At 31.4% G+C, this 88,175-nt stretch carries 79 protein-coding genes, 2 pseudogenes, 1 riboswitch and 1 other annotated feature (1 of these 83 cut by a window edge); of the genes and pseudogenes, 15 read left to right on the top strand and 66 right to left on the bottom strand.

The window, feature by feature from the left end; all coding sequences use genetic code 11:
* From EG57_RS0208045 to EG57_RS0208145, 21 genes are all read right to left on the bottom strand, one after another.
* Positions 1-834, bottom strand: the start of a protein-coding gene (locus tag EG57_RS0208045) for a DNA gyrase/topoisomerase IV subunit B (protein WP_032076725.1). 1,128 nt of this gene lie to the left of the window's left edge; only the first 834 of its 1,962 coding nucleotides appear in the window; its start codon is at positions 832-834; its stop codon lies off the left edge, out of view.
* Positions 835-1,123: 289 nt separating this feature from the next.
* Positions 1,124-2,998, bottom strand: coding sequence for a sigma-54-dependent Fis family transcriptional regulator (locus EG57_RS0208050; protein WP_032076796.1), 1,875 nt, complete (start codon positions 2,996-2,998; stop codon positions 1,124-1,126).
* A gap of 19 nt (positions 2,999-3,017) precedes the next feature.
* Positions 3,018-3,611: an alpha-ribazole phosphatase gene (gene cobC / locus EG57_RS0208055; RefSeq protein WP_032076726.1), complete on the bottom strand. Its 594-nt coding sequence runs from the start codon at positions 3,609-3,611 to the stop codon at positions 3,018-3,020.
* Positions 3,608-4,711 carry a DVU_1551 family NTP transferase gene (locus EG57_RS0208060; RefSeq protein ID WP_032076727.1) on the bottom strand — a complete coding sequence of 368 codons (1,104 nt, stop codon included), beginning with the start codon at positions 4,709-4,711 and terminating at the stop codon, positions 3,608-3,610. Before EG57_RS0208060 ends, cobC begins: the two co-directional genes overlap by 4 nt.
* The gene (locus EG57_RS0208065) at positions 4,698-5,756 is read right to left on the bottom strand and encodes an XdhC family aldehyde oxidoreductase maturation factor (RefSeq protein ID WP_032076728.1); all 1,059 of its coding nucleotides are present in this window, start codon (positions 5,754-5,756) and stop codon (positions 4,698-4,700) included. The genes EG57_RS0208060 and EG57_RS0208065 overlap by 14 nt, the downstream gene beginning before the upstream one ends.
* Positions 5,757-5,758: 2 nt before the next feature.
* Entirely contained in the window at positions 5,759-7,060 is a 1,302-nt protein-coding gene (locus EG57_RS0208070) for a DVU_1553 family AMP-dependent CoA ligase (protein WP_032076729.1), read from the bottom strand.
* Positions 7,057-8,430, bottom strand: coding sequence for a radical SAM (seleno)protein TrsS (trsS, locus tag EG57_RS0208075; protein WP_032076730.1), 1,374 nt, complete (start codon positions 8,428-8,430; stop codon positions 7,057-7,059). The genes EG57_RS0208070 and trsS overlap by 4 nt, the downstream gene beginning before the upstream one ends.
* A complete protein-coding gene (locus EG57_RS0208080) occupies positions 8,427-8,885 on the bottom strand; it encodes a DVU_1555 family C-GCAxxG-C-C protein (protein ID WP_029162570.1) in 459 nt (152 codons plus the stop codon). Before EG57_RS0208080 ends, trsS begins: the two co-directional genes overlap by 4 nt.
* On the bottom strand, positions 8,878-9,615 hold the full coding sequence (gene trsM / locus EG57_RS0208085; RefSeq protein WP_032076731.1) for a DVU_1556 family methyltransferase: 738 nt from the start codon (positions 9,613-9,615) through the stop codon (positions 8,878-8,880). Before trsM ends, EG57_RS0208080 begins: the two co-directional genes overlap by 8 nt.
* Positions 9,612-9,818: a DVU_1557 family redox protein gene (locus EG57_RS0208090; protein ID WP_007062578.1), complete on the bottom strand. Its 207-nt coding sequence runs from the start codon at positions 9,816-9,818 to the stop codon at positions 9,612-9,614. Before EG57_RS0208090 ends, trsM begins: the two co-directional genes overlap by 4 nt.
* A gap of 2 nt (positions 9,819-9,820) precedes the next feature.
* Positions 9,821-12,094, bottom strand: coding sequence for a pyridine nucleotide-disulfide oxidoreductase/dicluster-binding protein (locus EG57_RS0208095; RefSeq protein ID WP_032076732.1), 2,274 nt, complete (start codon positions 12,092-12,094; stop codon positions 9,821-9,823).
* 122 nt (positions 12,095-12,216) lie between these two features.
* Positions 12,217-14,946, bottom strand: coding sequence for a molybdopterin-dependent aldehyde oxidoreductase (locus tag EG57_RS0208100; RefSeq protein ID WP_032076733.1), 2,730 nt, complete (start codon positions 14,944-14,946; stop codon positions 12,217-12,219).
* A 391-nt stretch (positions 14,947-15,337) separates the two neighbouring features.
* Positions 15,338-16,288 carry an ROK family protein gene (locus tag EG57_RS0208105; protein WP_032076734.1) on the bottom strand — a complete coding sequence of 317 codons (951 nt, stop codon included), beginning with the start codon at positions 16,286-16,288 and terminating at the stop codon, positions 15,338-15,340.
* Between the two features lie 123 nt (positions 16,289-16,411).
* Positions 16,412-16,795 carry a response regulator gene (locus EG57_RS0208110; RefSeq protein ID WP_032076735.1) on the bottom strand — a complete coding sequence of 128 codons (384 nt, stop codon included), beginning with the start codon at positions 16,793-16,795 and terminating at the stop codon, positions 16,412-16,414.
* 536 nt (positions 16,796-17,331) lie between these two features.
* Positions 17,332-17,595, bottom strand: a complete 264-nt coding sequence (locus EG57_RS0208115) for a YkuS family protein (RefSeq protein ID WP_029162577.1) — start codon at positions 17,593-17,595, stop codon at positions 17,332-17,334.
* A gap of 365 nt (positions 17,596-17,960) precedes the next feature.
* Positions 17,961-19,754, bottom strand: coding sequence for an ASKHA domain-containing protein (locus tag EG57_RS0208120; protein WP_032076736.1), 1,794 nt, complete (start codon positions 19,752-19,754; stop codon positions 17,961-17,963).
* The gene (locus EG57_RS0208125) at positions 19,747-20,778 is read right to left on the bottom strand and encodes a methylcobamide:CoM methyltransferase MtbA (protein WP_032076737.1); all 1,032 of its coding nucleotides are present in this window, start codon (positions 20,776-20,778) and stop codon (positions 19,747-19,749) included. Before EG57_RS0208125 ends, EG57_RS0208120 begins: the two co-directional genes overlap by 8 nt.
* A 15-nt stretch (positions 20,779-20,793) precedes the next feature.
* Complete coding sequence (locus EG57_RS0208130) at positions 20,794-21,450, bottom strand: corrinoid protein (protein ID WP_032076738.1); 657 nt, start codon at positions 21,448-21,450, stop codon at positions 20,794-20,796.
* A gap of 40 nt (positions 21,451-21,490) precedes the next feature.
* Positions 21,491-22,561 (bottom strand): uroporphyrinogen decarboxylase family protein, encoded by a 1,071-nt coding sequence (locus EG57_RS0208135; RefSeq protein WP_032076739.1) that lies wholly within the window; start codon positions 22,559-22,561, stop codon positions 21,491-21,493.
* Between the two features lie 40 nt (positions 22,562-22,601).
* The gene (locus tag EG57_RS0208140) at positions 22,602-23,471 is read right to left on the bottom strand and encodes a methylcobamide--CoM methyltransferase (protein WP_032076740.1); all 870 of its coding nucleotides are present in this window, start codon (positions 23,469-23,471) and stop codon (positions 22,602-22,604) included.
* Between the two features lie 62 nt (positions 23,472-23,533).
* Complete coding sequence (locus tag EG57_RS0208145; RefSeq protein ID WP_032076741.1) at positions 23,534-24,487, bottom strand: CobW family GTP-binding protein; 954 nt, start codon at positions 24,485-24,487, stop codon at positions 23,534-23,536.
* A 462-nt stretch (positions 24,488-24,949) separates the two neighbouring features.
* A riboswitch (glycine riboswitch) is annotated at positions 24,950-25,039 on the top strand.
* Between the two features lie 137 nt (positions 25,040-25,176).
* Between EG57_RS0208145 and EG57_RS26490 the strand changes: the two genes are divergently transcribed.
* A complete protein-coding gene (locus EG57_RS26490) occupies positions 25,177-25,332 on the top strand; it encodes a hypothetical protein (protein ID WP_161782702.1) in 156 nt (51 codons plus the stop codon).
* A 231-nt stretch (positions 25,333-25,563) separates the two neighbouring features.
* Entirely contained in the window at positions 25,564-26,958 is a 1,395-nt protein-coding gene (locus tag EG57_RS0208150; protein ID WP_032076742.1) for an amino acid permease, read from the top strand.
* 339 nt (positions 26,959-27,297) lie between these two features.
* Here EG57_RS0208150 and EG57_RS25745 read toward each other — a convergent pair.
* Positions 27,298-27,426: pseudogene (locus tag EG57_RS25745) on the bottom strand (DUF2087 domain-containing protein); the annotation flags it as partial.
* An 81-nt stretch (positions 27,427-27,507) separates the two neighbouring features.
* Here EG57_RS25745 and EG57_RS0208155 point away from each other — a divergent pair.
* Positions 27,508-28,008: a GNAT family N-acetyltransferase gene (locus EG57_RS0208155; RefSeq protein WP_032076743.1), complete on the top strand. Its 501-nt coding sequence runs from the start codon at positions 27,508-27,510 to the stop codon at positions 28,006-28,008.
* Between the two features lie 140 nt (positions 28,009-28,148).
* Here EG57_RS0208155 and EG57_RS0208160 read toward each other — a convergent pair whose 3' ends face one another.
* From EG57_RS0208160 to EG57_RS26495, 5 genes are all read right to left on the bottom strand, one after another.
* A complete protein-coding gene (locus EG57_RS0208160; protein WP_032076744.1) occupies positions 28,149-28,841 on the bottom strand; it encodes a response regulator transcription factor in 693 nt (230 codons plus the stop codon).
* Between the two features lie 67 nt (positions 28,842-28,908).
* Positions 28,909-30,168, bottom strand: a complete 1,260-nt coding sequence (locus EG57_RS0208165; RefSeq protein WP_161782703.1) for a HAMP domain-containing sensor histidine kinase — start codon at positions 30,166-30,168, stop codon at positions 28,909-28,911.
* A 131-nt stretch (positions 30,169-30,299) separates the two neighbouring features.
* Positions 30,300-31,658, bottom strand: a complete 1,359-nt coding sequence (locus EG57_RS0208170) for an alpha/beta hydrolase family protein (protein WP_032076745.1) — start codon at positions 31,656-31,658, stop codon at positions 30,300-30,302.
* 229 nt (positions 31,659-31,887) lie between these two features.
* Entirely contained in the window at positions 31,888-38,346 is a 6,459-nt protein-coding gene (locus EG57_RS25390) for a X2-like carbohydrate binding domain-containing protein (protein ID WP_052037782.1), read from the bottom strand.
* A gap of 18 nt (positions 38,347-38,364) precedes the next feature.
* Entirely contained in the window at positions 38,365-38,514 is a 150-nt protein-coding gene (locus EG57_RS26495) for a hypothetical protein (protein ID WP_161782704.1), read from the bottom strand.
* Positions 38,515-38,828: 314 nt separating this feature from the next.
* Here EG57_RS26495 and EG57_RS26500 point away from each other — a divergent pair, with 314 nt between their 5' ends.
* On the top strand, positions 38,829-41,384 hold the full coding sequence (locus EG57_RS26500) for a winged helix-turn-helix domain-containing protein (protein WP_032076747.1): 2,556 nt from the start codon (positions 38,829-38,831) through the stop codon (positions 41,382-41,384).
* A gap of 75 nt (positions 41,385-41,459) precedes the next feature.
* Here the strand turns inward: EG57_RS26500 and hcp are convergent, their stop codons facing one another.
* Positions 41,460-43,109: a hydroxylamine reductase gene (gene hcp, locus EG57_RS0208190; RefSeq protein ID WP_032076748.1), complete on the bottom strand. Its 1,650-nt coding sequence runs from the start codon at positions 43,107-43,109 to the stop codon at positions 41,460-41,462.
* 430 nt (positions 43,110-43,539) lie between these two features.
* Here hcp and EG57_RS0208195 point away from each other — a divergent pair, with 430 nt between their 5' ends.
* The 4 genes from EG57_RS0208195 to EG57_RS0208210 all read left to right on the top strand — a co-directional run bounded on the left by EG57_RS0208195 (position 43,540) and on the right by EG57_RS0208210 (position 48,541).
* Positions 43,540-44,226 carry a response regulator transcription factor gene (locus EG57_RS0208195; protein ID WP_032076749.1) on the top strand — a complete coding sequence of 229 codons (687 nt, stop codon included), beginning with the start codon at positions 43,540-43,542 and terminating at the stop codon, positions 44,224-44,226.
* On the top strand, positions 44,213-45,202 hold the full coding sequence (locus tag EG57_RS0208200; protein ID WP_032076750.1) for a sensor histidine kinase: 990 nt from the start codon (positions 44,213-44,215) through the stop codon (positions 45,200-45,202). Before EG57_RS0208195 ends, EG57_RS0208200 begins: the two co-directional genes overlap by 14 nt.
* Before the next feature lie 82 nt (positions 45,203-45,284).
* Positions 45,285-45,968: an ABC transporter ATP-binding protein gene (locus EG57_RS0208205; protein ID WP_032076751.1), complete on the top strand. Its 684-nt coding sequence runs from the start codon at positions 45,285-45,287 to the stop codon at positions 45,966-45,968.
* Positions 45,965-48,541, top strand: a complete 2,577-nt coding sequence (locus tag EG57_RS0208210; RefSeq protein ID WP_032076752.1) for an ABC transporter permease — start codon at positions 45,965-45,967, stop codon at positions 48,539-48,541. Before EG57_RS0208205 ends, EG57_RS0208210 begins: the two co-directional genes overlap by 4 nt.
* A gap of 192 nt (positions 48,542-48,733) precedes the next feature.
* Here the strand turns inward: EG57_RS0208210 and EG57_RS0208215 are convergent, their stop codons facing one another.
* The 3 genes from EG57_RS0208215 to EG57_RS0208225 form a co-directional block, all read right to left on the bottom strand.
* On the bottom strand, positions 48,734-49,075 hold the full coding sequence (locus EG57_RS0208215) for a nuclear transport factor 2 family protein (protein WP_032076753.1): 342 nt from the start codon (positions 49,073-49,075) through the stop codon (positions 48,734-48,736).
* 71 nt (positions 49,076-49,146) lie between these two features.
* The gene (locus EG57_RS0208220; RefSeq protein ID WP_032076754.1) at positions 49,147-49,935 is read right to left on the bottom strand and encodes an SDR family NAD(P)-dependent oxidoreductase; all 789 of its coding nucleotides are present in this window, start codon (positions 49,933-49,935) and stop codon (positions 49,147-49,149) included.
* Between the two features lie 144 nt (positions 49,936-50,079).
* Positions 50,080-52,047 (bottom strand): oxidoreductase, encoded by a 1,968-nt coding sequence (locus tag EG57_RS0208225; protein ID WP_032076755.1) that lies wholly within the window; start codon positions 52,045-52,047, stop codon positions 50,080-50,082.
* Positions 52,048-52,250: 203 nt separating this feature from the next.
* Between EG57_RS0208225 and EG57_RS0208230 the strand changes: the two genes are divergently transcribed.
* The gene (locus tag EG57_RS0208230; protein ID WP_032076756.1) at positions 52,251-52,784 is read left to right on the top strand and encodes a TetR/AcrR family transcriptional regulator C-terminal domain-containing protein; all 534 of its coding nucleotides are present in this window, start codon (positions 52,251-52,253) and stop codon (positions 52,782-52,784) included.
* Between the two features lie 180 nt (positions 52,785-52,964).
* Here the strand turns inward: EG57_RS0208230 and EG57_RS0208235 are convergent, their stop codons facing one another.
* Positions 52,965-54,962: an oxidoreductase gene (locus EG57_RS0208235; RefSeq protein ID WP_032076757.1), complete on the bottom strand. Its 1,998-nt coding sequence runs from the start codon at positions 54,960-54,962 to the stop codon at positions 52,965-52,967.
* A gap of 156 nt (positions 54,963-55,118) precedes the next feature.
* Between EG57_RS0208235 and EG57_RS25395 the strand changes: the two genes are divergently transcribed.
* Positions 55,119-55,700, top strand: coding sequence for a TetR/AcrR family transcriptional regulator (locus tag EG57_RS25395; protein ID WP_052037783.1), 582 nt, complete (start codon positions 55,119-55,121; stop codon positions 55,698-55,700).
* Positions 55,701-56,158: 458 nt separating this feature from the next.
* Here EG57_RS25395 and EG57_RS0208250 read toward each other — a convergent pair whose 3' ends face one another.
* Positions 56,159-57,064 (bottom strand): LysR family transcriptional regulator, encoded by a 906-nt coding sequence (locus EG57_RS0208250; RefSeq protein WP_032076759.1) that lies wholly within the window; start codon positions 57,062-57,064, stop codon positions 56,159-56,161.
* Positions 57,065-57,181: 117 nt separating this feature from the next.
* On the opposite strand from EG57_RS0208250, the gene EG57_RS0208255 reads away from it, so the two are divergent.
* A complete protein-coding gene (locus EG57_RS0208255) occupies positions 57,182-58,603 on the top strand; it encodes a CoA transferase (protein ID WP_032076760.1) in 1,422 nt (473 codons plus the stop codon).
* 139 nt (positions 58,604-58,742) lie between these two features.
* Here the strand turns inward: EG57_RS0208255 and nhaA are convergent, their stop codons facing one another.
* The 3 genes from nhaA to EG57_RS27250 form a co-directional block, all read right to left on the bottom strand.
* Complete coding sequence (gene nhaA / locus EG57_RS0208260; protein WP_032076761.1) at positions 58,743-59,939, bottom strand: Na+/H+ antiporter NhaA; 1,197 nt, start codon at positions 59,937-59,939, stop codon at positions 58,743-58,745.
* A 127-nt stretch (positions 59,940-60,066) separates the two neighbouring features.
* Positions 60,067-60,124, bottom strand: a sequence feature (sodium ion sensor (DUF1646 type); this cis-regulatory element may regulate processes involved in with the transportation of sodium ions).
* 117 nt (positions 60,125-60,241) lie between these two features.
* Entirely contained in the window at positions 60,242-60,715 is a 474-nt protein-coding gene (locus EG57_RS0208265; RefSeq protein ID WP_032076762.1) for an HAD family hydrolase, read from the bottom strand.
* Between the two features lie 84 nt (positions 60,716-60,799).
* Positions 60,800-60,934 (bottom strand): hypothetical protein, encoded by a 135-nt coding sequence (locus tag EG57_RS27250; protein WP_278246451.1) that lies wholly within the window; start codon positions 60,932-60,934, stop codon positions 60,800-60,802.
* Positions 60,935-61,449: 515 nt separating this feature from the next.
* Here EG57_RS27250 and EG57_RS0208270 point away from each other — a divergent pair.
* The gene (locus EG57_RS0208270; protein WP_032076763.1) at positions 61,450-61,644 is read left to right on the top strand and encodes a YgaP family membrane protein; all 195 of its coding nucleotides are present in this window, start codon (positions 61,450-61,452) and stop codon (positions 61,642-61,644) included.
* 371 nt (positions 61,645-62,015) lie between these two features.
* On the opposite strand, the gene EG57_RS0208275 is transcribed toward EG57_RS0208270, so the two are convergent.
* Complete coding sequence (locus EG57_RS0208275; protein WP_032076764.1) at positions 62,016-62,660, bottom strand: alanyl-tRNA editing protein; 645 nt, start codon at positions 62,658-62,660, stop codon at positions 62,016-62,018.
* Positions 62,661-63,126: 466 nt separating this feature from the next.
* On the opposite strand from EG57_RS0208275, the gene EG57_RS0208280 reads away from it, so the two are divergent.
* Entirely contained in the window at positions 63,127-64,485 is a 1,359-nt protein-coding gene (locus tag EG57_RS0208280) for an FAD-binding oxidoreductase (RefSeq protein WP_032076765.1), read from the top strand.
* A 73-nt stretch (positions 64,486-64,558) separates the two neighbouring features.
* Here the strand turns inward: EG57_RS0208280 and EG57_RS27255 are convergent, their stop codons facing one another.
* From EG57_RS27255 to EG57_RS0208335, 12 genes and pseudogenes are all read right to left on the bottom strand, one after another.
* Positions 64,559-64,684, bottom strand: a complete 126-nt coding sequence (locus EG57_RS27255) for a hypothetical protein (RefSeq protein WP_278246452.1) — start codon at positions 64,682-64,684, stop codon at positions 64,559-64,561.
* A gap of 495 nt (positions 64,685-65,179) precedes the next feature.
* Positions 65,180-65,725, bottom strand: coding sequence for a GNAT family N-acetyltransferase (locus tag EG57_RS0208290; protein ID WP_032076767.1), 546 nt, complete (start codon positions 65,723-65,725; stop codon positions 65,180-65,182).
* Positions 65,726-65,969: 244 nt separating this feature from the next.
* Positions 65,970-66,917 (bottom strand): carbon-nitrogen hydrolase family protein, encoded by a 948-nt coding sequence (locus EG57_RS0208295; RefSeq protein ID WP_032076768.1) that lies wholly within the window; start codon positions 66,915-66,917, stop codon positions 65,970-65,972.
* A gap of 26 nt (positions 66,918-66,943) precedes the next feature.
* Positions 66,944-67,513 (bottom strand): TetR/AcrR family transcriptional regulator, encoded by a 570-nt coding sequence (locus EG57_RS0208300; protein ID WP_032076769.1) that lies wholly within the window; start codon positions 67,511-67,513, stop codon positions 66,944-66,946.
* 272 nt (positions 67,514-67,785) lie between these two features.
* A complete protein-coding gene (gene rbr / locus EG57_RS0208305; protein WP_032076770.1) occupies positions 67,786-68,319 on the bottom strand; it encodes a rubrerythrin in 534 nt (177 codons plus the stop codon).
* 288 nt (positions 68,320-68,607) lie between these two features.
* Positions 68,608-68,943, bottom strand: coding sequence for a YnfA family protein (locus EG57_RS0208310; protein WP_032076771.1), 336 nt, complete (start codon positions 68,941-68,943; stop codon positions 68,608-68,610).
* 205 nt (positions 68,944-69,148) lie between these two features.
* Positions 69,149-69,910 carry an MBL fold metallo-hydrolase gene (locus EG57_RS0208315; protein ID WP_032076772.1) on the bottom strand — a complete coding sequence of 254 codons (762 nt, stop codon included), beginning with the start codon at positions 69,908-69,910 and terminating at the stop codon, positions 69,149-69,151.
* 48 nt (positions 69,911-69,958) lie between these two features.
* A complete protein-coding gene (locus EG57_RS0208320; protein WP_032076773.1) occupies positions 69,959-70,882 on the bottom strand; it encodes an aminoglycoside phosphotransferase family protein in 924 nt (307 codons plus the stop codon).
* Between the two features lie 76 nt (positions 70,883-70,958).
* Positions 70,959-71,684 carry a flavodoxin family protein gene (locus EG57_RS0208325; RefSeq protein ID WP_032076774.1) on the bottom strand — a complete coding sequence of 242 codons (726 nt, stop codon included), beginning with the start codon at positions 71,682-71,684 and terminating at the stop codon, positions 70,959-70,961.
* 133 nt (positions 71,685-71,817) lie between these two features.
* Positions 71,818-71,934: pseudogene (locus tag EG57_RS27455) on the bottom strand (IS1595 family transposase); the annotation flags it as partial.
* 28 nt (positions 71,935-71,962) lie between these two features.
* Positions 71,963-72,586, bottom strand: a complete 624-nt coding sequence (locus EG57_RS0208330) for a class I SAM-dependent methyltransferase (protein WP_032076775.1) — start codon at positions 72,584-72,586, stop codon at positions 71,963-71,965.
* A gap of 74 nt (positions 72,587-72,660) precedes the next feature.
* Positions 72,661-73,233: a TetR/AcrR family transcriptional regulator gene (locus EG57_RS0208335; protein ID WP_032076776.1), complete on the bottom strand. Its 573-nt coding sequence runs from the start codon at positions 73,231-73,233 to the stop codon at positions 72,661-72,663.
* A 142-nt stretch (positions 73,234-73,375) separates the two neighbouring features.
* On the opposite strand from EG57_RS0208335, the gene EG57_RS0208340 reads away from it, so the two are divergent.
* Positions 73,376-73,903 (top strand): HXXEE domain-containing protein, encoded by a 528-nt coding sequence (locus EG57_RS0208340; RefSeq protein ID WP_032076777.1) that lies wholly within the window; start codon positions 73,376-73,378, stop codon positions 73,901-73,903.
* 250 nt (positions 73,904-74,153) lie between these two features.
* On the opposite strand, the gene EG57_RS0208345 is transcribed toward EG57_RS0208340, so the two are convergent.
* Together EG57_RS0208345 and EG57_RS26505 are read right to left on the bottom strand one after the other, a co-directional pair.
* Complete coding sequence (locus tag EG57_RS0208345; RefSeq protein WP_032076778.1) at positions 74,154-74,411, bottom strand: hypothetical protein; 258 nt, start codon at positions 74,409-74,411, stop codon at positions 74,154-74,156.
* Positions 74,412-74,572: 161 nt separating this feature from the next.
* The gene (locus EG57_RS26505; protein ID WP_161782705.1) at positions 74,573-74,743 is read right to left on the bottom strand and encodes a hypothetical protein; all 171 of its coding nucleotides are present in this window, start codon (positions 74,741-74,743) and stop codon (positions 74,573-74,575) included.
* A 148-nt stretch (positions 74,744-74,891) separates the two neighbouring features.
* On the opposite strand from EG57_RS26505, the gene EG57_RS0208350 reads away from it, so the two are divergent.
* The gene (locus EG57_RS0208350; protein WP_032076779.1) at positions 74,892-75,155 is read left to right on the top strand and encodes a hypothetical protein; all 264 of its coding nucleotides are present in this window, start codon (positions 74,892-74,894) and stop codon (positions 75,153-75,155) included.
* A 254-nt stretch (positions 75,156-75,409) separates the two neighbouring features.
* Here the strand turns inward: EG57_RS0208350 and EG57_RS0208355 are convergent, their stop codons facing one another.
* From EG57_RS0208355 to EG57_RS0208425, 15 genes are all read right to left on the bottom strand, one after another.
* Positions 75,410-75,865, bottom strand: coding sequence for a GNAT family N-acetyltransferase (locus EG57_RS0208355; RefSeq protein ID WP_032076780.1), 456 nt, complete (start codon positions 75,863-75,865; stop codon positions 75,410-75,412).
* Positions 75,866-76,316: 451 nt separating this feature from the next.
* A complete protein-coding gene (locus EG57_RS0208360) occupies positions 76,317-76,775 on the bottom strand; it encodes a GNAT family N-acetyltransferase (RefSeq protein ID WP_052037785.1) in 459 nt (152 codons plus the stop codon).
* A 458-nt stretch (positions 76,776-77,233) separates the two neighbouring features.
* Positions 77,234-77,656 carry a hypothetical protein gene (locus tag EG57_RS0208365; RefSeq protein ID WP_032076781.1) on the bottom strand — a complete coding sequence of 141 codons (423 nt, stop codon included), beginning with the start codon at positions 77,654-77,656 and terminating at the stop codon, positions 77,234-77,236.
* Positions 77,657-77,800: 144 nt separating this feature from the next.
* Positions 77,801-78,349 carry a DUF5104 domain-containing protein gene (locus EG57_RS0208370; protein WP_032076782.1) on the bottom strand — a complete coding sequence of 183 codons (549 nt, stop codon included), beginning with the start codon at positions 78,347-78,349 and terminating at the stop codon, positions 77,801-77,803.
* Between the two features lie 109 nt (positions 78,350-78,458).
* Entirely contained in the window at positions 78,459-79,940 is a 1,482-nt protein-coding gene (locus EG57_RS25400) for a DUF4474 domain-containing protein (RefSeq protein ID WP_052037787.1), read from the bottom strand.
* A 156-nt stretch (positions 79,941-80,096) separates the two neighbouring features.
* On the bottom strand, positions 80,097-80,984 hold the full coding sequence (locus EG57_RS0208380; RefSeq protein WP_032076783.1) for a LysR family transcriptional regulator: 888 nt from the start codon (positions 80,982-80,984) through the stop codon (positions 80,097-80,099).
* Positions 80,985-81,001: 17 nt separating this feature from the next.
* A complete protein-coding gene (locus EG57_RS0208385) occupies positions 81,002-81,763 on the bottom strand; it encodes a 2-oxo acid dehydrogenase subunit E2 (protein ID WP_032076784.1) in 762 nt (253 codons plus the stop codon).
* 224 nt (positions 81,764-81,987) lie between these two features.
* Complete coding sequence (locus EG57_RS0208390) at positions 81,988-82,899, bottom strand: helix-turn-helix domain-containing protein (RefSeq protein ID WP_032076785.1); 912 nt, start codon at positions 82,897-82,899, stop codon at positions 81,988-81,990.
* A 225-nt stretch (positions 82,900-83,124) separates the two neighbouring features.
* A complete protein-coding gene (locus EG57_RS0208395) occupies positions 83,125-83,724 on the bottom strand; it encodes a GrpB family protein (protein ID WP_029163183.1) in 600 nt (199 codons plus the stop codon).
* 157 nt (positions 83,725-83,881) lie between these two features.
* Positions 83,882-84,247: an ACT domain-containing protein gene (locus EG57_RS0208400; RefSeq protein WP_032076802.1), complete on the bottom strand. Its 366-nt coding sequence runs from the start codon at positions 84,245-84,247 to the stop codon at positions 83,882-83,884.
* A 271-nt stretch (positions 84,248-84,518) separates the two neighbouring features.
* Complete coding sequence (locus tag EG57_RS0208405) at positions 84,519-84,812, bottom strand: GNAT family protein (protein ID WP_052037790.1); 294 nt, start codon at positions 84,810-84,812, stop codon at positions 84,519-84,521.
* Between the two features lie 168 nt (positions 84,813-84,980).
* A complete protein-coding gene (locus EG57_RS0208410) occupies positions 84,981-85,346 on the bottom strand; it encodes a hypothetical protein (protein ID WP_032076786.1) in 366 nt (121 codons plus the stop codon).
* Between the two features lie 120 nt (positions 85,347-85,466).
* The gene (locus tag EG57_RS0208415; protein ID WP_032076787.1) at positions 85,467-86,096 is read right to left on the bottom strand and encodes an HD domain-containing protein; all 630 of its coding nucleotides are present in this window, start codon (positions 86,094-86,096) and stop codon (positions 85,467-85,469) included.
* A gap of 285 nt (positions 86,097-86,381) precedes the next feature.
* Positions 86,382-86,972, bottom strand: a complete 591-nt coding sequence (locus EG57_RS0208420; protein ID WP_032076788.1) for a hypothetical protein — start codon at positions 86,970-86,972, stop codon at positions 86,382-86,384.
* 464 nt (positions 86,973-87,436) lie between these two features.
* Positions 87,437-87,796: a hypothetical protein gene (locus EG57_RS0208425; protein WP_242859825.1), complete on the bottom strand. Its 360-nt coding sequence runs from the start codon at positions 87,794-87,796 to the stop codon at positions 87,437-87,439.
* Positions 87,797-88,175: the final 379 nt, after the last annotated feature.

Genomic DNA, 88,175 nt, shown 5'->3' on the forward strand with positions numbered 1-88,175 from the left:
TTGAACACAAACTTCGCTGTACATGCTAATACCATTTACTTCTCTTTCTCCTTCAAAAAGTATTGGTGGCGTATGCAGCGCTGTTTTACTCTCATTTAAATATTCTATAAAATCTAAAAGACCTCTTTCTGAATGGTATTCCTTTTCTACCACTTCATCTTCTCTTTTATCGATAATTTTTAGTGTTATACCTTTATTTTGAAAAGCCAATTCTTGAAGCCTTTCATCTATTACATCAAACTTAAATTCTGTATTAGAAAATATATCTTTATCTGGTAAAAATGTCACCTTTGTTCCAGTTTCTTTTGTATCGCCTACTACCTTTAGTGCAGTCACTGGCGTACCTGGCATCTCTCTTTTTAAAGACTTATCATAGGCATATTCAAACCTTTGGGTATATATATGTCCATTTTGCTTTATTTCAACTACTATCCATTTTGAAAGTGCATTAACTACTGCAGCACCAACACCATGAAGTCCTCCAGAAGTTTTATAAACATCATTATTAAACTTACCACCTGTATGAAGTTCAGTAAATACCATTTCTACACCAGACTTTTTCTTCACCGGATGTATTCCCGTAGGTATTCCTCTACCATTATCTATAATAGTTACACTTTTATCTTTATTTAAAATTACTATAGCCTTATCTCCAAAGCCATTGGATATTTCATCTATAGAATTATCTAAAATTTCCCATATACAATGATGAAGTCCTTTACTTCCCGTAGAACCTATATACATACCAGGTCTTACCCTAACTGGTTCTAATTTTTCTAGAGAAGTCAATGCAGTGACATCATAAACCTGTACTTTTTCCTCTCTCTGTTCCATTCGTATCCTCCATAATTTTATTCTTAATAGTATACATTTTATCAAAAACTCAAAATAAAAACAAATGTTCTTATTTATTTTACAAAACTCATATATTGACTTATTATACAACAGCATTTTTGTTTTAACAACAGTGGCCATACACTAAATTCCATTTTTTACATAATACTTGTCAAGACACCTCGAAGCAACTTGATTCATTGTAAACATAGTATGACACAATATTAAAGAACAATGAAAGTTTAAAATACAAACTTTCATTGCTCTTTAATATTGTGTCGCAATACACTTAAATTTCTATATTATATTTTTTTATCTTACTATATAAGGTATTTCTTCTTATCCCTAATGCTTCTGCTGAATGAGTAATATTCCCTTTAAATTTCTTTAACACTTTAATCAGATGTTCCTTCTCTGCAAAATCCAATTTTAGTGAATCCTCACTAATATTTATCAATACCTCATTATAGCAGTTTCCCTTTTGGAAGTAACCTGCAGGGATAGATTCAGTATTTATAATTAATTCAACAACATTTTCCAATTCTCTTATATTACCTGGCCAGCTATAGCTAATAATTTCTTTCAACCATTCCTCTGATATAGAAGGTTCTTTCTTCTCTAATCTTTTTGATATATTTTTAATCAAATATCTAATAATAAGAGGTATATCACCCTTTCTTTCTCTTAAAGGAGGTAAAAATAGTGGTAATACATTAAGTCTATAATATAGATCCTTTCTAAACCTTCCAAGTTCCACCTCTTTTTTTAAATCTCTATTTGTAGCAGCTATTATTCTTACATCTACAGGTATAGACCTTGAACTTCCAATCCTTGTTATTACACCTTCTTGTACAACTCTTAAAAGTTTTGTTTGCATATCAAGAGGCATTTCTCCTATTTCATCTAGCATTATAGTTCCACCATCTGCTAGTTCAAATTTTCCACGATTACCACCTTTTTTAGCACCTGTAAAAGCACCTTCATCATATCCAAAAAGTTCAGATTCTATAAGCTGCTTTGGAATTGCTCCACAGTTTAAGGCTATAAAAGGTCCATCGACTCTGCTGCTGTAATTATGAATAGATTGTGCAAATACCTCTTTCCCAGTTCCACTTTCTCCCATTATAAGTATAGTTGATTTGCTATCAGAAATTTTCTTAGCATATTCTACAACCTTCATAAAATTCTCATCTTGTCCAATTACCTTGTCAAAAGTATAATAAGCCTGACCATCATTTTTCTTCTTTATTTTTTTAGTTTCTTCAAAAACATATACTACTTCAATATCATCCTCTTCACAATTATATATTGAACTAACCATTAAATTACATCTAAAGTTGTTTCTCAATGTCCTTATATTTACTTCTCGTGAAAAACTTTCACCTAAGTATATAGCATTTTTTATTTCACTCCAGTTTTCTATAAGTTGATTCATTTCGTATGCCTTTAATTTATTGATACTATTACTGCCAAACATATCTAATGCCTTATTGTTACAAATTTTTATTTTTCCATTCATATCAGATGTTATTATAGCAACAGGAATAGAATTAAATATATTTTTTACATGCTTATTATTTATATTCTGAATTCTATTATATTCTTTTACCTTCAACATCTCTTCTATAGCATTAGATGCTGCTATAACCATTCCTAATGTATGTGAATGTACACATTCAATATATCCAGTAAGATTTAAAACTCCTATAAGTTGTCCATGACTATCTTTTATAGGTGCTGCCGAACAAGTCCAATTATGATATGCTTTTATAAAATGATCTTTTCCTGAAACTTGAATTGGCTTTCTGCTATTTATAACCATACTCATAGCATTAGTTCCAATATTTTCTTCATTCATAAAAGCCCCAGGCAGCATTTTTAAAGAAAATGCTTTTGAAAGTATCTTTTCATCACCTATAGCATTTAATATACATCCTTCCCCATCTGTAAGAAGCATAAAAAAATTAAATCCTTTTACAAAATTAATTAGTTGTTCCATATATGGTGCTGCAGTTACTATTAAATTCCTGTTATCCGTAAATTTCTTCTGCAATTCTCCATGAGATATAATTTTTTTACTATAAACTTGATGTAAATCAATGCTAAATCTTTCACATCTCTCATGCGAAAGTTCTATATCTGACTTAGAAGTAAGTATATTCATTATAACCCCTCCATTATAACTATAATAACTGTCTCCACTTCCATTTTTCATTTTCTATATCCCAAGAAAATTCATTTATGCAGCCATAGTTTTGGTCTATATCAAACATACGTTTTAACGGCAATGATAAAATGGTGCTTATTATTACTCTGTTCACTCCTGCATGAGCAATTATAAGTATGTTTCCATGCGTATTTTTTATAATGGATTCCAAAACATGTTTAACCCTTTCTCTAACATCATTAAAACTTTCTCCACCTTCAGGTGTAAAACTATCTATATTTCTTCCTCTTTCTTTAAATTGCTCTGGGAAATAATTTTTTATATGATTAAAAGTCTTCCCTTCCCATTTTCCCATATTTATTTCTATCAATTCTTTAGCAAAAACTTTTTCAACATTTCTATCTTCTAAAATTATATTTGCAGTTTCAACACATCTTGTTAATGGACTTAAATATGCCTTTTCTAAATGTATGTTAGAAAAAAATTTTTTAATTTTTTTTGCTTGTAGAACTCCTTCTGCATTTAGTGGTATATCTGTAATTCCAATATATCTTTTCTCACTACCCATATTTATTTTTCCATGTCTTATTAAATAAATTTTTCTATTCATAAATAAAACTTTTCCCCTGTTAGCTTTTCTATCTTTCGTTGAATTTTTTCAGCTTCATTAAACCTTTTTTTAACTCTCTTTAAAGCTTGGGGATTACATTGGAACTTTATTGAATATTCAGAAAACCTTTCCTGAAGTTCTACATATTTATCCTCTTTTACGAGTTTATCTGCTAAATATAATATTTCATTTTCCGTAATTCCACTATTTTCATGTGTTTCAATATCCATATGAGTTGATATTATCTTTCCAACATGTTCATAGCCTAAATCTTTTAATATTTTTCCTCCTACTTCAGCATGATCTTTTTCATTTCTAGCTAGATCATGTAAAAGGGCTGAAGCTCTCATGACATTTTTATTGAAATTACATTCTATTTCGTTTAATTTTCCCAAAATTTTCAAAGAAATCTTCGATACTTCCTCACAATGTCTTATTACATTATAAGGTACACCATATAATCTTAAAATGCAATAACATTCTTCTATAGCTGGCGAATTAAATTTAAAATATTCTTGTAATTTTTCATAATCTTCTTTAGTATCCATATCCATCAATATACTTTTATCAAAAACTGGAACATCTGTAGAATCTTCCTTATATCTTTCTAATATACTCTTTAATCCACCTTCTCCATTACTATTTATTATTGGCTCATTATATTTACAACTTATAAGAGGTGGATGACCTAATTCACTATTAAAACTAGGGTATATAATTCCTTTGTCACATTCCAAATATTTATTTTTTAAGCTTTGCATTGTATGTGATTTAACAAGTGGTATATCCACAGGCAGCATGAAAAATCCATTAATTTCACTATCTAAAGCTTTTACACCTGTTACTATAGAAGAAAACATGCCTTCAGAGTAATTTTCATTTTTTACACATTTAACTTTTGAATTCTTTAAGGTTTCTATTATTTCATTCGCTCTATGCCCTACTACTACTATAATATTATTAATTCCTGAAGCTTTAAAAGTATTAACAACATTTTCTACTGCAGTATATTCTCCAAATTTCAAAAGGGGTTTAAACCCCTTCATTCTGGAAGAATATCCTGCAGATATAATTATAGCTCCAAAATTATCTTCTTTCATTAAGCGGCTCTCTTTTAACTTTAATTAATTCTGCAACAATACTTACTGCTATTTCTTCAGGAGTTTGAGCAAATATAGAAACACCTATAGGACTATACACTTTTTTTAAATCCTCTGAAGTATATCCTTCGCTTAAAAGACTATTATAAACAAATTCTCTCTTTTTCCTACTTCCTATCATCCCTATATATTTAGCATCAGTTCTTAATACCTGTGATAATACATCTTTATCATATGCGTGTCCTCTTGTGACTATTATAATATAACTATTATTATTCACTTTTATATGTTGTAGAATATTTTCAAATGAAGAAATTACTTTTACTTCTTCAACAGTTTTAAATCTTTCTCTATTTGCAAATTCATCTCTATCATCTATAACAACAGTTTTGAAATCCAACATGTTAGTTATCTGTGCAATTTTTTGTGATACATGTCCAGCTCCTATTATATACACAATTTCATTATTTAAAATAGGTTCTATTAAATACTGTTCTCCTTCTAAATTAACGTTTTTCATAGCAATATTCTTAAAATCTTCTCTTATTCTCCTACATATTAACTGAACTGTGTTATCTTCTTCTCCATAAAATGATGATTCACCACAAATCCATTTATCTATTTTCCTTACACTGATATCTTCTTTAGGTATTTTAGTTATAACTGCAAAATTATCACCCTTCACTTTAATTTGAAATGCACTTTTATATATATCCACCATTTTACTATCATTATAATCTACATATTCTAAAAGCAGTTTAACATTTCCTCCACAAGCTGCTCCTAATGCTGCAGCTCCTTCATTAGTTAACGAAAAACTTTTAACCATGGAAAATCCATCTTGAAAAACCTTTGAAGATAATTTTATAGCCATAGCCTCAAATATACCTCCACCTATAGTACCTACAATTGAAAAATCTCTTTTTATAATCATCTTTGCCCCTTCTTCTCTAGGTGCAGATCCATGCTTTTCTAAAATAGTGGCTAATACAAAATCTTCCTTACTTTCTAAAAGCTCAATCATAGATTCATATATGTCTTTCATAGTCACCCATCCCTCCTGCAATCACATATTTTACGCTTTATCATACTGTTCTTAACCTGAGCTGTTTCTTTCAAGTATCTTATAGAAACATCTAAATTCTTTTTATTTGCTGACACAAGTTCTTTTATACTGCCTTCAAGTATCTGTTTTATTTTATAAAAATCTTCTTCTTTTTTTACAGCAATATATACACATATTAAATTTCCCTCTTGGACATAGACTTTGTAATTTATTACCTCTTCATAAGATAAAATTAGTTCATCTAAGTCTCTCATATATATAAATTCACTATCTCCTACTTCAAATCTATTTTCTATTCTCCCAAGAGATCTGCTCATAGTTTTTAAAAAAGTGCCACAAGCACAACTATCTATATTAAAACGTGCCAGATCTCCAGTTCTATATCTTATCAAAGGCATTCCTTCTCTTGTAAGTGTAGTAAATACTATCTCTCCATATTCTCCATCTTTTACTACCTCACCTGTATAAGGATCTACTATTTCGAAATACAAGTCATTCTCTCTCATATGATACCCATTTAGAGCTTCACACTCTACTCCACCGCCATAACCCATTTCTGTCATGCCATAATGTGTAAAAACCTTGCATTGAAATTTACTTGTAATTTCTGTTATCAAAGTTTCTGGTACATAATCAGTACTTAAAAGAATTTTTCTTATATTATTTTTAAAGGTTTCACTTTCTATCCTTGAAAAATGAAGAACTTGTGTTGGGATTCCCACTATACAAGTTATTTTTCTATTTTTTATAAACTCTGCAGCATCTTTTAAATCTGAGAGTATTCCATATACATAACACCCTATATTTATTTCATCTAAAGCCTTTTTTAGCAAATCACCTATACTACCATAACTATTACCAGGCAAAAGAACAAGTACTCTATCATTTTCATTTACTAGAGATCTCATTCCATACTTAAAAAATTCAACTGTAAGCTTTAAATCATTTTCAGTAAAATATATTCTTTTTTCTTCTCCACTTGTTCCTGAACTTTTTAATGTAACTATTCTAGAAATTTCTCTTTGAGGTACACATAAAAACTTATTAGAAAATTCTCTTATATATTCAGGTAGTGTAAAAGAAATTTTCTGAAAATGTTTAAATGATTTTATATCAGCTTCATCAATATCTTTCAAATATTCACTATAAAATTCACTATATTTTTTTACATACTTTATAACTTTCTTTATTTTACTCAACTGATATTCTTCTAGATCCGCTCTAGTTTTTTCTTTTATCTCTGTTTCGCTTACTATCCACGTTTCAAGCGGTGTCAACTTCATTTTGCATCCTCCATATTAACCTTGCAATTTCTATAAATGTAACTTCCATTTGCATCTGTAATATTATACATACAAAATGGTATAAGTTTCCCTTCACTGTTCACTACATGAATACAACAATCTTTAACTCTTTCTAAATCTACATTCCACACATCTTGAAAAGCCATACCAGATATACTAAAGGAATAATTTCTTATACTATACAATATTTCATCCCAGCTGCTTACTTTATTAGATTTTATTTTTACATTTGAATCAGATGCTTTTCTAAAAGACCAGTTTCGTGAGACAAACTCCTTTGCCTTTTTTGCGCCTTCTTCTGCCTTTTCATTTGTACAACAGCAGCTACTTTTATTATTTGTAACATTTATTAATTCACTTTTATTTTTATATATATAATTACCATGAAAAGAACATAATGCATTTTCACAACCTGGTGGTTTCATACTATCAAGTTTAACCTTACCCTCTGTCTGCTTTTCTATATTTTCTATAATTTCAGGAAGTGTAATCCTTTCTTCATCCTTAGGAATAGCTGGTACCCTACCAAAATAACTTACAGGTTGAAAATGCACCCCTCTTACTGTAGGTATATTGTTCAAAGCAAAATTTATGATTTCTCCTATATTATCCACATTTACTTCAGGAACTACAGTAGGTACCAATACTACACCTATATCATACTTTTTACAGTTTTCTATTGCCTTTATTTTTATATCTAAAAGTTCTGATCCCCTTAATTTTTTATATATTAAATTATTTGTACCATCAAACTGCAAAAATATTGAACTAAGTCCCGATTCTTTTAACTTCTTAGTATACTCCTCATCTTGTGCCATACGTATGCCATTAGTATTTAATTGTATGAATTTAAAGCCTAAATTTATTCCTAGCTCTATTATTTCAGGCAAATCATCCCTTAATGTAGGTTCGCCTCCTGACAGCTGTATATTACATGCACCAGAAGCCTCTAATACTCTCTCATACATAAATTTTATTTTTTCTATAGAAATGTCTTTTTCCTTATCTTTATAAGAATCTGCAAAACAAAATTTGCATTTTAAATTACATCTTTCAGTTATCTCTATTAAAGCTGTACAAGTATGCTGCCTATGTTCGCTGCAAAGACCACAGTCAAAAGGGCATCCCTTTTCAACCTTAGTATAAGGCTTTTTTATATAAGCTCTTTCTTTATTCCTAATCCAGCTTTCCATTGGAATACTTCCCTTCCACAAAATAGTTTTAAAACTACCGTGGTCTGAACAGTGCTTTTCCATGTAAACTTTATTACCCTCTAAAACCTTTTCTGCTTCTATTTTTTTTAAACAAACGGGACATAGACTTTCTGTTCTAGAAATTACATTTTTCATATATCTTCACGATCTCCAAATTCATAACCATATTTAAATATTATCTGCTGAACTTTTTCATAGCTTTTTATTAGTATGTCCCCACATTTTACAGGATAACTTACATTTCCATTGTCATCAGTTATTTTTTGTATTCCTATTATGTCCCTACATTCTGTACTTTCAAATTCCTCTTCAAACCAATCTATATATTCACTTAACATAGCTTGAAAATTTTCTTTACGATACTCTGTAGCCTCTCCCTTTCCAGCATAAAGTCCTATGACAGCTATGCCTCCAGTTAAAACGCCACAGGTTTTGTTATCAGCTCCTATTCCTCCACAAAGTCCATTTAGAGCTCTTATTAAATCTGTATTTTCTTTTTCTTCATCCTCTAGTGCTAATTTAAGCATTATTTGAGTGCAGCAAAAGCCGCTGGAAGCCAATTTATATATACGAAAAGCAGTATCATTCACAACATTCATCCACCTTTCTTGCTATCATTATAAAATACCCCGGTTTACAATTTTTTAACAAATTTTGAAATTCATTACCATCTATAGAGCATTGTGCAGCCTTATTCCAGAATACACTCATGGAACCATAAGAAAATATAGTTTTAACCATGAGTGCCTTTAACATATCGCTGCAATCTTCTAAAAGCATTATTTCAAAGCCAGCTTTTTCTATGTTTTCTCTAAGCAATTTTAAATTATGCAAACTTCTCATACAGCTGTTAACTGAAATTCCCTGAAGTTCATCTATGAATTCAGGTTTTTTAGCATACACATCTGTGGAAACAAACCATCCTCCAATTTTTAATACCCTAAATACTTCACTTATGACACCATCTAAATTTTCCATAAGAGAAAGTGTACATTCCGCAAAAACTCCATTAAACTTTTCATTTTCAAAAGGAATTTCTTCTCCTCTTCCTCTTACAAAATTTAAATGTCCATAATTTTTTTTCCCTATATCTATTAATTTTTCAGAAGGATCTATACCTACAGCCTTTATATTATATTTTTCATAAAGGTGATTTAATGTAGCCCCCATACCACATCCTAAATCCATTACAGAATCATTTGAAGAAAATTTACAAAACTCTACTGCTTTATCTGTAAGCGTAAATCCACCAGGCCTTAAAGTTGCACCTGTAATATTCCTCATATGTTCACTTTCATATGCATTACAGCAATTTGTCATTTATCCTCCAGCCCCTTTTCAACTTCAAGCATTTTTCCTAAAGCTAAATCTTCATTTATAATTACCATTTTGCATTCAGGACACTGCATAAGCTCTACTTCAAAATTTCCTCCAAGATAGCGAACTTTTACTTGTTTAAGTTCTAATTCCTTATTGCACTTATCACAAATCCATGGAGTTTTTTCGTCTTTATTAATCTTCATAATTATTCCTCCACTACTTCCATTCTGTGACTATAAACACTTTTAACTAAAATTTCATCTTCATTCTTTTCATATTCTATCCAATAAGTCACATTAATAATTCTAAGTCTACATAAATAATGTGAATTTTGTGGATTAAAAAATCTTTCTTTATTTCTTTCAGCATTATCCACTGCTTTTTCTACATCCTCAATCAAAATCAATCTATTTTCCATTTGATTTTGCACATCTTCAGGTATAGTCAATTTTAAATTATAGTCTTTTGCTAAATCATTTACTTCTTCATTCCATATTTCTTTTAACAGCTTTCTTTTAACAAGCATTCTATTTTCATGTCTGCTCGAAAGAGTTGGCATTTTTCTTGAAGCAGCTTTTTCCAAATCATCACTATAAATTAAATCTAAAATATGAAAAGTTTTCTTACCTTCATCTATAAATAAATCCTTACACATAGAACAATAAACTAAGTAATCTAAATCTCCCTCTTCTATTCTATCTTTAGCAAACTCTTTAGCATGTTCTTTATTAGCAAAGTATACAAGTCCTCCATAGCCACAGCATTTAGTCTTTTCCTTTGAAAATTTTAATTCTTCTACCTTGTGTCCTAAGGAATTTGCTATATTTCTTATGCTATCTTGAATTTTTTTATTATATCTAGTAGTACATGCATCGTGAACATTTAATACCAAATTTTCTTTTTCTTTATTATCAGTTGGAATTCCTTTTTCCTGCATAACTTCCCATAGAGAAATAAAACTTATATCTGGCATATATTTTTCAAATATACTACAGCAGCTGGAGCAAGCCAAAATAAAAGTTGGTTTTTCCATACTGTTCCATTTTTCTCTTATGGCTTCTATATTTTTTTGCATTAAATCCTGTCTTCCTGCCCAATCAGCCGGTGCACCGCAGCAACCTAACATAATGCCAACACCTTCTTCTAAATTGCTCATAAGATATTTATATATTTTATCAATGTACTCTGGAGATGAAGCAGGAAGTTGACATCCTGGATAAAACATGTATTTTACCTTTTCATAACCAGGCTGGCTTTTTACCATAGAAAAATAATTGCTGTTACTAAACTCCATATCCTTTAATGCAAAATCATGAGCAGATACAGGCATTTTTTCCCTTTGCACCATACTTTCTCTAGTTTCTTGTATTATATCTTTTACATTTAAGCTTGAAGGACAGGCTTCCTTACAAAGTCCACAAAGAGTACAGGAATTTATCATTTTGTTGGCATAGTGATCACCTAATATTATAGATTCATTATGGTTTATCACCCTTATATAACTTTTAGGCTTAATATCATATTTTTGCAAATGAGTACAAACTTTTACACACTCTTTACATTGACATTTTATACATCTGCCTGCTTCTTTAATGGCTTCCTGTTCGTTATATTCTAAAGAAGTTTTTTTAATTGCTTCTACACTTTCTATATCATCTAATTTAATTCTTAAGGATGTTTCATAAGCACCTTCATTTTCCCTTGATACTGTAAGAGAAATTTTTTGTATATATCTATCCATGGATACTACAGCTCTTCTTGCAGAACTTATAGAAAATATAACTGAATCGTTTTTATTGGCAATTCTACCACCTGCAAATAGAGGAGTATCTTCTACTTGAAAAGTTTCCATATCTATGTTTAAAGCTTTTTCCCAAGAACCAGTTCCTATATAAACTGCATCATACATACTTAATATTTTCTCTATTTCTACTGGATCTACTGGATGATTTAAATTCATTTTTATATTTCCTTTATTTACTACCTTTAACTCTTCTTCTATAATCTCTTTTGAAAGTTGTTCTCCTTGAAAATCCCAAAGCCTTCCGCCTATTTTATCACTTTTTTCATATACAGTAACTTCATAACCTTTTCTATCTAAATCAAAAGCAGCTGTAATACCACTTATACCTGCACCCACTACTGCAACCTTTTTCCCATTCTTAGGAATTGGAATAACTCTCTTATTAGAAGAAAAGCCTAGTTTCACTACGGCTTTTTCAAGTTCATGTATATTTATAGATCCACCTAATTTGCTTCTTACACAAGCATTTTCACAAGGATGATCACATATATTACCTATTATTCTTATAAAAGGAACCTTTTTTGCCATAATCTTATAAGCTTTTTTAAAATCTGATTTTTCTATTTCCTCTATAAAGTTTTTTACATTCATGTGCAGGGGGCAAGCTGCTACACAAGCTGAAGGTCTATCTTCAATACATAAGTCCTGCTTGCTCAATAATTTATTTAAATCCATAAAATTCTTTCCCCTCCTTTAAATGAAAAGGAATCAGAAACTTTAAAGAGGTACGTGGCACTTAAAACATAGGATTTAATCGTTTCTGATTCCTTTAGGGAGTCAATTTTAATTATATTTTACTATTTTTTTAATTCTTCAAGTGCTGCTAAAACTTTTTCTGGACGTGCAGGTAATTTTGTTATTTGCGCTCCAGTAGCATCATAAATTGCATTTATTATAGAAGCATGAGGCGCTGACAATGGCATTTCACCACTACCTGAAGCACCATATGGTCCAAGTGGTCTTGGAGTTTCTTGGTAAATTATTTCTATATGATCAGGTACATCTTTTACTTGTGGTATTCCACAAGCTGTAAGTGTAACATGTTTCTTTAAGTCTTCAAAATCTTCGCTTAAAGCAAGACCTATACCTTGAGCTAATCCACCATACATTTGACCATCACATACTAACTTATTTACTATAGTTCCAATATCAGCCGCTAAAGTAAGTTTTTCTACTTTAACTTTTCCTGTAGTAGTATCAACTTCTACCTCTGACAATAGAACACCATACATATAAGTTGGGAATGGATTTCCTTGACCAGTTGCTGGATCTGGAGCTGTACAAGGTGCTGTCCATTTTCCATCATATTTTAACTCTTTACCTGCAGCTACCATTTCATCATAAGTCATGTAAGTACCATCAGATTTTTTCATAGCTGCTAATAAATTTTCACAGGCAACTCTAGTAGCATTTCCTGTTAAAACGTTAGAACGGCTTCCACCTGAAGGACCGCTGTCTGGAGTAAATTCCATATCATTCATAAGTAATTTAATTTGTTCTGGAGCTATTCCTATTGGTCTTAAAGTTTCATGAGCTAAAGTTAAAGTTCCCATATCAGCTCCTTGGCCATGATCCTGCCAAGAGTTTCCTATAGTAACTCCTTCTTTAGTTAATTCTGCCCATGCATTTGAAGTATCTGGACCATCAAGACCGCAACCATAAATCAATAAAGAAGTTCCTACTCCATATTTCATATTTCCGCCCTTAGCATTTTTTTCTGCAGCTTTTTCTTTAGCAGTTTTATAATGAGGTCTTATTTTTTCAATCAAACCTGGAAGTGCAATTACATCTGGATCACAACCAGTAGGAGTCTTATCTCCTTCTCTATAAACATTCTTATATCTTAATTCAAGAGGATCTACTCCCATTTTTTTAGCTAATTTATCTACCAAAACTTCTGAAGCAAATAAACTTTGTGGTGAACCGTATCCTCTAAATGCTGAACCCCAAGCATGGTTTGTAGCAACAGTTCTTCCTTCTCCTCTTATATTTTCAATATTATATCCTGCACCCATAAATTGTGAACCTCTTGTAGTTACAAGATCACCAAATTCACAATATGGACCATGATCACAAGACCAATCAGTTTCTAATGCTTTAAATTTACCATCCTTATCAGCACCTAATTTAAGATGCATAAAGAAAGGTGATCTCTTTCCAGTATAAGTAATTTGTTGATACATGTTAAATTCTAAGTATACAACTCTCTTTGTTAATAATGCAGCTACTCCTAGAAGTCCTTCCATAGTTGGACTAAATTTATATCCAAAAGTACCTCCAGTAGGATTTTGAACTATCTTTAAGTCATCTAGTGGAACACCTATACCATCTGCTACCATTGCAGCGTGGATGTGTAATCCTATACTCTTTGAATGTACAATTAACTTTCCATTTTCATTAATATACGCAAATCCAACATCTGGTTCTAATGGAAGATGTGGTTGTCTTCCTACATATGAATCATCTTCAACTACATATTCTAGTGAATCCATTAAAGGCTCTGTATCTTCGCCTTTTATAGTCCCACATTCAAAATAAATATTTGGTGTTCCAGGGTGAATTTCCATTGCATCTTCAGCCATAGCTGCTGGTGCACTCATATATGCTGGAAGTTCTTCTATTTCAACTTTTACTTTTGCTGCAGCTGCTTCTGCTTGACATGGTGTATCTGCAAGTACCATAGCTATTGCATCACCAAATTGGAAAACCTTTTTATCACATAATATAGGTCTTTCCAATCCATCACCTTTATTTGTAGGGAAAGCCAATCCGTTTATTCTATTTGTACCAGGTACATCTTTATATGTTAAAACTCTGAAAACTCCAGGCATTTTTTCCGCTTCTGAAGTATCTATAGACAATATATTTGCATGAGATACTGTAGCTTGCACTAGTTTAATGTGTAATGTATCTTCTGGAAGCTTTAATCCTAAATCTGCTCCAAAATCCCAAGTACCTGTTACTTTTGCAAGAGCAGAAGGACGTATAGCATCTGAACCTAATAAGCTTTCTCCCTTTGGAAGCTTATACCATAGTTCTTCTTTTGTTACTTCACCGCGCATTAATCTTGCTGCTTCCATAACAGCATCAACTAATGGTACATATCCTGTACATCTACATACATTTCTATTTTTTTGGAACCAAGCTCTAACATCTTCTCTTGTTGGATTGCTATTGTGTTCAAGTAATACTTTAGCTGAAACTATAAATCCTGGAGTACAGTAACCACATTGTGCTGCGCCATGTATCATCCAAGCTAATTGCAGTGGATGAAGATGATTGTGATCTCCAACTCCTTCTATTGTTGTAATTTCTGCCTCATCACGAACTCTTTTAATTTTAGTTATACAAGACCTTACAACTTTACCATCTAAAATTACAGAACAGGCACCACATTCTCCTTTTCTACATCCAACTTTAGTTCCAGTAAGAAATGTTTGTTTTCTTAAAACATCTGCCAAAGATGTCTCTGGATCTGCTATAATAGTTCTTTTAACACCATTAACAATCAAATACTTTTTTAACATACTGTACCTCCCTAATTTTTGTTTAACAATAAAAAAATTTTACTTACTTGTTAACTATTATTAGCAATATCCATGCCACAAATTCAATTTATTTAATTTACTGAGTTTTCAATTAACTTATTTTTTTTTGCTCATTTTTTGCACAAAATCCTTTAAAAAATATTGTTCATTTTTCGAACACAGTTCATTTTTTGAGCATTTCTTAACCATTATTAACCATATTCATTATTATTAAAAGTATTTTTAAAAATTTATTTTTTTATTTTTAAAATTATATAATAAAATTTTAAAAAATTAACAGTAAAAGTTGATTTTTGCTAATCAAAAATCTTCCTTCACTGTCCTCTAAAAATGCTTTAAATAAATTTTTTAATTCAAAAGACCCTTTTAACTATTTATTTTCCATTATGGCAAGAGCAACGGCTCCTATAACTCCCGCATCAGTCCCCAAAGCTGCTGGTACTATTTTAGTACTCTCACTCATAGCTTTAAAGCACCTTTTATCAACTACTTCTTTTACCTTCTGAAATACTATATTTCCTCCTTTTGAAACCCCTCCTCCAATTATCACCATTTCGGGGTCAAAAGAAGCAATTATATTAGCTACACATATTCCCAAATAATTTAATGCTTTATCAAGTACCTTTTGTGCTACAGCATCTCCTTTTTCAGCTTCTTTGAATACCTCATAAGCTGTAATCTTTTCATAAGAGGAAAGTGACGTCTTTTCCCCTCTTTCTACTGCTTCTTTTGCGGATCTCCCTATAGCAGTACCTGATGCCAAAGCCTCTGCACAACCATAATTACCACAATTACATTTTGGTCCATCCTTTTCTATAGTTGTATGCCCTATTTCTAATGCATTACAAGTATTTCCCCTATAAATTTTTCCATTTAATATAGCACCTCCACCTATTCCAGTAGAAACTGTTATAAATACCATATTATTTGTTCCTTGCCCAGCACCAAAAACATACTCCCCTATAGCTGCCGCATTGGCATCATTATCTAAATAGACTGGTATATTAAACTTATTTTTTAAAGGTTCAACTATATTAAAATTTTTAAAAGGAAGATTAGGAGTTGTTAAAATTATACCTTTTTTAGCATCTAAAGGTCCTGGAGATCCTACTCCTATAGCCAATATTTGATTTTTATCTATCTTGGATTCTTCTATTACTTTTTCTATAACTATAGTTATTCTATCTAGTACAACTTTTTCTCCTTGATTTGAATTTGTAGGAATAATATACTTTGAAACTATATCTCCATTAAAATCAGCAATAGCTCCAGATATTTTTGTCCCCCCTAAGTCAATTCCTATTACATACTTATTTGTCAATAATGTTACCCCCTGTAATTATATGTGCTATATTAACACTCATTAAATTTTCTATACAAAAAGGTCGGAACATCATTCCAACCTTTTTGTATAGTATAATCTCCGTATTAATTTATGTACTATCTATTCTGAAAACACCTTATTTACTAGTTTGACCAACTCTTCCTTTATTAAATCTTTTTTAATAAAATAGGTAGCGCCAAGTGTTTCACAAATGCCCATCTCATTAGCAAAATTCTTTTCACCGCCATCTGAAAGGACAATTATTTTTGCATTCTGATATTCATTTTTTAATTCTATCACAAGTTCAAGGCCACTTTTTTTCGGCATATATATATCAGTAATTATTAAATCAATATTACCTGATTTCTTATACACCTCAATTCCTTCTTCACCATCAGCAGCTTCAGATACTTTATAATTTGCTTCTTCTAAAATAAGTCTTATAAAGTTTCTAATAGTTGCAGAATCATCAACTACTAATATATTTTTTTTCCCCTTATCCATTAATTTAACCTCCCCTTTTTACCTTATAACATAAACATAAATTATTAATTCTAAATAAAATATTTAGTCTAAAAACATGATATATTATGTAATTTAAGGTCATTATATATATTTAACATCTCTAATTATATCAAAAATAATTCACAATAATTTTTAATTTTTATTTAAATTTAACATGCTTATAAAAACAAATATATATTAAATTTAAATATGGATTAAAAACTACATTTAATTCTACTTAAATCCAAATAAATCCATAATATTTTTTACCATATAATAAATTTATCCGCACTTTTTTCATTAGCACGGATTCTTTTTTATACTATCATAATAACACTCCTAATTGTAAATTTCAATATTTTTATACATATTCACCCAAGGAGTTGTTAACGCTTATACCTTAATATTAATAAATAAGAAATTTATAAAAAATAACCGGCAAAATATGTTTTGCTAATTGTATAAATGACTGCATAATCATCTATATTTTTACAGGCAAACTTCTCAATAAATAATTATGCAATCGTTTATATTAACTATGATCTTGTGATTTTCTGTTCAATCATATTCTCCACTTCTTCTTGTGTCAAACCACTAGCATTAATAACTGGAACTTTTGTGGAAGTATCACTAATACCCATCATATCTGTATTATAATCAGCTGTGACAATTGCATCCAAGTTTTCATATTTTGAAGTATTATTTTCAAAATTTCCACTTAAAGTTTCTACTGAATATCCTTTTGAACTCAAATAATCTGCAATCATAGACAATCCTTGTTCTATACCAATCCTTTTCATATGTTATCACCTCAGCTCTATTTTCTCCATTCATAGTTACTGATATACATACTTATTTTTGTAATTCATCAATTGTGTTACTCAAGCTTATAACATAGAAAATTTCAACTTAGTATAAGTACATTGCCACACGACTTTTTTGGTTGAGTCCGCATTGAATATATGACAATTTAATTATATGTGCACGCTTGAAGTTATTAGTTTGAATTTTAACTTTTATGCAGTGATATATGATAAGTATGTTATCATATTATCTAAATTGTTTTAGTATTATTCTTAAACTGTAAAAATTGAGTTTAAAACATCACAAAAATAAGGCTATTGAATTCAATACAACAGCCTTATTTATACTTTAAGTAAATGTTCTAACCAGGAAATATAAGGCATGCAGCAAAAAGTTTTTCGTAACCTTCAGATGCTCCTAATTCCATATAATCTATTTGATGACCTAATTGTTCAATTTCTTCCTTTACCTTACCAGACATAAGAGCCATATATGCACCTGTTTTAGATGAATTTCCAACATATACTAACTTATCCTGAACTTTTTCTGGTAAAATTCCTATTCCTACCAAACTGTCAGCTGATAAGTGAGCTCCAAATTGTCCTGCTACAATGACTTTATCAAGATTGTCCATATCAATATTAGCCTTTTTTAATAGAGCATAGAAGCCAGAAAGAATAGCACCCTTTGCTAATTGCACTTGGCGAATATCTCCTTGTGTAATTAGTATTTGGTCTGGATTACTTTCTAAAATAAACTGTCGTTTTCTGCCGTCCAATTGGATCATATCATAGCGATAATCTGATTCCTCTAATTTTTCTTTCTTTATAAATGCTCCATCTTTTTTTACAAGTTCTGTGCGGAGCAGCTCTTTTACAACAGCTAATATACCACTTCCACATATTCCTATTGGTTTTTTATCTCCAATAACCTGAACTTCAATTCCGCTTTCAGTAATTTTAACATCCTCAATTGCGCCTTCTGCTGCTCTCATTCCAGAACTAATATTCATTCCCTCTAAAGCTGGGCCAGCTGCACAAGAGCATGATAACAACTTTCCATGATTGGATAGAACAATTTCTCCATTAGTTCCAATATCTATAAACAGAACATTTTCCTTAGCTTTATGCAACTGACAAACATATGCTCCTGCTACAATATCTGCACCTATATAAGCCGAAACTGATGGAAGACAGTATAATCTAGCACCTGATGCTGCCTCTAAACCTATATCCTTTGCCAATACATTCTTTGACTTTGTGAATATTGGTGAATATGGAGACATTCCAATGGATGTAGCATCAATTCCCAAAAGAAGATGCATCATTGTACAATTTGCTGCAATAGAAATCTCATAAATATTTTTTCTATCTACTTTTGCCTTATTGCATATATCTCCAATCATCTCATTAATGGAATTTACAATTGCATATTGCAATTTTTCCTTTCCATCTTCAGGATTCTCCACTTCATAAGTTATTCTAGTTAAAACATCTAATCCAAAATTCTTTTGAGCATTGATCATAGAAGCTGTAGCTAATTCCTCACCTGTTTTCATATCAATTAGCGCTGTTACAACAGTTGTAGTTCCAATATCAACTGCAACTCCATAGAGAATACCTGTGGTATCTCCACTCTCAATTGCAATCAATTCTCTTCCATTAAAAACTCCTGTAACTTTTCCAGTTATGAATTCATGCTGCTGAAGCAATCTCCAATCAAATTTTTCAACATCAAATGTTTTACATATAAGCTCTTCAAAAGAACCTTGATTTTCTAATGTAGGTTTTTCTATTTCAAAAACCTCTTTATGAATTAAAGGATCAAATTCAAAATCAGGTGTATAGCCTGTAGTAAGTATGTCATGTTTTCCTTCTTTTTGTAAAATTTCAATTATAATATCCCCTTGTGGTACTACAAGGCAGGAAAGTCTTATACCTGAATCAATTTCTTCCTTTTTTAAAAGTTTTTCTTCTGTTTCTGAAATATCAGATAAACTTCCTTCTAAAAGTTTGATTTTACATTTTCCACAAGACCCTTTTCCATTACATGGATTGTCTATAAAAACATCATTTTCAAGTAAAATTTGTAACAAATTTTTATCAGGTATATATTCAAAGCTTTTATTTTGTGACTTAATATAAATCTTAGACATTACTATCTCCATCCCCTTTTGATAAACATTCTAGCATTGCTTTTACATTTTTCAAAGGAGATTTCATTCCAAGTCCACAAGCTGGGGATATAATATTTGATCCATCTTTTACACACTTTTTAGTTAGATCTTTAATTTTTTCTGGTTCGCCAAACTCAATTGCATAAGTGCTCACATTCCCCATTAATACTCTATCTTCTAAATTTTTTCTAGCATCACTCATATTGACTATAGAATCAAAACTTAAAGCATTACTTTTCACTTTATTTACTTCTGAATACACCCTCTTCATTTGTCCACATATATGCACAATTGTACCTTTATTCTCTTTTTGTACACTTTCAACAATCCTGTTAATATATTTAACAGTAAATTCTTCAAATAGCTTTGGTCCTAAAATTTCACCTGTGCCACTAGGATCAGAAATAGCAATTATATCTGCACCTGCTTCTATTTGTTTTTTTGCAAATGTAACTAATTCATCTGTAACAAAACTAAGAAATTCATGTGCTTCTTTATTACTCTTTTTTAATTCTTTATAAAAAGTAGATGGTTCCATTACAGAACTTGCTGTACTAATAGGTCCTGTTAAATTGCCTATAATAGGAACATTAGTATTCTTTGCTTTTAACAACTTAATTGCCTCAACAACTACCTTTGCTCTTCCTTCTTCATAGCTAATTGGAGAAATCTTTTTCCATTCTTTAACAGAATCAATTGCATATTCTATAACATGAGGCTCATAAATCTTTGTTCCCATGTCAACTTTTGCTCCAAAATTTTCTGCTTCAATGGTCATGCAAAATGGAACTCCATAATTCTCAAAACAACCTTCTTTATACACTGCTTCTGCTAAACCTGCCATCATTTCTGCATTAGTATGTGCTGCAGGAAACTGTATTCCAGCCTCCTCTATTAACTCTGTTGTGACCATATTCATCATGCCTCCAGGACAAATACATGGTGGTCTATCAACCTTTTCTCCATTAAAAGCCTTATTTAAACGTTCTTTTGGCGACAACATAGCCTTCACCTCTTTCTATGCTATATTAAGTAATCCTTTTACTAGTTTAACTGCTTCAATTGCATTAGAAGAATATCCATCTGCACCAATCAAATCAGAAAACTTCTTTGAAATCGGGCCTCCTCCTATAACAACTTTAAGATTTCCTCTTATTCCAGCTTCTTTCAATAACTCTACAACAGTTTTCATTCCACCCATTGTTGTTGTCATCAAGGTTGACATACAAACAAATGAAGCATTAACTTCTTTAGCTTTATCTACAAAACTCTGAAGAGGAACATCTCTACCCAAATCAATCATATCAAATCCAGCTGTTTCTAACATAATTTTTACTAAATTTTTTCCTATATCGTGAGTATCTCCCTCTACAACTCCAATTACTCCCTTTGGCTTTTCTCTATTTGCTTCATCTGCTGGAAGATGAGGTCTTAAAATCGCTAAACCTTCATACATTGCATCTGAACATAATAACAAATCCGTAACAAAATATTCTTCTTCTTCATACAATTTGCTTGCACGATTCATACCATCTACAAGACCTTCCATAATACCATCAAGTATATCATATCCCGCTTCTACATACTCTTTAGATGCCTCAATTGTATCTTCCTCTTCCATTTCAAATACACCATCAGATAATCTTTTTAATAATTCTTCTTTCGATAACGCCATTGTTTTCCCTCCATTTTTTCCTAAATTATTAATCTATATTCTAAGAGAAATTTTTTGGATCTAGTGGCCATTTTCCATATTTTCTAGCTGAAGCCATAAATTGATCGATATTTTCTAGTGGCACAGCACCAGAAAGATCACAGCCTGAGGCTAATATATATCCACATGGGCTGTCATAAGCCTTTTGTAAACACTCTTTTACTGCTAAATCTACATCATCAGTACTTCCTAGAATGAGCTTTTCTACAGGATCTACATTTCCAAGTATAGGAACCTTATTTCCTGCCATTTGTTTTGTATATGCTAAATCTACTCTGTTATCAATACTCAACATATCACAGCCGGACTTTACCATTTCTTCTACAATTGCTGTTGTATCTCCACAAATGTGATAACAAACCATTCCCTTTGCATCATGTATTTCTTTTACTAACTCTTGTGTGTATGGTAAAACAAATTCTAAATACTGCTTTTTATTAAGAATTGTTCCTGATGCAATAGGATCACATAATAGAATAAGAAGGCCTTCTTTTATAAATTCTTTGTAGATCATTTTTAGTGCATCGGTACAGAATCTGATTAATTGATGTAGCTTTTCAGGATTTTTTCTAGTTGCTCTTAATAAATTTTCTGTTTTGTAGATACTTGAAGCAGCTGTAAAAGGTCCAGTTATTAAAACTCCAATTGGAACTTCATTTCCAATCTCTTTTTTTAAGATACGTGCAGCTTCTAAATGTAATTGGAATGCTTTATCATTTTTTAGCTCTAATTTTGACATATCTAGCTTACCAACATCATTCAAATCATCTAAAACGTATTTCATAATTGCTGGTACTGAATCTTCTGGGTCACTCATTTCACTTCCTAAAGCTGCACCTACGCCATGTAATCCATATTCAACAACAGCTAAATCGTTGCCAAACCTCTCATAACAAGCTATCTGTGCTTTAGCTTCATTTAAAGCACTACTTCTTTTTTCCTTATGAGTCATTCCAAGTGCTAGTCCAGACATAGAGCAGGCAACTGGCATAGCTAGAATTCTGTCCATAGGTTTTCCTGTCATAAATGCAGCTAATCTTTGATTTGGTGTCATTTGATCATTCTTGTGCATATATTACCCTCCAAATTTTTAAATTTATTTATATTAATAATTAAAGTAAATCAAGTGTTTTTATTATTCCATCTTTTAGTTCAAAATCTTTATTTTTAATGCACATTTGTCCAACAAATTTTGCTTTTCCCATAACCTTTTCACAAGCTTCAGAATATTTTATAGATCCTCCTAGATTAATGTCCTTCCATACAGCTTTATCTGTTCCTAATAATGAAAATGTAGTTTTAGGACAAAGTAATACTATCATTTCATCATCAATGATTTCTTCAATGTTTTTCAATAATGGATAAGTAAACATTTCTACAGTCTGTTCTGCATATTTAGGTCCTAAAATATTTAGTCCGCCAGAAGAGTCAGCATAACTAATCATGTTAACTCCTACTTTTTTAGCCTCTTCAACAAAGCGTAATGTTTCCTTTTGAAATTTATCAAAAATAGCCTTCATTGTATCTGGTTCTTTTCTAAATATTTTAAAAACATGACGTGGATCAATTAAGACATTCATAATTGTAAATGGACCTGAAATGTATAAAAGTACATTCTCACCTTTATCTCTTAAATATTTACAGGCTTTTAAAACCTCTGATATACGACCTTTGGAATAATCAATTTCAGGTAAATCTAATATTTCCTGTGCTTTTGTACAAATATACTCCTTTGCTCTTGGACCAGCTTTTTCATTTCCAAGGTTGATTATTCCACCCATTGCTTCTCCCTCAACGGTATGACAGAATGGTAGCCCACAAAAATTTGCGTTATCATATTTCTTTAATTCTTCTGCCAATGTAGCCATGCTGTCCCAATGTTTATATGCCTCTGGAAACTGTAAGCCTGTTTTTTTTGTAACTTGTTCATTAATCCCTTCAGAATTATCATACGTACAATTAAAATCAATAATTTTACTCATGTTAATTTCTCCCTTTATAAAATAAGTAATCAGACATTTTAAATTATATATATCTCTCTAATTTAAAATTTTGGATATCTACTTAAAGCTTTTGATGTATGTTTATTTTTAAAGCATTGTAATATTTTTTGCCTTTTCAACTCACTACCTATAATAGCCAACTTAGTTTCTTTAAATCCCTCTACATAATCCCAATGAAAATGATGGGGAGTAAAATCAAAATAAATAAACTTTTTTGTGTCAAGCTCTAAAATTCCTTTAGCTCTCAAAACATAGCCATAATCCTTACCTTTTAGAGAATTCAATATTCTATCTATTTCTTCCTCTGTAAAACTTTTAGGATTAGCAATAGATACTGTGCTGAATACTTTACTTGCTGGTATTGATAGAGATTTTTCTTTTAAATCAACTTCAATGTTTTTAATTGTATCTAATATTTCAATTATTTCTTTACCTTCATAAGAATACCAATCATCCTTAATTATACATGCTTTCTCATTATTTAATTTTATCTTAGAAATTACTTCTTCAACTTTTAAGTCATCTACACTATCTATATGACTTAAAAATATAACATTAGCATTTTGAATTTGATCTAAATAAAATCCACCAAAGTTTTCTAAGTAATCATCAAACGCACTTACATCTATAATAGTTATAAGATGATTTACCCTTATTGGTAAATCCGAATTTTCAGAAATTTTCTTGCAAACCTTTACAATATCTGATAAATTTCCTACTCCAGATGGCTCTATAAATATATGTTCAGGTTTATATTTTAGTGCTAATTCCTCTATACTATCTTTAAAATTTTTTACTAAGCTGCAACAAATACAGCCAGCATAAATTTCTTTAATAGGTAGTTTGTCATTAATCAAGTCTCCATCAATGCCAATATCACCAAATTCATTCTCAATTAAAGCAATTTTACCCTTAATATTAGGAATGATTTTTTTTAAAAATGTAGTTTTTCCAGCTCCTAAGAATCCAGAAATAATATTTACATTAATAATCAATACAAACCTCCTTTATTCACTGTTAATTATATGTTAAGTAATTAACATATAATTTTAAAAATAAATTCATAATATTTTTTATTATGTGTCATTTTATAGATAATCTTAAATTATTTTGTTGATATCTACTAATTAATTTTAACATTTAAAATACTATCGGTCTAATCATTATTAATTATTCTTTCCAACACATTTATAAGTTATATTTATACCTTTACATTTATAAATATATATGCATTAATCTACCTATTTTACTATAGATATTTTTAGCAACCATGACAAGATATCCTTTTCATTTTAATTCAAAACGAAGAAATTGTTGCAATTTTATAAAATATGTATTAGTATATAATCATAAATTTAATAACTCAGATGAAAATAGTGGGAGAGTTATGGCTGTTGCCATTCACCGAAGAAGTAAATCTTTCAGGTACCTAATTTAAATTAGAGATGACCGCTATTGGATGAAACCTTGGAGAGACTCTTTAATAGAGCACCGAAGGAGAAAGCCGCAAAGGCGAAACTCTCAGGTAAAAGGACAGGGGACAGGTAACATATCTTACAAAAGTAATATATTATCAATTACTTCATTTAGATCTTATCTATTCCCATTTGTATCTCCAATTACAAAATATTTATAGTAAAAGGTATTTTTAGTACATGCCTTTTGACTAGAATGGAGGGATAAAATGGATCAATTAACAAAACTACTTACTCAAATTAATTCTATCATATGGGAGGATTCCTCTTCTAATACCATTAATGAGAACTGGAATCTAAATCACCATACTTCTAGGGTTACTTCAATTGTTCAAATTGTTTCTTACTCTAAAACTTATTTTTGAGAAAAATCAATAAAATTATAATTAAAAGGTGATATTACTAGTTTTAGATAATTATGCACTAAAATAGCAGGTACTATTGAAGTTATACTTTGTATTAGCATTAACATCAATGATGCTTTTTGTACACTATTTTAATGTAAAATTATTCATTTATTTCAAAATAATAACTTAAAAACATACTTACACTGAAACAAATTTAAAAACAGTGATATTTAGAAAGGCGGAATATATATGTCAGAAAATCAAAACTTATCAAGAGGATTAAAAAATCGTCATGTCCAGTTACTAGCAATTGGGGGTGCAATTGGTACTGGATTATTCCTTGGTTCAGGTAGATCAATTCACCTAGCTGGTCCATCTATTTTATTTGCATATATGATAACAGGTATAATGCTCTTCTTTGTTATGCGTGCTCTTGGAGAATTATTACTTTCTAATTTGAATTACCATTCTTTTGTAGAGTTTGTATATGATTACCTAGGAGAAGGAGCAGCCTTCATTACTGGATGGACATACTGGTTTTGCTGGGTTTCGCTTGCTATGGCCGATGTAGCTGCCACTGGGCTTTATATACAATACTGGTTTCCAAATGTAGGCAGGTGGGTTCCAAGCCTTATAGTTCTTGTAGTTTTGCTAATTATGAACCTTACTGCAGTAAAATTATTTGGTGAAATGGAATTTTGGTTTGCTCTAATTAAAGTTATCGCAATTTTAGCACTTATTATAGTTGGTACATTTATGATTATAAAAGGATTTTCTACAAATGCTGGTGCATCTAGCTTTACAAACCTCTGGAATCACGGTGGCTGGTTGCCAAATGGGGTAAGTGGTTTTATACTTTCTTTTCAAATGGTTGTATTTGCTTTTACTGGAATCGAATTAGTAGGACTTACAGCTGGTGAAACTGAAAACCCAGAATCTGTTATTCCAAAAGCTATTAACAATATTCCAATTAGAATTATTATTTTCTATGTAGGAGCACTTACTATTATTATGGGTATATACCCTTGGAATTCAATTGATCCAACTAAAAGCCCATTTGTACAGGTATTTTCTGCAGTGGGAGTAGCAGCAGCAGCAAGTATTGTAAACTTTGTTGTACTAACATCAGCTGCATCTGCTTGCAATAGTGGTATCTTCAGTACAAGCCGTATGGTTTATTCTCTTGCTAAAGAAAATAATGCACCTAAATCAATGAAAAAATTAACTTCTAATCACATACCTTCTAATGCTACAATATTCTCTGCAACTGTCATATTGATTTCGGTTATATTAAATTACATTATGCCTGAAGGAGTATTCGTACTCATTACAAGTATATCAACGTTTTGTTATATATTCATATGGGCAATTATAATTATCTGTCATATAAAATATCGTAAAAACAAACCAGAACTTGCAGCTAAAAGCAAATTCAAAATGCCACTTTATCCAATTATAAACTATTTGATTCTAGCATTCTTTGCTTTTGTTTTAGTTACCTTGGCACTAAATAATGAAACTCGTGTAGCCTTATTTGTAACACCTATATGGTTTATAATGCTTGGTATAATTTATAAGATAGTTAAATCAAAAAAGAAAAATCAACAAAAAGATCTTCATGATGTAGATGGAAATTTAGCATAAACTCAAATTTCGCAGTTTATGCATATGTAAGCGAAGTAACTTTCAACTGTATTCCGGCTGATATATGCTGTGAAGGAAAACTCACTTCACAGCATATATCAGTCTCCATACAGTTGAAAGTTACTTCTTAGTGCATTACGTATATACATAATACTTTCTCATATGGCTCTAAATAAAAAGCGTAGCTTTCATAATACTTGTTATCTAGTTTATGTATATTCCAGCTAATTTAATAATATCCTATGGCGCAGCCTGAAAAAATAGTAAGTTAATCTATTGTGCTATTTGAAATTTAAAGTATAAAAATTTTAGAACTTTAAACACTTTGTAAAATCCTTCTTATTCTTTTACCCAATAGCTACTACAATCATCATAACGTTCCATAAATCCATACTCTATTAAGGCTCTTCTAGTAGTAGCATAGTCCTCATTTATTCTTTGTAAAATTCTATTTATCTCTTTTTCAGAGTTTTTTTACTTGTTTTATTGACAAATTAATATTTTATATCTACTATTTATTATATAATTTTATTTTAAGAGGTGAATAATATGAATTTAATAAAAACAAAAAATTCAAAATTTACAATTAGATTTGCAACACCTGAGGATGCGAGCTTAGTTGTGGAATATATGATAAAGTTGGGTACATATCAAAAAATGGCGGATAAAATTACAGCAACTAGAGAAAATGTTTATAAACTTTTATCAGAAAATAAAGGAGAAGCAATTTTCGGTGATTATGATGGACAAACTGTTGCTTTTATTTATTTTTGTTATAATTCATCAGCTTTTATAGGACAATCAGGTATTTATATAGATGCCTTTTATGTTGATAAAAGTGTGCGATCAAAGGGACTTGGAAAAATTATGATGGCCTTTATATCAAAGCTTGCACTTAAAAGAGGTTGTAAAAGAGTGGAGTGGGGTTGTTTGGATTGGAATGAGCCAAGCATTAATTTTTATAGGAAACTTGGTGCAACTAGTGTAGATACCATGACTATATATAGATTTTCTCAAGACAAATTAAAAGAAAATGCTGATAGATTTTAGTATGCATGAATTTAACAAAATACATTATATATTCTATAATAAAAATTCTCAAAATCAAGTGATTCTAAGATTCAGATGGAGTTTGCTTATTAGGAATACCTCTCTTCATTTGAGTCTTAGAAGAACTTATCCAGGGAATGTTACTGATCTATCTTATATCCCACTCCCCAAACTGTTTTGATGTAATTTGGATTCTTAAAGTTATCCTTTAATTTAATTCTCAAATTTTTCATATGAGTCATTATTGTAGAATCACATTCATAAAATTCTTCATTCCAAATGTTTTCATATATATTTCTACTACTAAAGACTTTTCCTCTGTTTTGAGCTAACAATCTTAATATTTCAAACTCTTTTACCGTTAAGTGAATTTCTTCATCACCTAAATACACTTGATGTTTCAAGAAATTAATTCTTAAATTTTCTATAACTATTTCATCTTCGTTTACATTATTCGGCTTAACTTTAAGGTATCTTCTTAATTGAGCTTTAATTCTAACCATAAGTTCTAATGGATTAAACGGCTTACCTATATAATCATCAGCTCCATTTAATATTCCAGATATTTTATCATTATCTTCTCTTTTAGCAGATAACATTATTATAGGAGTATCCTTGTAGGTTCTAATTTTCTTACATATGCTTATTCCATCTATATCTGGAAGCATTATATCTAATACCACAAGCTTAATATCCTCTTCTTTTAATATTTGCAATGCTCTTATCCCATTCTCTGCTAAAAAAACTCCATATCCTTCATTTATTAAATATATTTCTATTAAATCTCTAATTTCTTTTTCATCATCTACTACTAATATATTTATTTTATTCATAAATTATATTTAGTGAGAGAGTGTATAATAAGTACCAAACTCCTACTAAAGCTCACCTCTTTTCTTCTTATTTATGGGGTAAAACTAATTTCAAACAAATTTTTTTCCCATTATACTCTGCAAAAATTTTCCCATTATGAAGCTCAACTATACTTTTAGCAATTGACAATCCAAGCCCTGCACCGCCTTTTGTTGAAATTCTTGCTTTATCTCCTCTGTAAAATTTATCGAATATATTATTTATTTCCTCTTCATTAAAATCATCACATTCATTAGTTATATAAATTATGATATTTTCTTCTCTGCTTATGCTCAACTGAATTTCACTACCTATATTACAATACCTTATTGCATTGATTAGTAAATTTTCCATGACCCTAAACATTTTATCTGGATCTATGTTAATATCTATATCATATTCTGGAAATAAAAGTTTTATTTTTAAGTTTTTTTCACTACACAAAGGGATAATACCTGTAACAACTTGCCTCATAAATTCATTTAAAGATATGCTTATTTTATTTAATTTAATATCACAATTATTGAACTTATTGTACTCAAAAAAATCATTAATCAACTTATTTAATCTAGCTGCTTTTAAATCTATTATATCTATATATTTTTTTATATCATCATTACAACTATATTTACTTTTTAATAAATTCACATAACCTATTATTGATGTTAATGGAGTTCTCAAATCATGGGATATATTCATTATAAACAATTCTTTATCTTTTTCTATTTTCTTTTCTTTTTGCTTATACTCATATAATTTTTGAGACATGTCATTTATACTACTTCCTATTTCTGAAATTTCATCTTTTCCCATAATTCTAACTCTATATTTTAGATCACCTTTAGAAATTTCCTTTAAGCCTAAACATAATTCTTTTATATAAACAATTTCCTTATTAGTTAATATAAAAAATAAAACTATAAATATAATTATAGGAACGATTAATATAAGTATAGAATGTTCTGTTCTAATTAAAGTTCCACTAAATAATATATATCTATTATTATCAAGTTTATCAATAAGGTTATATTTAATTGCATACTCTTCAGTATCAATATCATTATTATTCTTTGCAAGTGAATCTAAATCAAAACTGCTTTCCTTACAATTCTTGCTTTTTATTAGAACTTCTCCATTCTTATTTAAAACAAAGATATCCGCATATCTTATATTATTATTTATAATAGAATATATTTCTTTATCATCTTTGGCATTTGTAATTTTTTTCTCTATGTTTTTACATTGTTTAGTAAAGTGCGTAGTTTGTACATAATAATCATTGCCATCCTTCTTAAACAATTCATCCATAAAAAATCCTGAAAATATTGAAACAATCAAACTGATTAAAAACATAATTATTAATTTGAATCTTAGTTTTTTTACCTTAATTAAAAGCAATTTTATATCCACTCTCCAAACTTTCAATATAATTCAGATTTCTATTTTATCTTTATGTCATTTATTATATTCTGTAATTTATTACTAAACAACCCATGAATAAAGAATTCATTTCTTAAGCTTTGGTACTTTTCCCCTTCCATCACCATTCCGTGATTATCGTGAACCACCACAATTTTAGATTTTGAATAATCTTGTGCTATTTTGGAGGCTACATCTGTAGAAAAATCTATATCCATATCACCAATAAAAAATAGCACTTCACCACTATATTTTTTTCTATCTTCTAAAAGGTTAATTGGCTTAACATTAAAAGTACCAGCTTCAGCTTCCTTTAAATAATCCCTTAACAATTCCTTAGACCATTCAAAGCACACATTAATATCAGTGTTAGGTGTTTTAGAATATTTAATTATCTGTTCTCCAACAACTTCAAACATTCTAACTTTTGTAGATTCTACTATAGGTGATTTCATTATGATTTTACATAAAGAAAAATTATATTCTGGGTTAAACAAATTTTTGTAGTAAGTTTTTTTATTTCCTTGATTAATCTCATCAATAAGAATTGAACAAGTATTTACCCAATCAATATCAGTGACACTTATCTTAAAAAGCATATAACATAATTGATCTCTATCTACTTTTTTGTTTCTTACTATATTATCTAATTTTTCTAATGCTGCAGGATTTTTTTCTTTCATAATAATATTAAAATTGTATCCTGTGATATTTGACTTATTATCCATCATAATATCTGGTGCACTGGTGGCCTCTAGCATAGCTCTAGAAACATGTTCACCATACTTTGCAAGATATTGTTGTACCAATATACCTCCTCCAGAACCTCCAAATAACATTATTTTTCCATCGCCTGATAAGTATCCCCTTTTTTTAAGATCCTGACGTACCATTTCTATATCTTCAATTTGTTGATCTGTTCCATAAAGATTCATAGCTTTTTTATAGTCAACAGCTTTTGTATTAGTATAAACCTCTGGAAATAGTGATGGTGAAGACCCTCTTCTACCCATAACTACATAAGATAAACCTGGAAGCTTTTTTTCAAATATATCAAAGGTAGACTTTGTATGAACTTTATTTTGCTGACCATCTGTAAGATAAAATATTACATCTTTTCCAGGAGTAAAATTAGGACTTAACCTGTAAAAGCCTTTGTATTCTCCAAGACTTCTATTATTATGATCTATAGGTAATTTTATATATATGTTTTTAGAATCAGGAGGCATTTCAGTATAATAGTCTGATAAACCAAGACGTTCTTTAGGAACTGACATATACGCATTATACTTGATATATCCTACAGCTATTCCTATAAATAATAAAGAAATCATAATCCAAAAACTTTTTTTCATTATATTTTTACTATAATCTTTCATATTCATTAACATCCCTTTCTCTTAGCCTAAGGTATATCAAAAATTACCCTTCTACCTTTAAACTAACTTGATTTTAAAATCAAAAGTAATTGACCTTATACATTGATTTTAACAATAACTTATGGGATTTTAATAAAGAAAATCTAAAGAAATTCTGAATTTAAAAGGTTTCTTAAGTTATAATAAAGGATAAGAGGAAGACATTAAAATCTTCCTCTTATCCTTTAGACTATTTTTTTATTAACTCATTAATTACATTTTCAACTTCATTAGTTACAGCTCCTGTACCGCCGAAAATAGTAATTTCTTTTATTTTGTCATCTTTTAAATATGTCTTTTGCTCTTCTGTAAGACTGTTATCCACAAGAATTATAGGTGAATTGCTATTTGCTGCATAATTACTTCCTGCTAATGCATCTGGAAAATCTTTTCCTGATGCCACACATGCTTTGGTTCCTGATAAATTAAAGTATTTTGCTACATTAAGGGAAGTTTCAAATCTATCACTTCCACCTATTCTTACTATGTTCGTCTTATCTATTGATTGAGACAACCTATCTTCAACAGCTTTGCTTACGGCACCTTGTAATCCTATAATATATACCTTACCTGGTTTTATAGCTGAAATTTCTTTCTTTACTACTTCAGGAATTTCATCTTTATTTACCATAAATATAGGATATTGTTTTACTGCTGCAATACTGCTTACTGATATTGCATCTGGATAATTGTCCCCTGATACAATAATTACTGGAGTTCCTTCTTTAATACCTACTGTATCAGCAATTTTTGATGCTGTTTCATATCTGTCTGCTCCACCTATTCTACTGATATTACCAAAACCAGCTGTAGTTACTTTGTTTTCCATATCCTTGCTTACTGAACCTATGCCTCCAAGAATATATACACTTCCTGTAGAATTCATATTTTCCTTCATATAAGCTATTACTTTTTCTTGTTCTTCAGCATTTTTTCCTACTAATAGTATAGGTGCTTTTTCCTTATAAGCTAGTACACTTCCTGCTAATGCATCTGGATAGTTGTCTGAAGCTGCAAGAATGACCTTTGAAACCTTATCCTTATATGTTGATTTTGCAATAGCTATAGCTGTACTTATTCTATCTTGTCCATATATTCTTTCTATTGTGGTTTTTTCTGGAACTGGCACTGGTGATGGTGCTGGTGTTCCACCGCCACTTCCACCTGATCCTCCACTGGAAGATGGTGTTGTGTCTTTTACTGTAATAACTAAAGCTTGTGCATTACCAGCACTAAAGGTAAAGGTTAATGTTGTTGTTCCTATACTTTGTGCTGCTAAATACTCTTTCTTTATATTTACTGTACCATTGGTTATTACATAATCTGTTCCATTAACTAAAGCCTTAGTTCCATTTGCTATACTTACTAAAGTATTTCCCTTTAGTTCTAGTGAAGTACTTACATCTGCCTGTTTTGCTGTATTCTTATCAAAACCTGCAGTAGTTGGATTTATAACGGAATTTTGTGAAGTTGTATCCTTTACTGCTATTGTTAAACTTTGACTAATTCCTGCACTAAAATTAAAAGTTAAATTTACTGTGCCTGTGCTTTGCTGTGCTAAATACTCCTTCTTTATAGTTACTCCTTCACTAGTTGCTGCATAATCTGTTCCACTTACTAAAGTTTTATCTCCATTTTTAATGCTTACTAAATTGTTTCCATTAAGTGTTAACGTAGTACTTAAATCTGCTTGTTTAGAAGCATTTTTATCAAACTCTGCTTGAACTGGACTTATTGTGGAATTTTGTATGTCCATTTTTATAATTGTAAAGGTACTATACTTTGTAATAGGAAACCTTAATCCTAAAACTCCTGTTTTATAGTCTACCACTTCACCTTTTAGCAGTTCTTTAGTTGCATCACTATGCTCTATAAATACTGCAAGGCTGTTTAAAAATGCTTCTCTTTGCACAGGATCTGATGGCATAGCTACATCTTTTAATGGTAAAGTTATAAAAGTTTTAGTCTGCTTCATATTTGTTTCTATTGTCATTGGTCTTCCTACTATTGATATTTCACTATTTCCCGCTGCATTCCTTACTATATCTTCCTGCTGTGCTCTTTGTTTAACCTCTTGCTGCTGCTGAGGTTGTTTTATTGGTACTAGCCTAAAATATAAATCTTCATCTACTACCTGCTTTACAGCTTCCTGTGGAAGTGTAATTCTAGCATTTTCAGTATCTATTTCTAAGTTTATATTTCCTCCTGCTAGTACACTAGTAGTAGCCTTTGGTACATCCACCTTAGTTTCTGACACTTCATCTTTCGTATCTGGTATTACTACTCTTGCTGTATCCTTACCTTGCTGTTTAAGGACATCTACTGTTTGCTTTGCTTTATCTTCTGTATACTGAACACCATCATGTTTTGAACCATCTGCATTGGTAGTTCTTTCAATTGTGGTTTGAGAAACTGTATCTCCACTGCTGCCATCCGTAACAGGTATTGTTACCACCTCTGGTGTTGGTGTTGGTGTCACATAATGTAAAACTGTCAATGTCACTGCACTGCTTGTTACACTTCCAGCATTATTTGATACTGCTACTGAATAGCTTCCTGCATTTGATAACTGTACATTATTTAAGCTTAAAGTTGATGAATTTGCTCCACTTATGTCTGCTCCATCCTTTTTCCATTGATAATTTAAAGGGTCAGTTCCTGCAGCTGTTACACTGAAGCTTACATTTTGTCCTTCTGTTACTGCCTGTGCTGCTGGCCCAGTTGTTATAGTTGGTGCCACTGCTGTTGAATCCCCTATAGTCACCAATAATATTTGTGAATCTCCTGAACTGAAGTCAAAGGTTAAGATTACAGTTCCAGTATCTAGTCCCTTTAGATATTCTTTCCTTATTGCCACTGTACTTCCAGACACTACGTAGTCTGTTCCCGCTGTAAGGGAATTATCTCCATTTTTTATATCAGATAGAGTATTTCCATTTAAGGTCATATCTACATTTATATCTGCATAATGTGAAGAGCCAGAATATTTATCAAAGCTTGAAATGATTGGAGTTATACTTGAGTTACCAGGATTAGTATCACTTACAGTTATATTTAAGGACTGATTAGCTCCAGCATTGAAACAGAAAGTTAAGTTTACAGTTCCAGTAGCTAGTCCTTCTAAATATTCTTTCTTTATTGTCACGGTACTTCCAGCCACTACATAGTCTGTTCCTGATGAAAGAGAAGTAGTTCCATTTTTTAAGCCTAATAAAGTATTTCCATTTAGGGTCATATCTACATTTATATCTGCATAATCTGAAGAGTTTAAATATTTATCAAAGCCTGAGCTGGTTGGAGTTATACTTGAGTTATCAGGATTAGTATCACTTACAGTTATATTTAAGGACTGATTAGCTCCAGCATTGAAACAGAAGGTTAAGTTTACAGTTCCAGTAGCTAGTCCTTCTAGATATTCTTTCTTTATAGTCACTGTACTTCCTGATACTACGTAGTCTGTATCAGCTGTAAGGGAAGTACCTTCGTTTTCTATATCGGATAAAGTATTTCCATTTAGCGTCATATCTACATTTATATCTCCATAATTTGAAGAGCCTGAATACTTATCAAAGCTTGAGCTGGTTGTAGTTATACTTGAGTTACCAGGAGTAGTATCACTTATATTTATATTTAAGGGCTGATTAGTTCCAGCATTGAAGCAGAAGGTTAAGTTTACAGTTCCAGTAGCTAGTCTTTCTAAATATTCCTTCTTTATTGTAACTGCACTTCCTGTTGCTACGTAGTCTGTTCCTGCTGTAAGGGAAGTAGTTCCATTTTTTATATCGGATAAAGTATTTCCATTTAGCGTCATATCTACATTTATATCTGTATAATATGAAGAGCCAAGATATTTATCAAAGCTTGAGCTGGTTGGAGTTATACTTGAGTTATCAGGAGTAGTATCACTTACAGTTATATTTAAGGACTGATTAGCTCCAGCATTGAAACAGAAGGTTAAGTTTACAGTTCCAGTAGCTAGTTTTTCTAAATATTCTTTCTTTATAGTAACTGTATTTCCTGACACTGCATAGTCTGTTACCGCTGAAAGGGAAGTAGTCCCATTTTTTATGTCGGATAAAGTGTTTCCATTTAGCGTCATATCTACATTTACATCTGCATAATATGAAGAGCTAGAATATTTATCAAAGCTTGAGCTGGTTGGAGTTATACTTGAGTTACCAGGAGCAGTATCACTTACATCTATATTTAAGGACTGATTAGCTCCAGCATTGAAATAAAAGGTTAAGTTTACAATTCCAGTAGCTAGTCCCTCTAAATATTCCTTCTTTATTGTAACGAAACTTCCTGTTGTTACGTAGTCTGCTCCTTCTGAAAGGGGAGCAGTTCCATTTTTTATGCTTGCTAAAGTATTTCCATTTAGGGTCATATCTACATTTATATCTGTATAATTTAAAGAGCCTGAATACTTATCAAAGCTTGAGCTGGTTGGAGTTATACTTGAGCTTGCAGGAGTTGAATCACTTACAGCTATATTTAAGGACTGAGTATTTCCAGCATTGAAACAGAAGGTTAAGTTTACAGTTCCATTAGCTAGTCCTTTTAGATAGTCCTTCTTTATTGTAACGGAACTTCCTGATACTGCGTAGTCTCTTCCAGATGAAAGGAAAGTAGTTCCATTTTTTATGTTCGATAAAGTATTTCCGTTTAAGGTCATATTTACATTTATATCTGCATAATATAAAGAACCTGAGTATTTATCAAAGCTTGAGCTAGTTGCAGTTATACTTGAGTTAGCAGGGGTAGTATCTTTTACAGTTAAATTTAAGGACTGAGTATTTCCAGCATTGAAACTGAAAGTTAAGTTTACAGTTCCATTAGCTAGTCCTTTTAGATAGTCCTTTTTTATTGTAACGTTGCTTCCTGATACTACGTAGTCTGTTTCTGCTGTAAGGGGAGTAGTTCCATTTTTTATGCTAGATAAAGTATTTCCATTTAGGGTCATAGTTACATTTATATCCGCATAATATGAAGAACCTGAGTATTTATCAAAGCTTGAGCTAGTTGGAGTTATACTTGAGTTAGCAGGGGTAGTATCTTTTATAGTTAAATTTAAGGACTGAGTATTTCCAACATTGAAACTGAAGGTTAAGTTTACAGTTCCATTAGCTAGTCCTTTTAGATATTCCTTTTTTATTGTAACATTACTTCCTGATAATACGTAATCTCTTCCAGCTGTAAGGACAGTAGCTCCATTTTTTATGCTAGATAAAGTATTTCCATTTAGGGTCATAGCTGCATTTATATCTGCATAATATGAAGAACCTGAATATTTATCAAAGCTTGCGCTGGTGGGTGTTATACTTGAGTTTACTTTGTAGGCTGCACTCATGACGGTGCTAGTAATTCCATTCCTCACTGATATAGCTCGTATTGTCACAGGAGTGTTTATTGCTATTCCTGAGGTATAACGGGTACTTGTAGCAGAGGGGTTAGTACCATCCAGAGTGTAGTATATGTCGGCTCCTGAAATAGAGCTGCTTAAGGTTACTAAGGTTCCGCTGGAAACTGTTCCACTAGCAGGGCTTGCAGTTGGTGGGGGGTCTACGGTGGTATACTTCATTACTGTTAAATTAGACTTAGTAGTACAAAATGCAACATAAGGCGTTCCATTATATACAGATAATGCGGTAGTGAATATATTATTTACTGAAAGTCCAGCTGATCCTACTGTTTCCCAAGCAGTTCCATTATATTTGATTACTGTTGATCCGCCATTGCTATTATCATTAAATGCAACATAAGGTGTTCCGTTATATACTGATATTGAGCTGTATTCTGTATTACTTCCTAAGGAGCCAGCATTTCCTATTGTCACCCAGCTGCTGCCATTAAATTTCTTTACGGTTAAGACATGGGTACTTTCATTAGTAAATGAAACATAAGGTGTTCCATCAGAATCTATTGCTAAGGACAAAAAACTTGGGTAAGCTGGTGCTGGTAAAATAGATGAGTTTCCAACTGTTTGCCAGCTACCTTTATCAAATTTCATTAACTTTCCGGTAGCATCATACCCACTTCTAAAGGCAACATAAGGTATTCCATTATATATAGCTAATGTGGAATTGGAGCTTGCTTTTGCAAATTGGGCACCTCCTACTGTTTGCCATTTGCCGCCATCATATTTCTCTAAGGTTATATTTTGACGATTATCAATAAAGGTAACATAAGGTACGCCACCATATACACATATGGAGGTCTCGGATACATATTGTGATGAAAAATTAGGAGTTCCAATTGATTCCCAGTTGCCATTATTATATTTCATTACTGATACTTTAATTTGACTCCCACCTCCACAATCACAAAAGGAAACATAAGGTATTCCGTTATACACATATAATGACATGCCCATATCGTTACCAATCGTAGGTATATTTCCAAGTTGTTCCCAGTCGCTGCCGTTATACTTCATTACTGCAATTTTATTATTAATAAGAACAACAACATAAGGTGTTCCATCAGCGATAAATAATTTGGGATATATACCTGATAAAAGTCCAGGTGTTCCCACATTTATCCAGGCTTTTGAGTCTGCTGCCTTCACTGTGGTCATAAAGTTATTTGGCAAAATACCAAATAAAATTACCAAAAAAGCAGCAAGTATTATAGCTTTGTACTTTTTAAACATTTTTATAATCTCCTTTCTTTACTTATAATTTCTGTTTCTAAAATCGCTATATGTAAGTGGATTTTTTTGAAATCCTGGAGGTCTTTTGAATGTATAATTTAATTTCACTCCTTCATACTTTATTTTATTTGCGTCTACTGTTATTGTTGGATTAATTGTATCCTCCATAAAATCCCTCATATTGTTTCCTATATTCCAGATATTGCAACCTATAATAGAAAACCTCATGGAAATATTTTCCTGGTACAAATGATAAAAATATCCCTTATTGATATTATGACAATTTACTTAAATATTGTATATTGTACTTTGGTACAATATTACAAGATGAACACTACTCATAAGCACTAAAAAAATAGCAATCTTTACATATTTGTGTTGTTGTAACATTTGAAAAATAGTATAATATGAATTATTATATAATGATATTTTAAATTATATTTTTAATTATATTAAAGCAGTTATGCTAGGAGATGATTTTGATGATAAGAGAAAGCCCTGCTAATGTTGGATTATTAAAAACAAAATACAGCATACCTGTAATAAATAAGCATCTGCTGACACGTAATACCATAAGTCACAAGCTAGAAGAGTCTTTGAGCCATAAACTTACTATCATAACAGCTCCTGCAGGCTATGGTAAAACTACCGCTGTGCTTAAATGGCTTGAAGGTATTTCACTTCCCTCTGCTTGGTTTTCCATCGATGAAGGCGACAATGACCCATTTGTATTCTGGCACTATTTTTGTGCTGCTCTGAGCAGCGTTTCAAATGACATTGGTGAAGCTACAGAATATATTTTTGAATCAAAGGAGCTTTTTAAAGCAAATACCCATCTGAGCATTATGATCGATAGCTTATCGGATATACCCTCAGATTTTTTGCTTGTACTAGATGATTTCCATCTAATTACAAACCCTGACATTATTGATGTTCTATCTTACTTTATAACTTATTTGCCTTCAAACATGCACATTGCAATGATAAGCAGGACTGACCCTCCTTTGAAACTAGCAAAACTTGGATTAAAGGAGGAGCTAGTAAGAATCCAGGCAAAGGAACTCCGTTTTGAAACTGAAGAAATTTGTAAATATTATGAAACAAGAGGATATTTTCTGCAAAAAGAAGATATACATAAAATTGAGTGCTATACAGAAGGATGGGCTGCTGCACTGGTTGCTGTAGCTCTGTCCCTTAAAGATAAAGGTAATATACATAATATCATAAGCCATTTTGGAAGCAGTAATTTATACATAGAAAACTATATTGTTGAAGATGTTTATGATACATGGTCAAGAGAAGAACAGGATTTTATGGAAAAAATATCGATATTGGACAAGTTGTGTGGTCCTCTTTGTGAAGAAATCACAGGCTATGATGGCAATTGCTTAGTAAAAGAATTGTATCTTCAAAATAGCTTTCTTATATCTCTGGATTATGAAGGTATATGGTTTAGATACCATCCCCTTTTCTTAGATTTTCTAAGAAAAAAACTATTGAAAAGGGATGCTGCCTCAATTCAAGCCTTACACCTTAAAGCAGGAGAATGGTTCAAAGCACAAGGCTTTTTTAATGAAGCAATTGATCACTTTTTGAAAGGATTTCATTACAAAATCGCTCTGCCTCTTATAGAAAAGAATAGCCAAAAATCAGTAAGAAAAGGAGAATATTCAAAAGTTATTTCATGGATTGAACGATTGCCAGAAAAATATATTGAAAACTCTTTGATGATTCTACTTGTAAAATCAACATATCTTGTAGAAAAAGATGATTTCAATAAAGCTTGGAAATGTATAGAACGAATTGGATTGTTGTTAAATAAGGAAAACTCAACTTCTAAAGACTTCAATACAATCTATTTTCTAGTTAAATCTAATTTTTTTATACGACAAGGTAATGTTGAAAAAATCTTACAGCCTATTATTGAAGCTGCCGCCTGTGGTATAAGTGATATTATGAGTACAGAATATATGGATCTTAACCTATTTGATGTTTCTATTTTCCGTGCACCATATCATCCATTAATAAAAATACTAAAAAGAAATTTTGCTGAGTATGATTCGCTTGTCAGTAATTATAGAACTCTTATCAACACAAATCCCGGATATGCACCACTGATTAAAGGCGAATTTCATTATGAAAGCGGAAAGCTTAATGAAGCTCTTCCAGAGCTTTTTGCTTCAATTGACGAAGCTATTAATGCGTGTTGTGCAGGAGCTTTAGTGCCTGCAATGGTTACTATAGCAAAAATAAAGCGAGCACAGGGAGATATACAAGGTGCTTTAAAGATTATTGAGGAATGTCAAGGAAAGGTGCTAGAATTTCGTAAACCTCACTGGAATTACATGTTAAAGGCCTTTAAAGTACAACTTTATATTGATTTGGATGATACCACATCAATAGATAAATGGATGAATGAAAACAGACTGAATGTTTACCAGGATATTATTAAGATACATGAATATGAACTGATTGTGCTTAGTCGAGTTTTAATCTATAAACATCGTTATAATGATGCCACTTTTCTGTTGAACCGACTTTTACAATTTGCTATAGGACAGCGAAAAAATCACAGTATAGTTGAAATAAGAAACCTTCTTGCTATTGCAGCACTAAAAAACCTTAATGAAGAAATTGCTGAAAAACACTTTGAAGATGCTCTTTCCATAGGACTTAAAGAAGGTTATGTGAGAAGCTTTGTAGATGAGTTTACTCCCATGATTGCTTTACTAGAAATGTATATAAGTAAGAATAAAAAAATAAGCAACCTGAAAGTTTATGCAAAAGATCTACTTGCCCAGACAAAAGAAGCTGTAAAGCATTTTATAATTCCTACATCTTCAAATATACTTCAAAGTCTTCTAACACCTATGGAAAAAAAAGTTTTACAGCTTATAATCAATGCTTACACCAACAAAGAAATTGCAGAAAAACTGAGAATAACGCTAAGGACAGTAAAAGCTCATATTGGTAATATATATGCAAAGTTGGAAGTAAAAAACCGTATACAGTGCATAAAGAAAATTAAAGGCCTATAAATTAACAGATATGATCTCAAGGCTGTACTCTTGAGATCATATATTTACATTTTCACAGCGCTGTCATTAATTATATTACTCTAAAAACATTTTTATATCTTCGTCAACAGTTCCTATTCCTGCTATTCCAAAATTCTCTACTAATACTTTAGCTACATTTGGTGATAAGAAACCTGGAAGAGTTGGTCCTAAGTGAATATTTTTTACTCCTAAATGAAGTAATGCTAGAAGTACTATTACAGCTTTTTGCTCATACCATGCTATGTTATAAGCAATTGGAAGTTCATTTACATCATTTAATTCAAATACTTCCTTTAATTTTAAAGCTATAACTGCTAATGAATAAGAATCATTACATTGTCCTGCATCTAAAACTCTTGGAATTCCTCCAATATCACCTAAGTTTAATTTGTTATATTTATATTTAGCACATCCTGCTGTTAAAATTACTGTATCTTTTGGTAGTTTTTCAGCAAATTCAGTATAATAATTTCTTGATTTCATTCTTCCATCACAACCAGCCATAACAAAGAATTTTTTTATAGCTCCTGATTTAACTGCTTCTACTACCTTATCTGCTAAAGCAAATACTTGCGCATGAGCAAAGCCTCCAACAATTTTTCCTGTTTCAATTTCTTTTGGTGCTGGAAGTTTCTTAGCATGAGCTATGATTTCACTAAAGTCTTTTGCTTTACCATCTTCTCTTTCTTTTACATGTATAAAGCCTGGATAACCTGTAGCTCCTGTAGTATAAACTCTATCCTTATAGCTATCTTTTGGTGGTATAATACAGTTAGTTGTAAATAGTATTGGTCCATTAAAAGTTTCAAATTCTTCATTTTGTTTCCACCATGCATTACCATAATTACCTACAAAGTTTGAATACTTTTTAAAGAAAGGATAATAATGAGCTGGTAACATTTCCCCATGTGTATAAACATCTACTCCTGTATCCTTTGTTTGTTCTAAAAGTTCTTCTAAATCCTTTAAATCATGTCCTGATATTAATATTGCAGGATTATTTCTTACTCCAATATTAACTTCTGTTATTTCAGGATTTCCATAAGCTCCTGTATTAGCAGCATCAAGCATAGCCATAACATCTACACCAAATTTTCCTGTTTCTAATGTAAGTGCTACCAAATCATCTGCAGTCAATGTGTCATCTAATGTAGCTATTAATGCCTTTACAATAAAATCATATATTTCTTCATTTTCTTTTCCTAAGTTTAGTGCATGTTCAGCATAAGCAGCCATACCCTTAACTCCATAAATGATTAATTCTCTTAGTGAACGTACATCTTCATTTTCTGTAGCTAATACTCCTACTCCAATGGACTCTGATTTTGCTAAAAGCTCTGAATCATTATTTATAACAAAAGTAGCTGCATCGTGTAATTCGCTTAAATCAACTTTTTTCTCTATTAATTCTTTTTTTATTTCTTCTCTAAGCTCTATACCTTCTTTTATCTTTTTAACAAAAGCTGTATCATCAAAATTAGCATTAGTAATAGTCATAAATAAACCATTTAACATAAAATGATTAGCTTTAGTAAATTTAATACCTACATCTAAACCCTTCTTTTGAAGTATTGCAATACCTTTTAATGTGTAAATCATTAAATCTTGCAAATTTGCAACCTTGTCTACTTTTCCACAGACACCTTTTATTGTACAACCTGTCCCTTTAGCAGTTTCTTGACATTGATAACAAAACATACTCATTATAAATTCCTCCCTATTCAATGTAGTTATTTTAAATTTCCAATATGTATATATTATATATACTTTTTCATATAAATTCGGCATCATATGTTACCATTATTAAATATTTAATAATTTTTTCCTGATACTTTAATATTTTCTAAATCAAAGGTATGGCAAGGTGTAACTCATTAGATTATTAGTATATTTATCCGATTGTTACCATTGCTAATACCTCAACTTGTATATTTTCGTCAAAAAAATATAATAAAGCTATAAAAATGTTATGCGTGGATTATATAACGACAAAAGAAGCATTGAAAAATTTAGGAATCACATATAGAATTGTAATGTACCATTACTCTATAAGACAAATTAATAACCTTGTAGATGTTGAAAAAACAGCTGATAGACAATACAGGGACAGTAAAATAAAGGATAGTGAAAATAAATGAAACGTATATTTTTAGTTGAGGACGATAAAGCAATTGCTAAAAACCTTATACTCTTACTTCGATCAGAGGGATTTGCAGTAACCCATGCCCCTACGCGGAATGAAGCTCTTACTTTACTTGCTGAGAATAAATTTGACTTAGCATTAATTGATATTTCTTTACCAGATGGAAATGGCTTTACAGTTTGCACGGAAATCAAAGAAACACAGGATGTTCCAGTTATCTTCCTTACAGCTTCTGGGGATGAATCCAGTGTTGTCACTGGACTAAATATGGGGGCAGATGACTATATTACCAAACCCTTTCGTCCTCGTGAACTGATTGCACGAATCAGAACCGCATTACGAAAAAGCGGACGCTCCCCATCAAATTTTGAAATCTGTGGACTTAATGTAGACACAGCAAGCGGAGTTGTGAAAAAAAATGGCGAGGAAGTTTTTCTTTCAGCATTAGAATACCGATTATTGCTGGTGTTTATTAGTAACCCTAAAAACATTATTACGAGAGGTAAGCTGCTTGATGAATTGTGGGATGCAGCAGGAGAGTTTGTCAATGACAATACATTAACCGTATATATCAAACGCTTGCGGGAAAAGATAGAAAATGACCCAGCTAATCCGCAAATAATTTTAACTATTCGAGGTACGGGATATAGATTAGGTGGCAAGTATGCTTCGAAATAAAGAAATTAAGCAATTTGCCATTTTGTTCTCCTTAATTGCTGCTACTGTTGTAATACTGGGATTTACAATCAATACGGCAGCTGGAATCCTTGCCATTGCTTCTTCTATAGCCTTTGGAATAGTATTTTTTTCATTTACCAAAGCTCGATACAAAAGAATTGCAAAGATTTCAGATCAAATAGATCTTGTACTTCATAACATCGACCATCTGTATATTGCTGAATCGGACGAGGGTGAACTTTCAATTCTTCAAAGCGAAATAACAAAAATGACGCTGCGTATTCGAGAGCAAAACAGCGAACTAAAAAAAGAAAAACAACATCTTGCTGATTCGCTGGCCGACATAGCTCACCAACTACGCACCCCTCTCACATCTGTAAACCTTATTCTATCATTATTAGAAAATAACCCTGACGAAAATGAACGGAAATCATTGATACGGGAAACAAAGGAATTATTTGTACAGATGGATTGGCTTCTTACTTCCCTGTTGAAGTTATCTCGCCTGGACGCAGGTATTGTGGTGTTTCAAAGCAAGCAGATAGATGTAAATAATTTGATATGCACAGCTCTTCGTCCTTTTCTGATTCAAATGGATCTGCATAATATTACTTTACAGACAGATGTTCCAAAAGAGCTGATGATTCAAGGTGATTTAGGTTGGCTTTCAGAAGCGATTCAAAACATTGTTAAAAATTGCATTGAAAGCGCAGGTAATAATGGTAAAATTGACATTACATGCAAAGACAACCCACTGTTTACTGAAATTGCAATTCACGACAGCGGTGTAGGCTTTAAAAAAGAAGATTTGCCATGCTTATTTGAACGGTTTTATCGTGGAAAAAATTCAGGCGCCACAGGATACGGTATTGGATTAGCTCTCTGCAAGATGATTATAACACGTCAGGGAGGAATGATTACTGCCAAAAACCATCCACAGGGCGGTGCGATATTTTCTATTCGTTTCCCAAAGTGACGAATCTCTCACCTAAAAGTCACACAAATGTAATTTGAAGGTTCTATTATATAGGTAAACCATAAGAAAGGAGACTCACATAATGGAATTTTTAAAAGTTGACAATCTATGTAAAGTATATGGCAAGGGCGAAAACCAAGTTACAGCTCTTGACCATGTTTCACTTACAATTGAAAAAGGAGAATTTACCGCAATTATAGGTTCCTCAGGCTCCGGAAAATCCACATTACTTCACAGCATTGGTGGAGTGGATGTGCCAACAAGCGGAAAGGTGTATTTGGATGGTCAGGATGTATATGCCCAAAGCAATGAAAAGCTAGCCATTTTCCGCAGGAGGCAGGTAGGACTAATTTACCAGTTTCACAACCTCATTCCCACGTTGAATGTGGTAGAAAACATTACCTTGCCTATACTTATGGATAAACGTAAAGTCAATAAGGAAAGGCTGAATGAATTGCTGGAACTACTTGGCTTACAACACCGAAAAAACCATTTACCCAATCAGCTTTCAGGTGGTCAGCAGCAGCGTGTTTCCATAGGACGTGCTTTGATGAATGCCCCAGCAGTAATGCTTGCCGATGAACCTACTGGTAGCTTGGATAGCCGAAATGGACATGAAATTATCAATTTGCTGAAATTAAGTAATCAAAAATATAGACAGACACTTATTGTTGTCACCCATGACGAAAATATCGCCCTACAAGCAGACCGTATTATTGGTATATCAGACGGTAAAGTAGTGCGAGATGAAAGGGTGAGACCATGAACATTTTCAACAAAGTTACACTACAAAGCATGAAAAAAAGCCGTACACGAACACTTGTGACGATTATCGGAGTTATTCTGTCTGCTGCCATGATTACGGCAGTAGCTACCTTTGGTACTTCCCTGTTAAATTTTCTGGTAAAGGGTTCTATTGTGAAACATGGCGATTGGCACGTTGAATTTTTGGATGTTAATTCCTCTTTCGCACAGAAACTAACTCAGGACAAGGATGTAAAAAACACAGCAACATTTGAAAATATTGGCTACGCAAAACTTGAAGGTGGAAAAAGCCCTGAAAAACCCTATCTTTTTATAGCCGGATTTAACAAAGAAGCCTTTGATACCTTACCTTTAATCATGATTTCAGGTAGATTGCCCCAAAACAGCAATGAGGTTCTTGTACCAAGCCATGTGGCAGCAAAAGGCGGCGTTAGATTCAAGGTTGGCGATACGCTTTCACTTAATGTTGGAAGCCGAATGAATGAAAACAAGAATTTAAGTCAACATACCCCTTATATTTCTGGAAAAGAAACTCTTGTGCCAAAAGCAGAGAAAACCTACAAGATTGTAGGTTTTTGCGAAAGACCAGCTTTTGAAGAACATTCTGCACCAGGATACACTTTGATAACAAAAGCAGATGCTCAGGACAAAGTGGATAGCTTAAGCATATTTGTCAAACTTAAAAACCCAAGCAAAGTTAAGGCTTATGCAATCAGCACAGCTATGGGCCATACTTATGTCTTTAACGATAATGTGCTTCGCTTCATGGGGCTTTCGGAGGATAATATATTCAACACGCTTTTATACACGGTTGGGGGCATTTTACTTACTATAATAATGGTAGGCTCGATTTTTCTGATTTATAATTCCTTCAATATCTCGCTTAATGAACGTACACGCCAATTCGGAATTCTTGCGTCAGTGGGTGCCACAGCAAAACAACTTCGAAATTCAGTGCTGTTCGAGGGACTTTGCATTGGTGCAATCGGCATACCTATTGGTATTATTGTAGGTATAGGCAGTGTTGGACTTATAATTCCTATTGTTGCCATGAAGTTCGAGAATATTATACCAACCGCAGTGCCTTTAACCTTGTCGTTGTCTGTTCCTGCTATTGTTGCAGCAGCGTTGATTAGTTTTGTTACCATTTTAATTTCAGCCTATATCCCAGCCAGAAAAGCCGCAAACACTCCCGTTATGGAGAGTATTCGCCAAACTAACGAGATCAAAGTTGAATCGAAAAACGTAAAAATATCAAAACTAGCGCAGCGTATTTATGGTTTGGAGGGAACTCTTGCACTAAAGAATTTTAAGAGAAACAAAAAACGTTATCGCAGCATTGTGCTATCTCTTGTTTTAAGCGTCGTACTGTTTATATCGGGAAACGCTTTTGGAACAACTTTGAAACGAATTGCAGAACGATCCATAATGGACTTTGACTATGATATCGTTTTTACTACTCAGGGCATGAATGACAGCGAAATGTTCCCACTTTACAACAAACTAAAAACTGCAGATGGAATTTACAAAAGCTCATACCAATCAATTTTAGCGTATTCATGCCAGGTTAAGGCAAGCGATTTTTCAGACCGTTACCGAAAATCTGCGGGTTATACTGCACCGGATCAAACAGTTCATCTTCCAATGGACATTCAGTTTATTGAGGACAGCGAATATCTAAGTTTTATCAAAAAATTAGGTTTGTCTAAAGAAGAATATACTGGAAGGAATGCAAAAATGATTGCTGTTGCCAAAAAGCTAGTTATCAAACAAAACGGTCCTAGTGAACTATTTAATATGTTTGCCAGTAGTTCAATGACTTTCAATATTACTCCCGAAACAAATGACAAATCCAAGATAGAACAGAGTAAAAGTATAAACATTACATTTGTAGATACGTATCCAGTAGACCCTCTTAAGACAATAAATCAGTCTTCCGAGAAAAATCAATATGTTTTTATGGTGGTTGCTCCATATTCGCTGAAAGAGAAGTTTGAAGCACCAAATATCCATACGGATATAGGCCTGAGCTTTCTGTCAAAAAAGCCTTCGCAATCAGTAGCTAAGATGGAAACTATGATTCAGAACTCAGGAATTACGTCTGCATATACCCTACAAAATGTGTATACAATGGTTGAACAATACCGTAGTTTAACATTTGTTATTGATGTTTTCACATATGTTTTTGTAATCATGATTTCGCTGATTGCGGTTGCTAATGTGTTTAACACAATTTCCACAAATATCATGCTGCGCAAACGGGAACTCGCCATGCTCCGCTCAATTGGGATGTCTGAACGCGATTTCCAAAAGATGATGAATTTTGAATGTATCTTTTATGGCATGAGGACGTTACTATTTGGGCTTCCAATAGCAACACTCTCTTCTTGGCTGATTTATAAAGGGTTAGTGTCCACAGAAAAGTTGGATAACTTCCATTTTGTATTTCCTTGGAGCAGTATGGCAATTAGTGTGTTCAGTGTGCTCTTTATCGTGTTCATTACAATGCTGTATGCCACTCGCAAAATAAAAAAAGAAAATATCATTGATGCGCTTAGAGATGATATGACTTAATCTAAAATCTGTATTAACTTGATAGGAAATCAAAAATTTCCACTTCACAAGTACTTAACATCTTCTATCTCTCCCAAGTTGTCCCACGTGCGTCCTTCCATTCTAGGAACATAAAAAAGCTTCCTATGATAATCTTATTTTATCATAGGAAGCCATTTTTATGAACTTTTTCTCACAGTATCTTTTATTTGATTATTTTTTTTCACATTTTCGAACATAATACTCATCAATCAGTCCGTTTTTGAGCAGGGCAGTTCCAGTGCAACATGAAATGATTTCTTTCGGCGTTCCTTTGTAGGATATACAAACATAATCCATCGTGTTGCCTTCAAGTGAATAAATTGTGGCAATCATTTCACCTGGCTTACGGTTAAGAGCTTTCTTGAATATTTCTCTTATGTTTTCACGTCCTTCATAGCGCCAAACGGTTGGCGCGGCTTTGTCTTCAAAAATGGCGCCTTCCGAAAAACATTGAGCCAAACTATCTGCATCTAGATTGTTAAGCGCTGCAATATACTTTTCTAAGATATGCATAATATAAATACTCCTTCAATTTTTAAATAATTGTGATTGTACGGTCTACCCCAATTGTATGTTGTTTTTCTTTATAGGACTGAATGCCCTCCATCCACGAAGAGTGTAGTCCCTGTAACGTACGTTGACATATCGGATATCAGAAATAAATTTCCCATTGCGATTTCTTCCGGTTCTCCAATTCGGCCCAATCGGGACATACCTCCAAGCTCGGTGACTTTCTTTCCGACCTTTACGACAGCATCCCGCAGCATTGGGGTATTTATTCCGCCCGGTGCAAGACAGGATACCCGAATATTATACTGTCCAGCCTCCATTGAGGCTACCTTGGTCATGCCCATAACAGCATGCTTCGAAGATGTGTAAGCAACGCTAAAGTCTTTTGGACGTACAGAGTTGATGGAAGATACGTTAACGATGGAACCACCATTTCCCTGCTTGATCATCTGCTGTATTTCATACTTCATACACATAGCCGTGCCCTTTATATTGACAGCTTCCAACTCATCCCAGTAGTCCTCGTCGAAATCCCACGCTCTTTTGTCATCCTGTATATGTGCGGCGTTGTTGACAGCTCCATCAAGATGTCCGTATATATCGACTGCTGCCTTTACCATCGCCTGCACATCACTGGAATTAGCTATTTCAGTAAACTGGAATGTAGCCGTACCTCCTGCTTTTACTATTTCATCTACTGTTCGTCTGCCTTCTTCTTCATTGTGGTCGGCGCAAAGCACCTTGGCGCCTGCCGCTGCAAATAGTTTCGCTGTAGCTTCTCCCATACCCATCGCCGCACCTGTAACAATGACTACCTTATCATTCAATATTGGGAAAAATTTTGGATAGATTAAACCTGACATAATGAACTACCTCCTTCAAAAATAAATTAATAACGTTTCGCGGTCTCTCCATAAAAAATGATTCGGCTAAATCGAACACTGCATCATTAGCAAAAATAGCATTGACACTCTTATATAAATTATTGTGCTTATCTTTGTCTTTTTCTAAATACGTAACGCAACCTTTGCGCCTTCAAAGATTGCTTCCACTGCGGTACGCGTTCTGACAGCGTCACCAATAACCTCAACTATAGGTGCCAGATTGCTGACATCATCACCAAGGCATTTGTTTGAACGCGCACCGAGTGCAACGACGATATGATCGAATCCTTTGAGCTCGATTTGTTCACCGTCTTTTTCGACAATCGCGCTGTTTTCAAACAACTCAAGCACTTTGGTGCTTGTGAGAATCTCCATCTCTTCTTTCTTAATTTCCTTGAGCAAGCTTACTCTCGTAGCATTAGGGAGAGTTGGGATAAGTTTTGGCATCATTTCAACTACGGTAATCTTTTCACAATAATCCGCACAGTACATCGCCGATTCAAGACCTACAAGTCCACCTCCCAATACTAATATTTTGCCATCAACGTTTTGCTTGCCAAGAAGTACGTCTGTGGCAATCTTAACATTTTTGCCATCAATACCTACTATATCCGGTTTCAAAGGTATACCTCCTGTTGCTACTATGAGCACGTCAGGTTTAATTTGCTTGATAAAATCTGTATTTACTTCAGTATCGAAGTGTATATCAACATTGTGTTTTTCGCACATATACAGATAATGCTTTATGACGCGTGTAATATCTTGTTTATTTGGTGGATAAGAAGCAATCAAATATTGACCACCTGCCCGGTTGCGTGGATTTTTTTCATATAATGATACCTTGTGCCCTCTAGCTGCCGCAATCCATGCAGCTTCTAAGCCAGCGGGGCCTGCGCCAACGATCATTACATTTTTGGGGTCTTTCGTCTCAACAATCTGATTTTTAGGCAATTCATTTGCTAACGGGTTTTGGAGACAACTCATTCCATAGTCGCCACCTGCCCAATCGGCAACTCCTGTCGCAGGTCCTGCATGATTGGAAAGACAACGCTGACCGCAGCTAATACATGGATGGATTTCCATAAGTTCGTTTGAAAACATTTTATTCGGGAATTCCGGATCAGCAACAGACTGGCGTCCTAAAGCAATAAAGTCCGCATCACCCCTTTGCAATGCGTATTCAATAACATGTGGCTCGTTGTAACGTCCAACTGTGATAACCGGTATTTTCAGTGCTTTCTTAAATAATTTCGCAGCCTCAATATTCCATGCGGGCGGCTGGGACGCTGTTGGTAAAATATATTCATAAGCACCATATGTACCTGCAGAAAGATGAAGCGCATCAATACCGTAGGATTCAAGCAAAGTTGCTATAACAACTGCTTCATTTTCTTTATATCCTCCTCTTAAGTATTCATTTGAACTCATACGTACAGATACTGGAAAATCCGTACCGCACTCTCTTTTTATCCCCTCTACAATCAGTTTGACAAATAAAGTTCTGCTATAGATATCGCCACCAAACTCATCAATGCGCTTATTATAACGACCGCTTAAAAACTCTGCTGCCAAATAACCGTGAGCACAATGTACTTCGACCATATCGAATCCAGCTTTTTGGGCACGTACAGCCGCTGCAATATATTTGTCGATCATAACGTATACTTCTTCTGTTGTCATTTCTTTGGGAGTGGTCCTGAAAATAGGACACGGTATCGGAGAAGACGATATAACTTGCAAGCCATGCGACAACTCAGAGTTGGTCTGACGGCCGGCGTGATGAAGCTGAATGCATGCTCTGGAACCGTAGTGTTTGATTGCTGATGCAAGTTTTCTTAAACCCGGAATGGCTTCATCTACAGAAATATCGATTTCTTCGGGAATAGCCAACCCATCGCGTTCCACTGCGGCAACTTCAACAAAGATTAAACCGAACCCTCCACGTGCACGTGCAGCATAATAATTAATTGTTGCATCGGATATCTTTCCTAATTCTTCGTACAGGCAAGAACCCATCGGAGGCATTACCAAACGGTTTTTTACCATCATTTTGCCTATATACATAGGACTGAAAGTTTTTTCAAAGTTCATACAATTACTCCCTTCTTTTGTTAATAATTTGTTTTTACTATATAATTTAATGTTACATATTTCACGAAATTTTTTCAATTTACATATTTTTTAAAATGTTATGAACAAATGATACATTTTTAACAGTATGTAAACCTTGTACTTATTTATTTAAATATTTATAATTAGATTATAAATATTTACTAGTGGTGGTGATTATCAAAATGAGGAGTCAAGAAAAAACTAAACTTTTGATCGTTCAGGCGTTAGAAGAAGAATTAAAAAACAAATCCTTAGAACGTGTTAGTATTCGTGATATTATGAATAGGTGCAATCTGTCACGTCAAACCTTTTATAGGCATTTTATTGATATATATGACTTAGTATTATGGTTTCATAATTACAATGCGAAAAGATCGTTAAATGCTTTCTCGAAAAATAAAGATATTAAAGAATGTTTCATTCTAACACTAAATAAGATGAATGAACACAATAATTTTTATATAAATGCTTTAAGTCTTACAGGTCCTAACTCATTCATAAACGATTACTTTAATCTTCAAATGAATTATGCTAAAGAACATATAGGTAACAAACGACTTGACTTTAATCTTTTGATACAATTGAGGCTTTTTTGGTACGGGGTTACAAATCTTCTGGTTTATTGGATAAAACTTGATGTGAAAATAAGTCCAGAGGTTATGGCTGAGAACATATTTAAAAGTTTACCAGCAGACTTAAAAAAATATTATGAATAACTTATTAACAGAATTGATTAACATTATAGAACATTACATATAAAATATTAGTTAATTTAACCCCTCGACAGCAATGCCGAGGGGTTTTATTGGTGGAATCGAGCCTGCAACAAGCTAATCCATGAAAAATGAAGCATTTTTGCATCTTATATTCTAAAAAACTATTCTACATATATTTTTTTAAATTGCCATAGCAATTTCATATGCATCCCAAATAGCTCCCATTAGATTAGATACCTTTGATGAATCTCCAATCAAATTCACCTCAGCACCACAATCTTTTATTGCTTCATATAAAGATTTATCGCTGATGTATCCAATACTTGTGATAATTGTGTCGGCATCTAATTCAACAGTATTACCGTTTTCTTCAAACTGTACACCTTTCGATGTGATTGCGGTAACCTTTGTATTAGTATGAACACCAATGTTATAAGAAGATACAAGATTTTGAAGCATCATTTTATTGGCTGCATTTAAGCCCTGTACTTGTAAAATGTCAGGAAGCATCTCAAGTATTTCAACTTGTTTTCCTTTATCTTTTGTTAGGCTATACGCAATTTCAACGCCAGTAAGTCCGCCGCCTATAATAACCACTTTATCACCGATTGGTTTTGTCTCCAATAGTGCTTCCACTGCGGTTATAACTTTTTCTGAATTTGCTCCATCTACATTTAGCTTTCTTGCAGTGGAACCAGTTGCTACAAAAATAGAATCTGGCTTAGAAGCTTTAATAACATTTTCATTTACCTCTGTGTTCATATGAACAGCCACACCAGTATCTTTAAGTTGTTTCTCATACCATTTTATTAACTTTTTATCTTCTTCTTTAAAACTCATAGAAGATGCAGGAATGAAAACACCACCAAGACTATTTGTGCGTTCATATAAATCTACTTTATGCCCTCTAAGTGCGCTGACTCTTGCAGCTTCCATACCGCTTATACCACCACCAATGACCATAATATTCTTTTTAATATCAGCAGGCTTAATTTCATATTCTCTTTCCATGTTAACTTGTGGATTAACTGCACATGAAGTATACTTTCCAGAGAAAAATCTTTCCAAACATCCTGCATGACATCCTATGCAAGGTCTGATATCATCTAAATTTTCACTTTGTACTTTATTTACCCATTCAGGGTCAGCAAGCAGTGCTCGTCCAACAGAAATAGCATCTATACTTCCACTTGCAACAGCTTCAGCTGATATTTCAGGATCATCCATTTTGCCTGCACATATAACAGGAATATCAACAAACTGTTTTATATATTGAGCATCTGCCAAGTTACATGCTTTCGGCATATATACTGGTGGGTGTGCAAAATACCATGATTCATATGTGCCATTGTCTGCATCTAAAGCATCATAGCCAGCATCCTGAAGAATTTTTGCTATTTTACCACTCTCTTCTAAATCACGGCCAAATTCTTCGAATTTTTCTCCAAGAAGGGCACCTTTATCAGTACCAAATCCTTTCATATAACTTTTAACACTATATCTTATCAAAACAGGAAAATCTCTTCCACATTTCTCTTTTATTGCTTTTACTGTTTCTGTAGCATAACGAAGTCTGTTCTCTAAGCTTCCTCCATATTGGTCTGTACGACGATTAGTGCATTCCATAGAAAATTGGTCCATTAAGTACCCTTCATGAAGCGCATGAACTTCTACCCCATCAAAGCCCGCCTGTTTTACAGCATAAGCACCATCAGCATAAGATTGTATAAGAAATTGAACTTCTTCTGTTGTTAATGCACGATGCATCATTTCAGGATGCCAGACATTTGGATTTTCTGATGAAGAAATAGGGTCATTATCTATAAAGAAACCCTCTTTACGGTTTCTGCCAGCACCGTTTGCTATTTGAATTATAATTTTAGCACCATACTTATGGACTTCGTCGGTAAGCTTTTTGGAAGCTTCTACATAAGCATCACCTGCTGTTGCCAATGTAGCGTGCATTGAGTCGAGTTTATTCTGGCATGCTATACCTGTTGTCACAATTAATCCTACACCGCCTTTAGCACGTGCAACATAAAAATCCACACCTTGTTGATTAAAACTCCCATCAGGATTTTTTGCATGTGAACCCATTGGAGCCATTGCTATTCGGTTTTTTACTTCCATTGTACCTATTTTCATAGGTTGAAACAATGCATCAATTTTACCTTTCATAAAAAGCACCTCTCTCTTATAATTTAAAAATTTTTGTTACCTCGGTATACATCAATTGTACACCGCGGTATACTTTGTGTCAATACTTTCACAAATAACAATTTATATATTTTAATAATTATGATATAATGGCATATACGCATCGGAGGGATAAAAGTGATAGAAAATATAAAACATACAATTTTGGTTAAAGCAATTGAACTTTTCAAGAAAAATGGGTTTAAAAATGTGACTATTAATGAAATTTGTGAAAGCTGCAATATTACAAAAAGGACATTTTATTACCACTATGATTCAAAGAAAACTCTACTTTTAGATCATTTTTCTTTAGTTGATGAAGATATAGAAAACACTTTAAAGGATATAGATAAAGAAACAACATGGATTGATAAGTGTTGGAAAATCAAGCAAATTTATATAAGTGGTATTGCAAATTTAAATGCAGATATATTAAAAAATTTAATTATAATTGATATGGAACAGCAAAATCATATGTTTAGTTTTGTGTTAAATGATTTTGACCTTAATTTGAAAAGATTGCGACAAATGGTTATTGAATATACGCATAAAGGACAAGAAGCAGGGGAAATTGACGCTGATATTTCCGCTGAAGATTTATCATATTGTTTTGCATCTGCATTTTTAGGATTAGCTGTAAACTGGAGTTCAACAGGAGGAAACTATGACCTGGTAGAAGCATCAAAAAAATATTTTTATTTAATATACAAAAAACAGTAATGGAACTTTCCAATGAGGGCAAGAATGTTATCATTTTAGAAATGCATGATACCACTGCACCAGATGATAGATTTTGTGCTATCTAAAAAAAGCTTAAAGGAATTAATCTGGCATTATGGAAAATATCATAGAGACAAGCTGTTTAAAGCACAACATCTAAATTCAACAGTATTGAATAGTATAGGTAAAAGGAGAACCAACCTTTATCATAAAAATGCTAAAGGTCTTTCAAATTTCAATGCTATAACCAAAACATCACACTTCTTGGTGTGGTGTTTTTTTACTTGGGCTTACAACCTTAAGCATAACATAATGTGAAAATATTCACTGCCAGGCCTGATGTAATTTGAAAAAACTACTCCTTTAATTTAAAAATCGACACTTAACATCTAAAACCATGTTTGTAATAGGGAAAAGTGTGGAATCATCGAAAATCATTTGCGTGGCGCGATATAAATTTAACTGCCAGATATTCCATTTTTCCACGGCTTCATATTTTTATAATAATGAATGGTTAATTCTTGAAAGTTTCGCGCAGCTTTCGATAAATATCTGCCTTGTAACCATGATAACCCAATTTTACGTCTACATATTGGTTCTTCAATTTGCAAAAATACTAATGCCGGATTTTGAAATATTTCTTGCGCTGACTTTGGAATAAGGGCAATACCTCTATTAATTTGAAGTAATTCCGACATAAGCACGGTATCACATTCACAAATAACATTTGGGCTAAAACCAACGATATTGCACAAGTTGTCCGTTACTTCCCTGAAACTGTAGCCATCAATTAGGCTTATGAATTTTTCATCAGCGACTTCCCGAAGATGAATGCTTTTTTTATGGGCCAATGGATGATTTGCAGGTAAGCACAAAACAATTTCATCATTGAGCAATTCGATGCATTCAATACCGGACCCCTCAATCGGCGGAGAAGATATACAGTAATCAATTTTTTCATTAATTAAAAAATCCCGCACTATTTCAATCGAAGCAGTAAATTGCCGAATACCGACTTCCTGATTGGTCAATAAAAAATCTTTAAGTAAACCGGATAAAAACCGGCTGCTGGTTGTTGCTAATGAAACTTTATTATCCTGAGGCCCTGATAATTTTTTGAGTTCATATTTAGCAATGTCCAGTTCGCTGAATACTTGATTAACATGATTCAAAAATGTCTTTCCAGCCTCATTTAATTCGATATTTCGTCCAGTATGTTTAAAAAGTTGTGTGCCAAGTTCTTTTTCAAGTCGCTTGATGATGATGGTCAGAGAAGGCTGTGAAATATTAAGTTTATTAGCTGCTTTTGTTATGTGTTGATATCTTGCCACGGTTTGAAAGTATTTTAGCTGAAGAATATCCATTTGGGACCTCCTTATTCATATACAAATATAAATGTATTTATATAAAATTATATATTTGACGCTATGTAATTTCAAGACTAATATTATAATATAATCAAAATTTATAGGAGGTCAAATATGAGTTTTAATATTCAAGAGCAATTAAACCGTATACTCCAGGAAGTAGGACTTTCTAGCGCAGATGTAGGGGGTAAAATTACTTTCAAAGGTGCAGATCCAATTTATGATGATGTGCTGCATCTGGGAGCCATCAGCGCTTTACCGACCATGGCTTGCGCTGTTGGAGCTGCGACTATCTGGAAAATGCGTACCGGGGAAAGTCAAGATTTGAGTGTAGACTTGCGTAAATCTATTCACAATATAAATCCTAACTATAAATTTAGTCCAACTATTAACGGGTTTCGCTATCCCACAGCAACGTTAATGGGAAATCCTTTTTTAGAAACAATGTACAGAACCCGGGATGGGCGTTATGTAATACCTACAGCTGTATATCCTTCCTTAATGCTAAAATGGTTGAACTTTTTAAAGTGTCAGCCAAATAAAGAATCGGTTACTGAAGCCATACTTCATTGGAATGCACAAGAATTGGAAGATGCAGCGTCTGCCGAAAAACTATCGATTTCTATATGCAGAACACCTGAAGAATGGTTACAACATCCTGCGGGGAAATATCTCAAAGATAAACCGTTAATCACTATTGAAAAAATAGGAGAGAGTGAGCCGCAACCATTTCTGCCTGCAAAACGTCCGCTTTCTGGAATTCGTGTTTTGGCTCCGGTCCACGCTATAGCGGGACCAACCGTTGTAAGAAGTTTAACGGAGTATGGGGCCGATGCTTTACAAATAACCACTCCAAACGACTTTGAACATGAAATGATTTATGATGAAGCCAATATTGGTATACGTTCAACCTGGTTGGATTTTAACCAGCCCGAGCAAAATAAACGTGCCCATGAATTGGCCACCGAATGCGACGTATTTGTAGAAAATTACCGCACTAGCGTGATGAGGCATTTTGGATTTACCCCTAGTGAACTAGCGGAAAAAAATCCTGGGATTATCTACGTATCTGTAAAATGTTATGGTTATGGCGGACCTTGGGGCGAACGGGCTGGCTTTGATACTCAAGGAACTGCGGCATCTGGTCTAACAGTTGTGGAAGGAAGTCCGGAAATGCCAAAGATGCCATGTACAACAATGATCAATGACTATGTCACCGGGTATTTCGGTGCTGTTGGCGCATTGGCAGCTCTAGTTAAACGGGCAAAGGAAGGCGGCAGTTATCATGTGAAGGTCAATCTCACCAGTAATGCCATGTGGTGCTGTTCCTTAGGCACATTGAACCGTAATGAATTGGATTTTTCAGATACAGCGCATCATTTATTACCGCCGGACATCATGACTCGCCAAACAGCTTTAGGCAAAATTTGTCGTTTAGCTTCCCCAGTAGAGCTATCGAAAACTCCTGGTAATTGGGAAGACCCTATTCTGGTTCCTAGGGGTTCTAATAAGCCGGAATGGTTGCCTAGAACTTAAGAGGAACTTTCGCTGTTATGGTCCTGGTTGCAGAGATGCTCCCTCTGGACCTTATTGAACAGCTTTGAGGTCTCAAGATTTTTATCTCTTTCTTTTTTATACCATCGCTACCATTGCTAATCCCATCTTTTCAATACGTTTATTTTTTAGTTTGAATTTCTATAACCTTAAAAACTATTACACCTACTATTGCAGCTAAAATTGAGGAAATCATAATACTAGTTTTTGACGCAGCTAATATAGTTTTATCTACAAATGATAAAGATGATACGAACAATGACATAGTAAATCCAATGCCTCCAAGAATACTTGCACCATAAAGGTGTTTTATATTTACTTTAGATGGAAGTTTAGCAATTTTTAACTTTACCAAAATATATGAAACTCCAAATATACCTAGCTGTTTACCAACAAAAAGTCCAAATATAATACCTAAACTAACAGGTGTTAATATAATTGCTGATAAGTTATTAATGTTAATAGTTACACCTGCATTCGCTAAAGCAAATATCGGCATAATTACAAAGGCAGACCACGGTGTTAAAGCATGCTCAAGTTTATGCAATGTAGATGTTTTAAATTCATGAACATTTTTTCCAACAGGCAGACACATTCCAAGCAATACACCTGCAATTGTTGGATGCACACCTGACTTTAAAAAGCTAATCCACAATATAATGCCACCAATAATATATATAGATGCAGCTTTAACATTAAATTTATTAACCAATATAAGAGCAATAAGAGTAACTAACCCTATAGCTAAAGCTCCCCAGTAAATTTGATTAGTATAAAATATAGCAATTACGATAATAGCTCCCAAATCATCAACTATAGCTAAAGCTGTAAGAAAAACTACAATTCCTTTAGGTGCTTTTTTAGCTACTAAAGAAAGTATTCCTAAAGCAAATGCAATATCTGTTGCCATAGGAATTCCCCATCCTGTAACAGTTGCTTCTCTATAATTAAATAGTACATAAATAACTGCTGGTACAATCATTCCTCCAATAGCAGCACATATTGGTAATAGTGCCTTTTTTATAGATTTGAGTTCTCCAATTACTAATTCTCGTTTTATTTCCATACCAACTACAAAGAAAAATATAGCCATTAGACCATCGTTAATCCAGTGGAGAACTGACATAGATATAGAAATTTCTCTGTACCCAATAGTTATATAAGTATGAAGTATATGTTCATATGTTTCAACTAAGCTGGAATTAGCAATTATAACTGCTATTATGGCACAAATTAAAAGTATTAAACCGCTAGAAGACTCATTCTTAAAAAAATATATAAGTGGATTAACAACTTTATTATAAAACTTATTCTTCATATTCATTTTCCTTTCTAATATTAAATATATCCTAAAAACTTAATTTAAATAAAATATTTTAGAGTGAATCATCTATGGAATTTCTTGTCTGAAAAATTTCAATAAAAAAAGTGGGACACTCTAATTGAGTTTCCCACCCCAGAAACTAAAATTGCTTGAAAACAAATTATAAAATTTGCCCAACCGTACATAGTTATATTTATTCATTTTTATAGGGCTCATTATACTATATGTTAGTACTCTTAGTCAAGACTTGTGAATAAAATCAATGGTAGCAATCAGATAAGACAAAACAAATTCTATTACGTTCTCAAAGTTGCTTTAATTCTATTATGCTTCAACAATAAATCTATAGCGTCAACTGGATTATTTACTATAATATCAGCTTCAAATATTGCTTTTGAAAAACAGCCTTCTTTCCCAATAATAGCAATAGAAAGAGTACTTTTTTTGAACATTTCTATATCATTTCTTCCATTACCAATTGTAGCAGTTATATCGCATCCAAGATTTTCAACTATTCTTTTTTTATCTTCCGACGAATTTTCTTTATTAAAAACTTCTACTGTAACAGGCAAATCTTTAGATTGTTTTACTACAGTACCATAAGTATCTGCCGTAAGTATAAAAATATTAACATCTTTATTGGACAATTCTTTTATTTTTCCCCTTATTTCCTCAATCATAATGCCATCTTCAGCCATAGTACCATTAAAGTCAAACACAACATTTTTTACTTTAATACTCTTGTAACCAGGTACATCAACCATTATCATTCACATTAACCCCTTTTTATCATTTTTACATAAAATAGTCCTATATGTAATAAATAAAATAATATAGATAGGTAACAAAAATATTCACTTGGTATATGTCAAGTTTGGTCCTTGAAGCATTTTTACAGACAATACAAATCCATAAATTCCAATACCTAATAAAATTAAAATAATTATTAGATTAATAAAGACCATCATCATCGGCATCATACTAGACATAATTATACCCCCATATATTCTTATTTATTGGTAATTATATCATTATATTCAACTTGATTTCTTAAAATTCATATAACAAATTTATTGTTTAACACTTCATTATTTAATTTTTAAATTTCTTTTAAGTTATTAATTAATCAGAATAAAAATTACAATAAGTACACTTTATCTTTGAAATGCGACACAAAAACACTGTAGAATTCAACTTTGAATAATACAGTGTTCAGATAAATTGTTCGTTTTTTCAGTTATTACGCTAAATAAGAAAAATACGTTTTAACATTCTGGACATTTACGAAGCGTCTTACCACCTTCATCTTAGTAAGTTTTGTGAATGCCATGTTAGGTTGATAAATCAACCAGACTTAATACTAATAACTAATAAACTTCAATTGTTTCCCCTCAAGTTCCAAATTTCAAAGCCTTATCGGTCTATGTCCTAAGTGAAGGATACATCTTATATAAACTGCATTAAATCCAGACATATTGAACAAAATATCTCTGAGGTGATTTAAATGAAATGTAATGTTGGTAGAACCGAACAAATTGTTAGAATTGTTATCGGTGTATTAATCATTCTTTTGGGTCTATACTTCAGAAGCTGGTGGGGACTTATTGGCCTCGCACCAATAATAACAGGTTTGATTCGTTATTGCCCTGTTAGTGATATCTTAGGAATTTCGACTTGTGATGCTGAAAAAAAGCAATAGTTTCCTCACCTATGGCCTTAAATATAAGGCCACTTATTTTTGGCAACAAAGTAATCACAATTTTTTGCGTATTAGACTATCCCTAAGGACACCTAACTACAACATTGACGAAACTTACAAGCCAATTTTTTATGTTTCTTAATATAACTATTATTTGTATTACCTGCGACGTAATATTTTACTATTTTGGCTTTATTAATAGTAATTATATCATAACTTTTACAAATAAAAGCCGATTATATTCCCAATAAATACAAATCCTTTACTTCTTCACACCACATTATTCAATTCTCAAAGACCATTGTTCGTATTTCAATTTTTAATAGTTACATCGCATTTTTTTCATATTGTGTATTAACTTAAAGTTATTATTAAGGTTGAAGATAAATTTCAATTCTTTCTTTTCCGCCACCCAAGTTTTTTCTTTTCAAAGATATAGAACCTATTTCTCCTGTCTTCTTTAAATGAGTTCCTCCGCAAGGAACTTTAGCAAATCCTTCTATTAACCAATATCTTCTTTCAGTTTGCTCATCTTCAAAAGTACTTGTTATGTCTAAGTTTGAATCAATGAGATTGTTTATTTTATTCATAAGTTCTGGAAAAATTTCAGATATATTTCCTTTCCAAAAGAAATCTACTCTTGCTTTTTCTTCAGTAATATTTGCACCAATTTTTTCGGGATAATTATAATTCTGGTAAACTAACTCTAAAACAATTTCTGCGGCAAAATGTAATTTCATTAGCTTATATCTTTTTTCCCAATCAATTTCAACCATAACATTTTGATTTGGTTTCAAATTATGATTTTGCTCAAGAGTATAGAAAATTTCTTTTCCTTCCTTTCTTGATTCAATAATTTTGACTCCACCTATTGTTCCTGAATCAGATTGTTGCCCTCCTGAAAAGGCAAAGACTATTGTTTGATCAAGAGTAATGACATTATTATCAACACTCTTTACCTTTGCTTCGATCTCAGTTAAATATGGATTTTCCCAAAATACTTTCTTAACAGCCATTATTATCACTCTTTTCTAATGTAATTCGTTACATAATTTTTTACAATTGCTAACTAAATATATGAAAACTATACCATATTTATAATACTATTGCATAATCCTTTTAAGAAAATATATATTACTATTTTTAAACACCACAATATTGAATTTTCATTTTACTAATGTATCTTATCTCATTCTTTAATTATTTTGTAATCATAATTTCCACCAAGTATATTGACATTACTAATAGAAATACCCTAGCTTTAATAAATAAACTACAATAATATAATTTCTTTTAAATTATTAATTAATCAGAAGAAACTTTAAAACTTACAATAAGCACATTCTATTTTTGAAATGCAACGTAAAAACACCTTTTTATTATATTAGTTTTGCTATTTTTTTCTTAGTACATTTTTATCCTTATTAACATAATATATATTGCAAATATTAAACGTAACTAAAGAATATAGGAGATGTTTCTATGAACTGTTATAAGAAACCAAAACTAACTGGACGTATAGTTTTACCAGGAGACCCACAATACAACGCGGATCGCCAGGATTTTAATAGCTTCTTTAACAAGTTCCCTTTGATAATTATCTATGCCCAGGAAACGAAAGATGTAGTCAACGCCGTGCAATGGGCCCGTTATAAAGACGTACCAATCCGCATTCGTTCCGGTGGTCACAACTATGAAGCATTATCGGTCCTCAACGCAGGCATCGTAATTGACGTCAGTGAAATGAAAAAGGTTCTGGATGTAAACAATAAACGTAACACTGTCACTATACAAACTGGTCTACGTAACATGGAATTATACAATGCACTTTGGCCAGAAGGTTTAGTAGTACCAAGTGGCGTATGTCCAACCCCCGGTGTAAGCGGAGTTACTTTAGGTGGCGGCCACAGTATTTTATCACGACCTTGGGGGCTGACTTTAGACAATCTATTGAAACTTGAAATGGTAAATGCTGACGGTCGTGTGATACACGCTAGTGCTAACCATAATCCTGATTTGTTTTGGGCCTATCGCGGAGGTGGCGGCGGAAACTTTGGTATCTGCACTTCTTTTCGTTTCCGAACACACCACATTGATACAGTAGGCTTTGCCCAAATCAGCTGGGATATACAGGACCTAGAAGCTGTATTACGAGTCTGGCAGGAATATACTACTCCTTGTGCTAACGAAAAGTTTACTCCTATTCTTTTAGTATCCTCGGGTCAGCAGTCTTCAATATTAATGCAGGGAGTATTCCTTGGTTCTGCTAATAAGTTGAGTCAGTTGTTACAACCTTTGCTTCGAGCTGGTTCAGTACAGAATTTTACTATTGAAGAGCTGCCTTGGATAGAGGCTGCTACTCGAATAGCTGCAACTCAACCGGCTACTCCACTACCTTTCAAGAGTGTGGGACCATACCTTTATAACTTGCTGCCAGATAAGGGTATTGCTACAATAAGGCATTTTATTAATGAAGCACCAACTTCTTCAGTGACTTTATACTTCCACGGTCTTGGCGGGGAAGTTGCCAAAGTATCAAGCAAAGCTACAGCTTATTTTTGGCGTAAAGCTCTATCAAATTTATCAATCTTTGCTACTTGGGACAAAGAGGAAGATGCTTCACTAGGTATTCGCTGGGTAGAGAATTTCCGCCGAGCTATGCTTCCATTTACTCAAGGTGTTTATGTTAATACTCAGGATCTATCAATCAAGAACTGGCCTGAGGAATACTACGGTAGCAACTTTCACCGATTAACTCTGGTAAAGGCCAAATACGATCCGCATAACATTTTCAGATTCCCTCAGAGCATTCCGCCATTCACTAGATGTTGCAAAAAATAATATAAAAAAAATTATATATTAAACATTAAGAATGATGTTAATTATCGGTAAATATTGGCTTATAGCAATTTTGCTATAGGCCTTCTTGATATTTTAATTTTAAATGTATTGTTCTATATAATATAATCAAAAACGATATATTAGCAATATTATACCTTCTTCCATCACACAAAGTATCTTCAAGTTCTCTATTATCCATAAAAACTACATTCTTATTTTATTTATTAAAACAAAATATTTTACTGCCATAACAATCATATAATATTTCTTGGACGTAAATTATTTTACCTCGCAAGTTCGTATAATTTTCAAATTACTCATAAATTATTTAAGTATTTTTTCAACTTTCTAAGTGCTTCTTTTCTCACGCTAATAGCCTTTCTGTAATTTATACCAAATCCAGCTGCTACTTTTTTAAGTAATGCCTTTAATATACAAGGATTGTCTTTTAACCAATTATTATTTTTGTTTTGAACAAGATTATGGGCTACGACCCTATAGGAATACTCCATAGCTGTAGCTGATAAATTTGTACAAAGCTTCCTTTTATCTTTGTATTACGACGAAAAAACACCCCAAATTTCAAAATTGAATACTGCGGTGTTCATGTAAATTATTCGTTTTTTTCAGTTGTTGCATTAAATAAGAATGTTGTAAGATAACCAATATTAATATATATATGTAAAATACTTGATTATAATAATAATGCCATTGTATAACCACTTATATAGCTACCATCAACTAGCATCTTGTCATTTCTTAATGTGCCCTCTATTTCAAAACCCAACTTTAAATATAAACTTATTGCTCTATAATTGTTTGTATCAACTTTAAGTGTAATTCTAGATATACCATTTTCTTTTCCCCATTGAATTCCTGCTTTCATTAATTTTTTTCCTATACCCATTCCACAAGATTCTTGCTCAATTGCTAGTCCAAATTCAGCAGAATGTCTAATTTTTTTGTTCATGTTTCCATTCAATCCACATATTCCAATTATTTCTCCATCAGTTTCTGCTACAATCAATAAATCTACTTCTGAATCTATCTGACTCTGGATAAACTTTTCCTCTTCTTTAACAGTTGGATTAAATTCATCAGGATTCTTTAATAAAAAATCTGTTTCTTTGCCAACTTTTTTAATAAGATTAATCAATTTTTCTGCATCTTGCACTCTTCCATTTCTTATGGTAACTTTTTTATTATTAATAATATATTCAACTTCTTCTATTTTCCCCATTTATTAATCCCCCTAACAGTATGTTATTAATACTTAATCTCTTTAAAATATGTGGATTGAGATTAGAATTTAATATTGATAATAATGTATCTTACTTCAACTTTTTTGCTACTGTTTTTTATTTATTGGCATGGACTAGTTATGGTATATACATATATAAGAAAAAACTTAATTACTAACTCTTTTAGCCCCAAAAACGACTGTTTTTGGGTTATCGAAAAATTAAAATAAGAACATTATACTTTTACTTCATTAGTTTATTATATAATTTTATACAATAAGGCTTAGATACATTTTGATAATATTTTTCACAAATTGGATTTAAAACATTCCATCCCTTTAAAAATATAGTTGGCATTTTAGGTATCCAATATGAGTCTGTTTCAATATGTTCAGCATTTTTAGGTAGTCTATTATATTTAACATCACTAGTTATTATTCCAGCTGCTTCATTGTATAAACGCCTTTTAATTACATTTCCATCTTCATCAATAATTTGTGTTGCTCCCATAATCATCCGAGTTTGAGGTTTATCTGCGTTAGGAAAATTTAATCCTGTAAATGTAGCGAAATGGCTCGCATGAACAACAGGAACATGTAATATTTTTGCAAGATCAATAGGTGCGTTCAATGCAACAGTCTGGGTTTCTTTTGTTGTATCATGTAAATCTCTTGTATCATCTTCGCAAAAACCCCACCAGCAAGAACCATTTAGAAGAAGATCTACTTTTCCAATCATTCTTTTTACCGTATCATACCTTATCTGCTCCCAACATAGTGCTACACCTATATTTCCAATTGGTGTTTCTAAAACATTATTTTTATCACCATATGTATAACAGAAATGTTCAAATACAGTGGGAATGTCTTTGCTATGTGTAAATACTTCTCCATTTGGGAAAGTTAGACTAAAAGTATTTAGAACATCTTTTCCATTATATTGAAGATAAGAGCCTCCAATTATTACATTGTATTGTTTTGCCCATTTACTAAGTTTTATTTGTGGATTTTCACACTTTACAACAACATCAAGAAGTTTAGGCATAAAAGCAAAACCTGTAGTGAAAAATTCAGGAAATAAAACAAGTTCAGTACCAGCATTAACTGCTTCCTCAATTCTTATTTTTGCATTTGCCATATTTGCATTTACATCTGCTAAAATAGTATCCATGTGAACTGCTGAGATTTTCATAATTAATTCACTCCATTCTTATTTTTTTATTGATTATATATAGATATAAGTTCATTCTTCATATTTCTTAAGATATCAACGTTTTTGCTTATTCTGTAGTATACTAAGTATCCCTCATACAAAATAAATGCACGATTTGCAATTATATCAATTTTTTCCTTATCAATTCCTGAACGTTTAAGAACCGATGAAAAAATACATATTAATTTATTTAAAGAATCACTATAATATTTTGCTATATCTGGCTCACAAAATGCCAGTTCTTGCCCTAATGTTGTTAATGGACATCCGAAATATTTTCCATATAATGCACCTTCTATCATATCATCAACTAAATTTGTTATAAATTCTTCCCAATTTTTGTTTTTGGAAGTTTCTAAAATCCAATTTGCTAATTTTTTTTGAAAATAGAAATTAACTTCAATAGCTAACGACTTTTTGCTCTTAAAATGAAAATAAAAAGATCCTTTAGGCAATTCTGTAACCCTTAAGATATCATTTACACCCGTTGAATTATAACCATTAATAAAAAATAACTCTGCTGCAGTTTCAATTATTCTATTTTTTGTCCGTTCTCCTTTTGTACTTTTAACCATAGACTAGCCTGCCTTTTTATTTATTTTGTTAATTTATTATTATATTACAATAATAGACCGATCTGTCTATTATGTCAACATTTTACTCATAAAAAAATAGAGTGTTTAATTTCACTCTATAAATGCACCAACTTATAACTAAATTTTGTATTAGCGTGGGTTTTGTCGGAAATGTTGGCGATACCCATATTATATGTTTTAAATTTTATTAACAAATAATCTATGGGTAGTATTTTTTATTATTTTCCATATAATCAATTTGTTTGGATAAATTAATAATTTTCTTTTCTAACTTCAAAGTAACTTTTAGGATGTGCACAAACAGGACAAACCTCAGGTGCTTTCTTGCCAATTACAATATGTCCACAATTTCTACATTCCCACATTGTTTCTTCACTCTTTTCAAATACCGCTTTCATATCTATATTGTTAAGAAGTGCACGAAATCTTTCTTCATGAGATTTCTCGATTTTTCCAACCATTCTGAACTGAGCCGCAAGAGTGGTAAAGCCTTCTTTTTCAGCATCCTTTGCAAATTGTTCATACATCTCTGTCCATTCATAGTTTTCACCTTCAGCTGCATGAAGTAAATTTGCTGCTGTATCACCAAGCTCACCAAGAGCTTTAAACCAAAGCTTTGCGTGTTCCTTTTCATTTTCAGCTGTTTTTGTAAAGAGTTCAGCTATTTGCTCATAACCTTCCTTTTTTGCAACTGATGCGAAATAAGTATACTTGTTTCTTGCCTGAGATTCTCCAGCAAACGCTGCATTTAAGTTAGCTTCTGTTTTAGTTCCTTTTAAGTTCATAAAATTTTCTCCTTCCTATACATTTAATATTTTTATTTTGTTACTAAACTCCTTTAGAAATATCTTGTAATCGTATAGATATCTAAAAATATTACAACCACAATCTGTTTTCTGTATAGGTTATATTATATCATGAAGCTGTAAAAAATTACATTACTTGACTATATAATATTATTGTAAAACAAAAAAATACTATAGAATTCAACTTTGAATAATATAGTATTTTAATTAATCAGTAACTTTTAGGTTAATGTTATAAATATAAAATAAATTTGTATACTGCAAGTTCTATCCTCTAGGGTAATACATAATTATTAGGACTCCAACAAGTGCAATAGCTCCTCCAATTAAATCAAACTTATCTGGGATAACATTATCTATTTTCCAACCCCATAAAATTGAAAGAACAATAAATATTCCTCCATACGCTGCATATACTCGTCCAAAACTAGAATTTGGTGGTTGTAATGTTGGTACAACACCATAAATAATTAAAGCTATAGCTCCAGCTAAACCGTACCATATGCTCTTACCATCTCTTAACCAAAGCCATACAAGATATCCCCCACCTATTTCAAATACTCCTGCTAATACAAAATAAAATAATGATTTAAGTATTTCCATGAACAATTTCTCCTTTGTTTTTAAATCAAATCGCTCTTAGCTAATATTTTAACACTGTATTTTTCCATTTTCAATTGAGAGTTTTGTTGACTTTTTTATAAAAAATAAAAATAATTGTTCAAAATAAAACAAATTATCTATTAGTATTAACATGAATATATTTCTATTTTTTTGCTATACTCATTCCGTTTTTTATAATTTGTAATTATATCCAAATAGCAAAATCTTTGTATTTAAAAGTACCACTGCCATGATGCAATTTACCTTCCGATTGTAGCTGTCTAAAAGCATCCCGCATTCTAATAAGTATTTCTGGATGTATATCTAAACTATGATGCGCTGGAAAAACCTTTTTTACTGGAAGTGTTGCAACCCTCTCAATTGACTTCAAATAGGCTTTCGGATCAGTGGAAGGATAATAAGCAAATAAAGTATCTTTATAAACTAAATCACCTGTGAAAAGATAGCCACGTTCCTTTTCAAAAAAACACATGTGTCCCGGTGAATGGCCAGGTGTGTGTAATACTTGAATAGAACGTCCTCCTATATCAATGACATCATTATCCTTTAGAATCATTGTAGGCGTACCCTGAAAGAATTCGTAATTGTCCACATTATAACCTTCCGGCAAATCGCAGCGATCTACTACCATGTCCTTGATTTGTTCCAAAGTTAGTGGAAATTCTCCATTCAGCCAGTTTAATTCATACTCATGAGCATAAAAGTCATGAAAAAACTTATGCCCACCGATATGATCCCAATGAATATGAGTTGCCACAGCAGTTACCGGTTTGTCAGTCAACTTTATCACTTCATCATAAATATTGCAGATTCCAAGACCAGTATCAATCAATAAGCTTCTTTCGGTACCGTTTAAAAGATATGCATGTGTTTCCTCCCAATGTCGATATTCACTGATGATATGTGTATCCTTATCAATATGATCTATTGTAAACCAATCTTTCATTTAACTTTTCCTTCTTTCCATTTCATTGTAGCTAATTTAACAGTATTTTTATAATCTATATTTATCTTTATTTTGTAAATACCATTTTGGAATTATTAAGTTGAAGTTATCATAATGATTGAACGCTTCAAGACAACGTTTGGTCATTCCATCAACTTCTTTTTGTCCAAATTTTTCTGCCCATTTAATTGAGTACAAAGACCCATGTGCCACATATACCGCTTGTATTTTCCAAAAATCAATTGGAGGTTCTCCATTAAAATATCCTTGAATTTCTCCTACTGAAAATGCAATACTATGTTCTACGTCAAAACTTTGAATCTTGTAAAACTCTTCATATTTATCACCACATTCTAAGCGATTGAAATCTATAACTCCAATTGTTTTATCAGGTGTATATATTAAATTTCCCACATGAAAGTCACCATGCTCATAAACAGGTGCTGACTTACATAACATATCAATATTGTTTTTTACAAATGCTATAGCAGTTTCATCATTTGGAATTCGGACAGATGAATCTTCATACCTTTGTAATTGTAATAACTTTTTACAAATTTTATTTACTGAAGGAACATCTTGTGGTTCAACTGGAATACTATGAATTTGTTTTAAAATTTCACCTGAATATAAGCCAAGTCGATATTGTTCTATTTCAGGTAACGAATGTAACTTTTCTTCAAGTGAATAACCTTCTATCCAACTTAAAAGCATATAAACATTTTTATGTTCATTAAAATACCCAAATTCTATAGCCCTGGACATTTGAAAATCAAGTGTATTAAATTTTTTAATAATTTCAAATTCTTTCTTTTTTTGTTCATAAGTATCAACAGTAGATATACGAAGTAAGTATTTCATATTTTTGTTATCTTCTATGTAATATTTTTCATCAGATGACCAACCATATTCTATTTTTTTAATTTTTATCCATGTATTTGAAATTGTTATATCATTGAAATTGTAATTCATTGTACACCTTCCAAAATATATTTACTTCTCATTTTTTCAACTTTCTATAGTGCTGTGGAATGATAATTTCTTACAGTTATACTTTCTTATATAAGAGTCTAAAAATTGCTTTTGAAAATATTTTCTTCATAAGGTTCATTTTGCAATCATAATAATAGTCTTTGTCAAGCCATCCTCTATCATGCCAAAATAATTTGTCCCGTTCATTGGTTTTAAGTGCCAACACCTTTTGTACCTGAAATATATTTATTTCTATTAATGATGGTTTATAGTAACCTTTTTTCTCATTAAGCAATTTAAGAAATTGACTTAATTCCCTTTCTTGTACAGGAGATGTAATATTTCGAGATGACCTTGCAATAAATCCAGCCCTTTGAGTCCCCCATTCAACTGCAATGTTTTCAAAGCATTTTTTTGTCTCTTTTATTCCTGTTGCATCTGTAGTTGCTACAAAGAGAGTTGGTTTACCTGCAAGTTCAGGCCTATGATACCACATACATGTCCTATCAACCATTGTTTTTAATTTACCACTTATAGTACCCACATATATCGGGGAACTTAAAATTATACCACTACTATCTATCATCTTTTTCATCAAATAATTCATATCATCTTTTAAATAGCATTCTCCATCTATTACACATTTTCTACATCCTAAACAATTTTCAATTTTGTAATCGAATAGATTAATCACTTCAAAATCAAAATTATTTCTTTTTAATAGTTGTCCAATTTGCAATAAAACATTATATGTATTCTTTTTTCTAAAACTACTGTTAATAATTAAAATTCTCTTTCCCAAATCAATATCCTCCATTATGTATAAAATAAGTTTATATAATTTCACAGTTCCGTCACAACTATTTACTATTGTTCGTTAAACTATAGTTTTTAATAACACTTATTATATCATAATTTACAAATTTTAACACATATTATACATACATTGGCTCTCTATTTTTTAAGTCTTTTATTTTGATATACGAATGTGCTACATTGCTTTGAAGTATAAAGTTTTTAGCCTTTATTATTTCTTTATCTGTATCAAATATTGGGCATACTTTTCCCTTAGAAAATCTATTATGTTTTACAAATTAATATACATTCTGGCAACATTTCTCCTGCAATTACAATGCTATCTATTATATTAAAGCCTCTGTTACATACGAATTCTGCATATTCATCAGACTTCCATTTGTAAAAAGTGTGAAATCCAATCCTCTCCATCAACCAAATTCTCACCTTATTTACTTTCCCATCATATACAAATGTTGGTGCAATCAACAAACCTCCTTTTTTTAGTACACGCTGAATTTCTGTTAATGCCTTATCAGGATTAGGCATAATATGAAGAGCATTCGCAATAACGACTGTGTCAAACTTTCCATCCTCATATGGTAGGTTAGTTGCATCCTGTACAGTAAAAGTAATAGGTAAATTAAATACTCTTGCCCTTGCTTTTGCTTCTTCAATCATTTTCTCTGAAAAGTCCGTTGCTTCCCAACCAGCTACTTTTTTATATAATGAAAATGTAAGTTGTCCGGTTCCGCAAGCCAATTCTAATACCTGCATATCCTTATCTAACAATTTTGATATAACCTCACATAACTCTTTGTATAGTTTTGCGTTTTTTCTTTCCTGCATTGGTGTATACCACTTTGCAACATTTTCCCAAAACTTTTTATTTGTAATTTCTTTATCCATACTACTTTATGACCTTTTCTCTTATACACTTACAAATTAGAATTTGTATGTGAGCTTTTCTAGATATCTAGATTTTATTTAAATATACTCTCACTATAGAGTGAAGATAAAATTGAGACTAGTTCTTTTGGCGAAGATTTCCCATTCAGCAAATAATTCTTACACAACATTAGCGAGTTTGTCACTAAGATGTCAGCGAATACATTAGAATCAAAAGTAGATTTAATATAATTTATATTGGCTTCAATTCTTAAATTGTCTTTAACTATGTCTGTTAATTTATTTATAATAATATCACTATTTTTATTTAATATTATTCCGATAATCATCAGCTCTTTGTTTTCTAAAACAAATTCAAAAAAGTCCTCTAAAACATTCTTTATTCTTTCTTTTTTTAATGTGTTATTAAGTTTTGTTAATCCTATCTTTTTAACTTCAGTTTCCAACTTTATAGTGCAAATATTTACTATTTCATCAAATATAGCTTGTTTACTCATAAAATATAAGTAAAAAGATGGTTTGGTAAGATTAGCTTCCCTTACAATTGTATCTACTTTGGTATTCTCAAATCCCATACTGGCAAATTCATGAATTGCAATATGTAGTAATTTATTTTTTGTTTCTGTTCCCTTTATTCCTTTTTTCAATTAAAACACTCCAATGCTTACATATTAATAAGTTACTAAAAAGCTATTGAAAGTAAAGTAACGCTTATATTATATTATACTTGCATGTAAGTTTCCTATGAAGATTTAAAAATTATTTCTTAGATAAGGGAGAGTAAATAAGATGGAAAATGTAGAATTTATAAGCTTAATTTGGTTGTTCCCACTTATATTTATGGTTCATGATTTTGAAGAAATTATATTTCAGGAGTGGTGGTTTAATAAAGAAAGGTTATCATTACTCAAAAAGTATCCTAAAGTTGTCAAGGAATATGAGCAGATTAGTACTGCAGGTTTTGCACTTGCTGTAAGTGAAGAATTCATTGTATTACTAATAATTTCCTTAACAGCAATTGTATTTCGATGGTATTATTTATGGCTTGGTACTTTAGTAACTTTTCTTATTCATTTGATAATTCATATAGTTCAATGGGCCATATATAAAAAATATATACCAGCTATAATAACTGTAATTCCAGCCGTAATATATTCAATTTATGCTATACGCTTTATATATAAGAGCAGTAATATGATGCTATTACCTGGAATAATGTGGAGCATAGGAAGTATGATTATATTTTTGGCTAACTTATTTTTTGCACACATAATGGCTAGAAGACTCACTAGGTCTTTAGAAGCTAAATTGAATTAATTGTAGAATATTTCAATAAACATTGCCATAATCTACATAAACTATAGATACACTTTATTTTTGGATTGTTTAGTTACCGTATTATCCGTATATATGGATAAATTAATTTAAAGCCTAATTATAAAGCAGTCTTCTTTTGGATAGTGCTGAACATCTTCAATAGAATAAACTTCCCCTGTAGTATCCATTACTTGCATCTCTGATTCTCCGTCCATTAACTCTAATTTTTCTCACAACTCTTTAATTAGCATTAATCTTCCTCCTCATTATCCCAATCCCTACAACAATCAGCACAAGCTTCTTCCTTATTTAAGGTACAACCAAGACAATCTATTTCCGCATCTTCTCCACACTCATTTTCCCAATCATCATAGCAACTAATACACAGACCATCTATTAAATCACTTTCTCTTTCCCAACAACCACATTCTCTACAATATGCCATAGGTTCATATTCTAAATCATCATTATCACATTCTCTAGCAACTTCTTCGGCTTCCTGTCTCAAGCTATTATATATGCTTTCTTGAAGTCCTTTATTTTCAGTTGTTATAGCACAAGGACATGCATGCTCCCAGCATACGTTCCATGTTCCAGTTCTAATTTTTCAAACTGCTCTTGGCTTATCATTTAACCTATTCCCCCTCTGGATTTTAATATCTAAAATACTTATATAATTACATATTCATCTTTAAATATAGCAATCTCGCCAAATTCCTTTGTCCTTATTACAGCTAATCCAGTTTCATATACTTTTGATTCAAAACTTTTATTAATCAATTTGCTTATATCTTTTACATTGTTATGCAGCTTGGTATTACTTGTAATTTTTATCAACAAATGTATCACTCCCTTTGCTCAAATATTAAATTTTGGGTTTGATTTAATATTTGTATGATGATGTAAGAACCAAAACTTCTATTTGTGCATATAATTATAGTATGAACTCCAACTATAACTAAAGTTTACAAAATGGGGGGGATATTTTATGAGTTCTACTTCTAAATGTCCCAATGGAATATGTTCAGGACAACCAACGAGTATTTTTATTTCCTATTATTATAATAAAGAAGACAAGTTCACAAATAAGCTAGAAATGGAAGTTAACAATGAAATTAGATATCTTGAAAATGTTCCTGATTCAATATTAAGTTCGATTCAGAACACACAATATTTTTCAAATATAACAGTGTGGTATAAAGATAAAAATAATAAAATCGTAAGAATAAAAATAGAACACCCAGAAGAATAATAAAAACAGAACACAAATAAATTTATAATTTTGGATTAGCTTATTATATATATATTTAATATAATAAGCTAATCCTTTTATTTCTCCTCATATTTAATATCCATACCATCCTCCACCTTACTGTTAAAATTTGGGCTTGATTAAATCTTTGAAATGCGACGCAAAAACACTGTAGAATTCAAATTGGAATAATGCAGTGTTTATAAAAATTGTTGGCTTTTTTTATTGTTTCGTTTAGATAGGAAAATTATCAGTTAAATATATTTACTTAACTTCATATGAAATATAGGAAATGGATTTCCTTGTTCATCAAGTTCTGACCTTTTAAATATATTAAATCCCATATGTTTATAGAATCCTACACCCTGTATATTCTGCTCATTTACATCTACATATTTTATATTTAAACTATTTATTGCGTATTCTACAAGCCTTTTTCCTATGCCCTTACCTCTAAATTCATCTCTTACAAATAACATTTCAATCTTACCATCATATACACCCATAAATGCTTGTATGATACCTTCATCATCTCTTACACATACAAATTTGCTAACATAATAAGCTCCTTCTTTAACTTGAGGTTTTATTGATATTATATCCTCTTCATTTAAAAAAGTATGTGTTGCCCTTACTGAAGATTCCCATACATCCAATATGTTATCCATATCTTCCTTATCAATATTATTTAAAATTTCTATATCAAGCATATTATATATCCTCCTTAAACTGTCTTATGGAATTCTTAATTAAGTCAATAAAAATTATAACATGACATCTATATATTTTCATTATTTTATAAAAACATAGATATTTTAACACTGCATTATTTCATTTTCAAAAATCATCGTTCATATTTTAATTCTCAGCATTCATGTCACATTTTTTCATTATACGTAATTTAGAAATTAAATTTTATAAATTAAATGATAAAGAAATGATTAATTTAATAGAATTGTTTTCTAAGATGGTAAAGCAGGTTAAATAAAAATGGGACTATATTGAATATAAATCCATTTTTATATTTTTTTCATATAATCCTTGAAATGCGACGCAAAAACACCATATAATTTAACTTAAAATTATGTGGTGTCTCTATAAATTTTTCTTTTTTTAATTCTTACATAAAATAAGAAAATTTAGGCTTGATACAACTAATTGTCATGATTGCTTTTCTAACACATTTATATCTTCATATTTCATTAAATAATAAGGTTCATTTTCTGTAACTTCCTCTTCGATTGTCCACCCTTGGGATAAATAAAAATTCAAAGCATTTACATTTGCCTTTACACATTTTAATGTTAATGGTAATCCGACTGCTTTTACAGATTCATTTATCAATGCTTTGCCTACTCCAAGCCTTTTAAAACTTGATGAAACAAATAAATTGTGAATAAATTTATCTTCTTCCCAAATTGAAACAAATCCAGCAATCTCATTGTTTACTCTTGCTGTTAATATTAATTCTCCTTCTGTATTACTATCAAAATCGTCTAATTTTATACTATCATATTCCATCCATTTAAAACTTTCTTGTCTTGTATTTAAAAAAACCTTTCGTAGTCCATCATATTCTTCTTTTTGGGCCTTTTGTATAGAAATATTATTTTTGTTCATTACATTTTCTCCTCTAATGAAATAAATTAATTCACGATATGTTGCAGTTTCGCTTAACATATATAACATATTATTACTGGGGTACTTGTATAAAAATTATATACTTCTTTTTTCAAACACCACATTATCTCATTTTCAAAGAACATCCATATATTTAGACTTATAGATTAATGCATATAATTTTCAAATTACTCATAAACTAGTTAAGTATTTTCTCAACTTTCTAAATGCTTTTTTCTCAGGTTATTATCCTTTTTATAATTCATACCACATTCAACCGCTACTTTTTTAAGTAATGCCTTTAATATACAAGGATTGCCTTTTAATCAATTGATATTTTTCATTTTAACAAGATTATCGTCTGCAATCCTGAGGAGTACTTTACTTCTACATTGGATAAATTTGTGTAAAAATTCTTTGTTTTTCTAAGTTGTAAGATAGCATAGAAAGAATATCTCCTAACTTTCTTGATCAAATGTTTTTATTAATTCAATTGTTGTAAATCCTAATTTATCTTTTACTGCTTCATTAACATCAGACAACATCTTAGTTGTATTTTCTTTGTATTTTTTATAATCTTCATTAAGTATACATAAATACTCTTCAAAATCTTTTTGAATTGGCCCAATTATCTTTATTAGTTGCTTTGTTGTTTCAATACCTTTAATAAATTTACGTTTAACTTCTTCATTTTCTTTTAGAGATTTTGTTAATTGAATTTGTTGATTTATCATGTTATTCTTAGCGTTTTCATCGCAATTTAACGAGTCTTTAATTTGAGTATTCATCATTTTCTTTAATTCATCTAACTTATCAGTACCTGATTTATTAATTTTCTCTATTAACAAATCATTTTCATCTACCTCATCTACAGAATCCAAAACTTCCTTCTATATTTGTATTATGAATTTATATATTAATATCAAAAATCAACTAAAAACACTCCAAAATTCAGAATCGAATAATGCAGTGTTCACCTAGATTACAATATTAATAATTATCTTTGCTATGATATTCAATATGTTCTATTTTAAAGTATCTGGGCGATAAATACCTGAACACCTTGTCTTATCTCCACCTCCATCAAACTCTTTTTCTTTATCTGACTCCTTAATTATTTGTAACATGTAAAGACCAATGTTATCAGGGTTTTTTGTGTCAACTAATTTATCAATAAAAAACACTATATATGTGCCTTTATCTGTTGTAACTGTGTAGGAAACCTTAATTTCTTTTGTCTTTTTTCCATGTTCATTCTCTTCTGATACTTCATGTGCAACATCCTTTGACTTAATATTTCCTTTATAAAACTTCATTATATAATCAATTCCACCATCAATATCCTTGGCTTCTTTCAATGCATTAGGAGAGAATATTTTTTTCAATCCTTCTTTATCTTCATTTTTTAAAGCTTCCATAATCTTATTGAAATGTGTATCTGCAATTTTATTGTCATTACTGGTATTTAACTCATTCTCTCTGGCATGCATCATAGATTTGGCAGAATTACATGATACTAGAACTAAAGAAAATACCATTATGGTTATAAGTAATATTATTTTTTTTATATTCATGATTTTCTCCTTTTTGATTAAATTTTTTTACTAGAATTCTCTTTCTTCAGTGAAGTAATTTCAAGTTTAAGATTTGATACCACTACATCACACAATCTTAAACTACCCCTTACCATTTCAACTTAGCAATATGGTGTTCGGTATCAAATGTCCATGATGACCAACCATTATATTTTTTGTAAAAAGCATTCCATAAATCTAGATGCTTTGAAAAATCTATACTTCCATGAACAGTAAGATTTGATGCTTCCTCATTCTGATATTTAGGATTAAATCCAGTACACCACCAATTATCGTTTTTGGGCTTCCAATCATAAACTCTGTTTCCTTTCTTATCTTCTAAAGATATGGTCATTGGCATTTTATCTTGAGTATCACATAGCCACTGAGGACCTCCATCATAATATATTCCTATCTCTGCTCCTGCCCCCAGATTTAAGTAATCCCCTTTCCATAACCAAATTATATATGTTTGATTTCCAGTTGAAAAATCAAATTTCTTTTTCTTCATACTACAAGCTAAATCAAATATATCGTCATAAATGTCATTGTAACCACCATATTGTTGTAGTGCATCCTGTTTGGCATGATAAACTCCATTTTCATCCCTATCAAATCCTCCTATATCAAAAAGCATATGTAATTCTCCCTCTTGTGTTTCTTTAGTAAACCATTGATATATAGGAGTACTTTTAACATATTTCATTATTTCATCATTCCATTCAAGCTGTTCACCATTAATTTCTTTTAATCTATTATAATCATCCCCCAAAACAATTTTTGCATATTCTAGTATTTCCTTTTCCTCTGTTGTTAGGTCTGCTGGATTCTTTAACATTAACTGCATTACTTTATTTTTATCTACTTGTCCATTTTCTGAAATAATGGACATGCCTCTGACTTTAGATATTCCTTCAGTTATTCCTGATATCTTTGAAAATACTGAACATATATTTTCTTCCATATCTCGTACACCATTACAGTATGCATTAAATGAATTATCAAACTCTGTCAAGCTCATTGTTTGATTCTTTAGTGAATTTTGTGCACTTTCGACATCTCCTCCTATAGGAAATGTTGTAAAGCTTAAGCTGTTTGTTAAATTTAATATTTCTACAAATTTAAAATTCATTTGCCTATAATAATTATCTGTACATTCACTAACATTATTATTTATTGGAAATTGTCCTCCATATTGAAGTGAAATAACTCCTGTATGATCATTGGTAAGTGCTGCTCCTCCAGCACTTCTTTTTATACATTCTTCAAAGCCCTCACATCTTTTCTTTAATTGAATCGCTCTTGGCTTTTCTTCATTTTCCAAAGCATTTTTCGCATATTTCATTTTTTCTATTAAATTTGTGTAAAATTCCTGCTTTTTAATATGATTTTCAATAAATTTATCTTTTGCCTCACCTGACCATCCTAAGTCAGTAAGTTCTTTAATTGCTTTATTTATGTTTTCTTTTTGTTCTTCTAAATCCCTTATTACCTTTTCATATTGACTTATTGTATTTGTTAACTCACCTATGTCTAAACTAAAATCCATTTGTTCACCCTCATATATTTGTAGTTTTTCATTAATATTCATATGACACCTCATTTTAATATTTATGTATATATATGTCAACTTTTTTATTCTAATAGTAAGCACACTTTATAGTCGTAATACAACGAAAAAACACTGTAGAATTCACTTTGAATAATACAATGTTTACATAGCATCAAGAATCTAGTTTAAACACTTTTACAATAAATAATTATTATAATTTTCAATTAAGTAGTCCCTAAAACACCTTGATGATTGTGATAGATATTTACTTTTAAGCCAAGACAGTCCAATTGATATACGAGTATCTAGCTCCTCAATTTTTAGCATTGAAAGATTTCTTGTGCCCAAATGAGGACGTTTTATCAAATATAAAGGCAAAAGAGCGATACCTCTTTCAAGTTCTAACATTTCTTCCATAAGGATGTCATCAACCTCAAAAGCTATTCGGGGAGAAAAACCTGCTGATTGACATATAGAATCCGTTATAGCTCTAAAACTATAATTATGGACTAATGTAATAAAAGGATCTTCTGCAACTTCATTAAGTCGAATAGATTGTCTTCCTGAAAATCTATGACTATTAGGCACTACTAATACTACTTCATTTTCTTTTAGTATTTTACATTCAATATTTGCCCCTTTTATAGCTGGAACTGTTAAGCAAAAATCTATTTCTCCTGATTGAAGTTGCCTTTCAGCAGTTTTATATATTTCACATCTTTGGTTGATAACTACATTGCTATGCAGCATAAGGTATCTTTTTAAAACTCCTGACAACAACCGAGGATTTGTTGTTACAAGAGAAATATGGTTAGATTGTTTGCCTGTAATATCCATAATTTCATTTTTTGCACTTTCTAGTTCACAAAAAACTCTGTTAACTCTATCTAAAAATGCTAAACCCACTTTGTTAAGCTCAATATTTCTACCTTTTCTATCAAATAACTTAACATTTAGTTCGTCTTCCAGATGTGAAATAGTCATGCTCAGAGATGGCTGACTTATATTTAGTTTCTCAGCTGCTTGAGAAAAGTTCTGAATTTTAGCTGCTACTTGAAAATATTTTAATTGAAGTAATTCCATAAGACTACCTCCATTAATCATACTGGAAAATTAAAGATTCTGTCTGGATTTTCTAGTAATTGTTTTACTTCATTTAAAAACTTTCCTACATATGCGCCATCAATGGCCCTATGATCAAAAGATATGGTTATGGGAAGATTCATTATTTCAATCCATTGATTTGATTTTCTACGTACAATTGGTGTAATACTACCTATGCATAATCCAGAGATCATTGGTTGAGCCAATGCTAATAAACCACTATCAATATTAAGGGAACCAAAATTTGATATCACAAAATTACCATAATGTTGTCTCAAAAATTCAATGGGACTATCAACAGATAAGTGAGATTGATCCATACTCATCTGCTGAAGGAAACTCATAAATTTACCATGACCATTACGAATATCCTTTAGTTCGTCTCTAAAGTCTATTGATATATCCATTATAGACTTTAATTCTGGATTATGAATTACTATATACTCAACATGATTTTCAGTATCAACGGGAATGTTTAATACAATTTCAGGGTTTTCAATAATGTTTTTACCATCAAAGAAGCTATATAATATTGGGTATCTTACCAGTGTATCTGCAACTACTTTAGTTATAATATGTGTAATTGTAATGCGCGAAATATGACCATTAATTTTATTAACTCTACTTTTTAATTCTGTCAACTTAGTTGTATTGATGTTAACTGTCATTGCAACAGTTGGAACCATACTTTCACTTTTAAATTTATGCATTTGAAAGTGCCGAAACATAATATCTCTTTGAGTCATTTCTGATTGCATCCTGATACCTCCTAGTTTTTGTTTTCTGTACTTAAAATTATATACTCACAATAATAAATAACAATACATAATTTTCAATATATATATAAATTCAAACTTATATATGCTATCCATTTCTTTATCTTCGAATTGCAAACTAAAAATGCCATAAAACTCATTTCTGAATATTATGGCATTAACTTTAAATTTTTAATGGTTGTGAATATTAATAAAAATTATATGACTTATTTTATATTTAACTGTTTTACTGGTCTTGCTTCAATATATCCTCTGTATCCCATAGGTGCTAATTGAAATCTTGGTCCATCTTCATCTGCCCATCTAAAGCCATAAAGCTCAGGATTGTAATTTTTCATAATGTCCCATAGTTCCTTTATCTCTTCATCAAACTTTTCATCATCATAAGGCTGTCCTTGAAAAACCATCATCTTACAAGGTTGGAGATCAATTAAATCAAAACCTTCTGGGACTTCTCCTGCATAATTGGATGGAACTTCTACTCCTTGAGTATATACTGACGTACCTGATTTGAGTAAGTTTTCGGGCATCCACATTCCAATAGGTTCATATATGGCTTCTTTGATACTAGAAAGCACTCCCCATACATCACACCCTACTTCCTCACAATATTCAAAATAATGTGTAGCTTTAATTCCACGTTTTAAAATTAACTTTCTTGCAGGACGGTCAACCACTTGCACAAAAACTGTTTTCACATTAGAACTTTTAGACATGTTATCCTCTCCTTTTTGTAGCATAAGGTAATAATCACGGATATGACTGGGCATAAAAAGTTTCAGCGGAGGAGTATTTTTGCAGTAGTATCGAGGAGTCATAGCAAACTGCTTGGAAAATGCTCTTGTAAAACCTTCGTGCGATCCAAATACAAAATCAAGTGCAACATCAATTATTTTAACATTCTCATCTCTCAATTTAACAGCCGCCCTAGATAAACGAAGTGCTCGAATGTATTCAAATGGTGTTTTACCTGTTAATTCCTTGAAAATCCTTGTAGAATGCCATGGTGAATATCCTGCTGCATTTGCAAGCATACAAAGAGTTATTGATTCGGTTATATGATTCTCAATATAAATTTGCATACGATATACCGCATTTATCTTTTCCCAACTTTCCATGTTCTCACCTCTTGAATAGAGCATAACATATTCTTATGGACTTTTACTTGACCTATTTTGCTAAAAGTAATTTTTAAATTCTTGCGGATTAATATATACTTCACCCATCTTATGCTCTCCTATTAAATTTCTATCAAAACTTACTATATAAATTACCAATTTACACTACTTAACCTCAAATTAGGATTTATGGTTCTAATTTCTTAAAGAAAAATCGTAATGACATTACCGTTTTAGATATTTTATTGGATTATATTTGTCAGCATATTCTTCTTTTGATTTTTGTGTATATTTCAAAATAAAATCAGATTTAGCATCTGTATAACCATCCCTATCATGCTCATATCTTTCTATCAGCCCCAACTTTAGTTTTTCATATTCCTTAGCAACTTCTTTATGTTCTATAAGGTAGTCTCTAAAATATAATTCATTCCAATTACCATAGTAGCGAACATGTAAATGATATACTTTTTCTGCAAATCCTTGTTTTGTATATCCTTTATTAAATGACATTTTCATGAAAGGCTTATTTCCAGATGACATTAATAACCAACCATTATGTAGTAGAATATTTTTTAATTGTTCAATATCAGTTTCGGTATTTATTTCTAATAAAATATCTACTGTTGGCTTAGCAATCAAGCCTTTAACCGCTGTACTTCCTATGTGATTAATACGCAGAATATTTTTCTTATCAATACAATTTAAAAGTCGTTGTTTTTCAATTCCATACCAATCTTTATAATCTGTATTATGCTCTTTTAAGATGATAGGAAACAACTCCCATAGTTCTTCAAGCGTCATTTCTGACAATTCTTTTTCCATCTATAATTACCTCCACTCAAGAAAATATAAAGAATGTTTCATTCACAATAATTTACTATTATGGTTGCAAAATAAATTTTAATATCATTTGTTGATGTTACACCATACTCAGCCTTAAATTGGAATTTATAATACTAGAATCTAAATTTAAAACTTATCAGCTTACTTTATATTCATTATTTTCAAGAACTTTTATTGCCTTTTCGAAATTTTCTTCTTTAGTAAATATATAATCTGTATTATAAGTTGATACTGTAAATATTCCAATCTTATTTTTCGCTAATAATGTAGCTATTTTTGATAAAATCCCAATAAGAGAAAAATCCAATATACCTTGTATCCTGAATCCTTTCCAGCCATTATCACATTCAACTGCATTTTCAGGTACTAATTTTGTACTGCACACTAATGATAATTCTTCATCTGTCTTACTAATAAAACAAAATTTATCTGAATAATCTATTTGTGATAAATCTTCAACTTTACATATTGAAAAATTTTGATTTATTATCTTTATCTCAATCATATTAACATCCCTTCCAAATTACTATAATATTACAATTTTATCTTTTACTAAATTATAACATACTTACAAATATCAAACTTTACTTTATTGCACTAAAAAATAAAGTGTATCCATCTTAAATTCTCAATGGCTACACTTTATCTTTGAAATGCGACGCAAAAACACCATATAATTTAACTTAAAATTATGTGGTGTCTCTATAAATTTTTCTTATTTTATTCTTACATAAAATAAGAAAATTTAGGCTTGATACAACTAATTGTCATGATTATTTTTCTAACACATTTATACCTTCATATTTCATTAAACAATAAGGTTCATTTTCTGTAACTTCCTCTTCGATTGTCCACCCTTGGGATAAATAAAAATTCAAAGCATTTACATTTGCCTTTATGCATTTTAATGTTAATGGTAATCCGACTGCTTTTACAGATTCATTTATCAATGCTTTGCCTACTCCAAGCCTTTTAAAACTTTCTTGTCTTGTATTTAAAAAAACCTTTCGTAGGCCATCATATTCTTCTTTTTGGGACTTTTGTATAGAAATATTATTTTTATTCATTACATTTTCTCCTCTAATGAAATAAATTAATTTACGATATGTTGTAGTTTCACTTAACATATATAAAATAGTTATGTCTATAATTTCTTTACTATCTCATCAATGATTATTTGAATTTGCTTCTGCCACTAATATATTCATCTACAATATCTTTCAAAAATTAAGAAATTAACTTCTTTTATTAATTTCCTCTGTTATTAACTCTTTTGAAATATACATGGCATTTATTATTTTATTAAAACGAGTATAATAGGAAGTACCTTCCTCAAATTTTGCCTGCCCTTTTTCACATTTACTGATAACTGAAGCTACAGGTTTTAGGGAGTCTATCAATTCCTCTTTTGTATATTTATCCATAATATCTTCATTTGATACCAATGCTTTTGAAATATATAGAGCTTTTATTCTATTCTTAAGCAGTGTGTGCTGAGATGTACCCTCAGCAAATTTGGGCTGCATTTTTTCACAATTAAAGATAGTTGAGGATATAACTTGTAAGACTTTGTCCAACTCTTCTATTGTATATTTTTCCATATTATTTCACCTCAATTTTTATATATGTCAATGTTATAATTGAAATGTTTCACAAAATTTTAACAATATCAGTATTTTATGAAATATATTTACAACGTTTAACTTTAAATTGGAATTTGTCTATTTCACTGGTAGTTTCCATAGCGGCACATCTATAAATGTACTCTCTTTTACATTTGGAAGAATATCATATATAGAACAATTCATTTGTTGCTCAAAATACTCTTTCATTTCAAATGTTGCATTCCAACGCTCCACAGTAAATGGAAATGTTCCATAGCGTCTTGTTGTATTAACAAACCGCTTTTCTAACATACAAAAACCTTGAGCATCTGCAAGTGCATCACAAACAATCAACAGTCTATCATAGTCATCATAAATTATGTCATTAAGATACTTCCTAACAAATTCGCTTTCTTCATCACTCATATCATTTTTCCCTATTTCTTTGTCAAAGTCAGGTACTGGGAATGAATGTGTCAAGCAAATTCTACTCACTTCATCCCACCCTTTTTCCTTCATAAATTTATATCCATCTATACCATGTCTTCTAGCACTTACTCCATATCTTCTACCTATATCATGAAGAAGTCCTAACACATATGCTTTAACTGGGTTAATATTACTACATTTTTCTGCAATCATTTGAGCCGCTAATCCTACATTGATAGAATGTTCTGTCCACAGCCCTTGGTTTAATTGTCCTGCTATTTCTAATTCTTTTTCAGCCATTTCTTTATTTGGAAACATATTATCCTCCTTGTAATAAGGTAATTTCTGACTTGTAACCTTATTCCATAGTTACTTAAATCACTGTTAAGTTGCTCTGCAAATTACTATTTACTTTTTAGTAAATTATAGCATACATAAAAATATCAAACTTTACTTTATTACAATAAAAAATAAAGTGTATCCATCTTAAATTCTCAATAGATATACTTTATCTTTGAAATCTAAAAAAACAGTAACAATCAAACTCGAGAATTGAAAGTTTGATTGTTACTATATTATCCAACAAATTAACTTTATAATTTATTATGGTTGAAATTTTTGTTTCAAATCTGTAACTTCATTGTTTTTTATAGTTACATCACATAAAATTCCTTGTATTGTTTCTCCAAGCTCTTTCTTTACTTCATCAAAGCTTGATTTAGTTGCTTCAGCACCAGTTTTAATTATACTATAAGTAGCATTATTTGAAACTTTTACTTTTTTTACTTCTTTGTTTTTATATCTTATATAATGATCATTAGTATATCTAGACTGTGCTTCTTCTCTTGTACATTTATCATCTTCCATTATAGCCTTAATAGCTTCTTCTCCTGACAACCATTGTACATATTGTATTGAAATATACTTACTTCCACTTTCTTCATACAACTTTTTTACATAACCTAACTGTTTGGCATCACTAGTTGTTGCTTTAGCTGTATCAGTTTTAGCTGTAGTGGCTGTTGTATCAGATTTAACTGCATCAGTTTTAGTATTGTTTGTTTTAGTATCCGTAGTAGTAGTTGTTGTTGTTGTAGTTGTTTCTTTTACTGCCTTATCGTCTACACTTTTTTGGTCACATCCTGTAAAATTAATAGTTCCAAGTATTAGTACAACAATTAATAATTTTTTCATATTTTTCTCCTAATTCTTTACATTTTTTATTTTAATTTTATAGATGAACAATAAATTACAACTGCGATTCAATTAGTATAGAAATTATACCATAATATCTATATATTGTCATCACTCTATAGAAAGCATAAGAATTTTTAACACTGCATTATTCCATTTTCAAAGACCATCGTTCATATTTCATTCTTCAGTACTTACGTCACATTTTTTCACTATACGTAATTTTAAAATTAAATTTTATAAATTAAATTATAAAGAGATGACTGATTTGATAGAATTGCTTTCTAAGATGGTGAAACAAGTAAAGTAATTTAGAACTATGTTTAATTCATATAGTATTTGAAATGCGACGCAAAAACACCACATAATTCAACTTTGAATAATGCAGTGTTTTGCAAATTGTTCATTTTTTCAGTTGTTGCGTCAATATAAGAATATTATGAGCTATGAAAACAATACCAAATTCATTTAGCTAGTGAGTTATTTTCTTTATTGGTTATTATTAAGTCCTTATATATAAATATCATAATAACAATAAAACTTAATACAGCAAAACTAATATTGAGAATTTTACTATGTATATACTCTCCTATGACAGGCATTATTATAAAACAATAAATTATAATTAAAGGATATGCTAATTTTCTCAGTTTATGAATTTTCACAAATTCAGACATACTACCAACAATTGAAAGAATTATAGTTAGTGTTAGTACCACTGTTGGAACTCTAATCTTCATAAACATTGCCAGAATTTCAAGTACACCAATGATGAATAAAAGTGTTGTAATCATTTCAGTTATTGCTATTAATTTAAATTTCATAAATATCATCTTCCAATATAAAGCATTATTATTAAATAATCTCACACTTGTTTTCAACTGCGATTTAATCATTATGGAAATTATACTATAACATTTACATATTTTCATAATTTTATAAAAAACATAAGAATTTTTGACACTGCATTATTCAATTTTCAAAGACCATTGTTCACATTTCTAATTTAAAAAGTTATGTCTCAAATTTTTCATATTGTTTAAGACAATCCTTTATTTATCCTAGTAATCTATTTTCTTCTTCTGTATTTTCAATTTTACTTGAAATATCAAAATTTTTTCCATCTTCTTTACCAATATTAAAGTAAGCGGTGGAACACATACCGTACCCAAAAAAACCAGCTTCACATCAATATGCGAAGCT

It is taken from the genome of Clostridium drakei, assembly GCF_000633595.2.
Lineage (GTDB): Bacteria > Bacillota > Clostridia > Clostridiales > Clostridiaceae > Clostridium_AM > Clostridium_AM drakei.

Coding starts and splice junctions, on each gene's coding strand:
- EG57_RS0208050 (WP_032076796.1), bottom strand. CDS start 2,998: ATGAATATACTTACTTCTAAGTCAGATATAGAACTTTCGCATGAGAGA.
- cobC (WP_032076726.1), bottom strand. CDS start 3,611: ATGAATAGAAAAATTTATTTAATAAGACATGGAAAAATAAATATGGGT.
- EG57_RS0208060 (WP_032076727.1), bottom strand. CDS start 4,711: ATGAAAGAAGATAATTTTGGAGCTATAATTATATCTGCAGGATATTCT.
- EG57_RS0208065 (WP_032076728.1), bottom strand. CDS start 5,756: ATGAAAGACATATATGAATCTATGATTGAGCTTTTAGAAAGTAAGGAA.
- EG57_RS0208070 (WP_032076729.1), bottom strand. CDS start 7,060: ATGAAGTTGACACCGCTTGAAACGTGGATAGTAAGCGAAACAGAGATA.
- trsS (WP_032076730.1), bottom strand. CDS start 8,430: ATGAAAAATGTAATTTCTAGAACAGAAAGTCTATGTCCCGTTTGTTTA.
- trsM (WP_032076731.1), bottom strand. CDS start 9,615: ATGACAAATTGCTGTAATGCATATGAAAGTGAACATATGAGGAATATT.
- EG57_RS0208090 (WP_007062578.1), bottom strand. CDS start 9,818: ATGAAGATTAATAAAGACGAAAAAACTCCATGGATTTGTGATAAGTGC.
- EG57_RS0208095 (WP_032076732.1), bottom strand. CDS start 12,094: ATGGATTTAAATAAATTATTGAGCAAGCAGGACTTATGTATTGAAGAT.
- EG57_RS0208100 (WP_032076733.1), bottom strand. CDS start 14,946: ATGTTAAAAAAGTATTTGATTGTTAATGGTGTTAAAAGAACTATTATA.
- EG57_RS0208110 (WP_032076735.1), bottom strand. CDS start 16,795: ATGGATAAGGGGAAAAAAAATATATTAGTAGTTGATGATTCTGCAACT.
- EG57_RS0208115 (WP_029162577.1), bottom strand. CDS start 17,595: ATGAAAAGGATTGGTATAGAACAAGGATTGTCTATGATTGCAGATTAT.
- EG57_RS0208120 (WP_032076736.1), bottom strand. CDS start 19,754: ATGTCTAAGATTTATATTAAGTCACAAAATAAAAGCTTTGAATATATA.
- EG57_RS0208125 (WP_032076737.1), bottom strand. CDS start 20,778: ATGTTGTCGCCAAAAGAACGTTTAAATAAGGCTTTTAATGGAGAAAAG.
- EG57_RS0208130 (WP_032076738.1), bottom strand. CDS start 21,450: ATGGCGTTATCGAAAGAAGAATTATTAAAAAGATTATCTGATGGTGTA.
- EG57_RS0208135 (WP_032076739.1), bottom strand. CDS start 22,561: ATGCACAAGAATGATCAAATGACACCAAATCAAAGATTAGCTGCATTT.
- EG57_RS0208140 (WP_032076740.1), bottom strand. CDS start 23,471: ATGAGTAAAATTATTGATTTTAATTGTACGTATGATAATTCTGAAGGG.
- EG57_RS26490 (WP_161782702.1), top strand. CDS start 25,177: ATGGATCAATTAACAAAACTACTTACTCAAATTAATTCTATCATATGG.
- EG57_RS0208150 (WP_032076742.1), top strand. CDS start 25,564: ATGTCAGAAAATCAAAACTTATCAAGAGGATTAAAAAATCGTCATGTC.
- EG57_RS0208155 (WP_032076743.1), top strand. CDS start 27,508: ATGAATTTAATAAAAACAAAAAATTCAAAATTTACAATTAGATTTGCA.
- EG57_RS0208160 (WP_032076744.1), bottom strand. CDS start 28,841: ATGAATAAAATAAATATATTAGTAGTAGATGATGAAAAAGAAATTAGA.
- EG57_RS0208165 (WP_161782703.1), bottom strand. CDS start 30,168: ATGGATGAATTGTTTAAGAAGGATGGCAATGATTATTATGTACAAACT.
- EG57_RS0208170 (WP_032076745.1), bottom strand. CDS start 31,658: ATGAAAGATTATAGTAAAAATATAATGAAAAAAAGTTTTTGGATTATG.
- EG57_RS25390 (WP_052037782.1), bottom strand. CDS start 38,346: ATGTTTAAAAAGTACAAAGCTATAATACTTGCTGCTTTTTTGGTAATT.
- EG57_RS26495 (WP_161782704.1), bottom strand. CDS start 38,514: ATGGAGGATACAATTAATCCAACAATAACAGTAGACGCAAATAAAATA.
- EG57_RS26500 (WP_032076747.1), top strand. CDS start 38,829: ATGATAAGAGAAAGCCCTGCTAATGTTGGATTATTAAAAACAAAATAC.
- hcp (WP_032076748.1), bottom strand. CDS start 43,109: ATGAGTATGTTTTGTTATCAATGTCAAGAAACTGCTAAAGGGACAGGT.
- EG57_RS0208195 (WP_032076749.1), top strand. CDS start 43,540: ATGAAACGTATATTTTTAGTTGAGGACGATAAAGCAATTGCTAAAAAC.
- EG57_RS0208200 (WP_032076750.1), top strand. CDS start 44,213: ATGCTTCGAAATAAAGAAATTAAGCAATTTGCCATTTTGTTCTCCTTA.
- EG57_RS0208205 (WP_032076751.1), top strand. CDS start 45,285: ATGGAATTTTTAAAAGTTGACAATCTATGTAAAGTATATGGCAAGGGC.
- EG57_RS0208210 (WP_032076752.1), top strand. CDS start 45,965: ATGAACATTTTCAACAAAGTTACACTACAAAGCATGAAAAAAAGCCGT.
- EG57_RS0208215 (WP_032076753.1), bottom strand. CDS start 49,075: ATGCATATCTTAGAAAAGTATATTGCAGCGCTTAACAATCTAGATGCA.
- EG57_RS0208220 (WP_032076754.1), bottom strand. CDS start 49,935: ATGTCAGGTTTAATCTATCCAAAATTTTTCCCAATATTGAATGATAAG.
- EG57_RS0208225 (WP_032076755.1), bottom strand. CDS start 52,047: ATGAACTTTGAAAAAACTTTCAGTCCTATGTATATAGGCAAAATGATG.
- EG57_RS0208230 (WP_032076756.1), top strand. CDS start 52,251: ATGAGGAGTCAAGAAAAAACTAAACTTTTGATCGTTCAGGCGTTAGAA.
- EG57_RS0208235 (WP_032076757.1), bottom strand. CDS start 54,962: ATGAAAGGTAAAATTGATGCATTGTTTCAACCTATGAAAATAGGTACA.
- EG57_RS0208250 (WP_032076759.1), bottom strand. CDS start 57,064: ATGGATATTCTTCAGCTAAAATACTTTCAAACCGTGGCAAGATATCAA.
- EG57_RS0208255 (WP_032076760.1), top strand. CDS start 57,182: ATGAGTTTTAATATTCAAGAGCAATTAAACCGTATACTCCAGGAAGTA.
- nhaA (WP_032076761.1), bottom strand. CDS start 59,939: ATGAAGAATAAGTTTTATAATAAAGTTGTTAATCCACTTATATATTTT.
- EG57_RS0208265 (WP_032076762.1), bottom strand. CDS start 60,715: ATGATAATGGTTGATGTACCTGGTTACAAGAGTATTAAAGTAAAAAAT.
- EG57_RS27250 (WP_278246451.1), bottom strand. CDS start 60,934: ATGTCTAGTATGATGCCGATGATGATGGTCTTTATTAATCTAATAATT.
- EG57_RS0208270 (WP_032076763.1), top strand. CDS start 61,450: ATGAAATGTAATGTTGGTAGAACCGAACAAATTGTTAGAATTGTTATC.
- EG57_RS0208275 (WP_032076764.1), bottom strand. CDS start 62,660: ATGGCTGTTAAGAAAGTATTTTGGGAAAATCCATATTTAACTGAGATC.
- EG57_RS0208280 (WP_032076765.1), top strand. CDS start 63,127: ATGAACTGTTATAAGAAACCAAAACTAACTGGACGTATAGTTTTACCA.
- EG57_RS27255 (WP_278246452.1), bottom strand. CDS start 64,684: ATGGATAATAGAGAACTTGAAGATACTTTGTGTGATGGAAGAAGGTAT.
- EG57_RS0208290 (WP_032076767.1), bottom strand. CDS start 65,725: ATGGGGAAAATAGAAGAAGTTGAATATATTATTAATAATAAAAAAGTT.
- EG57_RS0208295 (WP_032076768.1), bottom strand. CDS start 66,917: ATGAAAATCTCAGCAGTTCACATGGATACTATTTTAGCAGATGTAAAT.
- EG57_RS0208300 (WP_032076769.1), bottom strand. CDS start 67,513: ATGGTTAAAAGTACAAAAGGAGAACGGACAAAAAATAGAATAATTGAA.
- rbr (WP_032076770.1), bottom strand. CDS start 68,319: ATGAACTTAAAAGGAACTAAAACAGAAGCTAACTTAAATGCAGCGTTT.
- EG57_RS0208310 (WP_032076771.1), bottom strand. CDS start 68,943: ATGGAAATACTTAAATCATTATTTTATTTTGTATTAGCAGGAGTATTT.
- EG57_RS0208315 (WP_032076772.1), bottom strand. CDS start 69,910: ATGAAAGATTGGTTTACAATAGATCATATTGATAAGGATACACATATC.
- EG57_RS0208320 (WP_032076773.1), bottom strand. CDS start 70,882: ATGAATTACAATTTCAATGATATAACAATTTCAAATACATGGATAAAA.
- EG57_RS0208330 (WP_032076775.1), bottom strand. CDS start 72,586: ATGGATAAAGAAATTACAAATAAAAAGTTTTGGGAAAATGTTGCAAAG.
- EG57_RS0208340 (WP_032076777.1), top strand. CDS start 73,376: ATGGAAAATGTAGAATTTATAAGCTTAATTTGGTTGTTCCCACTTATA.
- EG57_RS0208350 (WP_032076779.1), top strand. CDS start 74,892: ATGAGTTCTACTTCTAAATGTCCCAATGGAATATGTTCAGGACAACCA.
- EG57_RS0208355 (WP_032076780.1), bottom strand. CDS start 75,865: ATGCTTGATATAGAAATTTTAAATAATATTGATAAGGAAGATATGGAT.
- EG57_RS0208360 (WP_052037785.1), bottom strand. CDS start 76,775: ATGAACAAAAATAATATTTCTATACAAAAGGCCCAAAAAGAAGAATAT.
- EG57_RS0208370 (WP_032076782.1), bottom strand. CDS start 78,349: ATGAATATAAAAAAAATAATATTACTTATAACCATAATGGTATTTTCT.
- EG57_RS25400 (WP_052037787.1), bottom strand. CDS start 79,940: ATGAATATTAATGAAAAACTACAAATATATGAGGGTGAACAAATGGAT.
- EG57_RS0208380 (WP_032076783.1), bottom strand. CDS start 80,984: ATGGAATTACTTCAATTAAAATATTTTCAAGTAGCAGCTAAAATTCAG.
- EG57_RS0208385 (WP_032076784.1), bottom strand. CDS start 81,763: ATGCAATCAGAAATGACTCAAAGAGATATTATGTTTCGGCACTTTCAA.
- EG57_RS0208390 (WP_032076785.1), bottom strand. CDS start 82,899: ATGGAAAGTTGGGAAAAGATAAATGCGGTATATCGTATGCAAATTTAT.
- EG57_RS0208395 (WP_029163183.1), bottom strand. CDS start 83,724: ATGGAAAAAGAATTGTCAGAAATGACGCTTGAAGAACTATGGGAGTTG.
- EG57_RS0208405 (WP_052037790.1), bottom strand. CDS start 84,812: ATGAATAAAAATAATATTTCTATACAAAAGTCCCAAAAAGAAGAATAT.
- EG57_RS0208410 (WP_032076786.1), bottom strand. CDS start 85,346: ATGGAAAAATATACAATAGAAGAGTTGGACAAAGTCTTACAAGTTATA.
- EG57_RS0208415 (WP_032076787.1), bottom strand. CDS start 86,096: ATGTTTCCAAATAAAGAAATGGCTGAAAAAGAATTAGAAATAGCAGGA.
- EG57_RS0208420 (WP_032076788.1), bottom strand. CDS start 86,972: ATGAAAAAATTATTAATTGTTGTACTAATACTTGGAACTATTAATTTT.
- EG57_RS0208425 (WP_242859825.1), bottom strand. CDS start 87,796: ATGAAATTTAAATTAATAGCAATAACTGAAATGATTACAACACTTTTA.